At 62.4% G+C, this 114,645-nt stretch carries 101 protein-coding genes and 2 tRNA genes (1 of these 103 only partly in view); 55 read left to right on the top strand and 48 right to left on the bottom strand.

The genetic code is table 11. The annotated features are described in order from the left end of the window. Positions 1–195: 195 nt before the first annotated feature. From AC07Y9_RS10940 to AC07Y9_RS10970, 7 genes are all read right to left on the bottom strand, one after another. A complete protein-coding gene (locus AC07Y9_RS10940; RefSeq protein ID WP_102679259.1) occupies positions 196–603 on the bottom strand; it encodes a type II toxin-antitoxin system HicB family antitoxin in 408 nt (135 codons plus the stop codon). 32 nt (positions 604–635) lie between these two features. Then, entirely contained in the window at positions 636–818 is a 183-nt protein-coding gene (locus AC07Y9_RS10945) for a type II toxin-antitoxin system HicA family toxin (protein ID WP_087089111.1), read from the bottom strand. Positions 819–1,263: 445 nt separating this feature from the next. After that, positions 1,264–1,337: transfer RNA gene (locus tag AC07Y9_RS10950), tRNA-Gly, on the bottom strand. 202 nt (positions 1,338–1,539) lie between these two features. Next, on the bottom strand, positions 1,540–2,424 hold the full coding sequence (locus AC07Y9_RS10955; RefSeq protein ID WP_087089109.1) for an alpha/beta fold hydrolase: 885 nt from the start codon (positions 2,422–2,424) through the stop codon (positions 1,540–1,542). 351 nt (positions 2,425–2,775) lie between these two features. Next, positions 2,776–3,468 (bottom strand): pseudouridine synthase, encoded by a 693-nt coding sequence (locus tag AC07Y9_RS10960; protein WP_053259935.1) that lies wholly within the window; start codon positions 3,466–3,468, stop codon positions 2,776–2,778. 33 nt (positions 3,469–3,501) lie between these two features. After that, positions 3,502–3,720 (bottom strand): cysteine-rich CWC family protein, encoded by a 219-nt coding sequence (locus AC07Y9_RS10965; RefSeq protein WP_274517825.1) that lies wholly within the window; start codon positions 3,718–3,720, stop codon positions 3,502–3,504. 7 nt (positions 3,721–3,727) lie between these two features. Continuing rightward, positions 3,728–5,215 (bottom strand): sensor domain-containing diguanylate cyclase, encoded by a 1,488-nt coding sequence (locus AC07Y9_RS10970; RefSeq protein WP_102679255.1) that lies wholly within the window; start codon positions 5,213–5,215, stop codon positions 3,728–3,730. A gap of 272 nt (positions 5,216–5,487) precedes the next feature. Here AC07Y9_RS10970 and AC07Y9_RS10975 point away from each other — a divergent pair, with 272 nt between their 5' ends. Continuing rightward, positions 5,488–5,913 (top strand): hypothetical protein, encoded by a 426-nt coding sequence (locus tag AC07Y9_RS10975; RefSeq protein WP_087089101.1) that lies wholly within the window; start codon positions 5,488–5,490, stop codon positions 5,911–5,913. Between the two features lie 54 nt (positions 5,914–5,967). Here the strand turns inward: AC07Y9_RS10975 and dspII are convergent, their stop codons facing one another. Then, a complete protein-coding gene (dspII, locus tag AC07Y9_RS10980; RefSeq protein WP_102679254.1) occupies positions 5,968–7,080 on the bottom strand; it encodes an enoyl-CoA hydratase/isomerase DspII in 1,113 nt (370 codons plus the stop codon). Between the two features lie 131 nt (positions 7,081–7,211). On the opposite strand from dspII, the gene ung reads away from it, so the two are divergent. Continuing rightward, complete coding sequence (gene ung, locus AC07Y9_RS10985) at positions 7,212–7,904, top strand: uracil-DNA glycosylase (protein ID WP_102679253.1); 693 nt, start codon at positions 7,212–7,214, stop codon at positions 7,902–7,904. Between the two features lie 171 nt (positions 7,905–8,075). On the opposite strand, the gene AC07Y9_RS10990 is transcribed toward ung, so the two are convergent. The 5 genes from AC07Y9_RS10990 to AC07Y9_RS11010 all read right to left on the bottom strand — a co-directional run bounded on the left by AC07Y9_RS10990 (position 8,076) and on the right by AC07Y9_RS11010 (position 13,492). Continuing rightward, a complete protein-coding gene (locus AC07Y9_RS10990) occupies positions 8,076–9,107 on the bottom strand; it encodes an AbrB family transcriptional regulator (protein WP_102679252.1) in 1,032 nt (343 codons plus the stop codon). After that, positions 9,100–10,614, bottom strand: coding sequence for a tripartite tricarboxylate transporter permease (locus AC07Y9_RS10995; RefSeq protein ID WP_102679251.1), 1,515 nt, complete (start codon positions 10,612–10,614; stop codon positions 9,100–9,102). The genes AC07Y9_RS10990 and AC07Y9_RS10995 overlap by 8 nt, the downstream gene beginning before the upstream one ends. A 1-nt stretch (position 10,615) precedes the next feature. Further along, positions 10,616–11,074: a tripartite tricarboxylate transporter TctB family protein gene (locus tag AC07Y9_RS11000; RefSeq protein WP_007930215.1), complete on the bottom strand. Its 459-nt coding sequence runs from the start codon at positions 11,072–11,074 to the stop codon at positions 10,616–10,618. Positions 11,075–11,129: 55 nt separating this feature from the next. Continuing rightward, positions 11,130–12,119, bottom strand: coding sequence for a Bug family tripartite tricarboxylate transporter substrate binding protein (locus AC07Y9_RS11005; protein WP_023968150.1), 990 nt, complete (start codon positions 12,117–12,119; stop codon positions 11,130–11,132). Positions 12,120–12,199: 80 nt separating this feature from the next. Then, the gene (locus AC07Y9_RS11010; protein ID WP_009042579.1) at positions 12,200–13,492 is read right to left on the bottom strand and encodes an OprD family porin; all 1,293 of its coding nucleotides are present in this window, start codon (positions 13,490–13,492) and stop codon (positions 12,200–12,202) included. A 236-nt stretch (positions 13,493–13,728) separates the two neighbouring features. Here AC07Y9_RS11010 and AC07Y9_RS11015 point away from each other — a divergent pair, with 236 nt between their 5' ends. After that, the gene (locus tag AC07Y9_RS11015) at positions 13,729–14,400 is read left to right on the top strand and encodes a response regulator (protein WP_007930220.1); all 672 of its coding nucleotides are present in this window, start codon (positions 13,729–13,731) and stop codon (positions 14,398–14,400) included. After that, positions 14,393–15,778 carry a sensor histidine kinase gene (locus AC07Y9_RS11020; protein WP_007930222.1) on the top strand — a complete coding sequence of 462 codons (1,386 nt, stop codon included), beginning with the start codon at positions 14,393–14,395 and terminating at the stop codon, positions 15,776–15,778. The genes AC07Y9_RS11015 and AC07Y9_RS11020 overlap by 8 nt, the downstream gene beginning before the upstream one ends. 48 nt (positions 15,779–15,826) lie before the next feature. Here AC07Y9_RS11020 and AC07Y9_RS11025 read toward each other — a convergent pair whose 3' ends face one another. Both AC07Y9_RS11025 and ygfZ read right to left on the bottom strand, forming a co-directional pair. Next, entirely contained in the window at positions 15,827–16,648 is an 822-nt protein-coding gene (locus AC07Y9_RS11025) for an HDOD domain-containing protein (RefSeq protein ID WP_102679250.1), read from the bottom strand. Between the two features lie 37 nt (positions 16,649–16,685). After that, entirely contained in the window at positions 16,686–17,627 is a 942-nt protein-coding gene (gene ygfZ, locus AC07Y9_RS11030) for a CAF17-like 4Fe-4S cluster assembly/insertion protein YgfZ (protein ID WP_102679249.1), read from the bottom strand. Positions 17,628–17,776: 149 nt separating this feature from the next. On the opposite strand from ygfZ, the gene AC07Y9_RS11035 reads away from it, so the two are divergent. After that, the gene (locus tag AC07Y9_RS11035; protein WP_007930227.1) at positions 17,777–18,031 is read left to right on the top strand and encodes an FAD assembly factor SdhE; all 255 of its coding nucleotides are present in this window, start codon (positions 17,777–17,779) and stop codon (positions 18,029–18,031) included. Continuing rightward, positions 18,015–18,467 carry a protein YgfX gene (locus AC07Y9_RS11040; RefSeq protein WP_102679248.1) on the top strand — a complete coding sequence of 151 codons (453 nt, stop codon included), beginning with the start codon at positions 18,015–18,017 and terminating at the stop codon, positions 18,465–18,467. The genes AC07Y9_RS11035 and AC07Y9_RS11040 overlap by 17 nt, the downstream gene beginning before the upstream one ends. Here the strand turns inward: AC07Y9_RS11040 and nadB are convergent. Beyond that, positions 18,436–20,052, bottom strand: coding sequence for an L-aspartate oxidase (gene nadB / locus AC07Y9_RS11045; protein ID WP_102679247.1), 1,617 nt, complete (start codon positions 20,050–20,052; stop codon positions 18,436–18,438). The two genes, AC07Y9_RS11040 and nadB, sit on opposite strands and share 32 nt — an antisense overlap. Before the next feature lie 568 nt (positions 20,053–20,620). Here nadB and rpoE point away from each other — a divergent pair. The 4 genes from rpoE (at position 20,621) to AC07Y9_RS11065 (ending at position 24,468) form a co-directional block, all read left to right on the top strand. Then, positions 20,621–21,202 carry an RNA polymerase sigma factor RpoE/AlgU gene (gene rpoE, locus AC07Y9_RS11050; RefSeq protein WP_007930230.1) on the top strand — a complete coding sequence of 194 codons (582 nt, stop codon included), beginning with the start codon at positions 20,621–20,623 and terminating at the stop codon, positions 21,200–21,202. A 31-nt stretch (positions 21,203–21,233) separates the two neighbouring features. Then, positions 21,234–21,821 (top strand): sigma-E factor negative regulatory protein, encoded by a 588-nt coding sequence (locus AC07Y9_RS11055; protein ID WP_007930231.1) that lies wholly within the window; start codon positions 21,234–21,236, stop codon positions 21,819–21,821. Between the two features lie 8 nt (positions 21,822–21,829). Beyond that, entirely contained in the window at positions 21,830–22,792 is a 963-nt protein-coding gene (locus AC07Y9_RS11060; RefSeq protein ID WP_102679246.1) for a MucB/RseB C-terminal domain-containing protein, read from the top strand. 248 nt (positions 22,793–23,040) lie between these two features. Beyond that, on the top strand, positions 23,041–24,468 hold the full coding sequence (locus tag AC07Y9_RS11065) for a DegQ family serine endoprotease (RefSeq protein WP_007930233.1): 1,428 nt from the start codon (positions 23,041–23,043) through the stop codon (positions 24,466–24,468). A gap of 77 nt (positions 24,469–24,545) precedes the next feature. Here the strand turns inward: AC07Y9_RS11065 and AC07Y9_RS11070 are convergent, their stop codons facing one another. After that, complete coding sequence (locus AC07Y9_RS11070; protein WP_007930234.1) at positions 24,546–25,979, bottom strand: M48 family metalloprotease; 1,434 nt, start codon at positions 25,977–25,979, stop codon at positions 24,546–24,548. 97 nt (positions 25,980–26,076) lie between these two features. On the opposite strand from AC07Y9_RS11070, the gene AC07Y9_RS11075 reads away from it, so the two are divergent. After that, on the top strand, positions 26,077–26,316 hold the full coding sequence (locus tag AC07Y9_RS11075; RefSeq protein ID WP_007930235.1) for a sulfurtransferase TusA family protein: 240 nt from the start codon (positions 26,077–26,079) through the stop codon (positions 26,314–26,316). A gap of 41 nt (positions 26,317–26,357) precedes the next feature. Further along, positions 26,358–27,428 carry an AI-2E family transporter gene (locus tag AC07Y9_RS11080; RefSeq protein WP_007930236.1) on the top strand — a complete coding sequence of 357 codons (1,071 nt, stop codon included), beginning with the start codon at positions 26,358–26,360 and terminating at the stop codon, positions 27,426–27,428. A 90-nt stretch (positions 27,429–27,518) separates the two neighbouring features. Here the strand turns inward: AC07Y9_RS11080 and AC07Y9_RS11085 are convergent, their stop codons facing one another. Both AC07Y9_RS11085 and AC07Y9_RS11090 read right to left on the bottom strand, forming a co-directional pair. After that, positions 27,519–27,992, bottom strand: a complete 474-nt coding sequence (locus tag AC07Y9_RS11085) for a peroxiredoxin (RefSeq protein ID WP_092298776.1) — start codon at positions 27,990–27,992, stop codon at positions 27,519–27,521. Positions 27,993–28,002: 10 nt separating this feature from the next. Further along, complete coding sequence (locus AC07Y9_RS11090; protein ID WP_007930238.1) at positions 28,003–28,563, bottom strand: glycine cleavage system transcriptional repressor; 561 nt, start codon at positions 28,561–28,563, stop codon at positions 28,003–28,005. A gap of 327 nt (positions 28,564–28,890) precedes the next feature. On the opposite strand from AC07Y9_RS11090, the gene dapA reads away from it, so the two are divergent. From dapA to AC07Y9_RS11115, 5 genes are all read left to right on the top strand, one after another. Further along, positions 28,891–29,769, top strand: coding sequence for a 4-hydroxy-tetrahydrodipicolinate synthase (gene dapA, locus AC07Y9_RS11095; RefSeq protein ID WP_009042590.1), 879 nt, complete (start codon positions 28,891–28,893; stop codon positions 29,767–29,769). A 17-nt stretch (positions 29,770–29,786) separates the two neighbouring features. Next, positions 29,787–30,899 (top strand): NlpB/DapX family lipoprotein, encoded by a 1,113-nt coding sequence (gene bamC / locus AC07Y9_RS11100; protein ID WP_007930240.1) that lies wholly within the window; start codon positions 29,787–29,789, stop codon positions 30,897–30,899. A 4-nt stretch (positions 30,900–30,903) separates the two neighbouring features. After that, complete coding sequence (locus AC07Y9_RS11105; protein WP_102679244.1) at positions 30,904–31,662, top strand: MBL fold metallo-hydrolase; 759 nt, start codon at positions 30,904–30,906, stop codon at positions 31,660–31,662. A gap of 28 nt (positions 31,663–31,690) precedes the next feature. After that, positions 31,691–32,401, top strand: a complete 711-nt coding sequence (gene purC, locus AC07Y9_RS11110; RefSeq protein WP_007930242.1) for a phosphoribosylaminoimidazolesuccinocarboxamide synthase — start codon at positions 31,691–31,693, stop codon at positions 32,399–32,401. Positions 32,402–32,485: 84 nt separating this feature from the next. Further along, positions 32,486–32,575, top strand: a tRNA-Ser gene (locus tag AC07Y9_RS11115). Between the two features lie 175 nt (positions 32,576–32,750). Here the strand turns inward: AC07Y9_RS11115 and AC07Y9_RS11120 are convergent. Beyond that, positions 32,751–38,774 (bottom strand): VCBS domain-containing protein, encoded by a 6,024-nt coding sequence (locus AC07Y9_RS11120; protein ID WP_102679243.1) that lies wholly within the window; start codon positions 38,772–38,774, stop codon positions 32,751–32,753. A gap of 786 nt (positions 38,775–39,560) precedes the next feature. On the opposite strand from AC07Y9_RS11120, the gene AC07Y9_RS11125 reads away from it, so the two are divergent. After that, a complete protein-coding gene (locus AC07Y9_RS11125; RefSeq protein ID WP_102679258.1) occupies positions 39,561–40,049 on the top strand; it encodes an Hpt domain-containing protein in 489 nt (162 codons plus the stop codon). A gap of 109 nt (positions 40,050–40,158) precedes the next feature. Here the strand turns inward: AC07Y9_RS11125 and AC07Y9_RS11130 are convergent, their stop codons facing one another. Beyond that, the gene (locus AC07Y9_RS11130) at positions 40,159–40,788 is read right to left on the bottom strand and encodes a response regulator transcription factor (protein ID WP_102679242.1); all 630 of its coding nucleotides are present in this window, start codon (positions 40,786–40,788) and stop codon (positions 40,159–40,161) included. A gap of 518 nt (positions 40,789–41,306) precedes the next feature. Here AC07Y9_RS11130 and AC07Y9_RS11135 point away from each other — a divergent pair. From AC07Y9_RS11135 to AC07Y9_RS11175, 9 genes are all read left to right on the top strand, one after another. Next, positions 41,307–41,870, top strand: a complete 564-nt coding sequence (locus AC07Y9_RS11135; protein WP_007928840.1) for a fimbrial protein — start codon at positions 41,307–41,309, stop codon at positions 41,868–41,870. 24 nt (positions 41,871–41,894) lie between these two features. Next, entirely contained in the window at positions 41,895–42,662 is a 768-nt protein-coding gene (locus tag AC07Y9_RS11140) for a fimbrial biogenesis chaperone (protein WP_102679241.1), read from the top strand. 169 nt (positions 42,663–42,831) lie between these two features. Beyond that, complete coding sequence (locus tag AC07Y9_RS11145; protein ID WP_102679240.1) at positions 42,832–45,402, top strand: fimbria/pilus outer membrane usher protein; 2,571 nt, start codon at positions 42,832–42,834, stop codon at positions 45,400–45,402. Continuing rightward, positions 45,402–46,181, top strand: a complete 780-nt coding sequence (locus tag AC07Y9_RS11150; protein ID WP_102679239.1) for a fimbrial biogenesis chaperone — start codon at positions 45,402–45,404, stop codon at positions 46,179–46,181. Before AC07Y9_RS11145 ends, AC07Y9_RS11150 begins: the two co-directional genes overlap by 1 nt. Before the next feature lie 79 nt (positions 46,182–46,260). Next, a complete protein-coding gene (locus AC07Y9_RS11155) occupies positions 46,261–47,946 on the top strand; it encodes a ShlB/FhaC/HecB family hemolysin secretion/activation protein (protein WP_102679238.1) in 1,686 nt (561 codons plus the stop codon). Between the two features lie 74 nt (positions 47,947–48,020). Next, positions 48,021–51,056 carry a two-partner secretion domain-containing protein gene (locus tag AC07Y9_RS11160; protein ID WP_102679237.1) on the top strand — a complete coding sequence of 1,012 codons (3,036 nt, stop codon included), beginning with the start codon at positions 48,021–48,023 and terminating at the stop codon, positions 51,054–51,056. A 123-nt stretch (positions 51,057–51,179) separates the two neighbouring features. Beyond that, positions 51,180–52,415 carry a fimbrial protein gene (locus AC07Y9_RS11165; protein WP_256580901.1) on the top strand — a complete coding sequence of 412 codons (1,236 nt, stop codon included), beginning with the start codon at positions 51,180–51,182 and terminating at the stop codon, positions 52,413–52,415. 94 nt (positions 52,416–52,509) lie between these two features. Further along, positions 52,510–53,439, top strand: coding sequence for a LysR substrate-binding domain-containing protein (locus AC07Y9_RS11170; protein WP_102679236.1), 930 nt, complete (start codon positions 52,510–52,512; stop codon positions 53,437–53,439). Positions 53,440–53,532: 93 nt separating this feature from the next. Further along, a complete protein-coding gene (locus AC07Y9_RS11175; protein ID WP_007928850.1) occupies positions 53,533–53,895 on the top strand; it encodes a 5-carboxymethyl-2-hydroxymuconate Delta-isomerase in 363 nt (120 codons plus the stop codon). Between the two features lie 24 nt (positions 53,896–53,919). On the opposite strand, the gene AC07Y9_RS11180 is transcribed toward AC07Y9_RS11175, so the two are convergent. The 5 genes from AC07Y9_RS11180 to AC07Y9_RS11200 form a co-directional block, all read right to left on the bottom strand. Next, positions 53,920–54,858 carry a LysR family transcriptional regulator gene (locus AC07Y9_RS11180; protein WP_102679235.1) on the bottom strand — a complete coding sequence of 313 codons (939 nt, stop codon included), beginning with the start codon at positions 54,856–54,858 and terminating at the stop codon, positions 53,920–53,922. A gap of 184 nt (positions 54,859–55,042) precedes the next feature. Then, entirely contained in the window at positions 55,043–55,954 is a 912-nt protein-coding gene (locus tag AC07Y9_RS11185) for a DMT family transporter (RefSeq protein ID WP_102679234.1), read from the bottom strand. Between the two features lie 16 nt (positions 55,955–55,970). Beyond that, positions 55,971–57,155 (bottom strand): cyanate transporter, encoded by a 1,185-nt coding sequence (locus AC07Y9_RS11190; RefSeq protein ID WP_102679233.1) that lies wholly within the window; start codon positions 57,153–57,155, stop codon positions 55,971–55,973. Between the two features lie 261 nt (positions 57,156–57,416). Further along, a complete protein-coding gene (gene cynS, locus AC07Y9_RS11195; RefSeq protein WP_009042607.1) occupies positions 57,417–57,887 on the bottom strand; it encodes a cyanase in 471 nt (156 codons plus the stop codon). A gap of 74 nt (positions 57,888–57,961) precedes the next feature. Further along, the gene (locus AC07Y9_RS11200) at positions 57,962–58,621 is read right to left on the bottom strand and encodes a carbonic anhydrase (RefSeq protein WP_007926930.1); all 660 of its coding nucleotides are present in this window, start codon (positions 58,619–58,621) and stop codon (positions 57,962–57,964) included. A gap of 123 nt (positions 58,622–58,744) precedes the next feature. Here AC07Y9_RS11200 and cynR point away from each other — a divergent pair, with 123 nt between their 5' ends. Further along, positions 58,745–59,659, top strand: a complete 915-nt coding sequence (gene cynR / locus AC07Y9_RS11205) for a transcriptional regulator CynR (protein ID WP_102679232.1) — start codon at positions 58,745–58,747, stop codon at positions 59,657–59,659. On the opposite strand, the gene AC07Y9_RS11210 is transcribed toward cynR, so the two are convergent. Continuing rightward, positions 59,632–60,414, bottom strand: a complete 783-nt coding sequence (locus AC07Y9_RS11210) for a transporter substrate-binding domain-containing protein (RefSeq protein WP_102679231.1) — start codon at positions 60,412–60,414, stop codon at positions 59,632–59,634. The two genes, cynR and AC07Y9_RS11210, sit on opposite strands and share 28 nt — an antisense overlap. Positions 60,415–60,675: 261 nt before the next feature. Here AC07Y9_RS11210 and AC07Y9_RS11215 point away from each other — a divergent pair, with 261 nt between their 5' ends. The 5 genes from AC07Y9_RS11215 (at position 60,676) to AC07Y9_RS11235 (ending at position 65,700) form a co-directional block, all read left to right on the top strand. Next, positions 60,676–62,325 carry a phosphoethanolamine transferase gene (locus AC07Y9_RS11215; protein WP_102679230.1) on the top strand — a complete coding sequence of 550 codons (1,650 nt, stop codon included), beginning with the start codon at positions 60,676–60,678 and terminating at the stop codon, positions 62,323–62,325. An 84-nt stretch (positions 62,326–62,409) separates the two neighbouring features. After that, positions 62,410–63,093, top strand: a complete 684-nt coding sequence (locus tag AC07Y9_RS11220; RefSeq protein WP_102679229.1) for a class I SAM-dependent methyltransferase — start codon at positions 62,410–62,412, stop codon at positions 63,091–63,093. Between the two features lie 123 nt (positions 63,094–63,216). Next, positions 63,217–64,350 carry a ribonuclease D gene (gene rnd / locus AC07Y9_RS11225; protein WP_007926916.1) on the top strand — a complete coding sequence of 378 codons (1,134 nt, stop codon included), beginning with the start codon at positions 63,217–63,219 and terminating at the stop codon, positions 64,348–64,350. Then, on the top strand, positions 64,347–64,640 hold the full coding sequence (locus tag AC07Y9_RS11230; RefSeq protein WP_102679228.1) for a YcgL domain-containing protein: 294 nt from the start codon (positions 64,347–64,349) through the stop codon (positions 64,638–64,640). Before rnd ends, AC07Y9_RS11230 begins: the two co-directional genes overlap by 4 nt. Positions 64,641–64,767: 127 nt before the next feature. Next, positions 64,768–65,700, top strand: a complete 933-nt coding sequence (locus AC07Y9_RS11235; RefSeq protein WP_097134527.1) for a D-2-hydroxyacid dehydrogenase — start codon at positions 64,768–64,770, stop codon at positions 65,698–65,700. A 127-nt stretch (positions 65,701–65,827) separates the two neighbouring features. On the opposite strand, the gene AC07Y9_RS11240 is transcribed toward AC07Y9_RS11235, so the two are convergent. Beyond that, positions 65,828–66,421 (bottom strand): nitroreductase family protein, encoded by a 594-nt coding sequence (locus tag AC07Y9_RS11240; RefSeq protein WP_102679227.1) that lies wholly within the window; start codon positions 66,419–66,421, stop codon positions 65,828–65,830. Between the two features lie 280 nt (positions 66,422–66,701). On the opposite strand from AC07Y9_RS11240, the gene AC07Y9_RS11245 reads away from it, so the two are divergent. Together AC07Y9_RS11245 and AC07Y9_RS11250 are read left to right on the top strand one after the other, a co-directional pair. Beyond that, a complete protein-coding gene (locus tag AC07Y9_RS11245; RefSeq protein ID WP_007926912.1) occupies positions 66,702–67,151 on the top strand; it encodes a YcgN family cysteine cluster protein in 450 nt (149 codons plus the stop codon). A gap of 46 nt (positions 67,152–67,197) precedes the next feature. Then, on the top strand, positions 67,198–68,436 hold the full coding sequence (locus AC07Y9_RS11250) for a hypothetical protein (protein ID WP_102679226.1): 1,239 nt from the start codon (positions 67,198–67,200) through the stop codon (positions 68,434–68,436). Positions 68,437–68,561: 125 nt separating this feature from the next. Here AC07Y9_RS11250 and AC07Y9_RS11255 read toward each other — a convergent pair whose 3' ends face one another. The 4 genes from AC07Y9_RS11255 to AC07Y9_RS11270 all read right to left on the bottom strand — a co-directional run bounded on the left by AC07Y9_RS11255 (position 68,562) and on the right by AC07Y9_RS11270 (position 70,781). Next, positions 68,562–68,939, bottom strand: coding sequence for a YgaP family membrane protein (locus AC07Y9_RS11255; protein ID WP_087089042.1), 378 nt, complete (start codon positions 68,937–68,939; stop codon positions 68,562–68,564). Between the two features lie 88 nt (positions 68,940–69,027). Continuing rightward, positions 69,028–69,495 (bottom strand): RNA methyltransferase, encoded by a 468-nt coding sequence (locus AC07Y9_RS11260; protein ID WP_007926908.1) that lies wholly within the window; start codon positions 69,493–69,495, stop codon positions 69,028–69,030. A 183-nt stretch (positions 69,496–69,678) separates the two neighbouring features. Next, positions 69,679–70,044: a YajD family HNH nuclease gene (locus AC07Y9_RS11265; protein ID WP_007926907.1), complete on the bottom strand. Its 366-nt coding sequence runs from the start codon at positions 70,042–70,044 to the stop codon at positions 69,679–69,681. 50 nt (positions 70,045–70,094) lie between these two features. Then, positions 70,095–70,781 (bottom strand): spermidine synthase, encoded by a 687-nt coding sequence (locus AC07Y9_RS11270; protein WP_102679225.1) that lies wholly within the window; start codon positions 70,779–70,781, stop codon positions 70,095–70,097. Between the two features lie 75 nt (positions 70,782–70,856). Here AC07Y9_RS11270 and AC07Y9_RS11275 point away from each other — a divergent pair, with 75 nt between their 5' ends. Further along, positions 70,857–71,162: a hypothetical protein gene (locus tag AC07Y9_RS11275; protein WP_007926905.1), complete on the top strand. Its 306-nt coding sequence runs from the start codon at positions 70,857–70,859 to the stop codon at positions 71,160–71,162. On the opposite strand, the gene AC07Y9_RS11280 is transcribed toward AC07Y9_RS11275, so the two are convergent. Both AC07Y9_RS11280 and AC07Y9_RS11285 read right to left on the bottom strand, forming a co-directional pair. Continuing rightward, positions 71,159–71,632, bottom strand: coding sequence for a cyclic nucleotide-binding domain-containing protein (locus tag AC07Y9_RS11280; protein WP_087089040.1), 474 nt, complete (start codon positions 71,630–71,632; stop codon positions 71,159–71,161). The genes AC07Y9_RS11275 and AC07Y9_RS11280 overlap by 4 nt on opposite strands. Positions 71,633–71,735: 103 nt before the next feature. Further along, positions 71,736–73,790 carry a S9 family peptidase gene (locus AC07Y9_RS11285; RefSeq protein ID WP_102679224.1) on the bottom strand — a complete coding sequence of 685 codons (2,055 nt, stop codon included), beginning with the start codon at positions 73,788–73,790 and terminating at the stop codon, positions 71,736–71,738. A 101-nt stretch (positions 73,791–73,891) separates the two neighbouring features. Between AC07Y9_RS11285 and AC07Y9_RS11290 the strand changes: the two genes are divergently transcribed. Genes AC07Y9_RS11290 through AC07Y9_RS11300 form a run of 3 tightly spaced genes read left to right on the top strand, consistent with a single transcriptional unit; the run spans position 73,892 to position 75,742 of the window. Then, a complete protein-coding gene (locus tag AC07Y9_RS11290) occupies positions 73,892–74,386 on the top strand; it encodes an MFS transporter (protein ID WP_102679223.1) in 495 nt (164 codons plus the stop codon). A gap of 25 nt (positions 74,387–74,411) precedes the next feature. Beyond that, positions 74,412–75,188: a class II glutamine amidotransferase gene (locus tag AC07Y9_RS11295; RefSeq protein ID WP_007926899.1), complete on the top strand. Its 777-nt coding sequence runs from the start codon at positions 74,412–74,414 to the stop codon at positions 75,186–75,188. Between the two features lie 11 nt (positions 75,189–75,199). Continuing rightward, a complete protein-coding gene (locus AC07Y9_RS11300; RefSeq protein ID WP_009042623.1) occupies positions 75,200–75,742 on the top strand; it encodes a DUF2937 family protein in 543 nt (180 codons plus the stop codon). Between the two features lie 71 nt (positions 75,743–75,813). Here the strand turns inward: AC07Y9_RS11300 and AC07Y9_RS11305 are convergent, their stop codons facing one another. After that, positions 75,814–76,728, bottom strand: coding sequence for a LysR family transcriptional regulator (locus tag AC07Y9_RS11305; protein ID WP_085530091.1), 915 nt, complete (start codon positions 76,726–76,728; stop codon positions 75,814–75,816). 140 nt (positions 76,729–76,868) lie between these two features. On the opposite strand from AC07Y9_RS11305, the gene AC07Y9_RS11310 reads away from it, so the two are divergent. The 4 genes from AC07Y9_RS11310 (at position 76,869) to AC07Y9_RS11325 (ending at position 80,785) form a co-directional block, all read left to right on the top strand. Beyond that, positions 76,869–78,155, top strand: a complete 1,287-nt coding sequence (locus AC07Y9_RS11310) for an MFS transporter (protein ID WP_007926893.1) — start codon at positions 76,869–76,871, stop codon at positions 78,153–78,155. A 262-nt stretch (positions 78,156–78,417) separates the two neighbouring features. Further along, entirely contained in the window at positions 78,418–79,167 is a 750-nt protein-coding gene (locus tag AC07Y9_RS11315; RefSeq protein WP_102679222.1) for a 5-oxoprolinase subunit PxpA, read from the top strand. Further along, the gene (locus AC07Y9_RS11320) at positions 79,164–79,871 is read left to right on the top strand and encodes a 5-oxoprolinase subunit B family protein (protein ID WP_102679221.1); all 708 of its coding nucleotides are present in this window, start codon (positions 79,164–79,166) and stop codon (positions 79,869–79,871) included. Before AC07Y9_RS11315 ends, AC07Y9_RS11320 begins: the two co-directional genes overlap by 4 nt. Beyond that, positions 79,868–80,785, top strand: a complete 918-nt coding sequence (locus AC07Y9_RS11325) for a 5-oxoprolinase subunit C family protein (RefSeq protein WP_087089025.1) — start codon at positions 79,868–79,870, stop codon at positions 80,783–80,785. Before AC07Y9_RS11320 ends, AC07Y9_RS11325 begins: the two co-directional genes overlap by 4 nt. A gap of 142 nt (positions 80,786–80,927) precedes the next feature. On the opposite strand, the gene AC07Y9_RS11330 is transcribed toward AC07Y9_RS11325, so the two are convergent. The 3 genes from AC07Y9_RS11330 to AC07Y9_RS11340 form a co-directional block, all read right to left on the bottom strand. Beyond that, entirely contained in the window at positions 80,928–82,106 is a 1,179-nt protein-coding gene (locus tag AC07Y9_RS11330) for a vWA domain-containing protein (RefSeq protein WP_007926886.1), read from the bottom strand. A 12-nt stretch (positions 82,107–82,118) separates the two neighbouring features. Next, positions 82,119–82,964, bottom strand: a complete 846-nt coding sequence (locus tag AC07Y9_RS11335; protein WP_053260017.1) for an AAA family ATPase — start codon at positions 82,962–82,964, stop codon at positions 82,119–82,121. A 143-nt stretch (positions 82,965–83,107) separates the two neighbouring features. Further along, positions 83,108–84,181, bottom strand: a complete 1,074-nt coding sequence (locus tag AC07Y9_RS11340; RefSeq protein WP_102679220.1) for a DUF748 domain-containing protein — start codon at positions 84,179–84,181, stop codon at positions 83,108–83,110. Positions 84,182–84,314: 133 nt separating this feature from the next. Here AC07Y9_RS11340 and cysK point away from each other — a divergent pair, with 133 nt between their 5' ends. The 4 genes from cysK to AC07Y9_RS11360 all read left to right on the top strand — a co-directional run bounded on the left by cysK (position 84,315) and on the right by AC07Y9_RS11360 (position 88,317). Next, a complete protein-coding gene (gene cysK / locus AC07Y9_RS11345; RefSeq protein WP_007926882.1) occupies positions 84,315–85,289 on the top strand; it encodes a cysteine synthase A in 975 nt (324 codons plus the stop codon). Positions 85,290–85,550: 261 nt separating this feature from the next. Next, entirely contained in the window at positions 85,551–86,489 is a 939-nt protein-coding gene (locus tag AC07Y9_RS11350; RefSeq protein WP_009042631.1) for an aspartyl/asparaginyl beta-hydroxylase domain-containing protein, read from the top strand. Between the two features lie 345 nt (positions 86,490–86,834). Continuing rightward, positions 86,835–87,698, top strand: coding sequence for a DMT family transporter (locus AC07Y9_RS11355; RefSeq protein WP_009042632.1), 864 nt, complete (start codon positions 86,835–86,837; stop codon positions 87,696–87,698). 232 nt (positions 87,699–87,930) lie between these two features. After that, positions 87,931–88,317: a hypothetical protein gene (locus tag AC07Y9_RS11360; RefSeq protein ID WP_102679219.1), complete on the top strand. Its 387-nt coding sequence runs from the start codon at positions 87,931–87,933 to the stop codon at positions 88,315–88,317. Positions 88,318–88,496: 179 nt separating this feature from the next. On the opposite strand, the gene AC07Y9_RS11365 is transcribed toward AC07Y9_RS11360, so the two are convergent. Continuing rightward, entirely contained in the window at positions 88,497–92,537 is a 4,041-nt protein-coding gene (locus AC07Y9_RS11365) for an autotransporter domain-containing protein (RefSeq protein WP_102679257.1), read from the bottom strand. Between the two features lie 710 nt (positions 92,538–93,247). Further along, complete coding sequence (locus tag AC07Y9_RS11370; RefSeq protein WP_102679218.1) at positions 93,248–94,162, bottom strand: DMT family transporter; 915 nt, start codon at positions 94,160–94,162, stop codon at positions 93,248–93,250. Between the two features lie 198 nt (positions 94,163–94,360). Here AC07Y9_RS11370 and aceK point away from each other — a divergent pair, with 198 nt between their 5' ends. The 8 genes from aceK (at position 94,361) to AC07Y9_RS11410 (ending at position 106,377) form a co-directional block, all read left to right on the top strand. Next, positions 94,361–96,082: a bifunctional isocitrate dehydrogenase kinase/phosphatase gene (gene aceK, locus AC07Y9_RS11375; RefSeq protein WP_102679217.1), complete on the top strand. Its 1,722-nt coding sequence runs from the start codon at positions 94,361–94,363 to the stop codon at positions 96,080–96,082. A gap of 223 nt (positions 96,083–96,305) precedes the next feature. After that, positions 96,306–100,217, top strand: a complete 3,912-nt coding sequence (hrpA, locus tag AC07Y9_RS11380; RefSeq protein WP_102679216.1) for an ATP-dependent RNA helicase HrpA — start codon at positions 96,306–96,308, stop codon at positions 100,215–100,217. A gap of 335 nt (positions 100,218–100,552) precedes the next feature. Beyond that, a complete protein-coding gene (locus AC07Y9_RS11385; protein ID WP_007926866.1) occupies positions 100,553–101,674 on the top strand; it encodes a beta-ketoacyl-ACP synthase III in 1,122 nt (373 codons plus the stop codon). Positions 101,675–101,739: 65 nt separating this feature from the next. Further along, complete coding sequence (locus AC07Y9_RS11390) at positions 101,740–102,354, top strand: RNA polymerase sigma factor (protein ID WP_007926857.1); 615 nt, start codon at positions 101,740–101,742, stop codon at positions 102,352–102,354. After that, entirely contained in the window at positions 102,348–102,581 is a 234-nt protein-coding gene (locus AC07Y9_RS11395; protein ID WP_007926855.1) for an anti-sigma factor family protein, read from the top strand. The genes AC07Y9_RS11390 and AC07Y9_RS11395 overlap by 7 nt, the downstream gene beginning before the upstream one ends. A 437-nt stretch (positions 102,582–103,018) precedes the next feature. Beyond that, complete coding sequence (locus AC07Y9_RS11400) at positions 103,019–104,362, top strand: OprO/OprP family phosphate-selective porin (protein ID WP_101337116.1); 1,344 nt, start codon at positions 103,019–103,021, stop codon at positions 104,360–104,362. A 309-nt stretch (positions 104,363–104,671) separates the two neighbouring features. Beyond that, positions 104,672–105,391 carry a fimbrial biogenesis chaperone gene (locus AC07Y9_RS11405; RefSeq protein ID WP_102679215.1) on the top strand — a complete coding sequence of 240 codons (720 nt, stop codon included), beginning with the start codon at positions 104,672–104,674 and terminating at the stop codon, positions 105,389–105,391. Next, a complete protein-coding gene (locus AC07Y9_RS11410; protein WP_102679214.1) occupies positions 105,391–106,377 on the top strand; it encodes a fimbrial protein in 987 nt (328 codons plus the stop codon). Before AC07Y9_RS11405 ends, AC07Y9_RS11410 begins: the two co-directional genes overlap by 1 nt. A gap of 53 nt (positions 106,378–106,430) precedes the next feature. Here the strand turns inward: AC07Y9_RS11410 and mtr are convergent, their stop codons facing one another. The 8 genes from mtr to AC07Y9_RS11450 form a co-directional block, all read right to left on the bottom strand. Next, the gene (mtr, locus tag AC07Y9_RS11415; RefSeq protein ID WP_102679213.1) at positions 106,431–107,708 is read right to left on the bottom strand and encodes a tryptophan permease; all 1,278 of its coding nucleotides are present in this window, start codon (positions 107,706–107,708) and stop codon (positions 106,431–106,433) included. Between the two features lie 98 nt (positions 107,709–107,806). Continuing rightward, a complete protein-coding gene (locus tag AC07Y9_RS11420) occupies positions 107,807–109,150 on the bottom strand; it encodes an amidase family protein (protein WP_102679212.1) in 1,344 nt (447 codons plus the stop codon). A 36-nt stretch (positions 109,151–109,186) separates the two neighbouring features. Next, positions 109,187–110,896: an NAD(P)/FAD-dependent oxidoreductase gene (locus AC07Y9_RS11425; RefSeq protein WP_087089005.1), complete on the bottom strand. Its 1,710-nt coding sequence runs from the start codon at positions 110,894–110,896 to the stop codon at positions 109,187–109,189. An 18-nt stretch (positions 110,897–110,914) separates the two neighbouring features. Next, positions 110,915–111,385, bottom strand: a complete 471-nt coding sequence (locus AC07Y9_RS11430; RefSeq protein WP_009042645.1) for an aromatic-ring-hydroxylating dioxygenase subunit beta — start codon at positions 111,383–111,385, stop codon at positions 110,915–110,917. Beyond that, the gene (locus AC07Y9_RS11435; protein ID WP_087089003.1) at positions 111,378–112,679 is read right to left on the bottom strand and encodes an aromatic ring-hydroxylating dioxygenase subunit alpha; all 1,302 of its coding nucleotides are present in this window, start codon (positions 112,677–112,679) and stop codon (positions 111,378–111,380) included. Before AC07Y9_RS11435 ends, AC07Y9_RS11430 begins: the two co-directional genes overlap by 8 nt. Before the next feature lie 13 nt (positions 112,680–112,692). After that, complete coding sequence (locus tag AC07Y9_RS11440; protein WP_102679211.1) at positions 112,693–113,640, bottom strand: flavin reductase family protein; 948 nt, start codon at positions 113,638–113,640, stop codon at positions 112,693–112,695. Positions 113,641–113,654: 14 nt separating this feature from the next. After that, on the bottom strand, positions 113,655–114,056 hold the full coding sequence (locus AC07Y9_RS11445) for a hypothetical protein (protein ID WP_007920620.1): 402 nt from the start codon (positions 114,054–114,056) through the stop codon (positions 113,655–113,657). After that, positions 114,037–114,645, bottom strand: the 3' end of a protein-coding gene (locus AC07Y9_RS11450; protein WP_007920621.1) for an MFS transporter. Its footprint extends 759 nt past the window's final position; the window shows 609 of its 1,368 coding nt (coding positions 760–1,368); its start codon lies off the right edge, out of view; the stop codon is at positions 114,037–114,039. The genes AC07Y9_RS11445 and AC07Y9_RS11450 overlap by 20 nt, the downstream gene beginning before the upstream one ends.

Below are 114,645 nucleotides of genomic sequence, written 5' to 3' on the forward strand. Positions count from 1 at the left end.
GGTGGGGCGACTTTAAATACCGAATGGGTCCTTGCTTATATTCGTTTGCAGTTCGTTGCCGAGGTAGCGCAGGGGGACAAAAGAATCGGCCACGCCGGGCCGATTCTTCTTTTGCGCGAGCGCTAGCCGGTCCAGCGTTGAGCGGCCACCAACAGCCTTATTGGCCGCTCACGTTCTTCGGTCAGGGCGGTGTGTTCATTCTTGCTGCAATACCTTCAGTGCAGCCGAAGCGAGAAACCCCGAGCGGCTCTTGGCTTCCGGGTGATGCAGCACGTATTCGTCGATGCGGTTCAGCAAGTAGCCGGGCAGGGTGATGTTGAGCTTCTGCGCCTTGCCCAGGTACTTGGTGACATCGATGTCGATCAGCGCCCAGGTGCAGCCTGCGTATTGAGGGTTGGCTGCGTGCAGGGTGACCTTGTTGGCGGGCGGGATGGCGGCTCCGTCTTCGGCGAGAATCTCGAAGTGCCCTTCGATGGCTTCGCGGGCCATGGCCATGGCGTCGTCGAGGTCGTCACCGGCCGAGAAACAGCCAGGAATGTCGGGGACTTCCACCCCCCAGGCGTGTTCGTCATCGCCCATTGAAATTGCAATCGGGTAAAGCATGTGCGGAACCTCCAGGGCGCGGTGAATCACCTTCACATGAGCAGCGCCTGTTTCAGAATGCTGATGGCGGTTTTTCTCAGCAGGTCCTTTTTGGGATGTGGCACTGTCACCAGCCCCGGTTTACTGGGATGCCTGAAATGATGGTGACTGCCTCTGACTCTGACCAGATACCAACCGTCTGCGACGATTTGGCCGATCAAATACCGACTGTCCACATCACCTCCTTGTGATGTTTGGTGGTTACTATACCTACCAAAAAAATGTGTTCAATACCTGGCCCGCCCGACGGTCGTTGGCAGGGGAACTCCGCAGGCTGAAGTGTAGAAAGAGCGAGTTTGGAACGCGGCGGATAAGAGCGCTGGCTGTGTTGCAGGATCCTTCTCGAACCGCGATATCTGCCGAAGTACTGGCCAAGCTGATTTCGTTGAGGGTCGACAGGAATACAGATGAGCGGGCCTGGTCAGCATCTTTGAAGATGAGTGAACCCGGTCGAGGCGCTGGGGGACAGCACGGGGCTATTCGGGGCTATTGCCATTTCCGCGCTCGTTTATCGTGGCCGCAGGTTGATAAAGCGCCCATAAAAAAACCGGTCACTCGAGGACCGGTTTTTTTGTTTCTGCATCCCGCGTCGGCAGGGCCTGACGCTGGACTCGAATGAAGTGGAGCGGGTGAAGGGAATCGAACCCTCGTTATCAGCTTGGGAAGCTGGAGTAATGCCATTATACGACACCCGCTCGGAGCGGCTGACTTTGTACCAGAAGTGCGCGCGGATTTGAAGTTTTTCTTTGCCGGGCCTGTGTTTGCGAAGCGGCGGGAAATGCGCGCAGGCACGCTTCTACGCCGTCATCGCGGCGACGGGGCGAAGACCGGCTTGCGGTCTATCGCGGGCAAGCTCGCTCCAGGGGCAGGGGACGAGTTGCTCGCGATGACGTCACTTCAGATAGCCAGGGCATGGTGGTCCTGCAGGTAGTGATAGCGCGGACGACTGGTGTGCTGGGTCGGTTTGAGGAACCCCATCAGCGCGTTACGGCTGTCCCGGCAGGCGGCCTTGTGTTCCATGTCGAGGAAGTGCCCGGCGGCCTGGATGGTGCTGAACGTCGAGTGCCGGACATGGTTGCCGAACAGCCGGGCGTCATTGGCGGCGGTGTATTCGTCCCATTCACCGTTCATGAACAGCACCGGTACCTCGATGTTCTTCGCCGCTTTCAGGTAGCACTGGCGGTCGCTGTTGAGGACATGGCTGATGTGGAAGTGCATCTGCCCGTATTCATGCTCGGCCAGGGTGCTGACGTGGCGATAGTTGAAACGCTTGAACAGCGACGGCAGGTGCTTGCCGATGGTCTCGTTGACCAGGTGTCCGACACGGTCGCCGTCCAGGCTGCCGAGGTAATCGACACCGCGTTCGAGGTAGTCGCGCATCGGCTCGTTGATCACTGGCGAGAACGAGCTGATCACCGCCTTTTCAATGCGCCGCGGGCGTTGTGCCAGGGCGAGCAGCGTCGGCGCGCCACCCCAGGAGAACGACATCACGTGCTCGGCGGCGAAGTGGTCGATCAGCTCCAACAGGATCAGCCCCTCGACTTCCTTGGTGAGCATTTTCTCGTGCCTGTTGTGGGCTTTCGAACGACCGGCATAGGGCTGGTCGTAGAGCACCACATTGAATTGCGGATGCAGGTTCTTCACGGTCTGCGCAAAAGACGCGGTGGTGGCCATTGAGCCGTTGACCAGAATGATGGTCTTTTCTGCGGCATCTGCGCGATAGAACTCCGTGTAAACCCGATACTGACCTTGTATATCCAGCACAGCGATTTCTGGCCTCATGTCATAAGACTCCTGGCAAGCGGGTATGCGCGCAACCGAGGGTGCACGAGATTTGTGACAGGTAGGCATACGCCTGGAATTTTTTAGCCCATGTCGATCCGCACAGATGGTCGACGGGTGTTGTTATAGGCGGGCAATTTGCCGGACAACAGGAATGAGCACAGGAGGCTCGGACGGCAAAGGATTTCTTAGAAGTATGTTCGTGACTCATCGGTCACATTTCGGCCGACGGACTGATTCAAGCAGGGAGAACGCCGTCTCGCAAGTGCCGTTGGTAAATTGTTCGACAACTTCGGCTGAATGGTCATGGCATCGTCGATGGCTTACAGCGGCTACGGAAATTGTAGGCGCTCAGACCAGGCGGATTTCTTCATCGGTCAGCGGCCGGTACTCGCCGGGCGCCAGGTTTTCGTCGAGGGCCAGCGGTCCCATGCGTTCGCGGTGCAGGCGCAAGACCTTGTTGTCGAAATGGCCGAACATGCGTTTGACCTGGTGGTAGCGGCCTTCGACGATGCTCAGCCGCGCACATCGGGGGCCGAGGATCTGCAGCTCGGCGGGCAGGGTGGTGAGGTCCTCGAAAGCGAAGTACAGGCCCCGGGCGAAGGTCTCGGCGTACTCCGGGCCTATGTCCTGTTCGGTCTCAACGTAGTAGCGCTTCGGCAGTTTGGTCTGCGGCTGGGTCAGGCGTCGCGACCAGCTGCCATCGTTGGTGAGGATCAGCAAACCGGTGGTGTTGTAGTCCAGGCGACCGGCGATGTGCAGCTCGTGCTTGTCCGGTTCGTCCAGCAGGTCGAGCACGGTGCGGTGTTCGGGATCGCGGGTGGCGCTGACGCAGCCCATGGGTTTGTGCAGCATGAAATAGCGCGGCGGCTTGCCGGCCTGCAGCACTTCGTCGTCGAGCTCTACCCTGCTGAACTCGCGCACCTCGGCATGGGGATCGCTGACCACCTGACCGTCGATACGGATGCGCTTTGCCACCAGCAGCAGGCGCACCTGCTGGCGGTTGAAGCGGGGCAGGTTACTGAGGAAACGGTCAACGCGCATGGCTATCGGCAGGCTGGCAAAAGGCTGCGCATCTTACGGGATCGGCCGGGCGGCCGCTTGCAGTTGCGCATCGACCCGGGCACAGCGTGGGCACAGGCAGGCGCGATCGCGCAGCTCCGGCGGCAGGGCTTCGAGCACCGCCGGGTCGATGCTCACGCTGTAGCACCAGCAGGCCTGGTCGGCGGTACGCGGGTCGGCCAGGCTGCAGTCGTTGCGGGCGCCGCAGGCCGGGCAGAGGCTGGGGCTGTTCAGGGTCGGTTCATTCATAACGGGAGTGAGGCATTTCCACGCAGGTTCGGTTACGGCCGGTCTGCTTGGCACGGTACATCGCATGGTCGGCGCGCGATAGCAGGCTGTGCAGGGTATCGTCCGCCTGCAGTGTGGTCACGCCGATGCTGACGGTCAGCCGCATATTCTTGCCCTCATAGGCGTAGCGCTGTTGCTCGATCAGCAGGCGGATTTTCTCGGCGATCTTCAGCGCCGTGGCGCTGTCGGTGTCCTTGAGCAGCACGATGAACTCTTCGCCACCCCAGCGGCAAACGATATCGGACTGGCGCAGGCAGCTTGCCAGGTGCCGGGCGAAGCCGCTCAACACCTGGTCGCCGGCGAGGTGGCCGTAGGTGTCGTTGAGGCGTTTGAAGTGGTCCAGGTCGAGCAGCAGGGCGGCCAGCGGCTTGGGCTCACGCTGGGCTTCGAGCATGGCCTGGGCGGCCAGCAAGTCGAAGCCGCGGCGGTTGGGCAGGCCGGTGAGACTGTCGAGGGTGGCCTGGGTTTCGATCTTGCGCTGGAAACGTCTGACCACGCGGTTGAGCAGGGTCAGCACGATCAGGGTGATCGCCAGGCAGATCAGCAGGTTGAGGTACAGCGAGCGGCGGATATCGCCCAGGGCGCTGTCCTCGCGCTTGTCGACGAACAGGTACCAGTTCAGCTCGGGAATGAAACGCACATTGAGGAAGTGCCGCTGGTCTGGGGCGCTGTATTCGTAGTTGCCGCTGTGGGGCTTGGGCAGCCTGGCCTGCAGGTCGCGCAGGTTTTCCAGTTCGAACAGCAACTGTCCGGCCCGAGCGCCCTGCGGGCCGCCTTCGGCCCCGGTGAGGACGATCCGGCCCTGGGTATCGACGAAATACACGCTGCGCTGATAACGCTGCTGGTAGTGGTCGATCAGCTTGATCACTGCATCTACCTTGAGGCCGACACCGGCGGCGCCGATGAAATTGTCCTGGTAGTCGTAGACCTTGTAGTTGATGAAAAACGTCAGGTTGTTCTGGTTGGCCTGGTCCGGATCGACGTTGATTTCATACGGGGTGGCCATGTCGCGGACCCGGAAATACCAGGCGTCGCGGGGGGTATCAGGAGCGATTTTTTTCAGCACGCCCTTGGCATGGTAGTAGGTCAGGCTGCTGTTGGAGACGAAGAAGGCGGTGTAGGCGCCGTAGTGGGTCATCACCTCATTGAGGTAGCGGGTCATCTGCTCGGGATCGCGTTCGCCAGCCATCACCCAGTCGCGCATGAAGGTATCGCGGGACATCATCGAAGAAATCAGGATCGGTCGTACCAGGTCTTTCTGGATTTCCGAATACACGGTGTCGGAGGTCAGCGGCAGCTCGGTGTTGACGATGTTGTCGCGGATCGAGGTTCGCGAAGCGTAATAGCTGAGTAAGGACGTGGCCATAAAACCGCCGCCCAGCAGCGCGATGAGCGTGATGATCAGCCAGCGTTGCGAATACAGCGGGGGGCTAAGCGGCATGGGCGACTCCGTGGCAGTGACCCGATGCAAGCATTCTAGTGGCCGCGCCGACGGGTAGCTGCGCCATTTGATCGCTCGCCAGCAATGGCACACAGCCCGCGAAAACCGGGCGTTTTCGGATCCAAAATCCTTGCCTGGCGACTTGTATCAAGGTGTAACCGAAATCGCACCAGACCCGGTTTTCGCGGTCAGATATTCCGTCAGCCAGAACATCCTTGGCTGCCGCCGGCCAGCGTCGCTGGCATGGCCCATCAGCGGTCCAGGAGGCCGCCATGTATCGTCGAATTCTTCTCACTGCGTTCCTGGGTTTGGCTCTTTCTGCCTGCGTTCCCTATTACGACTACGACGGAGGTTCCACTTACTACCGCTCTGAGGTCTATACGACGCCAGCGCCGGTCTACTACGGCGGTTCCTATTATTCTTCCGGCCGCGGCTATTACGCGCCGCGTTATTACCAACCAGCGCCACGGTACTACCAGCCCCGGTATTACCAACCGGCACCGCGTTACTACCAGTCGGCGCCGCGGGCCGTTTATCGCGCCTACCCGAACCGTGGCTGGGATGGCCACCGCCAGGACTGGAACAACGACTATCGGCGTCATGACGGCCGCCGTGACTTTGACGGCCGGCGGGGTGGTCGAGACTGGAGCGATCGTGGTCGCGACGATCACCGCCGTGACCGCCATCACAACCGCTGATCTGCCTATAACAAACAAGCGGCGCCTGGAGCGCCGCTTTTTCATGGCTGGTTTTCAGAAGTCCGACAGATCCGCCAAGGGGTGACGGCCTTCCCAGGCCTTGTGGAAATGCGCCTCGACCACGGCGTCGGGGATGCTGTTGATGTCCGGCCAGTGCCAACGGGGCTTGTGGTCCTTGTCGATCAGGCGCGCCCGCACCCCTTCGCTGAATTCGGGATGCCGGCAGCAGTTCAGACTCAGGGTGTATTCCATCTGGAACACCTGGGCCAGGGACAGGTGCCGGGCCTGCTGGATCTGCTCCCAGACCAGGCAGGCGGTCAGCGGGCAGCCTTCGCTGAGGGTTTTCGCCGCCCGCGCCAGCAGGGCATCGGAGTGATTGTGCAACTGGCTGATGGCTCGCCAGGCACAGCGTACATCGCTGACGTCCAGCCACTCGTCGATCTGCTGGCGCCGTGGTAGCCACTGGGCTGCGGGCATTTGTTCGACGGCCTCCTGTTGCAGGGCCTTGAGCAGACTGTTGAGCTGCATCGGCGTCTGTTCCTGCCAGTTGAGCTGTAGCAGCCCGTCGATCAGCGCTTCTTGCTGGTCGTCTCGCAGGAAGCGGTCGGCCAGGTCCAGGTCGATGGCGTCGCGGCCGTTGATGTGCGCGCCGGTCAGGCCGAGGAACAGCCCGAGCTTGCCCGGCAGGCGCGAGAGGAACCAACTGGCGCCGACATCCGGGTACAGACCGATGCTGATTTCCGGCATCGCCAGGCGGCTGCTCGGTGTGACGATACGAATGCTGGCGCCTTGCAGCAGGCCCATGCCGCCACCGAGCACATAGCCGTGGCCCCAGCAGATCAGCGGTTTCGGGTAGGTGTGCAGGCGGTAGTCGAGACGGTATTCCGCGGCGAAGAACTGCGCGGCCAGCGGCGGTACTTCGCCGGGGTGGGCCAGGCAGGCCTGGACCAGGCTGCGCACTTCGCCGCCGGCGCAGAAGGCCTTGGCGCCGTTGCCGCGCAACAGCACACAGACCACTTGCGGGTCCTTGGCCCAGGCTTCCAGGCGGTCGCTCAACAGATGGATCATGGGCAGGGACAAGGCGTTGAGGGCGTGTTCGGCATCCAGGCTGGCAATTGCGATGCGCGCGCCGTCGGTGCCGGTGAGTTCTTCGAAGTGCAGATTCATCGTGACCTCGATCGGGAATTTGAGCGTTCAGTATGATCGCTATAGGCGAAAATGGCGGTTCTGCGTCAGATCAATTGACAAGCGTGGTGGGCTTTCCTAGGGTGCGCCCATTGATTTTACCGGGTGCAACCATGACCGATGACGACCGTATCAAACTCGAACCCAGCTGGAAGCAGGCGCTGCGTGCCGAATTCGACCAGCCTTATATGGCGGAGTTGCGCGAGTTCCTGCGTCAGGAACATGCCGCTGGCAAGGAGATCTACCCGCCGGGCCCGCTGATTTTCAATGCGCTGAATTCGACCCCGCTGGACAAGGTCAAGGTGGTGATCCTCGGCCAGGACCCCTACCACGGCCCGGGCCAGGCCCACGGCCTGTGCTTCTCGGTGCAGCCGGGCGTACCGGCGCCGCCGTCCCTGGTGAATATCTATAAAGAGCTCAAGCGCGACCTGAACATCGACATGCCCAACCACGGCTACCTGCAGAGCTGGGCCGACCAGGGCGTGCTGATGCTCAACACCACCATGACCGTGCAACGGGCCAACGCTGCGTCCCACGCGGGCAGGGGCTGGCAGCACTTCACCGACCGAATCATCGAAGTGGTGAGCGAGCACCAGCCGCACCTGGTGTTCCTGCTGTGGGGGGCCCACGCCCAGAGCAAGCAGAAGCTGATCGATGCCACCAAGCACCTGGTGCTGACCTCGGTGCACCCGTCGCCCCTGTCGGCCTACCGCGGCTTTATCGGTTGTGGGCATTTCAGCCGGACCAACAAGTACCTCGAGCAGAATGGCGAGACGCCGATCGAATGGCGGTTGCCGTCGGTTTGATGGGGTTTGAAGGCCGTCATCGCGGGCAAGCCTCGCTCCTACAGAATCAACGCAAAACCCTGTAGCCGCTGCCGCAGGCTGCGATAGGTCCGAAGGACCTCGGCGACGCTGAACATCGCGCCCCCTTCGGGGGCGATCGCAGCCTGCGGCAGCGGCTACAGGGGACCGGCTTCAGTCCGGTTTCTTGTCCCAATGCCGGAACAGCGGCTCGGCCAGAAACAGCACGAACAGCAAGCGCATCACCTGCATCGCCGTCACCAGCGGCACCGACAGTTGCAGGGTCTCGGCCGTCAGGCTCATTTCCGCGATGCCGCCGGGCATCATGCCCAACGTCAGCGAACGCAAGTCCAGATGAGTCAAGGCGCTCAGGGCCACGGCCGCGAGGCTGGCGATCAGCATGGTCAGCGCCGTGCCGACCAGGGTGCGGCCCATGAATGAGGGCGCGCGACGGAAGAACTGGCGATTGAAGTGGCAGCCCAGGCCACTGCCGATCAGCCACTGGCCGATCTGGCTGCCGCCGTCCGGCAGGCCGATATGCAAGTCCCAGCCGATACTGACCGCGGCGCTGACCAGCAGCGGCCCGAACAGCCAGGGGTTGGGCTGGCGCAGGCGTTGCCAGAGCCAGGCGAGCAGGGCGCCCGCCGGAAACAATACGGCCAGCCAGCGCCAATCGACGCTGGCCGGATGCAGTTGGGGCACGCCTTCACCGAGCAGGTACTTGAAGGCCGCCGGTACACACAAGACCACCACCAGCACCCGCAGGCTCTGCCCGGCCGCCACACGGCTGAGCACCGCGCCGTTGCGCGCGCCGAGGTTGACCATCTCGCCGGAACCGCCCGGCATGCTGGAGAAGAAGGCGGTGGCCCGGTCCTCACCGGTGCGCCGCAGCAGCCAGACCCCGACCACGCTGGACAGGCTGGTGACCAGGGCACCGAAGAAGATCAGGCCGAAATGGCTCATGACCTGCTCCATCACCACCGGGGTGAAGTGCAGGCCGATGCCGATCCCCACCACCCATTGCCCGCATTTGCGGCCGCCGGGGATTTCCCCCAGTTGCCAGGGCGTCAGGCAGCGCACCAGGATGATCGCCAGCAACGAGCCGACCATCCACGGCAGCGGCCAGCCGATCTGGCTGGCGAGGTAACCGCCGACCAGACCGACCAGGGGCGTACCCCACCACTGTTTGAAGCTGACCTCAGGCATCGGCCACGGCGCGTTGCAGGGCCGAGCGCTTGCGCCAGATGCGGATCATCGGCATCAGCAGCATGATCACGGTCAGCACCCAGACGCCGACGGTAATCGGGCTGGACCAGAGGATTTCCATCGCGCCGTTGGAGATCGACAGCGCGCGGCGCAGGTTCTGCTCCATCAACCCGCCGAGGATAAAGCCCAGCAACACTGGCGACAGCGGGAAATCCAGCTTGCGCAGGATGTAGCCGAAGATGCCGATGCCGACCATCAGGAACAGGTCGAAGGTGGTGGCGTGCACCGCGTAGACGCCGATCCCGGTGATGATTGCGATCACCGGCACCAGAGCCCAGTTCGGCACGGCGAGGATGCGGGTGAAGACGCGGATCATCGGGATGTTGAGGATCACCAGCATGATGTTGGCGATGAACAACGAGGCGATCAGGCCCCAGACGATGTCCGGCTGCTGCTGGAACAGCAGCGGGCCCGGGGTGATGTTGTACAGCGACAGGGCGCCGATCATCACCGCGGTGGTGCCCGAACCCGGGACGCCGAGGGTCAGCATCGGTACCAGGGCGCCGCAGGCCGAGGCGCCGATCGCGGTTTCCGGTGCCGCCAGGCCGCGCTTGTCGCCCTGGCCGAACTTGCCGCTGGCGCCGGCGATGCGTTTTTCGGTCATGTAGGCCACGGCGCTGGCCAGGGTCGCGCCGGCACCCGGCAAGACGCCCATGATGAAGCCCAGCAGGCCGCAACGGATGTTCACCACGAACACCGACGCCGCTTCCTTGAAGTTGAACATCATGCGCCCGGTGGCTTTCACCGCTTCCTGGCCGCGATGGGTTTTTTCCAGCAGCAACAGGATCTCGCTGATGGAGAACAAGCCCAGTACCAGCACCACGAACTGGATGCCGTCGGTGAGGTGGATGTTATCGCCGGTGAAGCGGTACACGCCGCTGTTGGCGTCGATGCCGACCGACGACAGGAACAGCCCGATCAGCGCGGCGATAAAGGTCTTGATCGGACGATCGCCGGCCATGCCGCCGAGGCAGACTATGGCGAACACCATCAGCACGAAGTACTCCGCCGGGCCGAAGGCGATCGCCCATTTCGCCAGCAGCGGGGCGAACATCACCATGCCGCAGGTGGCGATGAAGGCGCCGATGAACGAGCTCCAGGCCGACAGCGACAGAGCCACCCCCGCCAGGCCCTGGCGCGCCATCGGGTAGCCGTCGAGAGTGGTCATCACGGTGGAAGCTTCGCCCGGGATGTTCAGCAGGATCGAACTGATCCGGCCACCGTATTCGCAACCCAGGTACACCGCCGCCAGCAGGATCAGCGCCGACTCCGGTGGCAGGCCGAGGGCGAAGGCGATCGGGATCAGCAGTGCCACGCCGTTGATCGGGCCCAGGCCCGGGAGCAGGCCGACCACGGTGCCGATCAGGGTGCCGGTCAGGGCGGTGACCAGGTTGTAGGGGCTCAGCGCGACGCCGAAACCCTGGCCCAAATAGCCAAGCGTATCCATATCAGTTCTCCAGAACGTCGAGCAGGCCCAGGGGCAGTGGCACGTCCATCACCCGGTCGAAGAGCACGTACAGACCGATGGCCATCAGCGTGGTGACCACGGCGCTGGGCACCCAGCGGCCGCCGTACAGGCGCGCCATCGGAATGCCGATCAGGATGCTGCTGAGAATGAAACCCAGGGGTTCGAACAGACCGGCGAAGATCAGCAGCAGGAGCACACAGATGCTGATCTTGGTCAGGGTTTCACGGTCCAGTGGCGGCTCGTCTTCGCTGTGCTTGATCGGCGCCGGGCGAAACACCATGTACAGCAGTGCCAGGCCCATCAGGCCGAGCATCAGCAGGGGAAAGGCGCGCGGGCCGACCGGTTCGTAGGAAAAAGCGGCCTGGTAGGGCCAGGCCATCAGTGCCAGGCCCAGGCAGACCAGGAGCAGCAGCGAGGCGAAAAGGCGTTGTAAGAGCATGGGAAACTCCTGGGCCCCGCCCCGCGAAAGGGGCAGGGCCGCTAGACAGAGGCGATTACTGGATCAGGCCGAACTCTTTGGCCAGGGTCTTGTAGTCGGCCACCTGTTTCTTCACGTAGGCGTCCAGTTCCGGCCCGGTCATGGCGAACGGGAAGAGTTCGCGCTGGTCGCGCAACTTGGCGAACTCTTCGGAAGCCAGCAGCTTGTCGAAGGCGTCTTTCCACCAGGCGTAGTCTTCGTCGCTGACCTTCGGCCCGAGGTAGAAGCCGCGCACCACTGGCCAGACGATGTCGTAGCCCTGCTCCTTGGCGGTCGGGATGTCCTTCATCTCCGGCTCGTCCAGGCGCTTGTCGGAGAACACCGCGAGCAGGCGCATGTCGCCGCTCTGGATGTGCGGCATGGAGTCGGAAATGTCGGTACTGCCAACCTGGATGTGCCCGCCCAGCAGCGCGGTGGCGATTTCGCCGCCGCCTTCCAGGGCCACGTAGCGCAGGTCGCGCGGGTTGATCCCGGCGGCCTTGGCGATCAGCGCGGTCTGCATCCAGTCCTGGCTGCCGACGGTGCCGCCGGAGCCGATCACCACCGAACTCGGGTCTTTCTTCAGCGCCTTGACCAGGTCGTCGAGGGTCTTGTACGGCGAGTCGCTCTTCACCGCGATGGCGCCATAGCTGGTGCCGACCGCGGCCAGCCAGCGCACCGCGCTTTCATCGAAGCGGCCGAACTTGCCCTGGGCCAGGTTCAGCAGCGAACCGCTGGACCAGGCCACCAGCGTGCCGGCGTCGGCAGGGCGCTGGGCCACCACCGCGTTGTAGGCCACCGCGCCGACACCGCCGGGCATGTAGGTCACGCGCATCGGCTTGGTCAGCAGCTTTTCGTTGACCAGCGCGCTCTGCGCCAGTTTGCAGGTCAGGTCGAAACCGCCGCCGGGGGAGGCCGGGGCGATGCATTCCGGGCGCTTGGGTTCGGCGCTGGCGGCGGCGAGCAGTTGACCGGCGAACAGCATACAGCCGGCGGCGAGGGCCAATTTACGCAGTGATGGGTTCATGCTTGTCTCCACAGGAGTTGTTGTTGTGTGTTGCATGCCAGGGGCCTTGGCAGGCGTGGCGCCTGCCGAAGGTCGGTCGATTACCAGAGCGCCAGGCTGTAGCTCACCAGCAGGCGCACTTCATCCGCATCGCGGGCTGAATAGTTGGAGCGGTAGGTGGCGTTGCGCAGGCGCACCGCGACGTCCTTGAAGGTGCCGCTTTGCACCACGTACTTGATCTCGGTGTTGCGTTCCCATTCCTTGCCGGTATCGCCGTTTTTCAGGGCGATGTTGTCGCCGCTCAGGTAGCGGGTCATGAAGGTCAGGCCGGGGATGCCGAGCTTGCCGAAGTCGTAGTCGTAGCGGGCTTGCCAGGAGCGTTCTTCGGCGCCGGCGAAGTCGTTGATCTGCACGAAGTTGACCAGGTACGGGTCGGCCCCGTCGAGGTAGGGGAAGGCGCTGTCGCCGGACATGTGCTGGTAGCCGGCGCTGAGTTTATGCCCGTTCAGGGCGTAGCTCACCAGGCCGTTGAGGGATTTGTTGTCGATCTTGCCGCCGCGGGCCTGGCCCTGGTCGTCACTGACGGCGAAGCGCAGGTCCGTGGCGAAGGTGCCCGGGCCCATCGGCTGCGAGGCGAGCAGGCCGAAGAAGTGCTGGTTGTAGACCTCGGCGAGCTGGGCGAAGTGGTAGCTGCCGGTGATCTTGTCGGTGAACTTGTAGTCCAGGCCGCCGAAGTCGAAGTGCTTGCCGGCGACGGTGCCGGCGAAGCGGCTGTTCTTGTTGTTGAGGGCGATGTCCTCGAAGTCGGTGCTGTCGCGATCCTTGGCTTTCTCCAGGCGGCCGCCGGTGAAGGTCAGGTTCTTGATTTCCCTGGAGGTCAGCAGGCCGCCCTCGAAGGTCTGCGGCAGGATGCGCCCGTCGTTGGGCTTGATGGTCGGCAGTTCCGGGATCAGGCTGCCGATCTTCAGTTCGGTGGCGGAGATTTTCACTTTGCCGGTCAGGCCGACTTTGGAGTACTCGTCGGCGGCGCGCCCGTCGTCGTGGGTCGGCAGCAGGCCGGTGCCGGTGCGGTCGGGGCTGGAGTCGAGCTTGATGCCGAGCATGCCCAGCGCGTCGACGCCGAAGCCCACGGTGCCGTCGGTGTAGCCCGATTGCAGGTTGAGCATGAAGCCCTGGGCCCATTCGTCGCGCTTGGATTGCTGGGCACTGGTGCCGCTGCGGAAATCGCGGTTGAAGTACATGTTGCGGGTTTCGAGGGTGGCGCTGCTGTCTTCGAAGAAGGCGGCCTGGCTGATCGGTGAGAAACCGGCAAGGGCGGCGGCGCTGGCGAGGGCGGTGTGGCTGAGACGGGAAAAACGAACAGGCTGGCAAGCCTGAGGCTGCATGGACAGCATCGTGTTGTACTCCGTTATTGTTCTTATTGGCGAAAACGCTTCGAGGCGTTTTTCGGGATGCCACCGGGGGGTAGCCACGGAAGTCGAAACAATCCGTGACAGGACTCTAAAGGGCCAACCTTTCGCTAACCTTTCAGCAGACTTTCACGGTTTTCGGGCTTCACAGCAGCGGTCCCGGCTGTAAACTCCGCGGCAATAAAAAATGCCGTCGATCCCCTGAACGAGGTAGGAAATCCATGCGCGTGCTTCTCGTCGAAGACCACCTGCAGCTGGCTGAAAGTGTCGCCCAGGCGCTCAAGAGCACGGGTTTGACCGTGGATGTGCTGCACGACGGAGTCGCCGCGGACCTGGCCCTGGGCAGCGAGGATTACGCCATGGCGATCCTCGATGTGGGCCTGCCGCGCATGGATGGTTTCGAAGTGCTGGCGCGCCTGCGTGCCCGGGGCAAGAACCTGCCGGTGCTGATGCTGACCGCGCGCAGCGATGTCAAGGACCGGGTCCACGGCCTCAACCTGGGGGCGGACGACTACCTGGCCAAGCCCTTCGAACTGACCGAGCTGGAAGCACGGGTCAAGGCCCTGCTGCGGCGCAGCGTGCTCGGCGGTGAGCGAGTACAGCGCTGCGGGGTGCTGGCCTACGACCTCGATACCCGGCGCTTTACCCTGGGTGAAGAGCTGCTGACCCTGACCTCCCGCGAGCAGGCGGTACTCGAGGCGCTGATCGCCCGGCCGGGTCGGGTCATGAGCAAGGAGCAACTGGCGTCCCAGGTGTTCGGCCTGGATGAAGAGGCCAGCCCGGATGCCATCGAAATCTATGTCCATCGCTTGCGCAAGAAACTCGACGGCCAGCCGGTGGCCATCGTCACCTTCCGCGGGCTTGGCTACCTGCTGGAAAGCCGCGATGCATAGGCCCAGCAGCCTGCGCTGGCGCCTGCTGTGGAACCTCGCGCTGCTGCTGGTGGTGCTGATGCTGGCCAGCGGCCTGAGTGCCTACTGGAACGGCCGCGAGGCGGCGGACACGGCTTACGATCGGACTTTGCTGGCCTCAGCCCGGACCATCGCCGCCGGTTTGTCCCAGCGTGACGGTGGCTTGAGCGCCAATGTGCCCTATGTCGCCCTCGATACCTTCGCCTACGACAGTGCCGGGCGGATCTATTACCAGGTCAACGATATCCATCAGAAGCTGATTTCCGGTTACGAAAACCTGCCCGGTCCGCCGCCGGGCACGCCGCGCACCGACGATTATCCGGCGCTGGCGCGGTTCTACGATGCTACTTACCAAGGGCAGAACGTCCGCGTGGTGAGCCTGCTCAAGGCGGTCAGCGAGCCGAACATGAACGGCATGGCGGAGATTCGCGTGGCGGAGACCGACGAGGCGCGGGTCCGCATGGCGCGCAGCCTGATGGCCGATACCCTATTGCGCCTGGGCATGCTGGCCATCGGTGCGTTGCTGCTGGTGTGGTTCGCGGTCAGCGCCGCGTTGCGCCCGCTGGAGCGTTTGCGCAGCGCGGTGGAGGAGCGCCAGCCCGACGACTTGCGGCCTTTGCCGCTGGTCGAGGTGCAACGCGAGTTGTGGCCCCTGGTGCGGGCGCTCAATCACTTCACCGAGCGACTGCGTGGCCAGTTCGAGCGTCAGGCGCAGTTCATCGCCGACGCCGCCCATGAATTACGCACCCCCCTGGCGGCGCTGAAGGCGCGCCTGGAATTGGGGCTGCGGGCCTCGGAGCCCGAGACCTGGCGTAATACCCTGGAAAGCGCCGCCCAGGGCACCGATCGCCTGACCCATCTGGCCAATCAACTGTTGTCCCTGGCGCGGATCGAAAACGGCGCCCGGGCGATTGCCGAGGGCGGCGCGCAATTGCTCGATCTCAGCCAGTTGGCCCGCGAGTTGGGCATGGCCATGGCGCCCTTGGCCCACGCCCGGGGTATCGCCCTGGCCCTGGAAGCCGACGAGCCGGTGTGGCTGCGCGGTGAACCAACCCTCTTGAACGAACTGCTGAGCAACCTGGTGGACAATGCCCTGGCCCACACCAAGCCGGGTGGAAACGTGATCCTGCGGGTCAGCGCGCCGGCGGTGCTGGAGGTGGAGGACGACGGCCCGGGGATTCCCCTGGAGGACCGCGACCGGGTATTCGAGCGCTTCTACCGACGCAACCCCCATGTCGCCGGTTCCGGCCTGGGCCTGGCGATCGTCGGCGAAATCTGTCGTGCCCATCTGGCGCAGATCAGCCTGCACGATGGCGCGCAGGCGGGGCTGAAGGTGCGGGTGAGTTTTAACGCGGGCTAGAGGCTGTGGTGCAGGTTCAGTAGAACATTGATTCAGTAGAGCATTGATTCAATAGAACATTGACCGCGACTCGGCCAGATCGCTGCACATTGCCTTGTTCTCGGGGTCGATCCCGAGTTTTTTGAAGGCTGGCACGCTGAGGATATCGATCTTCGCCAGTGGGTGGTCGGTGTCTTTGTGGCAATAGAGGCTGGCGATCTGCACCAGGTCGACGTAGTCCAGGCGCGCGGACTGGCGCTGGAAGTCCAGGTACTGCCCCGGCAGCTTGGCCAGCTGTTCCGGAAACTCCCAGACCTGCAGCAGCTTGTCGCCCAGCAACGGATGGATGTGCTCGATCACGTGGTTGAGGCTGACCGGGTCGGACAGCAGCTCATAGTGATCTTCCGCATAGGTCAGGATCGGCAGCACGCCGATCTGGTGCACCAGCCCGCCGAGGGCGGCCTGGTCGGGCTTCAACTGGGTATGGCTGCGGCACAGGGCATAGCTGACGCCGGCCACTTCCAGGCTTTTGCGCCAGACGTCATGCATCTTTTGCGCGATCACCTCCGAGCGGGCATGGAAAATCTGCTCCATGACCAGGCCGATGGCCAGGTTGCTGCTGTAGTTCACGCCCAGCCGGGTAATCGCGGTGTGCAGATCGGTGACTTCCTGGGTGGCGCGCAGCAGGGGGCTGTTGACCACTTTGATCAGGCGCGCCGACAGCGCCGTATCACGGCCAATCACTTTGCTCAGGGTACTGACGCTGATTTCCGGATCTTCAGCGGCCCGGCGAATCTGCAGGGCCACTTCCGGTAGCGTTGGCAGAACCAGGTCATCGTTGTCGATGGCCTCAACCAAATCCTGTTGGACCTTTTCCGCCAGCTCACTCATTTCTGTTCTCTAGGGGTATTGCAGGAAGTTGCGGCGATCAGCGCTGGATTTCTCGATCGCGATCCAGCTGGTAAGGCAGGTCCAGCAGGTGCAGCCCGGGACCTTCGAGCGCGCCAAGATGGAGATTGCCATCCTCTGCAGCTTCGGCTTGCAGTACGGCCAGGAGTTCAATGTTTTGTTCGGCACGCGCGGCAATCACCACCTCACCGATGGAGCTGCCGTGGGTCGGGGAGAACAGCGGGGTGCCGGGTTCCGGCAATTCTTCGGCGTTCAAGGCCAGGCGGTAGAGGCGGCGCTTGAGTTTGCCCAGGTACTGCATGCGCGCGACGATTTCCTGGCCGGTATAGCAGCCTTTCTTGAAACTGACGCCGCCGATGGCCTGCAGATTGAGCATCTGCGGGATAAACAGCTCACGAGTGGCCGGCATGACCTGGCCGATGCCGGCGCGGATCTGGCCCAGCAACCATTGATTGAGGTCGCCTTCGGGCAGTTGCGCGGCCAGCTGTTCGCGCAGGACCTCAGCTTTATCTGCGGGGGCCCAGAGCTCGGTCCGGTCCGCTGAAACACGAATGGCGATCAGGCCGTCGTTGCGGGCGACCGCGCCGTCTTCCGGCGGCAGTTCCAGCCCGAGACCGGCCAGCAGGGTATCGGCGTTGCCCAGGCCGAAGCGCGCCCACAGGGCACTTTCATCGCTGAGCTTGGCCTTGGAAAACACGGCGTATTTTTTCAGGTCCGCCAGTTGCGGCTCCAGCAACTCGGTGGCCATGGCCAGCAGGCAGCCATCGCCTTCGAGCAGGATGCGAAAGCTCGATTGCATGCGGCCTTTCTGGGTGCAACGGGCGCCCAGGCTGGATTGGCTATCACTGAGGTAATTGAGATTGCAGGTCAGCTGGCCCTGAAGGAACTTGCTGGCATCGGGGCCGCGGACGGCGAGAACGCCCTCGTGGGACAGGGAGCAGAAAAAAGCGGAATCAGCCATGGGTCATCGCAGGGTAAAAAGTCTGGCGAACATCATAAGGGGACGCCCTTGAAATGGGTAGTTCACAAAGGATGGGTGGTGACCGACCAAAGCCGACTGTTCTGGTGTCCGTCGGGCTGTATACTTGCGCTCTATTTGAGGAGCGCTCCATGGTCGAAGATGTTGAATTGAACCGCCTCTACTGGCACAGCCGCCGCGGCATGCTGGAACTGGACGTGTTGCTGGTGCCGTTCGTGAAAGAAGTCTATCCGCATCTGAACGATGTTGATCGTGCCTGCTACGTCAGGCTGCTCGAATGCGAAGATCAGGATATGTTCGGCTGGTTCATGGAACGCTCCGAATCCGAAGATCCCGAGCTGCAACGCATGGTCCGCATGATCCTGGATCGTGTCCAACCCAAGTAACGCCTTCGAATGCCGCTGGCAGCCTTCCAGGCAATTGCTGGCGGCCTATCTCCTGGCCCAGCTGTTCGCGCTGGGCGCCTTGCTGATGCTCGATATTCCACTCTGGGCCCGTCTGCTCGGGGTTCTGCTGTGCCTGGGTCACGGAGTCTGGGCGTTGCCGCGGCGGATTCTGCTGAATCATCCCTCGGCCTTCAGCGGTCTGCGTCGTAATGCCGATGGCTGGCAGTTATGGTGCGCCGGGCAGGGCTGGCGGCCGGTGCAACTGCGGCCTGACAGCTTGGCGCTGCCGCTGCTGGTGGTGTTGCGTTTTCGCCTGCCGGGCGAGCGCTGGGTAAGGTCGGTCTGTGTGCCGCGGGACGCGCAGGCGGCCGATGTGCATCGGCGCCTGCGCGTGCGGCTCAAGTTCAGTCGCCGTAGGTGGGCGGCACCAGGATAGTGTCCAGTGCTTCGGGCAGCAGGTTCGGGTAGTCGAGGGTGTAGTGCAGGCCCCGGCTTTCCTTGCGCTCCATGGCTGAACGAATCATCAGCTCGGCGACCTGGGCCAGGTTGCGCAACTCGATCAGGTCGCGGCTGACCTTGTAGTTGCTGTAGAACTCATCGATTTCGTCCAGCAGCAGGCGTACCCGGTGCTGAGCCCGTTGCAGGCGCTTGTTGGTGCGTACGATGCCGACATAGTCCCACATGAATCGCCGCAATTCGTCCCAGTTGTGCGCAATGATCACGTCTTCGTCGGAGTCGGTGACCTGGCTGGCGTCCCAGGCGGGTAGGGCGATCGGAATGGCGATCTGCGGCAGTTGCTCGAGAATGTCGGCTGCCGCGGAGCGGGCATAGACGAAGCATTCCAGCAGTGAGTTGCTGGCCATGCGATTGGCGCCGTGCAGGCCGGTAAAACTGGTTTCGCCAATGGCATACAGGCCCGGAACGTCGGTGCGGCCCTGCTGGTCGACCATCACCCCGCCGCAGGTGTAATGCGCGGCCGGTACCACCGGGATCGGCTGTTTGGTGATGTCGATGGAGAATTCCAGGCAGCGCTCGTACACGGTCGGGAAGTGGCTTTTGATAAAGGCTTCCGGTTTGTGGCTGATGTCCAGGTACACGCAATCGATACCCAGGCGCTTCATTTCATGGTCGATGGCCCGGGCGACGATATCCCGTGGTGCCAGTTCGGCACGCGGGTCGAAGCGCGGCATGAAGCGTTCGCCGTTGGGCAGCTTCAGGTGCGCGCCCTCGCCGCGCAGGGCTTCGGTGATCAGGAAGCTCTTGGCCTGCGGATGGTAGAGGCAGGTCGGGTGGAACTGGTTGAACTCCAGGTTGGCCACCCGGCAGCCCGAGCGCCAGGCCATGGCGATACCATCGCCACAGGCACCATCGGGGTTGCTGGTATAGAGGTAGACCTTGGCGGCACCGCCGGAAGCGAGGATGACAAAACGCGCACCGTAGGTATCGACCTCGCCGGTGGCGCGGTTGAGTACGTAGGCGCCGAGGCAGCGATCGCCTTCCAGTCCCAGGCGCTTTTCGGTAATCAGATCAACGGCGACCCGCTGTTCCAGCAGTTCGATATTCGGGCGTTGCCGGGTTTGCTCCAGCAACGTAGTGAAGATGGCCGCGCCGGTAGCGTCGGCGGCATGGATGATGCGGCGATGGCTGTGGCCGCCTTCGCGGGTCAGGTGAAATTCGAAACCGCCGTCTTCATTGCCCGATTGCTCGTCACGGGTGAAGGGCACGCCCTGATCGATCAGCCACTGGATCGCCTCGCGGCTGTGTTCGACGGTAAACCGTACGGCGTCTTCATGGCACAGGCCGCCACCGGCATTGAGGGTGTCGTCGACGTGGGATTCGACGGTATCGGTGTCGTCCAGCACTGCCGCGACGCCACCCTGAGCCCAATAGGTCGAGCCATTGGCGAGATCGCCCTTGCTCAATACGGCAATGCGCAGATGACCAGGCAAGGTCAGCGCAAGGCTCAAACCGGCAGCGCCGCTGCCTATCACCAGAACATCGTGTTGAAACTGTTGGCTCATTGGAAGATTCCGCTCAAAAGCGACCCGGGTCGGGGTTGGCGCAAGACGCCTGGATCGGCGAGTCAAAGCAGCCATGCAGCCCACTAGTATATAGAGGGGGGGATCGGCACAATAGCGGTGCCTTCGTGGCATTATGAAATTATGGAGGCGGGAAAGGCGGTCTTGCGAGGCAGTGATGGGTGGCTCGATTTTTCCGTCAAATCGGGGAGCTGGCGACTGTATCGAAGATGTAGCAACCTTTTTCTCTTCATGGTTACACAATGTCCGCTCTGTACGGCTATAAAGATTGGGAACTTTTGACACGGCCCCAAACTCAATAGAAGGTTGCCTGATAGAAGGGACAGCGTCGGTTTTATGCAGGACTGTGTCGTGGTCATGCAGCTCAATTCGACGACAGGATTATTCGCGCAGCCGGCCTTGCCCGCGCTGCGTTTTTCGTGCGTGCCAAATCAGAGCCCGCAGGAAACTTGCTTGGAGGGGGAGAACTTTTGCGAAAAGCCCGAGTCTATGTTTGCAAGCCTGATCGTTTAGTTATGCAAGCCTCCTCCGAGCTTATCGAGGAGTGTTCATGCTAACCCAGGAAGAGGATCAGCAGCTGGTCGAGCGCGTTCAGCGCGGCGACAAGCGAGCTTTCGATCTGCTAGTGCTGAAATACCAGCACAAAATTCTCGGGTTGATCGTGCGTTTTGTGCACGACACCCATGAAGCCCAGGATGTTGCACAAGAAGCCTTTATCAAGGCTTACCGTGCGCTTGGTAATTTCCGCGGTGACAGTGCGTTTTATACGTGGCTGTATCGTATCGCCATCAACACGGCGAAAAACTATCTGGTTTCGCGCGGCCGCCGGCCGCCGGATAGCGATGTCAGTTCCGAGGATGCGGAGTTCTACGATGGCGATCATGGCCTCAAGGATCTCGAATCGCCGGAGCGCGCATTGCTGCGGGATGAGATCGAAGGCACCGTCCATCGAACCATTCAGCAACTGCCAGAAGATTTGCGTACGGCTTTAACTTTACGTGAATTCGATGGTCTGAGTTACGAGGACATTGCCAGCGTCATGCAGTGTCCGGTGGGTACCGTGCGCTCCCGGATTTTCCGCGCTCGGGAAGCCATCGACAAAGCCCTGCAGCCGTTGTTGCAGGAAACCTGAGACAGCGGCGACAGCCAAGAGAGGAACCGCCATGAGTCGTGAAGCCCTGCAGGAATCGCTGTCCGCGGTGATGGATAACGAAGCGGACGAACTGGAATTACGTCGGGTATTGAATGCCGTCGACGAAGTGGAAACCCGTGAGACCTGGGCTCGTTACCAGATCGCCCGGGCGGCCATGCACAAGGAATTGCTGCTTCCGCGTCTGGACATCGCCGCGGCTGTTTCTGCTGCGCTGGCTGACGAAGCCGTACCGGCCAAGGCCACTCGTGGTCCATGGCGTAGCCTGGGTCGCCTGGCTGTTGCCGCATCGGTGACCGTTGCCGTATTGGCGGGTGTTCGCCTGTACAACCAGGATGAGATCGCTGGTGTCGAACTGGCACAGCAATCGAACCAGCCAACCCTGGCCGCTCCTCAAGTAAAAGGCCCAGCTGTATTGGCCGGCTACAATGAGAGTTCGGAAGCCCCTGGCCCTATGGCCAACGGCGTATTGCAAGGTCAGCCAGGCTGGCACGATCAGCGTCTGCCAAGCTACCTGCGTCAGCATGCTCAACAAGCTGCACTGAAGGGCACTGAAAGCGCTCTGCCTTATGCTCGTGCGGCGAGCCTGGAAAACCGTTAAGGAGGATCATGCGCGCCATCCCTCTACTCTCGCTTCTGCTCAGTGGCTGGTTCATTGTTCCAGCCCACGCCGACGAAGCTCAGGATTGGTTGAAACGTCTTGGGCAAGCCGAACAGCAGCAAAGCTTTCAGGGTACTTTCGTCTACGAGCGTAATGGTAGTTTTTCTACCCATAACATCTGGCATCGCGTCCAGGATGGCCAGGTCCGCGAGCGACTGATTCAGCTCGACGGTTCCGCTCAAGAGGTTGTGCGTGTTGATGGGCGTACCCAATGTGTCAGCGGTACGCTGGTGGCTGGACTGGGGGACGCCCCCAACTCTTCGGCCCACTCACTCGATCCAGAAAAACTCAAGAATTGGTACGACCTTGCCGTCATCGGCAAGTCGCGTGTGGCTGGGCGTTCCGCGGTCATTGTTTCCCTGACCCCGCGGGACCAGCACCGTTATGGTTTTGAATTGCATCTGGACCGCGAGACGGGCCTGCCGCTGAAATCGCTGCTGTTGAACGATAAGGGGCAGTTGCTCGAGCGCTTCCAGTTCACTCGCCTGGATACGGCGGATGTGCCGAAGGACAGCGAGCTGCAGGCCAGCGCCGAATGCAAGGCCGTGGCCCTGGACAGCGACAAGGCCTCCGCGGTGAAGGCTGCGCAGGCCTGGCATTCCGACTGGCTGCCGCCAGGCTTCGAGTTGACCAGCAGCAGTGCGCGTAAAGATCCCGACACCAAGACCATGGTCAACAGCCTGATGTATGACGATGGCCTGGCCCGCTTCTCGGTGTTCCTCGAACCGCTCAATGGCGCGACGGTGACTGACACCCGCACTCAACTGGGTCCGACCGTGGCGGTCTCCCGACGCCTGACCACGCCTGAAGGCGAGATGATGGTAACGGTGGTGGGTGAGATACCTATCGGTACCGCCGAACGGATCGCCTTGTCGATGCGTACCGACGCCGCTGCGCCCAAGACGCAGTGAGAGTACAGCCTCAGGTGTTCATCGAGCGTTAATGTTGGTTGTGTAAGAGGTCTGCAATGCCAGCTCTGCAATCGAGATATCTAAATGTTCGGTGAATATTTTCATTTGCAAAACCCCCTGTTTTTTCTTATAGGTCAGAGCCACTAGGTTCTGGCCTTGTTTGTCGTTTCCGGGACAAAAGTACTGTGCGAGTTGCCTGGTATTTCTTGTCCCTATCGCTTAACCACGCTCGTTGTAATGGGAGCCGTATGTCGATACCACGTTTGAAATCCTATCTCTCCATTTTCGCTACTGTGCTGGTGCTCGGTCAGGCCGTTACCGCACAGGCGGCGGACTTGCCTGACTTCACACAACTGGTCGAGCAGGCGTCGCCTGCAGTGGTCAACATCAGTACCACGCAGAAGCTCCCGGACCGCAAGGTTTCCGCCCAGATGCCGGACCTCGAAGGTCTGCCGCCGATGCTGCGCGAGTTTTTCGAGCGTGGCATGCCGCCGCAGCCGCGTTCGCCACGGGGCGATCGCCAGCGTGAAGCCCAGTCCCTGGGTTCTGGTTTCATCATTTCGTCGGACGGTTACATCCTGACCAACAACCATGTGATTGCCGACGCGGATGAAATCCTGGTCCGCCTGGCCGACCGCAGCGAATTGAAAGCCAAGCTGATTGGCACCGATCCACGCTCCGACGTGGCGTTGCTGAAGATCGATGGCAAGGACCTGCCGGTGCTGAAGCTGGGCAAATCCCAGGACCTGAAGGCCGGCCAGTGGGTAGTGGCTATCGGCTCGCCGTTTGGTTTCGACCACACCGTCACCCAGGGCATCGTCAGTGCCATCGGTCGTAGCCTGCCGAACGAAAACTATGTGCCGTTCATCCAGACCGACGTGCCGATCAACCCAGGTAACTCCGGTGGTCCGCTGTTCAACCTGGCCGGTGAAGTGGTGGGTATCAACTCGCAGATCTACACCCGTTCCGGCGGCTTCATGGGTGTGTCCTTCGCTATCCCGATCGATGTCGCCATGGACGTTTCCAACCAGCTGAAAGCCGGTGGCAAAGTCAGCCGCGGCTGGCTGGGCGTGGTTATCCAGGAAGTGAACAAAGACCTGGCGGAGTCCTTCGGCCTGGAGAAGCCGGCCGGTGCGCTGGTGGCCCAGATCCAGGACGACGGCCCGGCGGCCAAGGGCGGCCTGCAGGTGGGTGATGTGATCCTGAGCATGAACGGTCAACCGATTATCATGTCGGCGGACCTGCCGCATCTGGTCGGTGCCCTCAAGGCGGGTGCGAAAGCCAATTTGGAAGTGATTCGTGACGGCAAGCGCAAGAACGTCGAATTGACCGTTGGTGCGATTCCGGACGAAGACAAGGCCCTGGACGCCATTGGCAAGTCCGGTGCCGAGCGCAGCAGCAACCGTCTGGGCGTGGCGGTGGTCGAGCTGACCGATGAGCAGAAGAAAACCTACGACCTCAAGGGCGGTGTGGTGATCAAGGAAGTTCAGGATGGTCCAGCCGCGCTGATCGGCCTGCAGCCGGGCGACGTGATCACTCACCTGAACAATCAGGCGATCACTTCGACCAAGAACTTCACTGAAATCGCCCAGGCGCTGCCGAAGAACCGTTCGGTATCGATGCGGGTTCTGCGTCAGGGACGTGCCAGCTTCATTACCTTCAAGCTGGCCGAGTAATCCGTGTAGCGGATTGATCGCGCAATAAAAAGCCCGCCTCGAAAGAGGCGGGCTTTTTTTGTGGGCGCCGGTTGGGCTCAGCGCATCATGTCCTTGACCATCTGCTCCTGGTCCATCAGCTCACGCTGACGTGCATCGATCCGTGAAGACAGGGGGAAGTTGCTGCCGGCGCGACGTTTGGCGAAATCCAGCTGCTGGATCGCCTGGCGATAGTCGCCGACCAGGGCAAAGTATTCGGCCCGCGCCTGATGCAGGCCTATGATATTACCCGACAGGCCACGGGTTTCCGCCACCGAGTACCAGACGTCCGGATCGTCGGAGCGGGTCTTGAGCAGGCTTTCCAGGGCCTTTTCGGCGTCCGCCGGGCGATTCTGCTTGAGCAGCAGGTCGACCCTGACCTGGTTCAGTGGGTAGTTGCCCGGATACTGCGCAAGCATTTTATCCACCCGGGCCTGGGCGTCGGAAAAGCGGCTGGTGGCGGTATCCAGGTCGATCTGGGCCAGGTTGTAAGTGATGTCGTTAGGTTGCTTGGCCAGCAGCTGCTTGAGGTTTTCCCGGGCATCGTTGAACTGGCTGCCCTTGATCTGGGCGATGGCGAGGCCGTAGCGGGCGATGTCGTTTTTCGGGTTTTCGTCGAGCTGGGCGCGGAAACGCTTGGCACCCATGCCAGGGGACTCTTCGTAGATCAGCTGTACTCGTGCGCGAATCAGCTGGTAACGCAGGCTGTCTTCCTTACCGCCAGCCTTGGCCTGTTCGGCGCGGTTGCGGGTGTCGGCGATCCGCGATTCGGTGACCGGGTGAGTCAGCAGGAACTCCGGCGGCTTGGCGTCGAAACGGTACTGGCGCATCAGGCGCTCGAACATGGTCGGCATGGAGCGCGGGTCATAACCGGCCTTTTCCAGGTTGAGGATGCCGATGCGGTCGGCTTCCTGCTCGTTCTGCCGGGAGAAGCGCCGTTGTTCCTGGATGGCTGCGGCCTGGGTGCCGGCAATGGCGGCGATCCCGGCGTCGCCACCGCCCGCCGCGGCGATCACGATCCCGGCCAGCAGGGCGGCCATCATCGGCACCTGCATGCGTTGCGAAGCCTCGACGCCTCGGGCGAAGTGGCGTTGCGACAGGTGCGCCAATTCGTGAGCCAGCACCGAGGCATATTCGCCTTCGGTCTGGGCGTTGAGGAACAGTCCACCGTTGACCCCGACAATCCCGCCGGGAGCGGCAAACGCGTTGAGCTGCGGGCTGTTGATCAGGATGAACTCGAGGCGTCGGTCGTTGACCTGGCTGGTCTCGACCAGTTTGTAGACGCTGGTTTCGACGTAATCCTTGAGTTGCGGGTCGTTGAGTTGCGAAACCTGGCTGCGCAGCAACGCCAGCCAGGCGCGGCCCAGTTGGTGTTCCTGTTGGGGCGAGACAATGGCAGAACTGGCGTCACCGAGTGATGGCAGGTCGTCGGCGAAGCCTGGTGAGGCGAGCAGGCAAGCGAGCGTCAGCAGGGTAGGGCGCAAAAAAGTCATGCACAAAGCCTTAGTCGACAAAGAGTCTACTGTAGCCGGACACCAGGCCTTGGACCAGATATTCTAGGCACCTCGACGACCCTCCCGGAGTGACGCAATGACTGATGCTGTAGCCCACGACGCCGAGCTCGATGCCAGCGGACTGAATTGCCCGCTGCCGCTGCTCAAGGCCAAGATGGAACTCAATCGCCTGGCCAGCGGCGCGGTGCTCAAGGTGATCGCCACGGATGCCGGCTCCCAGCGCGACTTTCGCACCTTTGCCCGTTTGGCCGGTCATACCCTGCTTCGCGAGGAAGACGAGGCTGGGGTCTATCGTTACTGGCTGAAGAAGGCCTGAACCGCCCCGGAAATCATCGCGCCTCTGTCTAAGGATCATTGATGTTCAAAGTGTTACGCGACTGGATTCAGCGCTACTTCTCCGATGAAGAGGCCGTGGTACTGGCCGTTCTGTTGTTCCTGGCCTTCACCGCGGTGCTGACCCTGGGCGGCATGCTCGCGCCGGTGTTGGCGGGGATGGTGCTGGCCTATCTGATGCAGGGGCTGGTGCTCACGTTGGAACGCTGGCGTTTGCCTGGCGGGGCGGCGGTGGGCCTGGTCTTTGCCTTGTTCATGGGGCTGCTGCTGGTGTTCATCGTGGTCGTCGTGCCGCTGTTGTGGCATCAGTTGATTACCTTGTTCAACGAGTTGCCGGGAATGCTCGCCAAGTGGCAATCGTTGCTTCTGTTGTTGCCGGAGCGTTATCCGCACCTGGTGTCCGACGAACAGGTGCTGCAGGCGATCGAGGTGGCACGCGGCGAGATCGGCAAGTTCGGCCAGTGGGCGCTGACCTTCTCGCTGTCCAGCCTGCCGCTGCTGGTCAACATCATGATCTATCTGGTGCTGGTGCCGATCCTGGTGTTTTTCTTCCTCAAGGACCGGGCGATGATCAGCCAGTGGGTGCGCGGTTACCTGCCGCGCGAGCGGGCCCTGATCACCCGGGTGGCTCAGGAGATGAACCGGCAAATCGCCAATTACATTCGTGGCAAGGTGATCGAGATCGTCATTTGCGGCGGGGTGACCTACATCGCCTTCGTGGCCCTGGGGCTGAACTACGCGGCCTTGCTGGCGTTGCTGGTGGGGATTTCGGTGGTGGTGCCCTACGTCGGAGCGGTGGTGGTGACCGTGCCGGTGGCGCTGATTGCCTTGTTCCAGTGGGGCTGGAGCGACCAGTTCATCTATCTGATGGCGGTCTACGGGATCATTCAGACCCTTGACGGCAACGTGCTGGTGCCGCTGCTGTTCTCCGAGGCGGTGAATCTGCATCCGGTGGCGATCATCTGTGCAGTACTGTTGTTTGGCGGGCTGTGGGGCTTCTGGGGGGTGTTTTTCGCGATTCCCCTGGCCACCCTGTTCAAGGCGGTACTGGATGCCTGGCCGCGCAAGGAGCCGGTTGTGGCGCCCTTGCTCTAGAGCGGCCCTGCTCTGGAAATGAAAAGGGGGGGCGGCTGAATCAGCCGCCCCCCCTTTTTTAGTCGGTTACCTTTTAGTCGGTTACCGCGCTCAGGCCTTGTTCAGCGCCTGCGCGGCAGCCAGTACCGCATCCACGTGGCCTGGCACTTTCACGCCACGCCATTCCTGGCGCAGCACGCCATTCTTGTCGATCAGGAAGGTGCTGCGATCGACGCCCATGTATTCCTTGCCGTAGAGCTTCTTCAGCTTGATCACGTCGAACAGTTGGCAGACGGCTTCGTCCTTGTCGCTGATCAGCTCGAAGGGGAATTCCTGCTTGCACTTGAAGTTCTCGTGAGACTTCAGGCCATCGCGGGAGATGCCGAACACCTCGGTGTTGGCGGCCTTGAACGCGGCGTATTGATCGCGAAAGCCCTGGCCCTCGGTGGTGCAACCCGGGGTGCTGTCCTTGGGGTAGAAGTAGATCACCACCTGCTTGCCCTTGAGCGCGGCCAGGCTGACGGTCTGACCGCTGGTGGCCGGGGCTTCGAAGTGGGCAACAGGTTGGTCGATGGCAACGGCCATTGGGGCTTCCTTACATTGGGTTCTGTGGGCGCCAGGGTTCGATCAGCGCATCGAGATTCATTGCGTCGGCGAAGTCCAGGAACTGATCGCGCAGCCAGCTGATCTGGGTGCCGGCCGGCAAGGTCACGGTAAAGGTGGCGTTGAGCATGGTGCCGCCGGTCTGCGGGGCCTGATAGGTATCGCAGGTCAGGTTTTCCAGCTCGACATGGTGGTCGATGAAGAACTGGCACAGTTCATTGACGATGTCCGGGCGGTAGGCGGCGCTGACGTAAGCCACATAAGGCAGGGCCTGCGGGCGGTTTTCCAGGGCCGCGCTGCGCACCACGTTGACGGTGAAGGCGTATTTCTTCGCCAGCGACGGCAGGCCGGCCTCCAGGCGCGCCAGGGCATCCCAGCTGCCGGAAACCTCCAGGACCAGCGCACTGCACTCGCCATGGCGGGTCAGGCGGGAGGTCACCACGGCGCAGCGGTTTTCATGGCTGGCGCGGCACAGGACGTTGGTCAGCTCCATGGGGTTGGCGCCGAGGGCACTGATGACAAGGAATTGTTCGCGGACTGTGGGGGTGGACATGCAGCATTCCTAAAGCGATGAGCGGTCGATACTTTTGCAGGCTTGAGTACTGGGTAAACGTCCGGATGCGGTTTCAGAAGCCCTGAACCGCCAGGTTGCGACGAGCTCCATAAAAGGCGAGAGCGAAGGGCGGCAACGCAGGATTGGGGCTTCGGATGCCGAAAAGGGAGGCTGGAACCCGGCGTACAAGCTTATCAGTACCGATCAAAGCCTGAAGGGTAGCGAAATACATCGCTCAGGGGAATGCTCGCAGCGCGGTACTTCGCTTGTGCAAGCATCTTGGCGCCAGTACCATTACCGCTCTCTTTTTCCGGCAGGAGCGGTTGCATGATTGCGGGCAGTATGGTGGCACTGGTCACACCCATGGATGCACAGGGTCGTCTCGACTGGGACAGCCTGAGCAAACTGGTGGACTTCCACCTGCAAGAGGGCACCAACGCCATTGTGGCGGTCGGCACTACAGGTGAGTCGGCTACCCTCGATGTGAACGAACACATCGAAGTGATTCGTCGCGTGGTCGCTCAGGTTGCAGGGCGTATCCCGGTGATCGCCGGTACCGGCGCGAACTCGACGCGCGAAGCGATCGAGCTGACCACCAATGCGAAGATCGCCGGTGCCGACGCATGCCTGCTGGTGACCCCTTATTACAACAAGCCGACGCAAGAAGGCCTGTATCAGCATTTCCGTGCCATCGCCGAAGCCGTCGATATCCCGCAGATCCTCTATAACGTGCCGGGCCGCACCGCTTGCGACATGCAGGCCGAGACCGTGATTCGCCTGTCGACCGTGCCGAACATCATCGGCATCAAGGAAGCCACCGGTGACCTGCAGCGCGCCAAGGACATCCTGGCCGGCGTGAGCAGCGACTTCCTGGTGTACTCCGGCGACGACGCAACCGCCGTCGAACTGATCCTGCTGGGTGGCAAGGGCAATATTTCGGTGACCGCCAACGTGGCGCCAAAAGCCATGAGCGAGATGTGCGCCGCCGCGATGCGTGGTGATGCCGCCACCGCCCGGGCGATCCACGAGAAGCTGATGCCGCTCAACAAGACTCTGTTTATCGAATCCAACCCTATTCCCGTGAAATGGGCCCTGTGCGAGATGGGCTTGATGGCGAACGGTATCCGTCTGCCGCTCACCTGGCTCAGTGCTGCCTGTCACGAACCGCTGCGGCAGGCCATGCGCCAGTCCGGCGTATTGGTTTAATTGAGGAAGTACTACGCATGAAGCGATTGGCCGGACTTTCCGCACTTGCCTTGATTATCTCCAGCACCAGTGGCTGCGGTTGGATTTGGGGGCCGGAAGGCTACTTCCGTGACCGCGGCAGCGATTACCTGCAAGCGCAACAGACCGCACCGATGCAACTGCCGTCGGATGTCAGCACCTCCAAACGCCTCGATCCGCTGTTGCCGATTCCGCGCAACGTGGCCGACGACACCGTCAAGGGCGAATACATCGTGCCGCGTCCGCAGCCGTTGGGCTCGGTGGCCGATGCCAGCGACTACACCCTGCAGAAGAGCGGCGATGCGCGTTGGGTCATGGCCCAGCACGCCCCGGCCGAAGTCTGGCCGGTGGCCATGCAGTTCTTCCAGGACAACGGTTTCCGTATTGACGAACAACGTCCGCAAACTGGCGAGTTCACCACCGCCTGGCAGCGTTCCGACGAACTCTCCGCATCCATGGCCAAGCGCCTGGGCAGCGTAGGTTCGGCCGATAACGAAACCCGCGTGCGGGTGCGTATCGAGCCAGGCGTGCAGCGCAATACCAGTGAAGTCTACGTGGTCAGCGCCGAACGTCCTGTCGGCAGCACCTCCAACGTCGATTTCACCAACCGCTCGGTCAACACCAGCCTGGATGCCGCGCTGGTCGACGAAATGCTCGCCAGCATGAGCCGCAGCGCCGAGAAGGGCGGTTCGGTCTCCCTGCTGGCCGCCCGTGATTTCGATACCCCTAGCCGTGTCAGCCTCACCGAAGACGGCAGCGGCAACGTGGTGCTCAACCTCGGCGAAGACCTCGACCGCGCCTGGTCGAGCGTCGGCCGCGCCCTGGAACAGGGCGAGTGGCGCGTTGAAGACATCAACCGCAGCCTGGGCCTGTACTACATCAACCTGGCGGAAAAAGCCGAGAAGAAAAACGACGAGCCGGGCTTCTTCGGCAAGTTGTTCGGCAGCGCACCGGCCAAGGAAGAAATCGAGGCCCGCGCCGAGCGTTATCAGGTTCGCCTGAGCAAGGTGGGCGACAACGTCCAGGTCACCGTCGAGAAAGACATCAACACCGTTGCTCCGCCTGAAGTGGCGCGCAAGGTCTTGACTGTGATTCAGGACAACCTGGGCTGATCCGATGCGTTTCGCCGTTCTCGGCAGTGGCAGTCAAGGGAATGGCACGCTGATAGCCAGTGACGACACCTACGTCCTGGTGGATTGTGGTTTCTCCTTGCGCGAAACCGAGCGGCGCCTGCTGCGCCTGGGGGTAGCCCCCGCGCAGCTGAGCGCGATTCTGGTAACCCACGAACATGCCGACCACGTGCATGGCGTGGGTTTGCTGTCTCGGCGCTACAATTTACCGGTCTACCTCAGTCGCGGCACGTTGCGCGGGATGCGCAAACCGGTGGAAGCCGCGGGTTTTCTCGCTGGGGGCGAGACGCTTCAGGTCGGTGCCTTGAGCATCGACGTGACCCGCGTCGCCCACGATGCGCTGGAACCTGTGCAGTACGTGTTCAGTGACGGCCGGCGGCGTTTTGGCCTGCTGACCGACCTGGGTTCCTACTGCAACACGGTGATCGACCGCTATCGCGGGCTGGATGCCTTGATGATCGAGGCCAATCACTGCCGCGACATGCTGGCCCGAGGTTACTACCCGTATTTCCTCAAGCAGCGGGTCGGTGGGGAAATGGGACATTTGAACAACCATCAGGCCGCAAGCCTGGTGGCCGAGTTGGGCTGGCAGGACCTGCAGCATCTGGTACTGGCCCATCTCAGCAGCAAGAACAACCTGCCGCAGCTGGCCCGGCAATGTTTTGTCGACACCCTCGGGTGCGACCCGGACTGGCTGCAACTGGCCGATCAAGATTCAGGGCTCGACTGGCGACACATCGCCTAGCCCACCTACTTAGCAAGCGGAGCCCATCATGGAAAAACGTGAAGAACTCTACCGTGGCAAAGCCAAATCGGTTTACAAGACCGACGACGCCGACCGCCTGGTCCTGCTGTTTCGCAACGACACCTCGGCGTTCGACGGCAAGCGTATCGAGCAGCTCGATCGCAAAGGCATGGTGAACAACAAGTTCAACGCCTTCATCATGCAAAAGCTCGAAGAGGCCGGCGTGCCGACTCAATTCGACAAATTGCTGGGCGACAACGAGTGCCTGGTGAAGAAGCTGGACATGATCCCGGTCGAGTGCGTCGTGCGTAATTACGCCGCCGGCAGCCTGGTCAAGCGCCTGGGTGTGGAAGAGGGCCTGAAGCTCAACCCTTACACCTTCGAACTGTTCCTGAAGGACGACGCCAAGGGCGACCCGTTCATCAACGAATCCCACGTCGTGGCCTTCGGCTGGGGCACCGCCGAGCAACTGGCGCGTATGAAAGAGCTGTCGCTCAAGGTCAACGAAGTCCTGAGCAAGCTGTTCGACGACGCCGGCCTGCTGCTGGTGGACTTCAAGCTGGAGTTTGGCGTATTCCACGGCCAGATCGTCCTGGGCGACGAGTTCAGCCCGGATGGCTGCCGCCTGTGGGACAAGGAAACCCGCAAGAAGATGGACAAGGACCGCTTCCGTCAGGGCCTCGGTGATGTGATCGAAGCCTACGAAGAAGTCGCAAACCGTCTGGGCGTACCGCTGTAATCGACGCAACCGACTGATAGCACGGAAAAAATTTGCCCGAAGGGCTTCGCTTCGGGCAAAGGTGCTGTTATGATGCGCGCCGTTGGAGAGATGCCAGAGTGGCCGAATGGGACGGATTCGAAATCCGTTGTACCTTCGCGGGTACCTAGGGTTCGAATCCCTATCTCTCCGCCATTATTGAAGTAGCCGAAGCCCCTGAAAACGTTAAAGTTTTCAGGGGCTTCGTCGTTTCTGGCTGTTTTTATTCCCCCCCGCTTGTTCCCCCATCTGGATTTCGAAAAGCTGACTGCGGGGCCACTCGATTCACATCGAGCATACTGACCCTCCCAGCCAGCTCCAGCCCAATGCATCACGCGGTCAGCGTATGGTCGGCCTCCCCGAACCAGGTGCGTACCAGATCGGGGCTGGGGGTGCCAGTGTGGTCAAGTACCGCCACATCGACGAAGTGCTTGCCATTGTTGGCGCCATCGGGATCCACCTGCACCGTGATGTCGCTGCCGGACTGCGCCAGTTGGACAAAGTCGGCTACCTGGCTGGTGCCGCTGACGAAGTTGGCGTTGAGCAGCGTGGAGAGGTCGAGGGTGTCACCTTCGGCAAAGTTGTAGTCGAGGATATGGTCGCCGCCTTCATTCGCGTTGAGGTAGGCGAACACGTCGGCTCCCGCGCCGCCGCTGAGCGTGTCCTCGCCGCCACGACCCACGATGATGTCGTTGCCGTCGCCGCCACTGAGCGTATCCGCGAGCATGCTGCCCACCAGTGTGCCGCTGGATTCGCCGTGGAAGCTGACTTGGGTGCCGGCTTCGCCACCGTCGGTGACCTGGAAGTCTTCTACCGAGTAGTGCCCCAGCAGGTTCACCTCGGCTCGATGCGTACCATCGTCCACCGTCAGCAGGCCACCGGCGCCAGAGGCGTTGGCGGTGTAGCCGAGCTGGATGTTGGCGCCAAAAGCGAGATCGCCGAACGTCAGCAAGTCATCGCTCTCGAGGCCGAGGATGCCGACCAGCGAGCCCGCTGCTTCAGCCTGGGCGATCACCAGCGAGCCCGCACCTTCGCCGTGAAAGGCGACGGACGTGTGTGCGGCGCCAGCGAAGGTCAGGCTGGCATTGCCGTCGATGGTTGCGCTGCCATTGCCGGTCACGTCGGCCAGCAGGTGCAGGTCACCACCGTTGGCCCACAGATGGCCGGTGTTTTCGACCGTGCTCGCCACCGTCATGCCGCCTGTGCCTGTGGACTCCAGCACACCACTGTTGGCGATGGTGTGGGTGCCGGTGTCGAGCACCAGACTGTTCAAACCGCTGGCCAGGATCAGCCCCGCATTGGCCAGGATCATTTGCCCGGCACCCAACTGGCCGGCGCCGGAAATGCGGTTGTCGACATTGGTCAGCACGGTGTCGGCGCTGCCGCCGAAAATCACGTTTTGCGCGTTGTCGGATAACAGCACCTGGCCGCCACCGGTCAAGGTCGTGCCACGGAACAGAATCTCAAGACGGGTCTCGTTACCGGCGGAGCCGAGTTCGATGGTGCCGCTGTTATGGATGCTGCCACCGAACGGCATGATCGCGCCGTCGGCAATGGTGAGGGTGCCGGTGTTGCTGGTAAGCGGGTCCCTATCGAACTGGAAGTTTGCTTCGCTCAGGTCCGCCGCATCGACACCTCTCAAGGTGACCGTCTGGCCGGAGCCGATGCTGACCAGGGCATTGCCGTTTACGTCGTTGCTGATGCTCAAGTCAGCGAAGGCGGTGACGCCTGTGAAGCCGATCAAGTCGATCTTGTCCGCCATGACGTCGAAATTGTAGATCTGGTTGTTACCGATTGGCTGGGCGAAGACGAACGTGTCGGCACCGGACGAACCGGTCAGGTTGTCATCAGCGGACAAGGCAAAGATCGGCGAACCTGGGGCATAGACTTCGACGTTGTTGAACACGTAGGCGCTTGCGGTGCTGCCGTCACTGTTGCTCCAGTACATGTTGACATCAAGTACCAACGCACCTGCGAAGTCGCTTGGGGTTGTCACGGTCAAGGCGCCGGGATCGTTGGTCTGCACGGTCCAGGTGCCGTCGCCATTGTCGGTTCCAGCATTGAACACCCACCCCGAAGGAATGCCACTGATGGCCACTGTTACGGGGCCGTTAATCTCGGCCAGTGGCATGTCGAGGGCCAGATTGATGGGTTCGCCGGCAACGCCTGCCGGAAGGTTTGCACTGCTCCCGGCAGCCCCGGGATTACCCGCCAGGTCGGTGTAGCTGTTCGCGGCAACGTCGACTTTTATGCTACCGCCCAGCGTTCTGGTCAGCGTCGCGGTGTAGGTATCGCCATCGACCTGGGTAAAGTTACTGAAGGTTCCGCGGGGCGCTCCGCTCGTCGTAGTCACCGAGACATCCGAGAGGTTGAAACCGCTCACTGTCTCACTGAACTGGAATGTGACCGTCGACGTCGAGCCGATCGAACTGGCTAAGGCCGTCCCTGTCACTGTCACCGTTGGCGGCACGCTATCGACTGGCGTCTCGACTACGTTCTGCACATTCACCGTAATGGTCTGCGTGTCGGTTCCGCCATTGCCGTCGGCCACCTGGACGTCCACAACGTAGGCGTTGTCGCCGTCGGTGCCACCGACATCCTGGGCATTCTCGTAATCGGGCGCCGAATTGAATGTCAGCACTCCGCTGGAACTGATCGAGAATTTGCCGAAGTCCGTCCCGGCCGTATTCAGGATCGAGTAGCTCAGCGTCTGCGTTGGTAGATCAGCATCGCTCGCCACCACCGTGGTGACGGCCGTGGTGTTCTCCACCACATTGATCGAAGCCGTCGCACCACCGCCGTTAGAGGTGATCACCGGGCTGTTGTCGTTGACTCCTATCACGGTTACGGCGATCGCCTGGTCGTCAAACAGCGTGCCGTCCGACGCCCGCACAATCACGTCATAGACATTGTTCGTTCCTGAATCCGTCGGCGCTTCAAAGTTGGGTGCAGAGATAAAGCTCAGCGCGCCTGTGCCTGAAACGATCGAGAACTTCGTGGCATCCGCTCCGCCGACGATGCTGTAGCTCAGTGTCTGTGCCGGCAGATCGGCATCGCTCGCCGCCACTGTCGTGACCGCTGCGGTGTTCTCCACCACGTTGATCGAAGCCGTCGTACCACCGCCGTTGGAGATGATAGTCGGCAAATCATTGCTGCCGGCGATATGCACAGTGACCGAAGTCAGGGTGCCGTCGGCACTGCTCACTGAGAAGGTATCGGTGTAGGTCGTGCCGGCGGCGAACTCGTTGTGGGCGGAGTCGGCGACGTAGGTCCAGGCACCGCCGGTGCCGATGGAGAATTTGCCGTAGTTGCCGGCGGTGTTGGTCTGCGCGACGAAGGTCGCGGCGCTGTCGACGTCGCTGATGGTCAGGTTGCCGGCGGTGGAAATGTCAGTGACGGCATTGGTCTCGGTGAGGTTGGCGATGTTGGCGGACAGCACGGCGGCATCGTTGGTGCCGAGGATATGCACCGTGACCGAAGTGAGGGTGCCATCGGCACTGCTCACCGCGAAGGTGTCGGTGTAGGTGGTACCTGCGGCGAACTCGTTGTGGGCGGTATCGGCGACGTAGGTCCAGGCACCGCCGGTGCCGATGGAGAATTGGCCATAGTTGCCGGCGGTGTTGGTTTGCGCCTGGAAGCTTTCCGGGCTGTCGATATCGCTGACGGTCAGGCTACCGCTGGTGGTCAGTGGAGCATTGGTTTCGCTCAGCGTGACGCTGGCCGAGGACAGCACGGCGGCGTCATTGGTGCCGGTGACGGTAACGGTCACCAGTTGAGTGTCCACACCACCGAGGCCGTCGCTGACCTGCACGCTGAACACTTCGTCATGACTCTCGCCCGTCTTCAGAGACTGCACGGCACTGGCAACGCCATCGGTGCCGTTGGCCAGGGTGTAGGTCCACTGGCCGGCGCTGTTCACGGCGATCGAGCCATAGCTGCCGGTATTTGCCCCGACGATGCTCCAGGTAGCTGTGGCATCGTGGTCGATGTCGGTCGAGCTGAACTGGCCGCTGACGCTGAGGGTGGTGTCTTCCTTCACGGCACCGGCATCATTGCCGCTGGCGAAATTGAGCACCGGCGCGTCGTTGCTCCCGGTGACGGTAATGGTTACCAGTTGGGTATCCACGCCGCCCAGGCCATCACTGACTTGCACATTGAACACTTCGTCATGACTTTCGCCGGCCTTCAGCGACTGCACGGCACTGGCAACACCATCGGTGCCGTTGGCCAGGGTGTAGGTCCACTGGCCGCTGTTGTCCACGGCGATCGAGCCATAGCTGCCGGTATTTGTTCCGACGATGCTCCAGGTGGCCGTGGCATCGTGGTCGATGTCGGTCGAGCTGAACTGGCCGCTGGCGCTGAGGGTGGTGTCTTCCTTCACGGCGCCGACATCGTTGCCGCTGGCGAAATTGAGCACCGGCGCGTCATTGCTGCCGGTGACGGTAACGGTCATCTGCTGAGTGTCGACGCCGCCGAGGCCATCACTGACTTGCACACTGAACACTTCGTCATGACTTTCGCCGGCCTTCAGAGACTGCACAGCACTGGCAACGCCATCGCTACCGTTGGCCAGGGTGTAAGTCCACTGGCCGGTGCTGTCCACGGCGATCGAACCGTAGGTGCCGGTGTTTGACCCGGCAATGCTCCAGGTGGCCGTGGCAGCGTGATCGATATCGGTCGAGCTGAACTGACCGCTGACGTTGAGGGTGGTGTCTTCCTTCACGGTGCCGGCATCGTTGCCGGTGGCGAAGCTGATTACCGGCGCGTCGTTGCTGCCAGTAATGGTGATGCTGACGATCTGCGTCGCCGAGGTCGCATTAGCCGCGCCGCTGTCATCGGTGGCGACCACCGTGTATGAGAAGGTGATGGTTTCACCGGCGCCGAGGAAGTCGAGGTTCTGGCTGCTGTTGTAATCCCAGCTGTTCTGATCGACCGAGAAGCCGGCGATCAGTGCCGAAGCCACGCCCGCATTGAGCGTGCCGCCGCTCCAGGCGATGTCGCCGTTGGCGGTCTGCGACACCGTCACCGCGTCGATGTTGTCCAGGTCGGCAAAGCTCAGGGCACCGCTGTCGCTCAGTGTGGCCGCAGCGTTGCCTTCGTTCATGGCGCCGGCAGTGTCGGCAATCATCAGCGTCGGCCGGTCGTTGGTGCCGGTGATAGTAATGGTCACGGTCTGCACCGCGCCGTCGCCGATCGCCACGTCATAGGTCTGGGTGACGGTCTGGCCTTCGCCCAGGAATTGCAGGGCGGCGTTGTCTACCGCGAAGTGCCAGCCCAGCGAGCCGCTGCCCGTGCCGGTGCTGTCGTTCAGTGGGTCTGTAGTGAAGCTGCCCAGGTAGCCGGAAGCGCCCGGCGTGACGGTAACGTTGTGGGTGTCGATCAGGTCGGCGTCGGTAAAGGTGATGCTGCCGCTGGCAGCGTAGTCGCCGCTGTCTTCCTTGGCATCTCCGGTCTGCACGCCGCTGGTGATCTGCACCTGGTCGTTGGTGCCCGTGATGGTGATGGTCACATTCTGCGTTGTCGACGAGCCGTGCCCATCACTGATGGTGACCACATAAGTTTCGCTGGCCGTCTGGCCCTGGGCCAGGGACTGGGCTGCCGCGTTATCCAGGGCGTAGGTCCAGTTAACGGTGCCGTTGGCCGTATTGGCGGCTTCAGCCACAGAGGCGAGGGCGAAGTTGCCCAGCGCTGTGGCATTGCCTTGCGCCGCCACAAAAGAGGCGGTGTGCGTGTCGCTCAGATCGACATCGCTAAATGCAATGGTGCCTGTCGCGCTGTGCGAGTCGGCCGGGCTCGGCGTCGTGGCTGCATCTTCGGTTACCGTGCCGGCCTGTGCGCCGAGGCTCATCGTCACGCTGTCATTCGCACCTGCAAACTGCACCTGCGCGGTGGCCCAGCTGAGCGTGCCATTGCCGAGACGAATCGCATACGTAAAGCTGTCTGTCAGGGATGCTCCGGCAGCAAGCGCCTGAAGTTGCGCCTTGAAAGCAGTCGATAAAGTCGCGGCGTCGTAGCCGACTTTTCCATCGGACGTAATCCAGATTTTTGCACCATTGAAGCTGGTGTCGGAACTCGTCGCCTCAACTCTGCTCGTGTCCTGGACCAGGAGATCGGCCGGAGCGTAAACCTTGGTGGCAGTAGAAAGGCTGGTCGCGTTATCGAGTGACCAGAGTGTCTTTGCATTGCCACCCAGGTCATTGGACATGACGTCCAGATACACGACCCCCAGCAGGTCTTCAGTGATGCTTGCGCTGCTCGTGCCAATGACGCCGGTAGTGAAAATGTCGTCCTGCGCCTGCGGCGTATTGGAAAACGAAGTTGCGGTGCCGCCGCTGGTCGTTGTGGTGGTAGCCATGTCTTTCTCCCGAGAATGCTTTTTTGGAATCGCCAGGTCCTGCTGACAGGACGAAGTCCCGTGCGTGTACCGCTCAGGGTGTCAAGGAGCGGTGCAAGGTGATCCCGGACATCGTCGGCCGTCTGAGCCTGCGGGAAGAGGGACGCAGGTGGCGCGCAGGTGAAGAAGTTCGCCGTACTTGAGAAGCGAATCGCAGGAGCGGTTGGGCGAACATGAGCCCAAGCCCGGAGCTGCGCTGCGCATGGTGCGCAATAGCCTGAGAGCACCCATATGAAAGGGACTCCTGAAGTAATGGCTGGATGAAGCCGGATCGTGCCGATTCAGGGATACGGCCTTTCCTGATATCAGTTGGATAGTTGTTTAGTTGTGGGGTCAGGCCTTGTAAAGGTGTTAACCGGGAGTAACAGTACGAAGTGCCAATATTCCGACAAGCGGGTGTTTTGGTGTCAATATTGTGTCGATGTGTTTTTGGCGAAATGCTCGCCGGCACCCGGCGCTGATGCGGCTCAATGAGCTGAAACCCTTATGCGGCAAGGGCTGGCTGGGTCATGCCAGTGCTGGATACCTGCAAGTTGCAGCGTCAGTTGTTAAAAAAAACGCCAGAGCATTTTTCTGGCGGGCTTTTTCATACTGTCCGGACTTCAATGTCTAGGGGGGCTCCCTGAATAAGGCCGCCCTGTTCAGCGCTTTGAGAAACGTCTGATATTCGCCTCCAGGAGTTTTGCCTAGCCTGATCCGTATTCAATGAACGGGCCGCGGCATATTCAAGTGAGCAAGGAGGTGGATATGAATAGGCAGAATGCACAGACCGGCGCAACGCCGGAGACGGCAGGCTTCAACACCGGCGTAAGCATGGATGACGAGATGTTTCACGCTATCCGGATCGGCTCCGCCGTGTCGTTGCTAGAGGTGCTTGGCAGGCTCATGGACCTTGCTGGCGACAATGAACAAATCGCACGACGGCTTATCGACGACGTAAGGACCTACCAGATCAAAGACCTCGAACTGTTGCGGACGTACTGCGCACAAAACGATCGGCAGGCCATTGCCAGGCTGTGCCACAAGATGGCGGGTGCAGCTTGTGTGTTGAAGTACCAGCCGCTGATTTCCAGCTGCCAGCAGCTGAGGGACGTCAGTCTCGCGGGGACCTGGCCGGTGCTGTTGGAAAGGGTGCAGCTGGTCGAGCAGGCGTTGCTCAACCTCAAGGACATCTGTCTTGTAGCCATACAGGATGATGGGCCAATCAATCTGAGAGAACTGCCTCGTGAGCGCTGATTCCTCTGCTGCTCTAAGGGAGTAGTACTCGATGTCCCGTCGCAAAACCGATAAGTCGTCGATTCTGAAACGGACAGATGTCCATGCGCTGCTGGGTTTCGCAAGAGGCCTATATGATTCCTTTCTGCCTGGCTATTTCAATCAGGGCCAGAAGGTTGGTGGTGTTGAACTTCTTCAAGAGTCTGACTTTGTAAGTGCTGACCGTTTTATGACTGATAAGCAGAGTCGCTGCAATCTCCCTATTGTTAAGACCCTGTGCCAATAACCTTAATGTGGTGATTTCCCTGTTGGTCAGTTGGGAAGCGGCAATGCTTTGCATCTGGTTGGTGTGAATGCTTTCCTGCAACAGGAGCAGAGAACTTTCAGGAAAATAGGTATGCCCCGATAACAGTGCCTTTACTGCATCTCCGACCTCATCCAGCGCTTCGTCTTTGCAAATGAAACCTGCTGCGCCTCCATGCAAACAACGTACGGCAAAATTCTTTGAGTCGCTGGAAGTCAATATCAGAGTTTTTACCAGAAAGTTATTTGCCTTGAAGTGGGTGAGTACCGATAACCCGTCCAGTTGCGGTAGATCGAGGTCAAGTATCACCAGGTCTGGTTTATGTGTGCGAACAACTTGAATGGCATCGACGCCATTGTCTGCCTCGGCGGCGATATTGTGACCGTTACGCTCAAGTATGACTTTCAATGCGACCCTGACCAAGGGGTGGTCGTCGACTATTACTATGGATCCCATAGTGTGCTCTCTCTATATTGATTGTGCGTGTAGGTTTTATATTTTTACTCTCTATATTCAATTCTTCTCATTGAGGTTGGGCCTTTTGTCGGCGCTCACTGCGCAGGCCGGCGGGGTAGACTCCTTTCATTTTTATTGAGTAGCTAGTTAGCCTGGCTCAGGCTACTGCGATGCGAGCACTTGGCAGAGTTCAGCTGAACGCAACGCGTTGAAGAAGTACACAGTCTTGTCTCATAAGTAAAGACGAAATCAATGGACGGTTTATTAAGATATTTCTGATGGGTGCTTCGGCCGTCTCTCAATTCAAATTCGAAGGTTGATCGGTAAGCTACGGCTTCCTTTGGGCGTCCTTCATGGGCAGCCAAGGAAGCTTGCTATTGTTGTCGACCAATCGACTTAGACTTTGAATGAGAGAGGCTAGGGATGCTATGGCTGGCGTGATTTGGTCATGGCTGAACCGGAAGGACGATCAAATAGATCGCACTTCTTTTGCCGATCAACGTGAACAAGGAAATCACATGAAACGAACATCTTTACTATCCCTGGCAACTTCCAGCTTGATGCTTGCCGCACTTGTTCCTTCGTTATCTCATGCCACTGATGGCGTGGTTAACTTCTCTGGCAGCATTACTGACGTGACTTGCAATATCAACGGCAAGGCCCCGGGTGAAGACAACGTCACCAACGTGGAGCTGGGGCGTATCTCTCCTTCGATCTTCAAGGCCATTGGCGATGCTTCTCCGTTCAAGGGCTTCCAATTGGTGCTGTCCGGTGCGGATTGTTCCAATGGAACCAAGGTCGTCGTTGATTTTGACCAGGTGGGCAACGTCGACGCGGCGACCGGAAACCTCAAGCTGATCGGCGCCGCGCCTGCTACCGGCGTGCAGATTCAGGTGTACAACGACAATGTCGCTGCTGGCACGAAAGTCCCACTCGGTATGTCGGAGGCCACGCCACAGGTCGCCACCGTTGCAGGCAACACGGCAACCCTGAAGTTCAAGGCGAACTATGTCGCGACCGCTGCTAGCGTTGGCGCGGGTTCGGGTAACTCCTTCGTTCGATACACCCTGTCGTATAAGTAAAGGCCAGCGCCCGAGGAGTGGGTCATGACGCCGAAAGCGCGTATTTTTTCTTCTTTCGTTCTCGGCGTCATGTTCTTGGGCGTATGTTCTGGAATCGTGCAGGCGTCGGTAGTCATCCAGGGCACTCGGCTGGTTTATCCGTCGGATGCTCGTGAAGTTACTATAAAAATGAACAATACCGGTGCCTCTGCTGCATTGGCCCAAAGTTGGATTGATGATGGCGATTCAACTAAAGGCCCCGAGGAAATAAAGGTTCCATTTTTGCTGTCCCCTGCGGTGATCCGTCTGGATCCGGGTAGTTCGGCTTCACTGCGTGTTTCCTATACGGGTGAAAAACTTGCAGAAGATCGGGAGTCCTTGTTCTGGCTCAATGTGCTGGAAACGCCTCCGCGCAAGGAAGTCGATGAAAATGTCTTGCAATTTACTTTCAGAACTCGAATCAAAGTGTTCTTTAGACCCAAGAACTTGAAGTCGGATGTGGACTTGGTGGCGAACAAGCTCGATTGGCAATTCAAGCAAGCCAGTCATTCGGATGGAAAAGGCAAAGTCGGACATCGCCTGGGGATTCAGGTAAGCAACCCGACGGCGTATTACGTTTCTTTCGGCAAGGTCGAAGTTGCTCTGGATGGGCGACGGATTGCAGTTAAAGATGAAATGATCGCGCCTTTCAGTAGTGGTTTTTTTTCATTGCCCGAACAGGCTCCTCAGGCTTATCGAAAAGCCTCTGTTCATTACGAGGTCATTAATGACTTCGGTGGGCGGCGCGTACTTGAAAAACCGTTGTCCCTGTAACTTTTCTCACCCTGCAGTTCTGTCATTTCTATGACCTGGCTGCATGCCGGTATCGAATATGTTGAACGTCCAGCGTAGTTATCTGGTTGTTTTTGCTTGTGCGTTAGTTTCGTACGGTTTGAGCTCAGGTCGGTTTTTTCTATGTCTTGTTTCTACGGCGGCTATTGTCATGACGACTGAAACATGGGCTGAAACTTCCACTGCCGAGCCCGCGGGGCAGGGCGTGGTATTCGATTCGCAGATGTTGTTTCAGACCGAAGGTGCCCCCATCGATACCAGCCGCTTTGAGCGCCAGGGCTTTCTCATTCCGGGCAATTACCGTATCGACCTGCTGGTAAATGGTCAGTGGCGTGCCACGCAGAACATCGAGTTTCGCGACACGCATGGGCCGCAAGGCGGCCAGCCTTGTTATGAGCGTTCGTTGCTGGTCCGCGCTGGTATCGATCTGGACAAGGCGGCTTCGGCGCAACCTTCCGCAGAAAGCATGCCGGAGGGCACCTATTGCGCCGACCTGGCTCGCTACATTCCGGGTCTCACCACGAAAATCGATCTCAAGGAGCTGACGATCGATCTTTCGGTCCCACAATATTTCCTGCAGAAGAACCTGTCGAAAACCTACGTCGATCCGGCCAATTGGGATCATGGCGTTTCCGCGGGGCTACTCAACTACAACACTAACCTGTTCAGCGTGCAAAACAGCGGCCGCACCATGACCAATGGTTATGCCGGGCTGAACATGGGGGTCAATGCCGGCTCGGTGCGCTTGCGGCATAACGGCACCCTGACCTGGTCGCCGCAAACGGGTGGCCATTATCAGCGCGGGCAAGTTTATGCCCAGACCGAGCTGCCAGGCTGGCGCTCGCAGCTGCTGGTGGGAGAGAGCGCCACCGATGCGGATCTGTTCGACTCGGTGTCGTTCCGTGGTGTGCAGTTGTCCAGTGACGATCGGATGCTTCCTGACACTGATCGTTATTACGCACCTGTGGTGCGCGGTACAGCCAGTTCGAACGCCAAGGTGTCGGTCTATCAGCGCGGTTATCTGATCTCCGAAACCTCGGTGGCGCCAGGGCCATTCGAGATCAGCGATCTGCAGGCCGCCAGCTTCGGTGGCGACCTGAGCGTCACCGTGACCGAGGCTAACGGGAAGAGCAGCAGCTTCATCGTGCCCTTTGCCACGACTGTTCAGTTACTGCGTCCTGGAAATTCCCGATATGGCTTCACCGCCGGCCAGATCATCGATCCTGGACTGCGTGGCAATAACCAGTATGTGCTGCAAGGGACAGCCCAGCACGGTCTGGATAACGACATTACCGGATACATCGGCAGTGCTGTCACAGGCAGTTATATGTCGGTGCTGATGGGGAGTGCGCTCAATACCGATGTGGGGGGCTTTGCTTTCGATGTGACCCAGGCCAAAACCAACGTGCCCAGAAGGGGCCGTCTGAAGGGGACGAGCCTGCGTCTGTCCTATAGCAAGAACCTGCCCAATAGCGGTACCAACTTCTCGTTACTGGCTTATCGCTACTCGACCCGTGGTTATTTGGGGCTGCATGACGCGGTCGCGTTGCAGGACTTCGTCGAGAGCGGCGAACGGGTGGAAGCCTTCTCCCGAATGCGTGACCGGCTGGATGTGAATATCAGTCAGCAGTTGAAGGCCACTGGCGGGCATTTCTATGCCAGTGGTTCGGCGCTCAATTACTGGAACAGACAAGGCAAGGCCCTGAGCTTTTCCACGGGTTACAGCAATCAGTGGCGGGGCAATAGCTATTCCTTCGCCGTACAGCGCACGCTGGGACAGAACCGGTATTCAGGGCGTCGGGCAGTCAGTAGCAATACGACCTTGAGTTTGACCCTTACGATCCCGCTGGGCCGTGAGACCCGGGGCGCAACGGTGCTCAACAACTTCGTCAGTCACGACCAGAGCACGGGAACTCATCTGACCAGCGGCGTTTCCGGGACAGTGGACGACGCGGGCAAAGCATCCTATGCCGTGTCCGTTTCCCGCGATGACAAGCAACGGGAAACCAGCCACAACGCCAGTCTCAATTATTCCTTGCCCCAGGTGGCCTTGAGTTCCAGTTTTTCCCAGGGCAGCGATTACCGCCAGGGCTCCATCGGCGCGTCCGGCGGCATGATCCTGCACCCCGGCGGCCTGACGTTTGCCCAGACCCTGAGCGAGACCAGCGGCCTGGTCTACGCGCCTCATGCCAAGGGCGCAGGTGTCGGCTACAGCGGCGCGCGGGTGAATGGCAGCGGTTACGCGGTGGTGCCCAGCCTGACGCCTTTCCAGCTCAATACCGTGGATATCGACCCGCAGGGCATGCCCGACGACGTCGAGCTGCTGGTCAGTTCGCGCAACACCGCGCCGGTGGCGGGAGCCGTGGTGATGCTGTCTTACCCGACCCGCAAGGCGCGCTCTTTCCTGATCAACAGCCTGCAACCCAATGGCGCGCTCCTGCCGTTTGCCGCGATCGCGACCGACGCCGAGAGCGGGGTGGAAATGGGCGCGGTCGGACAGGGCAGTCGCCTGGTGCTGCGCAGCGAAAAGGACCAGGGTTCGATCCGCGTCGAATGGGGTGATCAGCCTGGGCAGCAATGCCTGATCGACTACCGCTTGTCCAAACGCGATGCAGCGTCTGCCAAGGCGGCTGAGGCGAAGGGCTATGAGGTGTTCGACCTGCCATGCCGACCGCTGCCTCCCGACACTGCCGGCGCGCCCGCTCAGGCGAGGAACGGCTGATGCGACAGGCAGGCGGCTGGTGCTGCCCCTCGGCCATGGCTCGGCGAATCTGTGAGGGCCTGATGGCGGCCTGGCTGCTGATGTCGCTTTGCGCCGACGTCCAGGCGGCGCTGGCCATTACCGGTACACGCTTCATTTACCCGGGCAATACCCCGGCGTTGACGGTCAGGGTCGGCAACACCGGCGATGCGCCGATCCTCCTGCAAGCCTGGCTGGACCGGGGGGATACGCGCGCCGACCCGAGTCGTCTGACGGTGCCGTTCGTACTGTCGCCGCCTATTTCACGGCTTGACCCGCAACAGCGTAGCGCCCTGGTGGTGCGTTACACCGGCGAACCCTTGCCCGGCGATCGCGAGTCGGTGTTCTGGATCAACTTCCTTGAAGTGCCACCGGTGACGACCAGCGACAGCAATGTGCTGCGCCTGGCCTATCGCATGCGCATGAAGCTGCTGTACCGCCCTTCGGGCCTTGCCGGCAAGGCGGACGAGGCAATCGGGCAAGTGGTCTGGAGCCTCGACAAGGCACCCGGAGCGGACGGGCAGATGGCGTTGCTGGCCACCAGCCGGGCGCCTTACTACGTGTCCATCCCGCAGTTGGAACTGGGCAGCGGGGCTCAATCGATCAGTTGGCAGGGGATCACGCTCGAGCCTTTCGGCACGACACGTATCGCCCTGCCCGCAACAAAAAAGGCAGCCGTCGTCAATGCGACGGTCGTTCGTTACCAGGTGGCGATAGACAGCGGGGAGACGCTGAGTGGAAGTGCGCGGTTACAACAGTAGTTTTGCGATGGACAGATTCGCGGCGAGTGCGTCGTCATGCGGTTGCGGTCGAGCGCCCGAGGGTGCGCGACCGGTGGGCATGAGTCTGGGGCGGCGTGGGTCGTGTTTCGTGCTGGCGGCGCTGCTGCCCCTGGCGGTGCCCGATATCGCCTTGGCCTTGCAGGTACCTAACGCCGGTCAGGCGATGCGTGACATCGAGTCGGTCCAGCCGGTCCAGCCAGTCCCTTCGGAGCTGGAGTTGGATCTGCCCAAGGCCGAGACACCCACCGCGCCAACAGCCCCGGACACCTCTGGGATCCGGGTGCAGGTCCAGGCGTTTGCCATCGAGGGCAACCAGGTTTTCGCCACCGAGCGCCTGCAGCCGCTGCTGGCCGACCTGCAGGGCCAGGAGCTGGACCTGAACGGTTTGCGCGCAGCCGCGCAGCGTATTACCGACTACTACCAGAAGCGGGGTTATGTACTGGCCCGCGCTTTCCTGCCGCCCCAGGACATTGAAAACGGCCTGGTGCGGATCGCCGTGGTGGAGGGGCGTTACGGACGCATCGAAGTGCAGAACCGTTCGCGCGCCCTGGATCAGGTGGTGCATGCGCCGTTGTCGGCGCTGAACAGCGGCGAGGCGGTATACGACGCGGACCTGGAGCGCAGCCTCTTGCTGTTGAGCGACCTGCCCGGGGTCCAGGCCCGCGGCACCTTGCGTCCTGGCCAGGAGTACGGGACCACCGACCTGGTGATCGACGCCGAGCCCGGGCCGCTGCTGAACGGCACCCTGGAGGCGGACAACTTCGGTGGCTACTACACCGGCGAATACCGCCTGGGCGGCAGCCTCAACCTCAACAACCCCTTGCGCCTCGGCGACCAGCTCAGCCTGCGGGCGATGCGCAGCGACGAGTCGCAGCGTTATTACCGTGCGGCCTACCAGTTACCGGTCGGTCCCTGGTCGACCCGCGTCGGCGGTGCGTACTCGCAAATGAGCTACCACGTGGGCCGGGACTTCGAGGTCCTCGACTACCACGGTACCGCCAGCTTCCGCAGTCTCTTCGTCGCCCAGCCGCTGGTGCGCAGCCGCACCTTCGACCTCACTGCGCAACTGCAATACGAAGACAAACGACTGCGCGACGACATCGACCTCTACGAGGACAGCAACCGCAAACGGATCGGCCTGTGGACCCTGAGCCTCAATGGCAACGGCCAGGATCGCGTTTTCGGGGGAGGCCAGAACTTCTTCGATCTGTCCTACGGCAGCGGACGCCTGCGTTTCGGCGATCGCGAGAAAGAGGTCGGGGACAGGCGTACCGCGGGTACTTCGGGCGGGTTCGCCAAGCTCAATCTCAATGCTGCGCGCCTGCAGCGCCTGAGCGACCGCTTCCAGCTCTATACCCGGCTGAGTGCGCAATGGACCAACAGCAACCTGGACAGCTCGGAAAAGCTCGGCCTTGGCGGTCCCTACGGTGTGCGTGGCTATCCATTGGGTGCCGGCAGCGGCGACCAGGGCTGGCAGGCCAGTACCGAACTGCGCTACGCCCTGGCCCCACGCTGGCAGCTCAGCGCTTTCGCCGACACGGGCACGGTCAAGGTCAACCGCCAACCCTGGACCTCCGAAAACAATACCCGCCGGATCACGGCGACTGGTATCGGTGCCAGCTGGGCGGGGCCTTCGCAGCAAGTCAACCTGACGCTCGCCTGGCCGCTGCATGACAACGGCAAGACCCGGGACAAGCCGGAGCGCCGCCCCCAGGTCTGGATGAACGCGACGCAATATTTCTAGTACCTGCTCGTAGCAGGAGTGGTGTCGTTCTGCAAATGGTTTGCAGAACGTTCTTTAGTGAAGAGGGCGTTACCGTGAACAAAATGTATGCACTGGTTTGGAACCAGGCCCTGGCATGCTGGAATGTGGCTCATGAAGGGGCACGTCGCCGGCGCAAGTCGGGTGCGCGCAAGGGGATGGTCGTGGCGGCTGTCAGCCTGCTGGGAGCGGGCGCCATGTCCTCGGCATTCGCCCTGCCGACGGGGGGAACCGTGGTGCACGGTACCGGCGATATTCTGATCTTCGACAATAACAAGGAAATGTCGATCAACCAGCATACCGACAAGCTGATCACCAACTGGAACGACTTCAGCGTCGCAAAGGGCGAGAGGGTTACCTTCAACCAGCCCGGTAAAAGCTCGGTTGCGCTGAACCGCGTCATCGGAACCAATGCCAGTAACATCCAGGGCCGGATCAATGCCAATGGCCAGGTATTCCTGGTCAACCCCAACGGCGTAGTGTTCGGCCAGGGCGCCCAGGTCAACGTGGGTGGTCTGGTGGCTTCGACCCGAAGCATCAGCGACGATGACTTCAAGGCCGGCAAATACAATTTCTCGGGCAACTCGTCGGCGGAGATCATCAACAACGGCGACATCATTGCCGACCAGGGCGGCAACGTGGCGCTGCTGGGGACCAACGTTCGCAACGATGGGGTGATCCAGGCGCAAATGGGCCGGGTGGTACTGGGCGCGGGGGACAAGTTCACCGTGAACTTCGACGGCAACAACCTGCTCAACCTGCAAGTCGATGGTGCCGCAGTGGATGCCCTGGTGAAAAACGGTGGCCTGCTCAAGGCTGACGGCGGCCAGGTGCTGATGACCGCCAAGAGTGCCGGCGACATGTTGCGGACCGTGGTCAACAACCAGGGCACCATCGAGGCCAATACCCTGCGTGGCACAGCCGGCAAGATAACCCTCGATGGCGGCGATATGGGCAAGGTGCTGGTGGGCGGGGCGATGACCGCCAGTGCCATCGGCGCCGTGGGTAATGGCGGTGTGATCGAGACCAAAGGCGCGAATACCGAGGTGCAACTGGCGACCCGGGTCAATACCCAGGCCAGCAACGGCCAGACCGGCAGCTGGAAGATCACCTCACGCGAGGTCAAGGTCAATCCGACAGCGGCATCGGGCAGCGACACCGCCTACGCCGATACCTTGTCGAACAACCTGGCGACCACCAACATCGAACTGGCCAGCAGTGCCGGCGATGTGGTGGTGGGTGGTCCCGTCACCTGGAACAGTGGCAATCAGTTGAAGCTGTCTTCCAAGCGCGACATCGAGGTCAATGGCGGACTGGCCGGCACCGGTATCAAGGCCCGGGTCGAGATGAATGCCGATAAAGCCATCCGGCTCAACGGCAACGTGACCCTCAGTGGGGCCAATGCCAGCCTTGGGATGAACCATGGCAGCGGCTATGCCCTGGGGCAGGACGCGAAGGTCACTCTGTCCGGTACCGGGGCCTCGTTCGATTCGAACGGCGCGCTTTACGATGTCATTCAAAACACCGCCCAGTTGCAGGCGGTCAATAACAACCTCAATGGCTTGTATGTCCTGGGGACCGACATCAAGGGTTACGGCAACTTCAAGTCCATTGGCGGCAATGGCACCTTCTCTGGCGTCTTCGATGGCCTGGGCAATACCGTCAGCGGTTTCACGGTGACCAATACCGGGCCTATGGTTGGCCTGTTCGCCGGCAACTCGGGCAGTATCAGTAACCTGAAGCTGGCCAACATGACCGTCAATGGCACTACCTCCGGAGTGGGCTTCAGCTATATCGGCGGCCTGGTGGGGGTGAACACCGGGACCCTGACCAACGTCAGCGCCACTGGCCTGCGCGTCAACGCCAACGCCTCGAATACCAACGTCGTGGGTGGCCTGGTCGGGCTCAATGCTGGCGGTGCGATCGATCGCGCGTCGGTGGGGGGCAACTCCTACGTGAATGGCAACAGCTATACCACGTCGGTGGGTGGCCTGGTCGGTGAAAACGTTTCAGGGGGTGCGGGTTCCGCGAGCATTACCAACAGTTTGGCGAATGTTGCCATCGGCGGGTACCTGGCGCGCAACTTCGCTGGTGGTGCGGGCGGTCTGGTCGGTACCAACAGGGGCGGTTATATCGCCGACTCTTCCAGCAGCGGTTCAGTCGGTACCTACTCGTGCAGTTATGTGGGCACGAATATAGGCGGACTGATCGGTTACAACCAGGCAGGCACGGTCGAGCGGTCCAGCTCCTCGGCAACGGTGCAGGGTCACAGCGCCAGTAACATTGGCGGCCTGATCGGGTTCAACACCAACAGTGCGGTCAGGGAGTCCAGCTTCAGCGGTAAGGTCAACGGCTACGGCAGTGCCTCGGCAGGCGGGCTGATCGGTTACAACCAGAACAGCACGCTGAACGACGTCAAGACCAGCGGTACGGTCTACGACACTTCGGGCACCAATGTCGGTGGCCTGGTCGGCCAGAACTTCTACGGCAAAATAGACACCGCCGAGGCCTTGGCCAATGTCACCGCGGGCGCCAACAGCAATACCGGCGGGCTGATCGGCAGTAACTACGGCGGTACCGTCAGCCACGTCGTGGCTCGCGGCAAGGTCGTGGCAGGCAGCAACAGCAATGTCGGCGGGCTGATCGGCAACAATGACGGTGACCTGAGTTCGGTCGAAGCCAGTGGTGAAGTCCGGGCCGGGAGCAACAGCTTCGTGGGTGGCCTGGTGGGTACCAACGGTCGCACCCTGGGCTCGACTATCGAAACCGCTACGGCCAAGGGCACTGTCTACGGTGATCGGGACAGTAACATCGGTGGGTTGGTGGGGCAGAACCATGGCCAGATCTCCAACTCCCTGGCCCTGGGCTCGGTGAGCGGCGGTTACTACACGAGGCTCGGTGGCCTGGTGGGGCTGAACATGGGCAAAGTTCGTCAATCGGTGGCCAGTGGCAAGATCAACGCCAATTACCCGAGCTACCAGACTTACGGCGGCCTGGTCGGCGTCAACTATGGCGAGATGAAATACAACTCGGCACTGGGCGAGGCTGCCCAGGTACCACTTTCCGGCATGAATCTGGGAACCATCCAGTAACCCTTGGCACCACCCGCTGATACCCAGGTATCGCGGGTTCCCGATACGCCATGCCGCGGCATGGCGTATCGGTTTTTCAGGATTCATCACCTCTTTCAGGATGACCCGCGATGCGGGTCTTCCATGAGCAACGAAACCCGGTCGGCCAACACGGCCGGGCTCAAGCAGAGCATGGAGAATGGCCCCATGACCCATCTATTGGCGTTGAGGCCCGCCGGCCACGTACGTCGGTTCTACCGCAGTGCCCAGGTACTGGCTTGTCTGCTCCCGGGCTTGATCGGCGCGACGGCCCAGGCCGCCTTGGTGGAGAGCCAGGCGATCGACTGCTCGTTCAGTAACGGTGCCGGCCGGCCCTGGGTGGAAGTGACGCCGTTGACCAGCACCACGCCGGTAGGCTCCGTCCTGTGGCAACGACCGGTGGCCCTGATCACCAACTACCGATATGGCGGGGCTACGGGTAACAAGGCCCATGAGCTGGTCTCTGCCGGATACTGGACCGCGGGTACGCCGCTGCCCGACGCCATCGCCCCGACCAACATCGACGGTATCGGTTTCAAGATCGCGGTGAACTCCTCCGACGGCGTCCTCAGGAATATCACCCAGGTGTCCAAGCCCGTAGCGCTGGAAAAGAACCAGGTTATCTATGACCCCGGCGCAGGCCAGAACCAGCGTTCGCTGATGGTGACCAACTATCTGCAATCGCTGATCCTCACGGTGCCCCCCAGCCAGTTGCCCAGCGGCGAGCTGGTGATCGACCGTGTCGCCGGCAGCTCGGGGCTGATGCTGTATGCGGTCGACCTGCTCAAGGGTGTGGCCAGCCTGGGAGGGGAGGTCACCATTCCGAACGACAACATGCCCATCGGCATCTGCCGCAAACCCTACTCCTTGATGGGCCCCGCCATCATCAATATGGGCGGGGGAGGCGGGATCACCGTTCCCAACACCTGTGTGGTGGAGTCGTACAGGACCATACCGGTGAAGCTCGGGCGTTTCTCCCTGGCCAATTTTCCCAAGGTGGGTTCGACTTCGTCGCCGGTACCGTTTCGCATCGAGCTGAGCCAGTGCGCATTGAATGCCAGGCCGCAGATCACCTTCACCGACAAAGTTGCCGCTCATACCGACCCGTCGGTGCTCAACCTGGCGGCTTCGCCCAACAGCGCCAAGGGCTTCGGCATCATCATGATCAACGACCTGAACGGGCAGCGGGTCAAATACGACGGCACCCGCTACGACATGCAACGGGTGGGCGACAGCGCGATCATCCCGCTGCGGGCCGGCTACATCCGCACCGGCAGCGATGCCGAGGTCAAGGTCGGCGATGCCGATGGCGCGGCGGAGTTCACCTTTACCTTCCCCTGAGTCATTCAGGGTTGAACCAAGCCCCTTCGATGGCGATAGACGCCGTTGCGGGGCCTTTCTACACTGGGCTCCGACCTGGGGATGGAGCACGCGGATGAATCGCAACGAACTGCGCAAGGCCGATATCAACCTGATGGTGGTGTTCGAAACCCTGATGCTCGAGCGCAATGTGACCCGGGCGGCGGAGAAGCTGTTTCTCGGCCAGCCGACCATCAGTTCGGCGCTCAATCGCTTGCGCGCGATCTTCAACGATCCGCTGTTCATTCGCGTGGGCCACAGGATGGAGCCGACCGCCCGCGCCGAAGAGCTGATCCAGCACCTGTCGCCGGCGCTGGATGCCTTGTCCTCGGCCCTGAGCCTGACCCACGATTTCGATCCCGCCAGCAGCACCATGACCTTTCGCATCGGCTTGTCCGACGACGTCGAGTTCGGCCTGTTGCCGCCGCTGCTGCGAACCTTGCGCCAGGAAGCGCCGAAGGTGGTGTTCGTGGTGCAGCACGCGGACTACTGGCGGATCCCGGACCTGCTGGCCGCCGGCGACATCACCGTGGGCATCAGCCAGACCCGTGGGCTGCCGGCCAATGCCAAGCGCAAGCTGCTGCGACATATCCAGCCCAGCGTGTTGCGCGCCGATGCCAGCGACACGCCACTGACTCTCGACGAATACTGTTCCCGTCCGCATGTGCTGGTGTCGCACACGGCCAATGTCAGCGGCTTTGCCGATGAATGGCTGGCCGAGATCGGCCGACAGCGCCATGTGGTGTTGTCGGTGCCGCAGTACAGTTCGCTGCCGGCGTTGCTGGCGGGGACCGACATGATCGCCAGCCTGCCGGACTACACGGCGGTGGCCATGGCGGCGTCGGGGCAGTTGTTCCAGGAGCCGTTTCCGTTCAAGACCCCGACCCTGGACCTGTCCATGGTCTGGCTCAGCCATGTCGACACCGACCCGGCCGAACGCTGGCTGCGTTCGCGGCTGGAGGCGTTCATGAGCGACCGCGACCTGGCGCCGCTCAAGGCGCGTTGAATCTCTTATCCCTTGGTAGAGGACTCAGGCAGGCGGTCGCGGGGCGTGTAGTATGGAGCGCCTTTTCACCCCCACCTTTCAGGGAGCTCCGCCATGCCTCATCTGCATATGGAATACACCGCCAACCTGCCGCAACTGGATGCCGACAAGGCCTTGCTGCGGTTCAACAACGCATTGGTGGCGTCCGGGCAGTTCGCTGAATACGACATCAAGAGCCGCGCGCGCAAGGTCGAGACGTTTCGCGTCGGCACCGGCCTCGGCGAGCGGGCGTTCGTGCATGTGAAGCTGTCGTTGCTCAGCGGGCGTTCGCCAGAGATCAAGAAGCAGCTTTCGCAAAGCCTGCTGGCGGTGCTGCAGGAACTCTGTGAATGGCCGGCTGGCGTCGAGTTGCAATTGGCGGTGGAGATTCTGGATATCGACCGCGAGTCCTACGGCAAGCTCAGCATCGGTCACTGAGCCGGAATGCCGCAGGGCCTGAATCTACAATAGGCCCTGCTGCGCGCAGACCTTGACCACCTGCTCGCGGAACCAGGTGTTGGCGCTGTCCTGGTCGGTGTGGGCGCTCCATTGCATGTCCAGGGTAAAGCCCGGCAGGCCGTTGGGCGCTTCGCAATGGCTGAACACCGCGTCGTTGGTCAGCAGTGCCTGGATGCGCCGCGGCAGGGTCAGGATGAAGTCGGTGCCGGTGATCATTTTCAGCGCCGCGCTGTAGCTGTTGGAGCGCGCGACGATCTGCCGCCGGTGGGCCTGGCGGGCCAGCCAGCCATCGACCATGTTGGTGGTCGAGGTCCAGGGCGTGGGGTAGACGTGCCGGCGCTCGACGAACGACTGCAGGCTGAAACGCGGCTCCAGCGGCGGCGTCGCGCGCTTGTCGAAGACACACACCAGGTCATCCTCGAGCAGCACCTGCGACTTGAGGTCGGGGTGGTTGTGGTGAAAGTTCGGACCGAAGCAGATCACCAGGTCCAGGCTGCCGTCGCGCAGTTCCTCGGCGGGGATATCGGTTTCCAGCTTGTGCACGTTGACCGTCACCGGCAGGTCGGCGAAGTCGAAGCCCTTGAGCAGCCGCGGCAGGATCAGCAGTTCGAAATATTCCGGCGCGCAGACATTGAAGGTGACGGCCTGGCGGGTCGGGTCGAAAGCCTGGACCCCGGAATGGCACAGGTTGATGCTCTCGAGAATCTTCAGCACATGGCTGTACATGGTGCTGGCTTTGTAGGTCGGACGCATGCCGGTGCGGGTATTGATGAACAGCTCGTCCTCGAAGCCGGTGCGCAGTTTTTTCAGGCAGTAACTGACGGTCGACTGACTCACGCACAGGGTTTCCGAGACCCCGGTCACGCTGCTTTGCTCGTACACGGCGACGAACACCATCAGGTCCTGCATATCGAGCTTTCTAAGCAAGTTACTGTTCAGCATCAGTTCCGTCTCGTTGAGCACCTCGCGCGGTCGTGCGCAAACCTGCCTGATGCTAACGGAACGATCGTCCTAATTGAATCCTTGCCCCGGGGTTTCACGGATAGCGAAGGGACAATTAATTCCGAGAACACGACCTGTGCGGTGTGGCGCGGCGCGTAGCGGCTTGTCCCTTGGTGTTGCGCCTTCAACCGGGCATCGGGACTGGCCGGCGGCTGCCGAGGATCAGGGCGAGCATGCCCAGGCCCACCAGCAGCGCGCCGAGCAGCTCGCCCGGCAAGGGATGCCGGCCCAGCACGAACCAGTGGAAGAGGGTGATGAACAGGGTGCTCAGGTAGATGTAGGAAATGACCGTGGCCGGTGCGATCACCCCGATGGCCCGGTGCAGCAGCCAAAAAGTCGCCAGGGTGGCGAACAAGGCCAGGTACAGCAGCCACAGGCCGTCGTCGAGGGTCAACAGCATGGCGCTGCGCCAACCACCGCCCGGCAGGCAGAAGGCGAACAGGAACAGCGCGCCGAACAGCATGTTCCAGAAGGTCATGGCGGCCGGGCCGCGATCTTTTAGGCTGGTGGCTTTGAGCCGTTGGCTCAGCGGCGAATAACAGGCCATGGCCAGGCAACCGACCCCATACACGCCGACCGCGTAGAGCGACGGCATGCCCTCGGGGCCCGAGCCCCTGAAGGTCAGCAGCGTGGCCCCGGCGGCCGCCAGCAGCATCGGCAACAGGCGGTTTTTTGCTGGGTTGTCGCTCAGCAGGAGGCCCTCGAACAGCAGGGTCAGCAGCGGTACCAGGGCGAACAGGATGCCGGTATTGACCGCCGAGGTATGCCGCAGCGCCTCGAACAGCGAAGCGAAATAGATCGCCAGCAACAGGCCCAGCATCCCATGTGCCCGCAGCCCGGCGCGGTTGATCCGGAACGCGCCGTTGAGCCACAGCGCCGGCACGAACATCAAGGCCGACAGCAGCAGGCGCAGGCCGGTCAGCAGGAGCGGGTCGATGGCCTGGCTGACCCGGGCCGCGGCAAAAAACGAGGCGGCGATCAGCACCGCCCACAGCAGCATGCCGAGATGGGCGTTGAGCAAGCTGGCGGGTTTCATGAGCGCGTTCCCCGGGTCATTGGAAATGGCGATGGTAGTGCCGCGGATCGAAGCGCAGGACCATCAGGATCATCAGCGCCATGACCGCGGTCAGCGACCACCAGGCCCACTCGAAACTGCCCAGGCGGTCGCGGATGATCCCGGCGAGCAGCGGCGACAGGCCGGCGATCAGGTAGCCGATGCCTTGCACGAAGGCCGTCAGGCCACCGGCACGCCGCGGATGGTCCAGATGGTCGAGGGACACGATCAGGCTCATGGGAAACAACCCGCCGATACCCAGGCCGAGCAGGCACGGCCAGAGCAGGCTCAGGTGCCGAGGGCTGAGGATCAGCCCGCAGAAGCCGCTGATAATCAGCACCAGCAAGGCCACCAGCACCCGGCGACGGTCCTGGCTGCGGTTGGCGATGGCCGGCGTCACCAGGCCCGAGATCACCTCCATGGCGGTGAGAAATCCCAGCAGCAGGCCGGCGTCCTGTTCGCTCCAGCCCTGTTCCACGTAATAGGGGGCCAGCCACGCCAGGACGCAGGTGTAGGACGCCGTGCCCAGGCCGAAGAAGATCGCCAGCAGCCAGGCGCGACGGTTGCCGGCAAAAGATTCGTGGTGCGTCGCGGCGCCAGGCAGTTTCGGCATGGCCGCCCGTTGCGCGTACCAGAACAGCAGCGCCAGGACCGCCAGCGCCGCCCAGATCGCCAGGCCCAGCCGCCAACTGCCGGTGCGGCTCATCACCAGCGGGGCAAAGGACGCCGCGACCGCCGCTCCCCCCATGATCGAGGTGACGTACAGGCCCATGAACAGCGAGACATTGTCAGGAAAGCGCGACTTGATCAGCGCCGGCATCAGCGACTGGATCAGGGCGATGCCGAGGCCGGCGAGCACGGCGCTGAGGATCAGTTCGGCGGCCGAATCGAGGAACAGCCGCGACAGGGTGGCCAGGCCAATGACCAGCAGCGAAATCACCACGCTGCGGTGGTCGCCCAGGCGCTGGCCGATGCGCACGCCGAAGAACATCGCCAGGCCCATGGCCATGACTGGCAGCATGGTCAGCAGCGCGGCGCCGCTGAAACTCAGGGCGATATCGCCACGAATCCCGGACAACAAGGGGCCGACGGCGGCCATCGACGGCCGCAGGTTCAAGGCCACCAGCGTCACGCTGAGCATCAGCCAGAAGACGGGGCGGGTTGTCGCGCGAACGTTTTCCATAACCAGACCTTGAACAATTCAGGCGCTGATTAGGCGGGGAGGGGCGTGGCCGGAGCAAATCAGAAAGTGTGCAGGACTATCTAGAAATCAAATAACACCTGTAGCCGCTGCCGCAGGCTGCGCTGGGCTGCGAAGCAGCCCCCCAAACCTGCGCACGCGGTCTGCCGGAAGCACCACGTTGCCCGGGCCAGTCCTGCGACCTGGGTCGCAGCCTGCGGCAGCGGCTACAGAGGCCCGCGACGGTGCGCGGGCCTCGGGCGATCAGAACGGCTTGGTCGGCAGGTACTTGCCATCCAGGGTGATCACCGCGCGGGAACCGCCCTCCGGGTCTTCGACTTTCTTGATGTCGAGCTTGAAGTTGATGGCGCTGATGATGCCGTCGCCGAACTGCTCGTGGACCAGTGCCTTGAGGGTCGAACCGTAGACCTGGAGCATTTCATAGAAGCGGTACACGGTCGGGTCGGTGGGGATGCCGCCGGGGATGCTGCCGCGCGACGGGATGCTTTGCAGCAGGCGGCTGGCGTCCTGGTCCAGGTCGAGCTTGCTGCAGACCAGGTCGGCGGCCGCGGCCGGCAAGGCATGCTGGCCGAGCAGGGCGGCGGTGACGAACGCCAGGCTCAGGCCGGTGCCGTCGGTGAGCTGTTGCCACGACAGGTTCTTACGCGCCTTGGCGTCGATGATGGTGTCGGCCAGGGCCAGGCGTGGGGCTTGGGCGAATTGGGATTGCAGCATGTCGAGTTCCTCGTTGGGATGGTGAAACGGTTGTTGAACGAGTCGTTGAAAAAGGGTCGTTGAAAAGAGAGCGTTCAAGCCGCGTGCCGCGGTTTGCCGACCAAGGCGCAGGCGTCGGGGTGTTCTGCCAGGGACACGAAGCCCTGGCTTGGGCCATCCAGCGCGGCAATGGCGCCGCTGGCGATGTCGTAGACCCAGCCGTGCAGGTTCAGCCGGCCCTGTTCCAGGGCCAGGGCGACCGCGGGATGGGTCTTCAGGTTAGCCAACTGGGCGATCACGTTTTCCCGCACCAGGGCATCCAGGCGGGCTTCGTCCGAGGCATGGCTGCGGGCGGCATTGACCACCTTGGCCGACTCGGCATGGCGCAGCCAGTTGGCCACCGCCGGCAGATGGTCCAGGCATTTGCAGGTGGAGATGGCGGTCATGGCGCCGCAGTCCGAATGCCCGCAGATCACGATGTCGCTGACTCCGAGCACGGCCACCGCGTACTCCACCGTGGCCGACACACCGCCCGGTTCCGGCCCGTAGGAGGGCACGATATTGCCGGCGTTGCGGATCACGAATAGATCGCCTGGCTCCTGCTGGGTCAGCAGTTCCGGCACTACCCGGCTGTCGGAGCAGGTGACGAACAGGGTGCCGGGGTTCTGGGTGGTGGCCAGTTGCTTGAACAGCTCGCTGCGTTTCGGGAAGGCTTCGCGCTGGAACTTGAGAAAGCCGTCGATGATGTGCCGCATGGTGGTTCTCCTTGCATCGCTGATGGCGCAAGGATGGGAAATTTCAGCTATAGCGTCCAAGACTGGCTTGTTATGCTGGCCATAAGTACTGCCTATAGTTGGCGGTCCTGGCCTGGAGACACCATGCTGCTACGTCATATCCGTTACCTGCTGGCCGTCGCCGAGCACGGCAACTTCACCCGCGCCGCCGAAGCTTTGCACGTGTCCCAGCCGACGCTGTCGCAACAGATCAGGCAACTGGAGGACAGCCTCGGCGCGCCGCTGTTCGACCGCTCGGGGCGCACCGTGCGCCTGACCGACGCCGGCGAGGCCTATGTGCGTTATGCGCGGCTGGCCCTGCAGGACCTGGAGGCCGCCAGGCGCGCCATGCATGACGTGCAGGATCTGCGGCGCGGCTCGTTGCGCCTGGGCATGACCCCGACGTTCATCACTTACCTGGCGGGGCCGCTGCTGACCCGTTTCAACCAGCGGTATCCGGGGATCGCCCTGAGCCTCGAAGAGATGACCCAGGACCGACTGGAAGCGGCCCTGGCCGAAGACCGACTGGACCTGGGCATTGCCTTTGCCGGGCAGCACCTGCCGGACATCGACAGCCAGCTGTTGTTCGAGGAGAGCCTGAGCCTGATGGTCAGCCGCGAGCAGCAGCCCGAGCTACCGCGGGAACTGACGGCGGCCGAGCTGGAGCGGCAGCCGCTGGTGCTGCTCAGCGGCGATTTCGCCACCCGCCAGCATATCGACCGTTATTGCCGCGAGCAGGGCATGACGCCGCGCATCGCCATCGAAGCCAACTCCATCGGCGCCATTGTCGAAATCGTTCGCCGCGGACAACTGGCGACCATCCTGCCGCTGGCCATCACCCAGGAGCAGCCGGGCCTGAGGCCGGTGATCCTGCAACCGCCCCTGGCGCCCCGCAGCGTGGCGCTGCTGGGGCGCAAGGGCGCTTATCGCAGCGCCGCGTGCCAGGCTTTTCGCGAGCTGCTGATGACTGCTTTTCGCGAGCGGCTGACGGCTCAGGGCGTGGGCGCCGCCAGCCACTGATTGACCACGCCGCTGTAGAAACCGGTGGCCTTGCTCAGGTGCAGCCACTGGTCGACGTAGCTTTTCCAGGCGACATCGTCCCGTGGCAACAGGAAGGCTTTTTCACTGTATTGCAGGTACTGCTCGGGGTTCACCGCGCACAGCCCCGGCTTGAGTTTCTGCTGGAAGCGCGCTTCGGAAGCGTCGGTGATCATCACGTCGGCCTTGTTCTCCAGCAGTTGCTCGAAGATGGTCACGTTGTCGGCGAACAGGGTCAGGCTGGCCTTGGGCAGGTGGGCCCGGGCGAAGATTTCGTTGGTGCCTCCCGGCGGTTCGATCAGGCGCACCGAAGGCTGGTTGATCTGCTCGACGGTCTGGTAGCGCTGCTTGTCGGCGCAACGCACCAGGGGGATTTTCCCGTCGACGCCCAGGGTGTCGCTGAAGAAGGCTTTCTTCTGCCGCTCCAGGGACACGGAAATACCGCCCACGGCGATGTCGCACTGATTCGCCAGGAAGTCCGGCATCAGGGTTTTCCAGGTGGTCTTCACCCACTTCACCTCGATCCCCAGGCTTTGCGCCAGGGACTGCGCCATCGAAATGTCGATGCCTTCATAGGCACCGTCCGCGCGCAGGTAGGTGTAAGGCTTGTAGTCGCCGGTGGTGCAGACGTTCAGGTGTCCGCGTTCGATGACCTGATCCAGGTGCGAGGTGCTTGGCGCGGCAAAGGCCGGGGCGCCGAGGGTCAGCAGCGAGCAGAGCAGAAGGCGTGCTTTCATGCGGTCGATCCTTGATGACGAGGGAGTGGCCGAGGGCGGCTCATTATTTGCGCCCGACCCGAATGGGGCAAGGCGCATCGCTCGCCAGTGCGCGCGGGTCGTTTTCACCGAAAAAAGTTTTGGCAAAGGGCTATCCAACTATTTGTTGGCTTCTTTTTCACGAAACGTTGATGGTCGGCTACCTAAAGTTCGTGCTGTCGTGGGCGGTCATTGAATAACAGGCCTGACGACGCACTTCTTTCAAGGAACAAGTCGATCGTCATGCTAAACATCAAACCCCTGCGTCCCGAATGGGTGACGTTGATTGCCTGCGCCTTTTTATTGCTTGGCTGCAACTTTGTGCTCTGGCAGCACCTGTTTAGCATTACCGCCTCGGACACCCGCGGCATTGCCATGCGCGTGGCTTTCGGGGTGATGATCTTCTGTGCCTTCAACCTAATCCTGACCTGGCTGGCGTTTCGCCGGATACTTAAGCCGGTGCTGGTTTTATTGTTTATGGTCAGTGCCGGCGTGGCTTATTTCATGAGCCAGTACGGAGTGCTGATAGATGCCGGAATGTTTCGCAACTTCGCCGAAACCAATGCAACGGAAGTGCGTGACTTACTCTCCCTGAAGTTGCTTGCTTATATTCTGTTCCTGGGTCTATTGCCTTCCTGGTTATTGTGGAAAGCCCCGATCAATTATCGTCGCTGGCACCGCGAGTTATTGAGCAAGTTGCTGGTATCCGTTATGTGCGCGGCGGCCATTGGCGGGGTAGCCCTGGCCAACTATCAGGGGCTGGCCTCGCTGTTTCGCAATCACCATGAATTGCGCCTGATGATAGTGCCGAGCAACTACGTGGGCGCTTCCATCGGCTACCTGCGTGAGCAAGTGGTTTCGGCGCGCCAGCCCTTCGTCAAGATTGGGGAAGATGCCCAGCGCAATCCGACCTGGCAAAACCATGCGCGCAAGTCGCTGACGGTGCTGGTGGTCGGCGAAAGTGCCCGGGCCGAGAACTTCGGCGTGCTGGGCTACGAGCGCGACACCACGCCGAAACTCAGCCAGGAAAACGGCCTGATCGCCTTTACCGATGTGTCGTCCTGCGGCACCGAGACCGCGGTCTCGGTGCCCTGCATGTTCTCCAACATGGGGCGCAAGAACTACGACGCCAGCAAGGCGAAGAACGAGGAAGGGCTGCTGGACGTGCTCAAGCGCGCCGGGCTCGAGGTGATCTGGCGGGACAACCAGTCCGGTTGCAAGGGCACCTGCGACCGGGTGACCCTCGACGACGTCAGCAAACTCAAGGACCCGGCGCTCTGTGCCAACAGCGAATGCCGCGACGAGATCCTGCTCCAGGGCCTGCAGCACTTCATCGATACCCTGGACAAGGACACCGTGCTGGTCCTGCACCAGATGGGCAGCCACGGGCCGGAATACTTCAAGCGCTACCCCAAGCAATACGAGCGCTTCACCCCGGTGTGCCAGAGCAACGCCCTGAACAATTGCAGCCGCGAGAGCATCGTCAACGGCTACGACAATACGCTGCTGTACACCGACCATGTGCTGGCGACCCTGATCGACCTGTTGCGCAGCAACCAGGACAAGGTCGATACCGCCATGCTCTATCTGTCAGACCACGGCGAGTCCCTGGGCGAATACAACCTGTTCCTGCATGGCACGCCCTACATGCTCGCGCCGTCGCAGCAGAAACATGTGGCGATGCTGGCCTGGTTCTCGGACAGCTATCAGAAGGCCTTCTCGGTGGACACCCATTGCCTGCAACTGAGCCGGGAAAAACCGCTGAGCCAGGACAACCTGTTCCACTCGATGCTCGGTCTGCTGGAGGTCGACAGCCGGGTCTACCAGCCCGACCTGGACCTGTTCGCCGGCTGCCGGGGCAGCGTGGTCGACGGCGTGCTGGCGCGGCAATGAAGCCTTGATCGGCGTTCGACCTTTTTTTCACGATCGGGGCGGTAACCTGTTTTTCATCCAAGACTTACAAGAGCCAGTAGATCCATGTCCGCGCACCCTCCATCCCCCCTCGAGCTCGAGTTCGCCAGGCGTTATGACCAGGCGCACGCGCGCGTCTGTGGCGACGAGCGCCCGCTCGGGTTGGGGCGGCGCCTGTCGTTGTGGCGCGACGAGTGGCTGGTTCGCCGCGCGTTGAAGGTGGCGGGCGAGCCGGGGCTGATTCTCGATCTTGCGTGCGGCGCAGGGCGCTTCTGGCCGGTTCTGGGCGAGCACAGTAATCGGGTGATCCTGGCGGCGGACCCGTCCCAGGACATGCTCAACCACGCCCAGACCCATCACCCGGCGAGCCTGCTCAGGCGGGTCAGGACTTTCCAGAGTTCGTCGTTCAGCATCGGCCTGTCGGCCAACGCGGTGGACTGCATCGTCTGCCTGCAACTGTTCCCCCATGTCGCCAGCAGCGAGGCGCGCCTGGCGTTGCTGGGCGAATTCCATCGGGTCAGTCGCGACTCGGTGATCCTCGCGGTGCGCATCGACAGTCGCTTGAAAGTCATGCGCGACCGGCTGGAGGGCAACGACACCCTGCAATTGCAGCGTGCTCCACGCATGGACGTCAGCCGGGCGCGAGTCGAGACCGAGTTCAAGGACGCTGGGTTCGAAGTGCTCAGCCACCAGGATTTCATTCCCGGTTGCGCCGCCTGGCGGGTTTACGTCCTGCGCAAACAGGGGTAGCCGACGGCGTTCGGACTATTCTTGTGGCCCGGGCGCCGATTTCGCGCAGGCTCTTGTCGAGTGAATGCTCAGAAATCGCCGAGGGCGATATATACTGCGCGCCATTCTTCAAGGGAGAGCCGTGTGGCCATCGATATTCACTGGATTCGCGACAACGATAGCCTCGGTCAATTCTGCACCGAGTGGCAGAAGCTGCCATTCGTCGCCCTCGACACCGAATTCATGCGGGTCGACACCTTCTATCCGATCGCCGGCCTGTTGCAGGTCGGCGATGGCCAGCGCGCTTACCTCATCGACCCCTTGACCATCGACGACTGGCAGCCGCTGGCGGCCTTGCTGGAGAACAGCGCGGTGGTCAAGGTGGTGCACGCCTGCAGCGAGGACCTCGAAGTCCTGCTGCGCCTGACCGGCAGCCTGCCGGCACCGTTGTTCGACACGCAACTGGCGGCCGCCTACCTGAACCTGGGTTTCTCCATGGGCTACTCGCGGCTGGTCCAGGAAGTGCTGGGCATCGAGTTGCCCAAGGGCGAGACCCGCTCCGACTGGCTGCAGCGTCCGCTGTCGGAAACCCAGGTCAGCTACGCCGCCGAAGACGCCGTGCACCTGGCCGAGGTGTTCACTCGGTTGCGGCCGAAACTGTCCGAGGACAAATACAACTGGGTGCTGGAAGACGGCGCCGAGCTGGTGGCCAACCTGCGCCGCGAAGTCGATCCCTATGAGGTCTACCGCGAGGCCAAGCTGGCCTGGAAACTGTCCCGTGCGCAACTGGCGGTGCTGCGTGAACTCTGCGCCTGGCGCGAGCGTGAGGCACGGGCACGGGACCTGCCGCGCAACCGGATCGTGCGCGAGCACTCGCTGTGGCCGTTGGCCAAGAGCCAGCCGGACAACCTCGGCGCCCTGGCGAAAATCGAAGACATGCACCCGCGCACCGTGCGTCAGGACGGCGAGTTCCTGCTGGGCCTGATCAAGCGTGCCGCCAGCGTCAGCCCCGACCAGTGGCCGCCGGCCGTCCCCGAGCCGTTGCCGATGGAAGCCTCGGCCCTGCTCAAGCGCCTGCGCGCCGTGGGCCAGGCCGAAGCCGAGCGCCTGGGCATCGCCCCGGAACTGATGCTGCGCAAGAAAACCCTGGAAAGCCTGCTCAAGAGCGGCTTCCCCAACGGACCCTACCAATTGCCCGATTCGCTGCGTGGCTGGCGCCGCGAATTGATGGGCCAGGCGCTGCTCGACAGCCTGGCCACCGCCGGAGAACAGCCATGAAACGTATCTGCTCGATCTACAAAAGCCCGCGCAAGAATGAGATGTACCTCTACGTGCTCAAGAGCGATGCCCTGGAGCGCGTGCCGGAAAACCTGCTGGCGGCGTTCGGCAAGCCGCAGCACGCCTTCGACCTGGTGCTGAGCCCGGAGCGCAAGCTGTCGCGCGAGGACATCCACCAGGTGCTGGAAAACCTTGAGAAGCAGGGTTACCACCTGCAGATGCCACCGACCGAGGACGAGTACATCGAGCACTTGCCCGAAGAGCTGCTGCGCCGTAATGATCCGGTCTGACGGACACCTGTAGATGCCCTGTCCGGGGCATCGTTGAAAATGGAACTGATTCTATCTGGCGGCTGCCGCGATCGATGGAGCGATACTCCGTCGGTGGCTGCCTGCACCGTTTTGTAAGGTTTGAACCATGCGCGTTCTGATTGCCGAACACGATCACGCTATTTATGCCCGTTTGTTGCGTCAGCTGGCACCTGACCTGGAAGTGCTCACCAGCGGCGATTCCGCCGAGCTGTCGAAGCTGGCCGCGGACTGCCCGGTCTGGCTCGGCCAGCCGGACCTGCTGGCCACCCTGTTGCGCCAGGGCCACCAGCCGCAGTGGCTGCAATCGACCTGGGCCGGCATCACGCCGCTGCTTGCCGATGGCCTGCCACGCCATTACCGGCTGACCCGCGCCGTGGGGATCTTCGGCCAGGTCATGGCCGAATACGTGCTCACCTACATGCTCGGTCACGAGCGCGAAGTCTTGGCGCGCCTGGTCAGCCAGGTCGAGCGCAAGTGGGATAACCGCACGGGCCAGAGCCTGGCCGGGCGCAAGGTGCTGATCGTCGGCGCGGGCGATATCGGCCAGAGCGTGGCGCAGTTCCTCTTGCCGTTCGGCGTCGAGCTGTACGGCATCGCCAGCGAAGCCCGGGAGCAGGCGCCGTTTATCGAAGTGGCGGCCTTGGCGGACCTGGGACGTTTGGTCGGTGAGGTGGATTATGTGGTCAACCTGCTGCCCAACACCCCGCACACCCATGACCTGTACGACGCGGCGCTGTTCAAGCGTTTCAAGCCGACCGGCCTGTTCATCAATGTCGGTCGCGGGGTCGCTGTGGTCGATGCGGATCTGGTGGAAGCCTTGAAGGAAGGGCATCTGGCGGGGGCGGTGATCGACGTCTGCCGCCAGGAACCGCTGCCGCAGCGTCATCCGTTCTGGACCGCCTGGGGCCTGTTGCTGACCGGTCACAGTTCGGCGCCGACCTCGCCGACCCTGATGGCGCAGCTGTTCATCGACAACCTGCGGGCCTATCAGGCCGACACGGCGTTGCGTGGCGAAGTGGATTTCACCCGGGGGTATTGAGGTGAAACACAGACTCTGTAGCCGCTGCCGAAGGCTGCGATAAGTCCGAAGGACTTCAGCGATCTCAAGATCCTGCGCCCACGTTGTGGGCGATCGCAGCCTGCGGCAGCGGCTACAGGTTGCTGGTTTACAGGCTGAAATCGCCTTCGGCCGCGGTTTCGCTCAGCGGGCGACGCGGGCTTGGCTCTTCGCGGGCCTGCAGGTATTCGGCGAGGCTCGCCTTGTCACCCAGCTTGCCGACGGCCACGGCGGCATGCAGGGCATAACCTTCTGGAATCTTCAGCTCCTTGCGGGTCAGCTCCTGGTCGAACCCGGCCATGCCGTGGGTGTGCCAGCCGCTGATGCTGGCTTGCAGGGCCAGGTGGCCCCAGGCCGAACCGGTATCGAAGGTGTGCCACAGGGCCGGGGTTTCCTCGCTGGCGCCAGGCGCGGTGAAGGTGGTTTTCGAGATCACGATCACCAGGGCCGAGGCGTGCTGCGCCCAGCCACGGTTGAACTCATTGAGCAGGCCGAGGAAGCGTTCCCAGTTCGGCGTGTCGCGGCGCGCATACAGGAAGCGCCACGGCTGCGAGTTGTAGGCCGACGGCGCCCAGCGCGCGGCTTCGAAGAAGCTCAGCAGGGTTTCCTCGGGAATGGCTTCGCCGGTGAAGGCGCGCGGCGACCAGCGCTCGGTGAACTGCGGGTGAATGGCGTACTCGGCAACGCGGGGATTGGTGCTCATGACAGAGATTCCTGGCTACGTTTGAGAATGAAAGGTGGATAAACCGGCGAGCGCAGTTGAACTGGGCAATGAGGTTTGTCCTGACCCTGGGGCGGTTCACCGGTGCGACGCGGTCGAGCGCTAATGGCACGCGGACGTGGGTCTTTGCGACAGGCAAAGCTACTGCGCCGCATGCCACCTGACAAGTAGTGCCTTACCGACAGTCGCCAGCGCTTGGCCCGCGGGGCCTTGGGCACTAGACTGGCGGCCTTTTCCCTGTCCGATACCGATTACCTGAGCCATGGCCGCCAAAGTTGAACCCTTCTGGATCCGCAAAACCCTCGAACAACTCGATCAGGAGGAGTGGGAGTCGTTGTGCGACGGTTGTGGCCTGTGCTGCCTGCAGAAGCTCGAGGATGAAGAAGACAACAGCGTCTACTACACCCGCATCGCCTGCAAACTGCTGGACCTGAAGACCTGCCAGTGCAGCGACTACGCCAACCGCCGGGCCTCGGTGCCGGACTGTATCCAGCTCACCCCGGGCAAAGCCGATGAGTTCAAATGGCTGCCGCCGACCTGCGGTTATCGCCTGGTCAGCGAGGGCAAGGACCTGCCGCTCTGGCACCATCTGGTGTGCGGTGACCGCGACGCGGTGCACCACGAGCGTATTTCCCAATCCGGACGCATGCTCGCCGAAGGCAGCGTGGCCGAGGAAGACTGGGAAGATCATCTGATTTTCCGCGCCGGCTGAGGGTACGCCGCGCTCGCGTTCAAGGTTGTTTCACGAAGGAGTGTGTATGGCTGTGGGGGCAAGGCTGGCGCTGGCCGGTTGGCTGCTGGTGCTCAGTGCGCCGGGGTGGGCGGCGAAAAAAGTCGATCTGGATTACCACGTGCGCCTGTTGCCGCAGAGCGACCAGGCCGAGGTGCGCCTGACCCTGGCGGACGGCGCGGCGGTGCGCAGCCTGGATTTCGACCTGGGCACGCATGGCGATTACAGCGACTTCAAGGCCGATGGCCAATGGCAGCCCGGGGCGGCCAAGCCTCCCGCGGTACAGCGCGGCGTATGGCGCCCGGCCGACGGCAAGGCCAGCCTGAGCTACCGGGTGCGGATCAGCCACAGCCTGAAGAAGGACAGCTTCGACAGCCGCATGACCCCGCACTGGGCCTTGTTGCGTGGCGACACGCTGGTGCCGGCGGCGAAGCTCGACCAGCAGGACGGCATCGAGCTGGTGTCGCGCCTGGAGTTCGAGTTGCCCGCGGGCTGGAAAAGCGTGGAAACCGCCTGGCCGCGGATCGGCAAGAACCGTTTCCGTATCGATAATCCCGCGCGCCTGTTCGACCGGCCCACCGGCTGGATGCTGGCCGGCGCCCTGGGCAGTCGCCGCACCCGGCTGGGGGAGACCGAAGTCACGGTAGCCTCGCCGCAAGGGCAGGGCATGCGGCGCATGGATGTGCTGACCCTGCTGACCTTCGTCTGGCCGCAGATCCAGGCGACCTTTCCCCGTCATCCAACCAAGTTGCTGATCGTCGGCGCGGCCGACCCGATGTGGCGCGGCAGCCTGGCCGGGCACGATTCGCTGTTCTTGCACAGCCGCCTGCCGCTGGTCAGCGAGAGCGGCACCAGCCCGCTGCTGCGCGAAGTGATCCAGGTCTTTGCCCGGATCAATGACAGCGAGCGCAGCGACTGGATCGGCGAGGGCCTGGCGGAGTACTACGCCATAGAGTTGATGCGCCGCGCCGGCGGCATGAGCGACGAGCGTTACCAGGCCCAGGAGACTCGGTTGGCCAAGAGCGGCCACGGCGTCAGCAGCCTGCGTGGCGAACAGGTGGACGCGCCGGTGGTGGCCAGGGCGGTGTTGCTGTTGCAGGAACTGGATCGGGAGATCCGCCTGAAGACCCGCAACAAGCGTTCGCTGGATGACGTGACCCGGGCGGTGATGCGTCTGGAGCGTGTCAGCACCAAAGAGTTCATCCAGCTCAGCGAGAGCGTGCTGGACGGCTCGTCGAAGGTGCTCGACAGCGATTTGTTGCATTAGTGGAGTCGACCGCTTTGCGGTCATCGCGAGCGAGCTCGCTCCTACAGGTTTTGCGCAATCCCCTGTAGGAGCGAGCTTGCTCGCGATAGCGCTGGTTCATTCAACGCGGCGTTCGAGGCCGCCGATCAAACCCCGGCCTTGGGCGATTTCAACGAATCGTTGCCGGTTACGGTCGCGGTACGGGTGGCCGCCTCGGCATTGGCCTTGAGGGTTTTCAGCTCCGCGCCGGCACGCTCGATCTTCGCCCGCACGTTACTCATATCCTGGCGGCTCTTCTCCAGCAGGCTTTTCGCCGAGCTGTGGCCGGTGATGCCACGGGCCAGGGCGACCCCGCCGATGGCGACCTGGATCAGGCCGAACACACCGCCACGGCGCAGGCCCTTGCCGACCATCACCACGCCGCCGGCCAGCGAGCCGATGCGCTCCCAGCCTTGTACGTTCTGCTCCGCCGGGCTCTGGAAAGGGGTGGTTGCGATGGGTTCCAGTTGTTTGCTGTCGCTCATGATCTGTCTCCAGGGGGGATGGATATAAAGCTGACTGCGCTGGCGCGTCGCTTGTTCCATCGAATGTGCGGCGAACTCGAAGCAGTGCTCAGAACTTGGGGCCGGAGCGGGTGTTGTTGCCCTTGGCCAGGCGGTCGTAGAGCACCACGTTGACGGTGGCGGCGAGGTTCATGCAGCCGGTGGTCGGGATGTAGACCACGTCTTCGCACCAGTCGCGGATGTCCTTGTCCAGGGAGCCGTCTTCCGGACCGAAGATGTACAGCGCGCGATCCGGGTGGGTGTACTCCGGCAGAGAGCGGGCGCCTTCCACCAGTTCCACCGCCACCGGCACGCAGCCCAGGGGCAGGATCTTCTTCAGGTCGTCGATGCCGATCAGCGGGATGTCCTGGTGGACCTTCTTGGTGTCGGTGACGAAGTCGCGGGCCCGTTCATAGCGCTTGCCGGTGTAGAACACCGACGCGACGCCATAGCAACCGGCGGCGCGCATCACCGAACCGACGTTCTCCGGTGACTTGGGGTTATACAAACCAATGCAGCTGTACCTTTTGTTTGCCACGAGCGGGTGCCTTCGAGAAAAATCGCGATTATACGGGGATTGGACGAGGGGCGTGAGGCTCGTGGATAGCGGCGTCCCGGCTGACGCCAGCGCAAGCAAGCTCGATTCTACAGAGGTACGCAAGAGCTGTAGAAGCGAGCTTGCTCGCGAAAGAAAGGACCGGACAAAACAGCCGTGAGGACGTTATTCGTCGTCTTTCTTCATCAACCCCGCCAGCGCGGCGAAGGGGTTGTGGGTGGCCTTGGCGACTTTCGGCGTGCTCAGGGAGCCTTCGCCGAAGTACTGCTGGTCGGTATAGCGCGAGTGTTCGTTGTCATGGCAGTACAGGCACAGCAGTTCCCAGTTGGAACCGTCCTGTGGGTTGTTGTCGTGGTTGTGGTCGCGGTGGTGCACGGTCAGCTCGCTCAGGCGCTTGCCGGAGAACTCGCGGGCGCAGCGTCCACAGACGTGCGGGTACATCTTCAGGGCCTTGTCGCGGTAGCCCATCTCGCGGTCGCGCTGGGCGTCGGCGAGGATGCGGTCGAGCTTGGAAGTGTTGGTCGAACTCATGGGTTCACCTTTAATGCAAAGACTAATGACGGTAATGAGCCCAGTTTAGCTCAGGCCTTGAGCTTCTCGGCAATCCAGATGGTGTGGCGGGTGCCCTTGTTGCCGTGGGCGAAGACCTGCACTTCCTCAGCCTTGAAGCCGGCCTTGCGCAGCTTGTCGGAGTATTGCTTGTCGGCGCTGGCCGACCACACGGCCAGCACGCCCTTGGGTCGCAGGGCCCTGGCGCAGGCCGCCAGCCCGGTGGCGGAGTACAGCCAGCTGTTGGCCTTCTGGGTCAGGCCTTCGGGGCCGTTGTCGACGTCGAGCATGATCGCGTCGAACCCCTGGGGTTCGGCCTGCAGCACCTTGGCCACATCCTCCATGCGGATCACCGTGCGCGGGTCGAGCAACGGCCGGCCGGATTTCTCCCCCAGCGGTCCGCGGTTCCATTCGACCACCCCCGGCACCAGTTCGGCGACCACCACTTCAGCACCCTTGCCCAGGTGCTTGAGGGCCGAGGCGAGGGTGAAGCCCATGCCCAGGCCGCCGATCAGCACCCGCGAATTGGGCCGCCCGGCGACCTTGCGGCAGGGGATCTCCGCCAGGGCGTCTTCGGAGCCGTGCATGCGGGTGTTCATCAATTGCCCGCCGTCGCCGCCCTGGATCTTGATGACAAAATCCTCGCCGTATTCGAACAGGCACAAGGCACCGCCATTTTCGGGAATCGGGGTGGTGTCCAGCAGAACGAAACGTTTCATGAGGGTCTCAATGAGGAAGGCAAACCGCCCCGGTTGGGAGTAGCCTGAGGGCTGACAATAGCGATGGAGCCATTGATGAAGCGCACTATTCTAACGGTCATTGCCCGCGCAGCGCTCTTGCTAAGTGCGGCGCTCGCGATGAGCGCCGTGCACGCCGAGGAACTGCAGGCGGTGCCCGTGACTCCGGTCCCCGCCGCCGGCTCGCCCGGCACTGCGACCCCGACCCCTTATCCGCAGGTCACGCCCCCCAGCACCCCCAAGGCCACGGCCCATGGCGGTGCGCCATTGCTGCCGCCGATCGACATGCCCAAGCCGCCGAAGGACCAGACCTTGCCAGGGTTGCAGCAGAATGAGACGAAAACCAGGACCCCGGGTAGCTAGACCTGTTGCGACAGCAGTTGCCCGTCGGCCATGCGCAGGCGCCTGGACAGTGACACGGCGAGGGCGCGGATGATCTTGGCGGCGATCTTCGGCGCATCGTTGAGCATTTTCTCCAGCGAGTCCTTGCCCAGGTTGAGCAACCGGCAATCGCTGGCGGCCACGCAACTGGCCGAACGCCGTTCGCCATCGAGCACCGCCATCTCTCCGAAGGCCCGACCGCTGCGCAGGGTGGCAATGGTCACGCAAACGCCTTCGCTGTTGGTCTTCTGCACCGCCACCTGGCCGGAATGGATGATGCACATGAAGCTGCCGGCATCGCCTTCGCGGAAGATCTCCTGGCCCTGGGCGATGCTGCTGATGCTGAAGTAGCCGGCGGCGGCATTGAAGTCGGCCGGCAAGAGCTGATCGAACAATCCGCAGTCCATCAGCCAGTCGCGGATTTCATTGTTCAACAAGGTAGGTTCTGGCATGTCGTCACGGTCTTTTTCTTGTGTCTGTTGCGGTCCCGGGCAGGTGCGGTATGGCCTGGGGCCGGCGGTCCTGGGTTAAGACAGGAGCGCCGGCCGGAGTTCCTCAGGCAATGCCCAGAATCTTGAAAACAAATGCATATTCGAGCGCTACGTCACGCAATCCCTGGTAACGCCCGCTCATCCCGCCGTGGCCGGCGCCGAGCTCGGTCTTGAGCAGCAGCAGGTGGTCGTCGGTCTTGGTGGCGCGCAACCGGGCCACCCACTTGGCCGCCTCCCAGTACTGCACGCGGCTGTCGTTGTAGCCGGCGATCACCAGGGTCGCCGGATAGGCCTTGGCCTCGACATTCTCATAAGGCGCGTAGGCCTTGATCCGCGCGTAGACCTCGGGCTCCTCGGGGTTGCCCCATTCGTCGTACTCGGTGACGGTCAGCGGCAGCTCGGGGTCGAGCATGGTGTTGAGCACATCGACGAACGGCACCTCGGCAATCGCCGCCTTGAACAGTTCCGGGCGCTGGTTGAGCACCGCACCGATCAACAGTCCGCCGGCGCTGCCGCCGCTGATGGCCAGTTGCTCGGAAGTGGTCAGGCCCTGGGCGATCAGGTGTTCGGCGCAGGCGATGAAGTCGCTGAAGGTGTTCTGCTTGTGTTCCTGCTTGCCGGCGCGGTACCAGGCTTCGCCCAGCTCGCCGCCGCCACGCACGTGGGCGATGGCGAAGGCCACGCCGCGCTCCAGCAGGCTCAGGCGCGCATGGGAGAACCACGGGTCGAGACTTTCGCCGTAGGCGCCGTAGCCGTAGAGGTACAGCGGTGCCGGCCGGCCCAGGGCTTCGCGCTTGATCACCAGGCTGATCGGCACCTGGGTGCCGTCGGCCGCGGTCGCCCACAGGCGCTGGCTGACATAGGCATCCGGGTCGAACACGCCGAGCACCGGGGTTTCCTTGAGCACTTTCTGTTCGCCGCCGGCCAGATCCAGCTGGCGGATCTGCGCCGGACGGTTCAGCGCTTCGTAGCGCAGGCGGATGCGCTGGCTGACGAATTCCAGGCTGTTCTGCACATGCAGGCTGTAGGCCGCATCCGGCAGTTGCACGCGATAGGCCGGCAGGCCCTCGGGGTGCACCTCGATGATCGGCAGGCCGCCTTCGCGCAGGCTCAGGGTCATGGCCGAGCTGTTCAGGCTCAGGCCTTCGAGCATCACGCTATTGCTGTGGGGGATCAGGTTCTGCCAGTCGGCTTCACCCGGCACCGTGCCCTGGTCCGGCGCCTGGTAGAGGGCGAAGTTGATGCCGTCGCGGTTGCTGCGGATAAACCAGGTCCACTGGCCGTCGAGCAGGCCGTGGTCGACGTCGTATTCATGGTGTTCGACCCGCGGCGCCAGGCAGGTAAAGGCCTGCTGCGGCTGCGCCGCGTCGAGTACCCAGACCTCGCTGGTGGTCTTGCTGCCCAGGGACAGCAGCAGCTGTTTCTCCGAGCTTGAGCGGTAGCAATGCAGGAAAAAGCGCCCGTCCGGCTCATGGAACACCTCTTCGGCGGCGGTGCCATCCAGGCGATAACGCAGCAGCTTGTGTGGGCGGTGGGTGTCGTCCAGCTCGCCGAAGAACAGGGTCAGGCTGTCGTTGGCCCAGGTCATGCTGCCGTCGCAATCGGCGAACGCCAGTTCGCTGACCTTGCCGCTGGACAGCTCCTTGACGAACAGGGTGTAGACCTCTTCGCCGCTGGTATCGAGGCTGTAGGCCAGGCGCTGGTGGTCGGGGCTGATGCTGAAGGCGCCGAGGGAGAAGAAACCACCCTTGGCCAGTTCGTTGGGGTCCAGCAGCAGTTGTTCCTGGCTTTCGTCGACGCTCAGGCTGTCGTCGGCCGGGCGCGGGCAGCGGTAGTGCCGGGCGTATTCGTCGCCGGCGGTGGTGCGGGTGTAATACAGGTACGGGCCCCAGGGGGAGGGCAGGGACAGGTCGGTCTCGAGGATCCGGCCCTTGATTTCCTGGAACAGGGTTTCACGCAGCACCGCCTGGTCGGCGAGGGCGGCTTCCTGGTAGCTGTTTTCGGCCTTCAGGTAATCGAGCACGGCATCGGTGTCGCGCTCCTGGAGCCAGGCGTACGGGTCCGGGCCTTCGGCCTTGCGGGCGATCGGGGCGCTGGTGACGTGGGCGGATACGGGCATGAAGGGCTCTCGGGGCGGTGACAATTAAGGGCGCGGCAGACGGCGGTGCAGCCTGGCATGCGAAAAGCCGTTATCATAAGCGCCTCTTTGCCTGCCTTGCCATGGACACCATGACCGAGAACGACTATCTGATCGCTTGGGGGCTCTACGCCTTCGCCGCCTTGGGCTGCCTGCTGGTATGGATGCGCCTGACCCGCTGGATGTGGCGCTGGCTGCGCGAGCCGCTGCGAGTGCTGGTGGCGGTGCTGCTGTTCAGCCCGACCGTGGTCGATCCGGCCAAGGAAATGTTCGCCCCGGCCGTGGCCATCACCGCCCTGGACATGCTGTTCAAGGTCGGCAACAACGCCTGGCGCGCGGTCTCCGACCTGTTCATGTACGGCGTGATCGCCTTCGGCATCTACCTGGCGTTCGTCCTGATCCGCTGGCCGATCGAGCGCGCCTCCATGGCCCGCAAGGAACAGGCCGAAGCCGCCAAGGCCGCGGCCCGTGCCGAAGAGCCGGACGACCAGCCTTTCGGCGGCGCCGGCGACGATCGCTACGGCCGCCCGCCAGTGCCCAGCAACCTCCAGCGTTCGCGGATCGAGCCGCGTCTGTAACACGCATTGAAGCGAGAGTCCGAGCATGTGTGAGTTATTGGGCATGAGCGCCAATGTACCGACCGATATCGTGTTCAGCTTTACCGGGCTGATGCAGCGCGGCGGGCGCACCGGTCCGCATCGCGACGGCTGGGGCATCGCTTTCTACGAGGGCCGCGGCCTGCGCCTGTTCCAGGACCCGGCGGCGAGCAGCGAGTCGGAAGTGGCCAACCTGGTGCAGCGCTACCCGATCAAGAGCGAAGTGGTGATCGGCCACATTCGCCAGGCCAACGTCGGTAAGGTCTGCCTGTCCAACACCCATCCGTTCGTGCGCGAGCTGTGGGGGCGCAACTGGTGTTTCGCCCACAACGGCCAACTGGCGGACTTCCAGCCTCCCACCAGCTTCTATCGTCCGGTGGGCGATACCGACAGCGAAGCGGCTTTCTGCGACCTGCTCAACCGGGTGCGCGAAGCCTTTCCCGAGCCGGTGGAAGTCGAAGAGTTGTTGCCGTCGCTGGTGGCCGCCTGCGCCGAATATCGCGGCAAGGGCGTGTTCAACTGCCTGCTCAGCGATGGCGACTGGCTGTTCTGCTACTGCTCGACCAAGCTGGCGCAGATCACCCGCCGCGCGCCCTTTGGCCCGGCCCGCCTGAAGGACGTCGATGTGATCGTCGACTTCCAGGCGGAAACCACGCCCAACGACGTGGTGACGGTGATCGCCACCGAACCTTTGACCGAAAACGAAACCTGGACTCGCTACGAGCCGGGCCAATGGAGCCTGTGGCGGCGCGGTGAATGCGTCCTGCACGGCCAGACCGAATAAGGACATCCCCTATGTTGCTCAGTTATCTGCGGCTGGTGCTGTTTGCGGCGGGCCTGTTGATCGGTGTACAGGTGCCGGGTTTCATCAGCGATTACGCCAAGCGCGTCGAGGCTCACCTGATCGAGGCCCAGGCCGGCCTGCAAGGGTTCCAGGGCACCGCCAACCAGTTCTTCAAGGGCGATCTGCAGGCGCTGGTCGCCCACTATCGGGCCAGCGACGATCCGGTGTTTCGCAGCGACGCCGACAGCCTGGGCAATCTGCTGGTTCGCCAGCGCGCCCTGGACAAGCAGTTCCAGGCCATGCAGGGCCCGTGGTACATCCGCCTGCTGCAAGTGGTGCTGGCCGCCGACCCGGATATCCGCCAGGAAACCTGGAACGGCTACAGCTACCAGATCCTGCTGACCCCGCAAGCGATGATCTGGGCCATGAGCGGCGCCTTGCTGCTGTCGTTCGGCCTGGAATGCCTGTATCGCCTGATCGACTGGGTGGTGCTCGGCGGCAAGCGCCTGCGCCAGAGCCGGCCGATCGAAGAGCGTGACTTGAAGGGGCTGTGATGTAGCCGCTGCCGCCGGCTGCGATCGGTTGCGCAGCCTTCGGCAGCGGCTACAAAAGCATTCGCGGCGGATCAGCCCGCCAGCACGATATAGTCCGGCCCCACCTTGCGCGCATAACTTTCCAGCACTTGCTGGCACAGCACCACCACCTCTTCCACCAGTTCGACCCCCACCCGCCATGACACCACCACCTGCAGGTTCGGCGGGCGCTGGTCGATGGCCAGCAGGGTCAGTTCGCCGCGCGCCAGTTCCTCGCTGACCAGTACCGGCGGCAAGGCGCCGATGCCGAAGCCGTCGCGCAGCAGGCGGGTAATGGCCGACACCGAGTTCACGCAGTTGAGCCGTGGCGCGGTCACCCCGTTGGCCTGCATCAGGCTCAGCACTTCCTGGTGCGGCAGGGAGTTCTTCGAGTAGGTGATGATGCGTTCCCGGGCCAGCTCGGCCAGGTTGGCGTACTCGCGGTTGTAGATCGAGTGGCTGGCGACTATCCAGCCCATCGGGTGGCTGGCCAGTTCCAGGCTGCGAATGGATTCCTGGCGCAGCAGGTCGGTTTGCAGCACCAGGTCGAGAAAGCCTTTCTGCAACTGGTCGCAGAGGTTCAGCGAGGTGTCGGCCACCAGCTCGATTTCCACCTGGGGATAGCTGTCCATCATCCGCGCCACCAGGGGGCTGAGCCAGGTGTGGATCACCGTGTCCATGACGCCGATGCGAATCCGCCCGACCTTGCTCGAGCGGGTCTCGATCGACTGCTTGAGCGCCTGCATGGTGTCCATCATCTGCTCGGCATAGTCGAGCACCTTGAGGCCTTCCGGGGTCAGGCTCACGCCGCGCGAGTCGCGCAGGAACAGCTTGACCCCCAGTTCACCCTCGAGCACGGCGATGCGGCTGGAGATCGATGCCTGGGTGGTGAAGAGTTTGTCGGCGGTCAGGCGAAAGCTTTTCAGGCGCGCCACCCAGACAAAGGTTTCAAGAAACTTGAGGTTCATGCGATCAACTTTTCTTATGTCTGGAGGCGGTTTTTATTAGTTGGACGGGGCAGGGCGCGGGCGCCAAAAATCGCTGCGTCTCACGATAAGCGTCGTCGGGGCCCAGAACAATACCAATAAAACCAAGGTGGAGATTTGCCATGAGTGCGCCCGACACGCTCGCCGCCAGCAAGGCCAAAGGCCGCGCCGGCCCCTTCGACTGGTACCGCGACATCAACCAGCAGGAACGCCGCACGTTCTGGAGCTGCAAGGCCGGTTACGGCCTGGATGGCATGGACACCCAGATGCTCAGCTTCGTCATCCCGACCCTGATTGCGCTGTGGGGTATCAGCTCCGCCGAGGCCGGCCTGATCCACACCAGCACCTTGCTGGCTTCCGCCCTAGGCGGCTGGATCGCCGGCATCCTGTCCGATCGCATCGGCCGGGTGCGCACCCTGCAACTGACCGTGCTCTGGTTCGCCTTCTTCACCTTCCTGTGTGGCCTGGCGCAGAACTACGAGCAACTGTTGATCGCCCGGACCCTGATGGGTTTCGGCTTCGGCGGCGAGTGGACCGCCGGCGCGGTGCTGATCGGCGAAGTGATCCGCGCGGAAAACCGCGGCAAGGCGGTGGGCATGGTGCAGTCCGGCTGGGCCTTGGGCTGGGGCATCACGGCACTGCTCTATGCGCTGATGTATTCCCTGCTGCCGCCGGAAGACGCCTGGCGCGCCTTGTTCCTGCTGGGCATCCTGCCGGCGATCTTCGTGATCTTCGTCCGCCGCCTGGTCAAGGACCCGGAGATCTACCGGCAAACCCGCGCCCGGGAAGTGCCCGACAACCCCTCGCGCTTCTACGAGATTTTCGCTCCCGGCATTCTCAGCACCACCCTGCGCGCGTCGCTGCTCGCGGCCGGCGCCCAGGGCGGTTATTACGCCATCACGTTCTGGCTGCCGACCTTCCTCAAGACCGAGCGCGGCTTGAGCGTGCTGAGCACCGGCGGCTACCTGGCGATGGTGATCTTCGGCTCCTATGTGGGCTATGTGATCAGCGCCTATCTGACCGACATTCTCGGGCGCAAGAAGAACTTCGTCCTGTTCGCCGCCGGCTCGTTCACCATCGTCCTGCTGTACACGCAAATGCCGGTGAGCAACGCGGTGATGCTGTGGCTGGGCTTTCCCCTGGGCTTCTTCGCTTCGGGGATCTTCAGCGGCATGGGCGCCTTCCTGACGGAGCTGTTCCCCACGCGGATCCGCGGTTCGGGCCAGGGCTTCTGCTACAACAGTGGCCGGGCGCTGGCGGCCCTGTTCCCGCTGCTGATCGGGCTGCTCAGCCAGCACATCCCGCTGGGCGCGGCCATCGGCACCTTCGCCGCTGTGTCCTACGGCATCGTGGTCCTGGCGGCCCTGAGCCTGCCGGAAACCCGTGGCAAACAACTCGAAGCGCGCTAGGGTCTGTACGAAAAGTCGGCGAGCGAAGGTCAGGCAAGGCAAAAACAGGCGAGGAACGGCCGGGGTCGCGTTCGACTGTAGGGGCCTAAATGAGCATTCCGATCGGACTCGCGCACGAGCCTGTTTTTAACGCAGCATGGCCCGCGTAGCGCGGAAGGCGCCCAGCGCGCAGCCACTTTTCGTACAGAGCCTAACTGATAATCTGTGGGCATCCCGCGCGATCCCCGCAGCCAACATGACAAACGCTACAGGAGCACTGACCGTGAGCCGCCTGTTATTGAATTGCGACATCGGCGAAAGCTTTGGCAACTGGACCATGGGCCTGGATGCCGAGGTGATGCCATTCATCGATTGCGCCAACATCGCCTGCGGTTTCCACGCCGGCGACCCGAGCATCATGCGCAAGACCGTCAGCCTGGCCCTGGCCAATGGCGTGCGCATCGGCGCGCACCCGGCGTACCAGGACCTGGCCGGTTTCGGTCGCCGTTCCATGGCCTACGGCGCCCAGGAACTGCAGGACCTGCTGCACTACCAGATCGGCGCCCTCGACGGCATCTGCCGGGCCCAGGGCGCTCGGGTGAGCTACGTCAAACCCCATGGCGCCATGTACAACGACATGATGGCCAACCCGGCGCAGCTGCGCGCGGTGATCCAGGCGGTGGCCGCCTACGACAAGACGCTGCCGCTGATGTTGATGGCCACCCGTGACAACGGCGCGGCCCAGGCCCTGGGCGACGAGTTCGGCGTGACCCTGTGGTTCGAAGCCTTCGCCGACCGTGCCTACGACAACGCCGGTCACCTGGTTTCGCGGCAACTGCCGGGGGCGGTGCATCACGACCCGGAAAAGATCATCGCCCAGGCGCTGACCATCGCCCGCGGCGACGCGCTGCAGGCCAGCGACGGTAGCGCCTTGCACCTGCAGGCCAATACCCTGTGCGTGCATGGCGACAACGCCAGTTCGGTGGCCGCCGTGCAGCGTATCCGCGCGGCCCTTGCGCAGTTGCCAGCATGAAAATACGCCTTGAAGTGGTGGCCATCGATTGCCTGATGGTGCGCCTGTTCGATGTCATCGCCGAGGCCAACATGCCGTGGATGCTCGCTGCCAGCGAGCGCCTGCGGGCGGCCTTCGGCGGGCAGTTGATCGATCTGGTGCCGTCCTATACCACGCTGATGGTGCACTACGACCTGACTGCCCTGAGCCCGTCCCAGGCGCGGGAACTGATCGATCTGGCCCTGACCGACCTGACCCCCGATTCGCGTACCGGTGGCCAGCGCCATGTGCTGCCGGTCTGGTACGACCTCAGCGTCGGCCCGGAGCTGAGCCTGTTGTCGCGGCGCAGCGGCCTGTCGGTGAACGAGGTGATCCGTTGCCACAGCGAGCGTGAATACCAGGTGTTCGCCCTGGGTTTCGCCCCGGGTTTCGCCTTTATGGGGCTGGTGGACGAAGTGCTGGCCGCGCCGCGCCTGGATACCCCACGCAAGCGGGTGGCGGCCGGTAGCGTGGGCATTGCCGAACGGCAGACCGCGGCTTATCCGGTGGTGTCGCCGGGGGGCTGGAACCTGATCGGACGTACGCCGAGCCGCCTGTTCGATCGCGAGCGCGATGGCTACAGCCTGATGCAACCGGGCGACAGTGTGCGTTTCGCCGCGGTGGACCACGCCGAATTCATCCGCCTGGGCGGTGACGACACGCCACTTCCGGAGGCACTGGCATGAGCCGCCTGACGATCGAAGCCAGTACGCCCTTGTGCCTGTTGCAGGATGCCGGTCGCTTTGGCGTGCGGCACCTGGGCGTGACCCAGGGCGGCGCGCTGGACTGGGTGTCGATGTCCTGGGCCAACTGGCTGCTGGGCAACGCCCTGGATGCGCCGGTGATCGAGATCACCCTGGGCGGTTTCAGCGTGGTCGCCGAGGAACTGTGCCTGCTGGCGCTGGCGGGCGCCGACCTGGGGGCCTGTATCGACGAGCGTCCGCTCAGCCCGGGGCGCAGCTTTATCCTGCAAAAAGGCCAGCGGTTGCGTTTCACCCAGCCGTACCAGGGGGCGCGGGCCTACCTGGCGGCGCCCGGCGGTTTCAATGCGCCCAAGGTGCTGGGCAGTTGCGCCAGCGTGGTCCGCGAGGAACTGGGCGGGCTCGACGGCTTCGGCCGGCCACTGGCCGCGGGCGCGCGGCTGGAGTATTGCGGGGCAGGGACGAACCTCAAGGCGCTGTCGGGCAAGCAACTGCCGGACCTGCAATCGAAGGCGCCGCTGGAGGTGATTCTCGGGGCGCAGATCGGCCAGTTCAGCGGGCAGAGCCTGTTCGATGCCTTCAACAGCGCCTGGACCCTGGACAGCCGCGCCGACCGCATGGGCATGCGCCTGCTGGGGCCGTCACTGCGTTATCAAGGGGCGCCGATGATCTCCGAGGGTATTCCCCTGGGGGCGATCCAGGTGCCACCGGACGGCCAGCCGATCGTGCTGCTCAACGACCGGCAGACCATTGGCGGGTATCCACGGCTGGGGGCCTTGACGCCCCTGGCGCTGGCGCGGCTGGCGCAATGCCTGCCGGGCAGCGAAGTGCGCCTGACGCCGGTGGTGCAGGAGACGGCGTATCGGCAGCAGATCGAGTTTTTACGGCGGTTTGTCTGAACCGATGTAGCCGCTGCCGAAGGCTGCGATAAGGCCCGAAGGGCCTTCAAGCGGACTCAAGAGCGCGTCTGCTTCGTCGGAGTGCCGCCCAAGCCGATCGCAGCCTGCGGCAGCGGCTACAGGGATCGTGTTGGATGGGATCTTATTTGGAGAGAAACCGCATCCCTTCTTCCAGGCCGCGCAAGGTCAGCGGGTACATCTGGTCTTCGATCAGCTCGCGCACGATGTTGGTCGAGGCGGTGTAGCCCCAGGTGTCTTTCGGGTAGGGGTTGATCCAGATGAGCTTCTTGTACTTCTCCATGAAGCGCTGCATCCACACATAACCGGCTTCTTCGTTCCAGTGCTCGACGCTGCCGCCGGCCTGGGTGATTTCGTAGGGCGCCATGGCGGCGTCGCCGACGAAGATCACTTTGTAGTCGGCGCCGTATTTGTGCAGCACGTCCTGGGTCGAGGTGCGTTCCGAGCCGCGGCGCAGGTTGTTCTTCCACACCGACTCATAGATGAAGTTGTGGAAGTAGTAGTACTCCAGGTGCTTGAACTCGGTCTTGCAGGCCGAGAACAGCTCCTCGCAGATCTTCACGTGGGCATCCATGGAGCCGCCGATATCGAACAGCAACAGCAGCTTGATGCTGTTGCGCCGTTCCGGGCGCATCTGGATGTTCAGCAGGCCGGCGTCGCGGGCGGTGTGGTCGATGGTGCCGTCGATGTCCAGCTCGTCCGCCGCGCCCTGGCGGGCGAACTTGCGCAGGCGGCGCAGGGCCACCTTGATGTTGCGCGTGCCCAGTTCCACCGAGTCGTCGAGGTTCTTGTACTCGCGCTGGTCCCAGACCTTGACCGCCTTGCCCTGGCGCTTGCCGGCATCGCCGACGCGGATGCCTTCCGGGTTAAAACCGCCGGAGCCGAAGGGGCTGGTGCCGCCGGTGCCGATCCACTTGTTGCCGCCGGCATGGCGTTCCTTCTGTTCTTCCAGGCGCTTCTTGAACTCTTCGATCAGCTTGTCCAGGCCGCCGAGGGACTGGATCTGCGCCCGTTCCTCATCGCTCAGCGAGCGCTCGAACTCCTTGCGCAGCCAATCCTCGGGGATCAGCGCCTGCAGGTGGTCGTCGAGTTTTTCCAGGCCGTTGAAGTAGGCGCCGAACGCGCGGTCGAACTTGTCGAAGTGCCGTTCGTCCTTCACCAGGATCGCCCGGGACAGGTAATAGAACTCGTCCATGTCGGCGAAGGTCACGCGCTGCTTGAGCGCGTTGATCAGGTCGAGCAGCTCGCGCACCGACACCGGAACCTTGGCGGCACGCATTTCATTGAACAGGTTGAGCAGCATGACAATGCCCTCTCAGCGGGTGCCACGACGGCTCATGAACGCCAGGCGTTCCAACAACTGCACATCCTGCTCGTTCTTCACCAGGGCACCGGCCAGCGGCGGGATGGCCTTGGTCGGATCGCGTTCGCGCAGCACCGCTTCGCCGATGTTGTCGGCCATTAGCAGCTTGAGCCAGTCCACCAGCTCGGAGGTCGAAGGCTTCTTCTTCAGGCCCGGCACCTTGCGCACGTCGAAGAACACATCCAGCGCTTCGCTGACCAGGTCCTTCTTGATGTCCGGGTAGTGCACGTCGACGATTTTCTGCAGGGTGGTGCGGTCGGGGAAGGCGATGTAGTGGAAGAAACAGCGGCGCAGGAAAGCGTCCGGCAGCTCTTTCTCGTTGTTGGAGGTAATGATGATGATCGGGCGCTGTTTGGCCTTGATGGTCTCGTCGATTTCGTAGACGTAGAACTCCATCTTGTCGAGTTCCTGCAACAGGTCGTTGGGGAACTCGATGTCGGCCTTGTCGATCTCGTCGATCAGCAGGATCACCCGCTCCTCGGATTCGAAGGCCTCCCACAGCTTGCCCTTCTTCAGGTAGTTGCGGATGTCATGCACCTTGTCCACGCCCAGCTGCGAATCGCGCAGGCGGCTCACCGCGTCGTATTCGTACAGGCCCTGGTGAGCCTTGGTGGTGGACTTGATGTGCCAGGTGATCAGCCTGGCACCGAAGGACTCGGCCAGTTGCTCGGCGAGCATGGTCTTGCCGGTGCCCGGTTCGCCCTTGACCAGCAGCGGCCGCTCCAGGGTGATGGCGGCATTGACTGCCAGCTTCAGGTCATCGGTGGCGACGTACGCGCTGGTGCCTTCGAACTTCATCTGCAATTCCTCGAACGGTAACGCCGACGTGCATCGAGCAGGTCGGAAGAATAAAACACGAATGGCCGACTATAGCGCGCCGCCCGGCCGACTGTGAACGCAGACGCCCCATTCAGTCTCTGAATGGGGCGTCACGTGGTGACTCAGTCAGTGGATGGTTTGGGACGCTCATACTGGGCATTGAAGGCCTCGATGAAACCATTGCGTAAAATCTGCAAAAAAGCCTGGAATGCGCTGATATCACGCTGATGTACGCTGCCTTTGAGTTCGACCCGGGTGGCGAACTGGTTTTTTCCCTGGTTTTTCAGCACGGTTTCGCTGACCCCCACCAGGGCTTCCCAGATCGAACGGAATATCCCTTTGTCCTTGTTCTCGACATCCTGCTGCCAATTGAACACATCGACGTCGCGCAGCAGCGGCTTGATATAGCCGGTGAGCTGGCCTTTGTTGGCTTCGGCTTCGATCACCAGGTCGCCGTGTCCGGCGTTGAAGTCGAATTTGCCATAGGCGGCGGCGAAGTCGTTCAAGCGCTTGAGTTCGATATCCCGCACGCGCAGGCGGAACTCGAAGTCCTGGAAGTCGCTCAGTGGGTCGAAGGTGGCGTTGGTTTCCAGGGGCGCATGGCCCAGCAGCAGGGCCTTGCCTTCGAGGCGGGCGTCGCGTTTGCCTTGGGTGTCGACCACGTTGGTCAGGTTGTAGGCGCTGGCGTTGACCTGGGTGGCGCTCATGTTCACCGGCGGTTTGGAGTTGAAGTTACGGAAACTGATCTTGCCGTCGCTGACCTGTACTTCGTTGAGGGTGATGGGCAGCAGTTTGTTCAGCTGGGCCCGCCAGTCGGTGCCTTCACCGGTTTGCGAGTTCTGTTTGTTGGCGCCGTCGACGAAGTTGACCTGCGGCCCGACGAATTGCACTTCGGCCACCACCGCATGGTCGTACCACAGGGAGCGCCAGCTCACTGACAGATCGACCAGCGGTGCATTGACGAACGGCACCGGCACCTTGCCGTCGACCTTGACGATTTTCAGGCCGTTGATCCGGTAGGCACCGCGCCACAGGGCCAGGTCGACATCGGCGATCTGGCCACGGTAGTCGCCCATGTTGGCGAGCCGGTCATTGAGGTAATCGCGCACCAGGTAGGGCAGGGCGATATGCAGGGCAACCAGCAGCACCAGCACCCCGGCGAGGGTCCACAGGGGCCAACTGTAGCGACGTTTCATGAGCGTGAGTCTCCAGCCATGTGCCTTATAGCGATTGACTCCCCGGCATCGCAGACGTTCGTCCCGACTGGACGCTCATGGGTGCGAGGCATACCCTTGAAGACTTCCTTTCACGCTGTACAAGGACCCAGCCATGAGCCGCATTTTCGTTGACAACGCCCATTCCATCGGCAATACGCCGCTGGTGCAGATCAACCGCATCGCGCCCCGCGGCGTCACCATCCTGGCCAAGATCGAAGGGCGTAACCCGGGTTATTCGGTGAAGTGCCGGATCGGCGCGAACATGATCTGGGACGCGGAAAGCAGCGGCAAACTCAAGCCGGGCATGACCATCATCGAGCCGACCTCGGGTAACACCGGCATCGGCCTGGCCTTCGTCGCCGCGGCCCGTGGCTATAAGCTGGTCCTGACCATGCCGGCGTCGATGAGCATCGAGCGACGCAAGGTGCTCAAGGCCCTGGGGGCCGAGCTGGTGCTGACCGAGCCGGCCAAGGGTATGAAAGGGGCGATCGAGAAGGCCGCGCAAATCCTCGCCAGCGACCCTGACAAATACTTCATGCCGCAGCAGTTCGATAACCCGGCCAACCCGGCGATCCACGAGAAAACCACCGGTCCGGAAATCTGGAATGACACCGATGGCGCCGTGGACGTGCTGGTGGCGGGCGTCGGCACCGGCGGCACCATCACCGGGGTTTCCCGTTACATCAAGAAGACCCAGGGCAAACCTATCCTGTCGGTGGCGGTGGAGCCGAGCGTCTCGCCGGTGATTACCCAGAAGCTGGCGGGCGAAGAGATCAAGCCCAGCCCGCACAAGATCCAGGGCATCGGTGCCGGTTTTGTGCCGAGCAATCTCGACCTGTCGATGGTCGACCGGGTCGAGCTGGCGAGCGACGAGGAATCCAAGGCCATGGCCCTGCGCCTGATGCAGGAGGAGGGGATCCTCTGTGGCATCTCCTGCGGCGCGGCGATGGCGGTGGCGGTGCGCCTGGCGGAAACCCCCGAGATGCAAGGCAAGACCATAGTGGTGGTGCTGCCGGATTCGGGTGAACGTTATCTGTCGAGCATGCTGTTCAGCGACCTGTTCACCGAGCAGGAGAACCAGCAGTAAGGCAGTGGGAAGGTGATCGCCGGCAGGCTCCGCAGGAGCCCGCTTGCCGGCGATCAAAGGCGTGCAGGGCATGTTGCATGGGTACTGACCTGCATCAGCTGGCGTTCAGCTGGCGTGTGTTAATCAGCGTTTTATTGCACGACTGTTAACACTGATTGTCGGTTTGTGCGGGTTTTTCCAGGGGCCAGGAGTGTTTATCATGGCCGGCTGCCATGCCGGATGAATGCTGCCCCGCCGGTAATTATTTCAAGGAGATATTGCATGAGCCTTTCGTTTGCCGCCAAGTCAGCGGTGTTGCTGCTATTCATCGGCAGCACTCTCTACGTGCATTTACGCGGCAAGGCTCGACTGCCGGTGCTGCGTCAGTTCGTCAACCATTCGGCGCTGTTCGCTCCTTACAACGCCTTGATGTACCTGTTTTCCGGTGTGCCTTCCAAGCCCTATCTGGACCGCAGCAAGTTCCCCGAGCTGGATGTGCTCAAGGACAACTGGGAAGTGATCCGCGACGAAGCCATGCATTTGTTCGACGAGGGTTACATCCGCGCCGCCGAGAAGAACAACGACGCCGGTTTCGGTTCGTTCTTCAAGAAGGGCTGGAAGCGTTTCTACCTCAAGTGGTACGACAAACCGCTGCCGTCGGCCGAGTTGCTGTGCCCGAAGACCGTTGAACTGGTCAGCCGCATTCCCAACGTCAAGGGCGCGATGTTCGCCCTGCTGCCCGGTGGCAGCCATCTGAACCCGCACCGCGATCCGTTCGCCGGCTCCCTGCGTTATCACCTGGGCCTGTCCACGCCGAACTCCGACGACTGCCGGATTTTCGTCGACGGCCAGGTCTACGCCTGGCGCGATGGCGAAGACGTGATGTTCGATGAAACCTATGTGCACTGGGTCAAAAACGAGACCGACAAGACCCGGGTCATTCTGTTCTGCGACATCGAGCGTCCGCTGAGCAACCCGCTGATGACCCGCATCAACCGCTGGATCAGCGCCTGGCTGGGGCGTGCCACCGCGCCGCAGAACCTCGACGACGAGCGCGTCGGCGGGATCAACCAGGCCTATGCCTGGAGCAAGCGCTTCAGCGACCGCATCAGTGGCGTGGTCAAGCAATGGAAGCGCCGCAATCCGAAGCTCTACCGCGTCATGCGTCCGGTGCTGGCGGTGGTGGTCCTGACCGCCCTGGGTTACTGGCTGTTCGGATAAGGCGTTGCAATGAATATCGGGCGCTGGTTATAGTCGGCGCCCGGTGTATCAGAAGATTCACCTTCCACTTCAGAAAGATCAGCATATGCCTCATTCCCTCATCAACGCGGTAGTCGATTCAGCGGTCAACGCTGGCGTCGTGCCGTGCGGGAACCCGCAGCCTGTGCAGATCAGTCATTACCCCCCACCTGTCAGTAGCACGCCGGTGTGCGCCGTCGTATCACCGCCGGGCGTCGTCGTACGGGGCTGATCAGCAACCTTTGCTGTTGCCCGCGCCCGCCAGAAAAAACTACTGAATTTCAGCCTCGGCTGAGTTGGCTATTTGCCTGATTACAGGTGGTATTCATGTTGTTCATATCGAAAAAGTCCGCGCTTGCGGCGGCTTCCACGAGCCTGTTCGTCCTGCTCTGGAGCAGTGGGGCGATCTTCTCAAAATGGGGGCTGGCCCATGCCTCGCCCTTTGCCTTCCTGTTGTTCCGTTTTGCCATCGCCCTGTGCGGACTGGTGCTGTTGATTCCCCTGCTCAAGCTGCGTTTGCCCCGCGGACGCAAGCCGATGCTGTATGCGGTGGCCACCGGGCTGGTGTTGCTGGGGGCATACCAGATCTTCTACCTGCTGGCCCTGGACCTGAAGGTCACCCCCGGAGTGATGGCCACCATCATGGGAGTACAACCCATCCTCACCGTGGTGATCATGGAGCGTCAGCGCTCCTGGAGCCGGATGTTCGGCCTGGCGCTGGGTTTGGCCGGGTTGATCATGGTGGTCTATCAGGGCATCGGCCTGGCCGGCATGTCGCTGGCCGGGATGCTCTTCGGCCTGCTGGCCCTGGTGAGCATGACCCTGGGCTCGATCATGCAGAAGCGCATCAGCGACAATCCGCTGGGCACCCTGCCGGTGCAGTACCTGGCGGGGCTGTTGCTGTGCGCGCTGTTCGTGCCGTTCCAGCCGTTTCACTTCGAGCACAGCGTCGGCTTTATCGTCCCGGCGCTGTGGATGGGGCTGGTGGTCTCGGTGCTGGCGACCTTGCTGCTGTACCGGCTGATCGCTCGCGGCAATCTGGTGAATGTCACCAGCCTGTTCTACCTGGTGCCGGCGGTGACGGCCGTGATGGACTACCTGTTCTTCGGTAATCGGCTGGCACTGCTGAGCGTGCTCGGCATGCTGTTGATCATCGTCGGGTTGGTGTTTGTGTTCCGCAAAAACAGCTGATTCATGAGGGCCGGGCGCAGCTTTCGACTTGAGCGAGGGCTGCGCCTTTTTTTGCCTGGGCGGACCCTTTAGATTGGCCAGGGCTGGCCGATAGCAATGATGGCTCATTGCCATTAATTTGTATTCGCTTTTACCCTATTTATTGTTGATTTGGGAATAGGACAAACCTTAAAAATTAAAGATTTCTTCTACACTGACGACATACTCTTCAGGCCCAATGGAGAAAGTCAGAATGAGTACCAAGCTGGTTTTGGCAGGTGTCGGCATGTTTCTAGGCTTGAGTGGAATCTGTTCCGCAGCCCCTCAAAGCATCCAGGGAACGATCTATTTTCACGGCAGCATCGTCGAGGAGCCTTGCACGCCAAGCTCGATTGCCCACGGCGGGGCGGCGTTGAGTCTTCGCCAGTGCCCGCAGTTTTCCCGCGGCAACGACATTCGTGTACACGGCGTCGGCCCATCGAGCTCGGTGACGGCCATCGGCAAATCGCCAGTCAACGTCAAGTTGGTCACGGACAGCGGCAAGGAAGGGCGCTACTACGATCAGCAATATGCGCTGGTCGATGAGGCAGGCAAACCGGTCAACTCGGGGATGTACCTGATTACCTTGACGTCGCCATGACACAGGTATAGGCCAATACCCGGCGCTAGAGCGCCGGGTATTGAATGACCGTCACGGATGCCCCCGTTGTTGCTGGAGGCATGCCTTGACGAAAGGCAAAAAAAAGACCGGCAAGTGTACCTTGCCGGTCAATCCACAACACACAGCGGCGGGGCCGCCGCTGTGTGATCAGGGCGGGGTCAGAAGCGGTAGCTGGCGTTCAGGCTCAGGCCATGTTCGCTGGCACCGCTGCCCAGTTGCCCGTTGTAGGCGGCGCCCAGGCTCAGCTCGGGAGTCACCCGGGTTTCCACTCCGGCTTCGACCACCGCGCTGTTGCGCGAGTAGGCCGCACCTTCGATACGGAACGCGTCGCTGCCGTCGAAACGGTAGGTGTTGGACGGTGTGATGCCGTTCAGGGCGTGTTTCCAGCCGGCGCTGCCGAACACGGTGAGCAACTTGCCGTTGTCCAGCTGCTTGTCGGCGCTGGCGCGCAGACCCAGGGTGGAGAAGGTCTGCTCGTCCGACGCGTGCTTGGCGCGCAGGGCCGCGGGGCCGCCACGCTCCTTGAAACCTTCGCTCTTGACCTGCACATAGGCCAGGTTGGCGAAGGGTTCCAGCTGTACCGAAGGGCTGAGGTCGAAGCGCCGGCCCAGTTCGCCGAAGGCTTGCAGGGTGTTGGCGTCATGCTTGGACTTCAGGTGGTCGCTGTAGCCGGCGAAGTTCACCGAACGCTTGGCGTCGATCCGGCTCCAGGTGTACGCCATGCCGCCGCGCAGGTCGAAGCCGCTGACCTGTGTTCCGCCATAGACACCCAGGTGGATGTTGTCGTTGTCGCTCGAGGAGTCGCGTGACGAGCTCTTCAGTTCGGTGCGGCTGTAGCCGGTCAGCACGCCGACATGGCCGCGGTCGCCGACCGCGGTATCGACCCCGGTGAGCAAGCCCTTGGTGTCGCTGCGCAGGTTGGCGGTATTGCTGTCGCCCTTGACTTCGCCCCAGTTGCCCAGCGTGGTGATCCACGGGGTCAGGCCGGAGTGAGTGTCGCTCGCGGTGTCACGGGTCTGGGCGGCGCTCGCCGAGCGCAGGCGGGTGTTCGCCGCGTCGCGAACCAGGCGACTGTCCTGGACCAGCGCCGAACGGGTGGAGTTGTGGAACTCGCCGGACAGTTGATCGAAGGCATCGCGAGCCTGGTGGTCATCGGGCAGATAGGCGATGGCCTCGAACAGCTTGTTGTGCACCGGTGGCGTCAGCGCCGGCACGGCCGCGCCTTTCAGGCTTTGTGCCGCGGTGGCCGTGGCCCGCTGGTTGGGGGTGAATGCGGCTTCCTGGAACAGGCGCGTCTGTTGCACATCCAGGTAGGCGTTGTGGCTGTCGTAGTTGTCCACCAGGTCATAGAAGGTCGAGACCCAGGTATCGCCCGTCAGCTTGTAGCGCCCGCTCAGGCCTTTCTCGGTCGCCAGCACCAGGTAGCGACGGTCCAGCTCGTAGCGTTTGCTGTCGAGTTTGTCCGCCTTGATGATGCTGCCGTCCTCGAGCCGCGCCGCGCCGTTCACCAGCAGCCGGTCGTTGGCCCCGGTACTCAGCAGTTCGGCGTGGAAGGTCGAACCGCTGTGCTGGTCGAGGTCGCCGGCCAGGGTCAGGGTGCCGATGGAGTTGCCGGGGGCGATGGTCGCGCCTTTGTGCAGGGTCACGTTGCCGACCTGGCCGTTGCCGGCCAGGGTTGCGCCGTCATACACGTCGGTCGAGCCGCCGAGCTTGCCGTTGACGGCGAGGATGCCCGATTCGACGAGGCTGTGGCCGTGGAAGGCGGAACTGTCGCCGCTCAGCTCGGTGCGCCCGGCACCGCGCTTATAGAGCGTGCCGGTGCCGGAGAGGGCGCCGCCGAAGGTGTAGCCGTTGGCACGGTTGAACACCAGGCTGCCGGGCGCGTCGATCTGCACGTCGCCAAGAATCGAGCCGCTGTTGCCGCCGTTCGCGCCGGCACCCAGTTGCAGGGTGCCGTTGCTGATCAGCGTGCCGCCCTTGTAGGTGTTTTCGCCGGTGAGCACGGTGGTCCCCGTGCCGCGCTGCTCGACCGAGCCGCTGCCGTAGATGACATGGTCGTATTGGTACTGGTTGTTACGGTCGAACACCACCTTGCCATCGTTGCCGATATCGCTGAGCACTTCGCCTTGGCTGCCGTTGAAGGCACCGATGTGCAGGCTGGCGTTCTTGTCGACCTGTACTTGCCCGGCCATGACGTTGTTCAGCAGCAGTTCGCCGCCTTTGACATTCAACTGGCCGGTGAAGCGGCTGGAGTCACCGTTGAACACGGTCTGCCCGGCGATGTGATTGATGCGGCCCTGACCTTCGAAGCCGGCATCGAACTGGTAGTCACGGTCGTTGTGGTTGAACTGGACCAGGCCCTGGCCCTGGCCGAAGACCACGCGTTTGGCTTCCAGCTTGCCCGCGCCCTTGGCGTCGGCGGCCTTGTCGCTGGTCGCTCCCACATAAAGAGCGGCATTGGAGGTGCCGTCGGCGGCGATCCGCAGGATGCCGCTGCCGACTTTGGCCACGCCCTGGTTGGCGAGCACCAGGCTGGCGTTGCCGCCCTGGCCCACGGTCAGGTCGCCGAGGGTTTCCCAGAGGCTGCCCGCGCCGTCGATGCTGGCGCTGCCATTGGCGCCCTGGTTGGCACCGATGATGCCGTCCTGGCTGGTTACCTGACCGCCATTCTTGATCTCCAGGGTACCGTTGCCGGCGCCGCCAACCAGCAGCGTCTTGTCGGTGGACAGCGTGCCGTTGTCGACGCTGAGCGTACCGCTGCCGCCCTTGAGTGCGCCGAGGACGGTGTTGCCACCGTTCTGCACCTTGGCCCCGTTGGTGAGCGACAGCGAGCCGTTGCCCGCCTGGCCGACGATCATGTCGCCGAGGGTCTTCCACAAGCTGTCGGCGCCATCGAGGCTGGCGCTGCCATTGGAACCCAGGTCGGCGGCGATGATGCTGTCCTGGCTGGTGACCTGGCCGCCGTTCTTGATTTGCAGGGTGCCGTTGCCGGCGCCGCCGACGATCAGGGTCTTGTCGGTGGACAGCGTGCCGTTGTCGACGCTGACCGTACCGCTACCGCCCTTGAGTGCGCCGAGGACGGTGTTGCCAGCGTTCTGCACCTTGGCGCCGTTGGTGAGCGACAGCGAGCCGTTGCCCGCCTGGCCGACGATCATGTCGCCGAGGGTCTTCCACAGGCTGTTGGCGCCATCGAGGCTGGCGCTGCCATTGGAACCCAGGTCGGCGGCGATGATGCTGTCCTGGCTGGTGACCTGGCCGCCGTTCTTGATTTGCAGGGTGCCGTTGCCGGCGCCGCTGACGATCAGGGTCTTGTCGGTGGACAGCGTGCCGTTGTCGACGCTGACCGTACCGCTGCCGCCCCGGAGTGCGCCGAGGACAGTGTTGCCGCCGGTCTGCACCTTGGCGCCATTGGTGAGCGACAGCGAGCCGTTGCCGGCCTGGCCGACGATCATGTCGCCGAGGGTCTTCCACAGGCTGCCGGCACCATCGAGGCTGGCGCTGCCATTGGAACCCAGGTCGGCGGCGATGATGCTGTCCTGGCTGGTGACCTGGCCGCCGTTCTTGATTTGCAGGGTGCCGTTGCCGGCACCGCCGACTACCAGCCGCTTGTCGCTGGTCAGCGTCGAGCCGCTGTCGACGATAAGGGTGCCGGAGGCACCGCGGTCTGCGCCGATCAGGGTATCGCCCTGGGAGCGGGCCTTGGAGCCGTCTTTGAGGGTCAGGTCGGCCGATCCGCTTTTGCCGACGATCAGGTCGCCGCCGGTGTTCACTGTCGCGCCGTTGTTGAAGGTGGCCTTGCCCGTGGAGCCTTGGACGGTGCCCAGGATGAAGCTGTCACCGATGTTCAGTTTGCCGTTGGCGCCGACATTCAACTGGCCCAGGCCATTGTTGGCGGTACCGACGTTCAGGCTGCCGACCGTTCGTGCGCTGTCCAGTTGCGCGACCTGGTTGTTGCGCCCGGCGAGCGGCCGGTCGATGTTGACCGCCTCATTGCTGGCGGGAGCGCCGTTGCTCCAGTTGCCACTGTTTTCCCAGGCGTTGCTGTCGTCGACGCGATAGGGGTTGCCGTCCTGGTCATAGGCAATGTGATGGGCGTCTCCGGTCCAGTTCGTCGTAGCGAGTACGGCCGGTGCGAAGGAGCTCAACGCCAGTGCGACGGCGAGCGCGGTGCTGGAGGGTCTGAAGCTGTGGGGTGTCATGGTTTTCTTTTCCAAGGCGGTGCCTGTGTGGTCGGAGGGGTGGAAATGGCGTTGAGTGCGCTATGGGTCAGCGGCGCGCGCCGGGGGTTGAAAGCGTTCGATGGCTGCACGGAAGCGCGAAGCGCCTCTTGGCCGGGAGAGGAGTTTTCTGGCTATGAAGTGCAATAGGACCGGTGCTGTAACAGCGCGGCCTGAGTGATCTGTTCATAAGCGTTGAATAACTGATCAAGTTGTCCGGGGAAGTTGCGAACGGGCCGGTAACTTAATAAAGAAGAAGGCGGGAATATACGTAGGGAGAGAGGTTGGGAACTTTTTTGAAGCTTTTCAGAAATATCTTTATGGTGATCGAGAATAATCTTTGCTGGTAATGGTTAGTTCGTTGTTGTTATCGCTGGAACTGTCTGGCGCGGGCTTCTTTTGCGAATTGTGTTCAAGTTTTATGGGGTTTGGACGAGGGGATGAAAGAAGGGGGTAGAAAATAAAGACGGCGGGGTGATTTTTTTTGCTTGAGGGGATGTTTTTGTTGAGAGAGCAGTATTTGTTTTTAGAAGGCGATGTTTTTTTATTGTTTTAAGTTCTTTTGCCGAAGGGCGGAAGTTACGGTGTCCGATATGCAGTTCGATTCCGCTCAAGCCTGATCGAGACTGTCATGCAAGTGGCGAGCGCGCCCATGTTTCAGGACCGCTCGCAATGCCGGGGAATCGACGCGATCAGCGATCTGCCAGTTCCCGGGGCGAGGAGACCCGGGCCCCTGGCTTGAGGACCAGCCACAAGGCCGCGGCGATCAGCACGCCGCCATACAGGTGAGCCATGGACAGCGGCTCGTCCAGCAGCAACGCGCCCCACAGCACCCCGAACGGCGGGATCATGAAGGTCACGGTCATGGACTTGACCGGGCCGATCGAGCTCAGCAGGCGGAAATACAGGATGTAGGCGAAGGCGGTGCAGGCCAGGCCCAGGCCCAGCAACGACAGCCAGACGCTCCAGCCGCCCCAGCTGGCGGGCGGCTGGCTGATGGCGCTGTAGGCGAAGACCGGCAGCAGGAACAGGCTGGCGCCGAGCATGCTGCCCAGGGCCGAGAGGCGACTGTCGAGGCCGCCGGCCTGGTCCAGCCAGCGTCGCGCGAGGAAGCCGGCGAAGCCGTAGCAGGTGGTGGCGAGCAGGCAGGCCAGCGCGCCCAGCAGCAGTTCCAGGTCGAATGCCATGGGGCCGGCGCGGGTCAGGATGCCCACGCCGAACAGGCCCAGGCTGACCCCGGCGATTTTTGGCGGGGTCAGTTTTTCATGGAAGAACAACCCGCCGATCAGTACGCCCATCAACGGCGTGGTGGCATTGAAGATCGCCGAATAACCGGCCGGCAGCACCAGGGCCGCCACCGAATACATAGTGGCGGGGATGCCGGAGTTGATTACGCCGAGCAGCAGCACGGTCTTGAACTTGCCCTGGAAGTTCCAGCTGATGCGCATCAGCGCGAGGATCACCAGCAGGCCGGTGGCGGCGATGGAGACACGAAAGAATGCCGTGGGAATGCTGCCGATCACTGGAGCGATGATGCGCATGAACAGAAAACTCGCGCCCCAGATCGCGGCCAGGGACAACAAACGCAGGGTATCGACAAGTCTCACGGCGCAACTCCTTTAATAGGCCGTTCAACGGCCCTTTTTTCAGCAGGGCGAGAGTGTTGCCGAGAGACGGGGCGCGGGCAATCGCTATCTTGCGGTCGAATTGGTGGGATCCTTCTCTCTACGGAAAAATTGCACTTCTCCTGTACCCGGTTCACTGGCTAAGCTCAGGCCTTTCCGAATTCCCGCAGAGGTCTCACCATGCCGCAGAAATGGCCCGCCGCCGATATCGCTCGAACGATCCTCGATGGCTTCGACGATTACCGCGAGCACTTTCGCCAGATCACCGACGGTGCCCGGGCGCGCTTCGAGCAGGCGCAGTGGCAGGAGGCGCAAACCGCCTCGGCGGCACGGATCAACCTGTACGAGGAAAAGGTCAGCGAGACCGTGCAGCGGCTGCGTACGACCTTCGACCTGGAGACCCTGCTCGACGTCAATCAGTGGCCGCTGGTGAAAAGCGCCTATATCAGCCTGATCGACCTGCGCTTCGACGATGAGCTGTCCGAGACCTGGTACAACTCGGCCTTCTGCGGCCTGTTCAGCCATGACCTGATCAGCGACGGCTGCATGTTCATCCACACCACGCGGCCGAGCCTGCGCCGCGCCCGGGCCGCGCAGACCCGCACCTACCGGCCGCAAGGTCATCTGTCGACGATGCTCGAACGGATCTTCGTCGACTACAGCTTCAGCGAAGCCTACGCCGACCTGCCCGGCGACCTGCGGCGCCTGGAGTCGCAGCTGCGGGAGAACCTGCCGGACTGGGTGTGCAAGGACCCGGAGCTGGCGGTGGAGTTGTTTTCCTCGGTGTTGTACCGCAACAAGGGCGCCTACCTGGTGGGCCGCATCTACACCCACGACGAGCAGTGGCCGCTGGTGATTCCGCTGCTGCACCGCGAAGGGCGGGGCATCCAGATCGACGCGCTGATCACCGACGAAGCCGATGTGTCGATCATCTTTTCCTTCACCCGCTCCTATTTCATGGTCGACGTGCCGGTGCCGGCGGAGTTCATCGGTTTCCTCAAGCGCATCCTGCCGGGCAAGCACATCGCCGAGCTGTACACCTCCATCGGTTTCTACAAGCACGGCAAGTCCGAGTTCTACCGGGCGCTGATCAACCACCTGGCCAACACCGACGACCAGTTCATCATGGCCCCGGGCGTGCGCGGCATGGTCATGAGCGTGTTCACCCTGCCGGGCTTCAACACCGTGTTCAAGATCATCAAGGACCGCTTCTCGCCGTCGAAAAACGTCGACCGTGCCACGGTGATCGAGAAGTACCGCCTGGTGAAAAGCGTCGACCGGGTCGGGCGCATGGCCGATACCCAGGAGTTCGCCGATTTCCGCTTTCCCCTGGGCAAGTTCGACCCCGCGTGCCTGGAGGAACTGTTGGAAGTCGCGCCGTCCACGGTGTCGGTGGAGGGCGATACGGTGCTGATCCGCCACTGCTGGACCGAGCGGCGCATGACCCCGCTCAACCTTTACCTGGACCACGCCAACCCGGCCCAGGTGCGCGAGGCGCTGGAGGACTACGGCCTGGCGATCAAGCAACTGGCCGCGGCCAACATCTTTCCCGGCGACATGCTGCTGAAGAACTTCGGCGTCACCCGCCATGGCCGGGTGGTGTTCTACGACTACGACGAGATCTGCTTCCTCACCGAAGCCAACTTCCGCCACATCCCGGCGCCGCGAACCCCGGAGGACGAAATGGCCTCCGAACCCTGGTATTCCATCGGCCCGCTGGACGTGTTCCCCGAGGAGTTCCCGCCATTCCTGTTCGCCGACGCCGGGCAGCGCAAGCTGTTCGACCAGTTGCACGGCGAGTTGTACAACGCCGATTACTGGAAAGGCCTGCAGGAGGCCATTCGCGCCGGCAAGGTGATCGATGTGTTCCCGTACCGGCGCAAGGACCGGGATAACGAATAATCCTGCACCGCGCGCCTCTGTAGCCGCTGGCGAAGCCTGCGTCCGAGGACGAAGTCCTCGCAAAACCGCTGCTCGCGGTACATCAGCAATACTCGGGAAGCAGGTTTTACGACTGCTTCGCAGCCGAACGCAGGCTACGCCAGCGGCTACAAGGATCTCGTTCGCTCGTTAAATCTGCGACAATCCGCCCCCTGCATAAATTAAGACGACCCTTGCGTACCCGATGACTTCCGAATCGCCTGCAATCGACCAACTGCTGAAAAACCTCGACCACGCCATGCTCGCCGACCGCCACCGGTTGCGTCGGCAGCTGCTTGAGCTGCGCAAGAAGCCCGACGAGGCCAAGCTGGCGCAGTGGGTCGAGCGCATGCAGGCGTCCTGCGCCCAGGTGCTGACGCGGCGCGCCAGCGTGCCGTCGATTCGCTACGACGACAGCCTGCCGATCGCCGCCAAGCGCGACGAGATCAAGGCGGCGCTGCAAAAGCACCAGGTATTGATCATCGCTGGCGAAACCGGCTCGGGCAAAACCACCCAGCTGCCGAAGATCTGCCTGGAAATCGGTCGCGGCCAGCACGGCCTGATCGGCCACACCCAGCCCCGGCGGATCGCCGCGCGCAGCGTGGCCAGCCGGGTCGCCGAAGAGCTGGCGACGCCGCTGGGTGCCCTGGTGGGTTACCAGGTGCGCTTCGAGGACCAGAGCGATTCCAACACCCTGATCAAGCTGATGACCGACGGCATCCTGTTGGCGGAAACCCAGAACGACCGCTACCTGGAACGCTACGACACGATCATCGTCGACGAAGCCCACGAACGCAGCCTGAACATCGACTTCCTGCTGGGCTACCTGAAGACCCTGCTGCCGCGGCGCCCGGACCTCAAGGTCATCATCACCTCGGCGACCATCGACCTGGAGCGTTTCTCCAAGCACTTCGACGATGCGCCGATCGTCGAGGTCTCCGGCCGCACCTTCCCGGTGGAAACCTGGTACCGCCCGCTGACCCTGGAGCAGGACGAAGAGGGCAACCGGGTCGAGGACGACCTGACGGTGGACCAGGCGATCCTCGCCACCCTCGATGAAATCGCCGCCCATGAGCGCAGCGAACGCCGCAGCCCGGGTGACGTGCTGGTGTTCCTGCCGGGCGAGCGGGAGATTCGCGACGCCGCCGAAATGCTGCGCAAGGCCCAGCTCAAGCACACCGAGATCCTGCCGCTGTACGCGCGCCTGTCGCCGGCCGAGCAGCAGCGGATTTTCCAGTCGCACCCGGGCCGCAGGGTAGTGCTGGCGACCAACGTCGCCGAGACCTCGCTGACCGTGCCGGGCATCCGCTACGTGATCGACAGCGGCACCGCGCGCATCAGCCGCTACAGCTACCGGGCCAAGGTCCAGCGCCTGCCTATCGAGGCGATTTCCCAGGCTAGCGCCAACCAGCGCAAAGGCCGCTGCGGCCGGGTCGAGCCGGGCATCTGCGTGCGCCTGTACAGTGAAGAGGATTTCAACGGCCGTCCGGAATTCACCGACCCGGAAATCCTGCGCACCAACCTGGCGGCGGTGATCCTGCAGATGCTCCATCTGCGCCTTGGTGAAATCACCGCGTTCCCCTTTATCGAACCGCCGGATGGCAAGGCCATCAGCGACGGTTTCAACCTGTTGCAAGAACTCTCGGCGGTGGACCGCAACAGCCAGCTGACGCCACTGGGCCGCCAGTTGGCACGGCTGCCGGTGGACCCGCGCATGGGCCGCATGCTGCTGGAAGCGGCGAAGCTGGGCAGCCTGCAGGAAGTGCTGATCGTCGCCAGTGCCATGTCGATCCAGGACCCGCGCGAGCGGCCGCCGGAGCGCCAGCAGGCGGCCGACCAGGCCCACGCGCAGTGGAAGGACGCCGACTCGGATTTCGCCGGGCTGGTCAATCTGTGGCGCGGCTTCGAAGAGCAGCGCCAGGCGCTGACCGCCAGCCCGTTGCGTAACTGGTGCCGCAAGAATTTCCTCAACTACTTGCGCCTGCGCGAGTGGCGCGACTCCCATCGCCAACTGAGCCTGATCTGCCGCGACCTGCAATTGAGCCTGAACAAGGAGCCGGCCGATTACCCGAAGCTGCACAAGGCGGTGCTGGTCGGCCTGCTGAGCCAGATCGGCCAGAAGACCGAGGAAGGCGATTACCTCGGCGCCCGCCAGCGGCGCTTCTGGATTCACCCGTCGTCGGGGATCGGCAAGAAGCGCCCGCAATGGCTGATGACCGCCGAACTGGTGGAAACCACCAAGCTCTACGCGCGCATGGTGGCGAAGATCGACGCCGACTGGATCGAGCCGTTGGCCGGGCACCTGATCAAGAAGAACCACTTCGAACCCCATTGGGAGAAGAAGCGCGGGCAGGTGGTGGCCTACGAGCAGATCACCTTGTTCGGCCTGATCGTGGTCGGTCGCCGCCCGGTGCATTACGGCCCGGTGGACCCGCTGGTGTCGCGCGAGCTGTTTATCCGCGAGGGCCTGGTGCGTGGCGAGATCCAGTCGAAAGCCAAGTGCCTGAGCGCTAATACGCGGCTGCTCGAGCAGCTCGACGAACTGGAAGCCAAGGCTCGGCGCCGCGACATCCTCGCCGACGAGGAAACCCTGTTTGCCTTCTACGACGCGCGCCTGCCGGCGGAGATCCACCAGACCGCGACCTTCGACAGCTGGTACCGGGTGCACAGCCAGAAAGACCCACAGTTGCTGATCATGCGCGAGGAGGACGTGCTGGCCCGCGAAGCCAGCGAAGTCACCGCCATGCAGTACCCGGATACTTTGCAGATCGGCGATCTGGAACTGGCCCTGAGTTACCACTTCGAGCCCAACCATCCACGGGACGGCGTGACCCTGCGGGTGCCGGCGCCGCTGCTGCCGGCCTTGCCCGCCGAGCGCCTGGAATGGCTGGTGCCGGGGTTGGTGGAAGCCAAGTGCATCGCCCTGGTGCGCAACCTGCCCAAGGCGCTGCGCAAGAACTTCGTACCGGTGCCGGACTTCGTCAAGGCGGCCCTGGCGCGTATCGATTTCGCCCAGGGCTCGCTGCCCCAGGCCCTGGGCCGCGAACTGCTGCGCATGACCGGGGCGCGGGTCAGCGACGAGGCCTGGGCCGAGTCGGCGCAACAGGTGGAAAGCCACCTGCGGATGAACCTGGAAATCGTCGATGCCCAGGGCAAGTTCCTCGGCGAAGGCCGCGACCTGGCCGAGCTGACCGCGCGTTTCGCCGAGGCCAGCCAGGCTGCCCTGGCCGTGCCGCAAACCGCGAAAAGCCAGCAGCCGGTGGAAGCCAAGGTATTCGCCGCGGTGGCGGAGAAAACCCAGCAGAAGATCGCCGGGCTGTCGATGACGGTGTATCCGGCGCTGGTGGAAGAGGGTGGCACGGTCAAGGAGGGGCGTTTCTCCACTCCGGCCGAAGCCGAATTCCAGCATCGCCGCGCCTTGCAGCGCCTGTTGTTGCAACAGCTGGCCGAGCCGGCCAAGTTCCTGCGCAACAAGCTGCCGGGGCTGACTGAGCTGGGCCTGCTGTATCGCGAGCTGGGGCGCGTCGATGCCCTGGTGGAAGACATCCTGCTGGCCAGCCTCGACAGCTGCGTGCTGGAAGGCGAGGACAGCCTGCCGCGCGATGGCGCCGGCCTGGCCTCGCTGGCCGAGCGCAAGCGCGGCAGCTGGACCGAGCACGCCGAGCGCCTGGCGCGCCTGACCCTGGAGATCCTCAAGCTCTGGCATGGCCTGCAAAAGCGCTTCAAGGGCAAGATCGACCTGGCCCAGGCGGTGGCGCTGAACGACATCAAGTCGCAGCTCGGCCATCTGGTGTACCCGGGGTTTGTCCGCGAGACCCCGGCGCAGTGGCTCAAGGAACTGCCGCGTTACCTCAAGGCCGTGGAGCTGCGCTTTGAGAAGCTCGGCAGCCAGGTGCAGAAGGACCGGGTCTGGAGCACCGAACTGGCCGGCCTGTGGAACCAGTACCAGGCGCGGGCGAGCAAACATGCCCAGGAAGGCAAGCGCGACCCGCAGCTGGAGCTGTACCGCTGGTGGCTGGAGGAGTACCGGGTCTCGCTGTTCGCCCAGCAATTGGGCACCAAGGCGCCGATCTCCGACAAGCGCCTGAACAAGCAGTGGAGCCAGGTGGAGGCCTGACGCGATCTGTAGCCGCTGCCGCCGACTGCGATAAGGCCCGCAGGACCTTCCCGCGATCTCAAGGGCACACCCTCTTCGAGGTCGATCGCAGCCTGCGGCAGCGGCTACAGGGATCGGCGATGTTGCGCCGACTACGCTTGCCGATGGGGCTAAACGCCGGCGTTTATGGCAAACTTCGCCGTTATAAATGCCGGCCCCGCGGTTTTGAGCGTTCGCCGCCCGGGCAAAGCGGAATAAAGCGATGTCAGGTCCTATTCCGCCAGTCGGGATAGACCATTTACGGTTTGGTACGATGGTGCCAATACCTTCTGCCTGAACAGAATAGAGGAACGACCGTGCATAACGTCGTCATCAGCGGCACTGGCCTGTACACCCCGGCCAACAGCATCTCCAACGAAGAGCTGGTGGAGTCTTTCAACACCTACGTGCATCAATTCAACGCCGATAACGCGCAAGCGATCGAGCGCGGCGACGTTCAGGCCCTGACCGAATCCAGCGCGGCCTTCATCGAGAAGGCCTCCGGCATCAAAAGCCGCTTTGTCATGGACAAGGACGGCATCCTCGATCCGCAGCGCATGGCCCCGCGCCTGCCTGAGCGTTCCAACGACGAATGGTCGGTGCTCTGCCAGATGGCTATCGGCGCCGCCGAGCAGGCCCTGCAACGCGCCGGCAAGACCGCCGCGGACATCGACGGGGTGATCGTCGCCTGCTCCAACCTGCAACGCGCCTACCCGGCCATCGCCATCGAAGTCCAGGAAGCCCTGGGCATCGAAGGTTTCGGTTTCGACATGAACGTGGCCTGCTCCTCGGCCACCTTCGGCATCCAGGCGGCCTGCAACAGCGTGCAACTGGGCCAGGCCCGGGCGATCCTGATGGTCAACCCGGAAGTCTGCACCGGCCACCTGAACTTCCGTGACCGCGACAGCCACTTCATCTTCGGCGACGCGGCCACCGCGGTGATCATCGAACGGGCAGACCTGGCCACCTCGCCGTACCAGTTCGACATCATCAGCACCAAGCTGCTGACCAAGTTCTCCAACAACATCCGCAACAACTTCGGCTTCCTCAACCGCGCCGCGGAAGAGGGTATCGGCGCGCCGGACAAACTCTTCGTGCAGGAAGGCCGCAAGGTGTTCCGCGACGTCTGCCCGATGGTGGCGGAACTGATCGCCGAGCACCTGCAGGAAAACCAGCTGAACGTCAGCGACGTGAAGCGTTTCTGGCTGCACCAGGCCAACCTCAGCATGAACCACCTGATCGTCAAGAAGCTGCTGGGCCGCGAGGCCACCGAAGAGGAAGCACCGGTGATTCTCGACACCTACGCCAACACCAGTTCGGCCGGTTCGGTGATCGCGTTCCACAAGAACCAGGATGACCTGAGCAGCGGCTCGCTGGCGGTGCTCAGCTCGTTCGGCGCCGGTTATTCGATTGGCAGTGTGCTTCTGCGCAAGCGTTGACAGTCTTATGGATCGCAGCCGCTGCTTCAGCGGTTGCGATCCTGGATTCCGATTACGAGGCATGAATGTCCGCAGCTGACGACACGCAACTGCTTGAACGCCTGTTGGCCGGCGAGCAAAAGGCCTACAAGGAACTGGTCGGCACCTACCAGAGCGCGATGCGCGCCGTGGCCTACGCCATTGTCGGCCAGCGCCACGCCGACGAAGTGGTGCAGGATGCCTGGCTGTCGGTGGTGCGCAACCTGGCCGGTTTCCAGGGGCGTTCCAGCCTCAAGACCTGGCTGTTGACCATCACCGCCAACTCGGCGAAAAGCCGCTACAAACAGAACCGCCGCGAAGTCCTGCTGGATGACTTGCCGGCACCCCACGGCACCATCGGCGACGAGCGTTTTTCTTCCTCTGACGGGCACTGGCTGGTGGCGCCGTTCGCCTGGCATGCCGATACCCCGGAAGCCCTGCTTACCGAGGCCGAACTGCGCGAATGCCTGGAGCACACTTTGCTGAGCCTGTCGGAACTGCAAGGCAGCGTGTTGACCCTGCGCGAGCGCCAGGGCCTGGAGCTGGAGGAGATCTGTAATCTTCTGGACATTTCCCTCTCCAATGTCCGGGTGCTGCTGCACCGGGCGCGGCTGAAGATTTTTGCCACGGTGGAGCACTTCGAGGAGACCGGCCAATGCTGACCTGCAAGGAACAAGTGGCACGTTCCAGCGACTATCTCGATGGTCAGCTGAGCTTTCGCCAGCGCCTGATCCAGCGCCATCACCTGTTGTTCTGCCCCAATTGCCGGCGGTTCCTGCGGCAGATGCGCCTGATGCAGGCCACCTTGCGCAAGATGCCGCAAGCGCCCATCGCCGACATCGATGCGCTGGCCGAACGCCTGGCCGCCGAGCGCAAGCGCAACGCCTGATTTCACCCGACAATCCTCCCGTAACCGCTGAAGCTTCAAGGTCCTCAAGAGCGCGACCGCTTCGCGCTCGATCGCAGGCTTCGCCAGCGGCTACACCAACGCCTGCAAGGTCTACGAGCTCCTGTAGCCGCTGCCGCAGGCTGCGATAAGGCCGAAGGCCTTCAGCGATCTTGAAGTCACTGCGGCCGTTCGGCCGATCGCGGGCTTCGCTAGCGGCTACAGGGTTTCGTTTCCCCCCAAATACCCCGCCGACCGCTCTAGTACAGGCTTTTTGCCTTATTTCGTTTGGAAGTAAAAAAGTTCCGCTGTCATCAAATCTTTATCTATCGGCAACTCCCCTGAAATAACCCGCCGCCAAGATTCCCTCCCAACACAAGCGGGCCTGACTCGCGTGTTTTTTCCAGCGCTACAGACCACCAATTTAGGGGAAATCTTCGATGATCCGTAAGCACTTCGCCGGTTTTGCCGCCAGCGCCCTGGCCCTGGCAGTTACCGCCCAGGCTTTCGCTGGCACCGTCACCACCGATGGCGCCGATATCGTAGTCAAGACCAAGGGCGGCCTTGAGGTCGCCACCACGGACAAAGAGTTCAGCTTCAAGCTCGGTGGCCGCCTGCAAGCCGACTACAGCCGCTTCGACGGTGTCTACACCAAGAACGGCGACAGCGCCGACGCCGCTTACTTCCGTCGCGCCTTCCTCGAACTGTCCGGCGTGCTGTACACCGACTGGGCCTACACCATCAACTACGACTTCTCCCACAACACCGGCGACTCCGATAACGGCTACTTCGACGAAGCCTCGCTGGCCTACAACGGCTTCAAGCCGGTGTCGATCAAGGTCGGTCGTTTCGACCCGGACTTCGGCTTGGAAAAAGCCACCAGTTCCAAGTGGGTCACCGCGCCGGAACGTAACATCGCCTACGACATGATCGACTGGGCCAACACCCACCAGAACGGTATGGGCCTGCAGGCTTCCAGCACCTTCGCCGATTCCTTCTATGCCTCGGCCGGCGTGTTCAGCAAGGACACCGACGACACCGACGGCGACAGCGTCAAGCAGGTCAACGGTCGCTTCGTCTTCGCCCCGATGCACGATGCCGGCAACGTCCTGCACTTCGGTGTGAACGTGGCTTCGCGTGATGTCTCCGACACTGCGTTCGACTCCCGTTATCGCACCCGCATGGGCATGCGTGGCGTCGAGACCCTGGGCGGCAACGATGCCGGCACCAACGGCAACCGTCCGGTGCTGGGCGGCAGCTCGACTTCGCCGGCCGGCTCCTTCGACCGCGACACCGCGCTGGGTCTGGAAGCCGCGTTCGCCATGGGCCCGGCCTCGATCCAGGGCGAATACATCACCCGCAAGACCAAGGCTGATTCCAACGCCTACGAAGACATCAAGGGCCACGGCTTCTACGTGCAGGGCGCTTACACCCTGACCGGCGAATCCCGCGGCTACAAGGTGGGCAAGTTCGACGCCATCAAGCCGGCCAACAAGGCTTTCGGCGCCTGGGAACTGTTCTATCGCTACGACAGCATGACCGTCGAAGACGACAACATCACCACCGCCAGCCTGACCCGCGACGTCGGCGATGCCGAAGTCAAGGTGCACAACCTGGGTGTGAACTGGTACGCCAACGAAGCGGTGAAAATCTCCGCCACCTACGTCAAGGCCAAGACCGACAAGGTCACCAACGCCACGGCCGCCAGCGGTGGTACTCCAGCCGCGCGTACCGGCGACGACGACGGCGACGGCTTCATCGTTCGCGCGCAGTACGTGTTCTAAGGTTCATTTACCGCTGTAAAGAGCTCTTTCTCATCCGTTAAAGCTCCTTTCGTTTCAGCCCCGCTTCGGCGGGGCTTTTTTTGTGTCAAACAACCATCCGCCAACGCCTTTGGGCGCATGGCCTGCCTGTCGTTTTTCTTTCATATTTTTTGATAAATAAGAATGGTCTTATATGAATATATGAGGCCTAAGGTAAGATTTCGGCTTCAGTAAGGCTTCGAAGATATGTAACTGTTGTGGAGTGGTTTTATAACTTCATGGTTTCATCGACTCCGCCGTTTTTTTAATGCTGAAGGATATTAAATTATAGTGATTAAAGTTTTAATAAATACGATGTTCGCTCTTGTGTTGCTAAACCCTGTTTTGGCTGTGGCCGATCTTTCTCTAGTTGGAAAGAGCAGAATTGTTTTTGAGAATGAAGGCGGCGGTAGCAGAGTAAGACTGGATATTTCGAATCAACACGCGCGACTCAGCCTTGCCAGCATTTCCGTTGAGTGGGGGGACCAACGACAGGAGGACATTCCCTTGGCGGTTTCTTCTCCCTTGATAACTATTCCTGCCGAACAGCAAAAGTCGATAGAACTGTTCTACCAAGGTCAGGGACTACCGGAAGATCGTGAGTCGTATTTTCTTCTGAACATATTGGACGTACCTACCGTGCCTCAGCAGGAGAACGCGCTGCAGATAGCGCTGCGTCATAGGTACAAGCTTTTCTATCGTCCCAAGCTGGAGATGACCCCGGATCAGGCTGTCTACTTATTGGCCTGGCAACGAATACCCGCTCAGGACAGCATCGAGGCCGACAATCCCTCCCCTTATTATCTGACGATCACCAATCTGATACGACGGGACCCACAGGGTCGCCGCTGTGGAAACTCCATTGCGCATATGGTTCTCGCTCCTTTTTCGAAAAAAACATTGGCAAGCGACAACTGTTTCGAGCCGGTTAAAGAGCTGCAATACAACATCGTTAACGATAGTGGTCGAGAAGTAGAACAGCACTCTCAAGTACAATCGGAGATTGAGTAATGAAGTTGTTTCTATCGATTCTGTTATTAGGAGTCCTCTCGTTTTCTGAAAGTGGTTACGCGCTCACGTGCTTGAAGGGAGGTAATGTCTCCACCGAAAGTGCGAACATAAATACTTCCATCGCAGTTCCGAATAATGCTCCCAAAGGCAAGGTGTTGTGGCGCTCTCCCGACTACTCCATGACGGTGATCTGTAACCTGGATAATAGCTGGGCTCCGGGTGAGGATGTGTACTTCTATCTGAGCCCTACGGACCAGGGCATGACCCAACTGGGGCCAGACCTGGAGTTCGGGGTTAACCTGGGCGGTCGGGAGATGACATGCAGTCAACTCCCCGGATGTCGTGTGAAAATAGGCTCTGTCAATTCTTGCATGATCATTTGCGCGAAATTCAACTTTCCTCTTTCCTACAACTTCTTCATCAACAAGAAGTCGAGCGCTGCGGAGAGTGCAGGCAAGGACGGACCGCTCAGCGGACTGTCCCGGTACGATGCCTTTCAGATCGATGGCGCTCAAGGCATCAACAAGGACCCGGCGAAAAACTTTCGCATGACCGTTGCCGGCCTGGACCGGATCCGTTTTGTCGGTTGCCTTGCCCAGCTGAGCGTCTCTCCCGAGACCGTGAACTTTGGCAAGATGAGCTCCGCCAACGTCCGCGCAGGTGGGGTCATTAACGAAAAGCCTTTCACCGTGCTTATCACCAAGTCCTGCAATAGCGTCTATGGCATTTCCGCTGTCATGAAACCCGTGGAAGGCTCGGTGCAGAATGGCGATACCCTGGTGCCACCGCAGAATGCTTCGGTCGGTATCAGGCTACTGAGAGAGAACCGTACGGCTCTGCCATTCAACCAGGAATTCGAACTGACAGAGCCGAGCGGCGACATGGCTATTTCCAAACGCTTCACCGTCCAACTGAAATGGATGGCCGACAAAGCCATTCTGGGAGCGTTCAGGGCGGGGGCCACCCTGGATATTTATTACAAGTGAGGGTTCGTGGGCGCGGGGCATTTTTTGCCGCGCAGTCATTTCTTGCCAGCGTCCTAGCGCCAGACCGGCAGCCAATCGAAACTGAACAGCACATGCGCCAGGGCGTTGGCCAGGCCGAACAGCAGCACCAGGACGATCATCGGCGTGCCGCCCCAGACCCGGTACAGCGGGCTGGCGAAGCGTTTGCGCGAGGCGTGGGCGAGCAGGGCCGGGGTGATCACCGCCCAGACGGTCGCCGCCAGGCCGGCAAAACCGATGGCGAGGATGAAGCCTTCCGGCCAGATCAGCGCGCAACCGATCGGCGGGGCGAAGGTGGCCAGCGCGCTTTTCAGGCGGCCTTGGGGGCTGTCGTCGAAGCCCAGGGAGTCGGCGATATAGTCGAACAACCCCAGGGTGACGCCGAGGAACGAACAGGCCACGGCAAAGTTGGAGAACAGGGTCAGCAGCAGGTCGACCCGGGCGCTGTCGAGCATGCTGCCCAGGGCGCTGATCAGCACATCGATGGTGCCGCCCTGGCGGGCGATGTCCTTGAACTGCTCGCGGGGCAGGGTGCCCATGGTGCAGAGCATCCACACCGTGTACAGGACCAGGGCGATCAGGGTGCCGATCAGCAGGCAGTTGCGGATGCGCTGCGGGTCCTTGCCGTAGTGCTTCATCAGGCTCGGCACGTTGCCGTGAAAGCCGAAGGAGGTCAGGCAGAACGGCAGGGTCATGAACAGATAGGGCAGGTAGTCCGGTTGCGGGTTGCCGCGATCGAGCAAAACCTGTGGCTGCACATGGCCGAGCAGGCCACCGAAGGTCAGGAAGAAGGCGAGGATCTTGGCGCCGAACACCAGGGTGGTGATGCGGCTGACCGCCGCGGTGCTGAGCCAGACCACCAGGGCCACCGCCAGGGCGAACAGCAGGCCGCCGTTGCGCGAGGAAATCTCCAGGCCCAGGGTGTGGGCGGTGTGACGGATCACCGAGCCGCTGGCCGAGATATAGGCATAGGTCAGGATGTACAGGACGAACACCAGGGTGGCGCCGTTGAACAGGCTCCAGCGCCGGCCGATCAGGTCGCGGGTGATGGTCGAGAAACTCGCCCCCGGCCGGTAGTTGAGGTTGGCTTCGAGGATCATCAGCCCCGAGTGCAGGGTGCAGAACCACGACAGCGCCAGCACCGCGAGGGAACCTTGGAACCACAGGCCCGACATCATCACTGGCAGCGAGAACATGCCCGCTCCGACAATGGTGCCGCCGATGATCATGGCGCCGCCGATGACCGAAGGCCGGCGTTCGGCGACCGTGCAGTGGGAGGTTGAAGGGGATGAAGCGATGGACGTACCGCGCATGGCAAGGCCTGCAATGAAATTGTTATTGGAGGTAGCGAGGGGGCGCCTCGGGTGTGCGGAATACCGGCAGGCCGGCTCCCGCGCACCCGGGCGGCGATTCAACGCAGAGCCAGCAGGCGGCTCAGTTGCTGCGCCATCTGTAGCAGCCGGTGGTCCTGCCCGGGCAAGGCGTCGAACGACAGCCCGACCGGCAGGCTGCCCGGCTCGGCCACCGGCACGCTGACACTCGGCGCCGCCAGGTTGCTGGCCGGGTCGGTGTTGCGCACGAAACGCTCGAAATGCTCCTGGGCGCCGCTGTCGCTCAGCAGCGGCGCGGTGCAGCTGACGGTCGGGTAGGCGATCAGGTCCAGCCGGTGCTGCTGGAACAGCCCGGCGTATTCGCGATCCAGGCGGATCTTGCTCATCAAGGCCTGCACGTAGTCCTCGTAGGAAATGGCCGGGCTCTCCAACTGCGCCATCAGGGTCTTCTTGATCTGCGGGTCGCGGATCTGCGCCAGGATCTCGAGGAACCGCTCGCCACAGCCAGCCTTCAGCAGGAAGCGCGGGAAGTCGATGAAGAACTCGAAGATCGGCAGCGGGAACTGGATGCTTTCGTTGATCTCGCCGATCAGGCGGTCGTCCACCGGCACCATTTCCACGCCCTGATCGGCCAGGCTATCGATCGCCGCGCGGCAATCGCTGTGCACCTTGGTCTCCAGCTCGGACCAGAAGAACCGCTGGGGAATGCCGATGCGCAGGCGTTTGGGCTCGGTCGGCGCGGCGCAGGACGCACCGGTCAGATGCCGATGGACGAACAGCGCGTCTTCCAGGCTGCGGGTCAGCAGGCCCGGTGAGTCCTTGGTCTGGGACACCGGGACGATGCCGTCGCCAGGGTAGACCCCAGTGCTCGGCCGGAAGCCCACCACGCCGCAGAAGGCCGCGGGAATCCGCACCGAGCCGCCGGTGTCGGTGCCCACCGCGCAGGGCACCAGGCCGGCGGCCACGGCCGCGGCACAACCACCGCTGCTGCCACCGGCGCTGTGTTGCAGGTGGTGCGGGTTGACCACCGCGCCGTAGCTCAGGTTGGCCGAGGTCACGCCGAACGACAGTTCGTGCATGTTGTTCTTGCCGGCGACCCGCGCGCCCAGCGCCCTGAAGCGCTGGACGATGCCGGCGTCCGCGGCCGGGTGGTAGTCGGCCAGGCCGGGGGTGCCGGCGGTGGTCGCCAGGCCACTGACATTGATGTTGTCCTTGAACGAAACCGGGATGCCGTAGAGCGGCGCCTGGCGCTGCTCTGGCGTGCCGGTGTCGCCGCTGAACGCCTGCGCGGCGAAGCTGATGAAGCTGTTCAGGTGCCCGGCGTCGGCGTATTGCTCGAGCAGCGCGCGGTGCCAGGAATCCAGGCAGAGGCTGCCCTGGCGAAACCCGTCAACGAGCGCTTCGATCGAAAGCTGGCTGTACATGAAAAAGTCTCAACGAAAGTCGGTAGGGGCCTGGGCTCAGCAATAGCGGAAGTGCGATTGCAGATCGAACAGCGGGTTGCCTTCGAGCAGTTCGCCGCCGAGGCTGGCGATCACCGCGCAGGCACCGTTCAGGGCGGTCTGTACCGCGCCTTCGGCCCAGCCGCCGGTAAACGAGCTGCCGCAGCCGGCCAGGTACAGGCCGGTGTCCTGCTGCGGGTCGAGGGCGGTCTTGAACTGATAGAACAGGCGCTGGGAGTACAGATCGTCGCCGGGGAAGTTCAGCTTGAAGGCGCCCAGGGCCTGCTTGTCGGTGAGCCAGTCGTATTCCAGTACGTAACGCTGGTAGTCGCCGTCCAGCGGCACCAGGTGGCTAGCGAACTGCGGCGCGCTCATCGCCAGTTCGTCCACCAGGCGCTTGCAGCGCTGGACCTTGTCGGTCATCGAAACCATTTTGTGCGAGTCGTCTTCCCAGGTGTAACTGATCAGCACCACGCCCCAGGAGTCCGGGTCCTGCGGGGCGTAGTCCAGGCAGTAGACGCCCTTGACCAGGGTGTCGGTCTGGATGTTCTGCGCCAGGCCATGTTTGAGCCAGAACTTGTCGCGGGTCAGGATGAACAGCTTGGACGAGCCGACCATATGGGTTTCGTTGATCGCCCGGGCCACATCGCGATTGACGAACTGCTCGGCCTGGGTGAGGCGCATGTTCACTTGCAGGGCGCGGGTGGTGGCGGTGGTGATCACCCGGTCGCAGCCATAGGTTTCACCGTTGCAGCCTTGCAGCAGGATCTGCCCGTCGGCGCCCTTGCTGATGGATTCGATGCGGGTGCGGCAGATCCGGTCGCGCAGGGCGATGCCGTGGAATTCCTCGTCGGCGATTCGCTCCCAGAGGGTGGAAATGCCGTTGGGCACCAGCCGCTGGTTGACTTCGAAGGCGTTGATCACCAGCCGCAGGATCTCGGTGAACGAGGCCCGGTACACCGACTGGAACCCACCCGAGCCGATGCCCAGGGAACCGAACAGGTGGAAGTCTTCCGGCTTGCGCCAGCGCTTGCCGCCCGGCGGGTTTTTCGAGGTGAAGATTTGCACCATGGCCGAGTAGAAGGAGTGGTCGCCAAAGCAGTCCAGGTAGCGTTGCCACTCCGGCTGCACTTCGGCGTATTGCTGTTTTTCCAGCAGATCGGTGAGCAGCAGCGGCGGCGCCAGGAAGGTGCCGTCGTCCAGGCGCACGCCTTCTTTGAGGAAGGCGTTCCAGCCCCGGTGCACGGTGTTGAAGATCGGCGGCGGGTTTTCCCCGGCCGGCCAGTGGTGGGTTTCGCCGCGGTAGTGGATTTCGGTGTCGACCACGCCGGGGTCGGGGAAGGCCTCGGTGGTGCCGATGCCGAAACGGTCCAGGTAATGGAACAGGCCGACTTCGCTCGGCGGGAAGCGCATGGCGCCCATCTCGGCGATGAACTGCGGTTGTGTTTCGTCGAAGCACTGGGTCAGGAAGCGCCCGCCAAGGTGGTCTTTCGAGGCTTCGAACAGGGTGATGCGGGTGGCGCCGGCGCGCAGCAGTTCATAGGCCGCGATCAGGCCGCTGAGGCCGGCGCCGACGATACCGACGTGCTTGTCGGCGATCGCCGGCGGCAGGTGACCGATGGCCTGGGTGGCACGGCGCAGGAATTGCCCATAGTCGTACAACAGGTCGATGTTGGGGAACGAGCGGGTGCCTTGGGTTTCTTCGAAACCGGAGTGGGAGGAGTTCACAGGTAAGGGTCTCGGAAATCAGATGATGAGCTGCAGGCTTTCAAACGCGCGGGAAGGGTTGAGCAGGAGGACTTTCTTGCGCTGGATTTTCCACTGGCCGGCGAGGCACAGCAGTTGGTGTTCCACGGTCACCGGGTAATGCCATTCGCTGTCGCCCCGGGCTTCGCAATACAGCATGGGGGTCCGGCAATGGGCACTCAGGCCATCCGCATCGAGGCTGATCGTTGGCCTTTGGGCAATGTGCAGGCCGCGGCTCTTGGGCTGCTGCGAGAAGTTGCGGGCACTGGCCAGGCGGTTGATGCGCAAGGTGGTGAGGAAGCGGTCCTCATACAGCAGCGAGGATTCGCGCAACGGGCAGGGTTGGTCGTGGCGCAGGGGAATCCAGTAGTGGAAGTCGTCGCACAGCAGTTGTTGCCAGGCGTCGAAATCCTGTTGGTCGAGAAGCGCGATCTCTTGGTAGATCAGCTGTTCGAGGGGCGAGTTATCCATGGGCGGTCGATCCGTCTGGGGCCTGCATCAGTTGCTGCCAGGTGTTGTAGAAGTTGCGCATGGCCCGTTCGCTGGTGCCGGACACCACCTGGGTCTGCTCAAAGGCTTCGCCCGGTTCGAACAGGCGGGCGACATTCACCCAGTCGTTGGCCTGGCTGCGCAGCCCGTCCATGGCCCGCTCGTACATCTCCACGTCGTCGTGGGCGACCATCGAGCATGGCGAGTTGATCAGGTTGTTGTACTGCACGGTTCTTTCCAGCAACTGCACGGGCGCGCCCACCAGCTCGAAGATCCACGACTCGACCACGGTTTCGCTGGCCGAGATCGGGCGGATCACCCGCAGGGTCTGGATCGGTCCCTTGACCATCAGGTTGGGGAAATACACGGTGTTGTGCCGGGTGTCGTCGAGGATCGCCGCGGCCTGGGTTTCGCCGTAGCTCTCGACCATCAGCTCCCAGTAACCGGGAATGCTCGAATAGGCCTTGTGGATCGAGTTGCTGACGCCAGTGTGGCCATGGCCGTTGGGCCAGGTGCGGATGCCCATGGCGCTGAAGAACTCGTAGGACGCCATGAACGGCGAGAACAGCTCGACAGCCATCGGCGGCTGGCCGTCGTGCCCGGTTTCCTTCCACAAGCGAATAGCTTCGCCGGCCGAGGATTCGTGGGCGACCATCGGGTGGCAGGTGTCAGTCTGGTTGTCGACCACCATCTTCCAGTTGCAGCGATGGCGGTGCAGCAAGGGCTGGCCGATGGCGCGCAACTGTCCCTGGGGCGAGCGCATGACCATGTTGTCCAGGGTCGACAGCGAGTCGCCGAAGAACTCGCTGAAGCCAACACCTTGCTCCTTGAGGCGCACGAACACGAAGCCCCGGTAGTTCTCCACCGCGGCCACCGGCTGCATGCCCTTGTGGGCGGCGCAGCTGCTGAGGTCGCAGTCGTCGTATTCCTTTTTCACCGGAATGCTCAGCAGCTGGCCGTCGGTCTTGAAGGTCCAGGCGTGGTACGGGCAGCGGATGAACCGGCCGACATTGCCTTGCGGCTCGGCCAGCACTTTCACGCCCTTGTGCGGGCAGCGGTTGTGCAGCACGACGATCTCGCCGTTTTTCTGCCGGACCATGGCCAGCGGTTGTCCGGCGATCTCGCCGGTGAAGAAGTCGCCGGTTTCCGGGACCAGGCTTTCATGGCCCAGGTAGCACCAGCTGGCGGCGAATACCTGTTGTTGTTCTCGCTCGAAGAGCGACGGATCAAGGAACAGCGTGCGATGCACTTCCTTGCCGTTGAAGTAGTTGTCCAACGAGGTTCTCTCTTTAGATGACCAGTTTCAGGCTTGGGCTTTTGGCCCGGGATACGCAGGGGTAGATCTTGTTGCTGCAGGCGGCCTGCTGCGGACTCATGATGAAGTCGCGGTGATCGACTTCACCTTCCAGCACGTCCAGCTCGCACACCCCGCATTCGCCGCGACGGCAGTCGTAGAGCGGCTCCAGGCCGGCCTCTTCGAGGGCGTCGAGCAGGGACTGGCCGGGCTGCACCCGCAGGTCGACGCCGGAGTCCGCGGCGTGCACGGCGAAGCCGGGGTCATCCTCGGCCAGGCAGGTGTTGAAGACTTCGAAGTGGATGCGCTCGCGGGGAAAACCCAGGCTTTGGGCATGGCTGAACACGTCGTTGAGCATGGCTTGCGGGCCACAGACGTACAGGCGGTCCCGGGGTTGCAACTGGCCCAGCACCGCGGCCACCGACGGGCGCCCTTCGGCCGAGTCGGAGCAGTGCAGGCTCAGGCTGTCCTGCAACAGCTCGCGCATCTGCGTGGCATAGGCGGCGTCGCCCGCGCTCTTGGCGAAATAGTGCAGCTGCGCCGGGCGCTGCCGGGCTCGCAGATGGCTGAGGATGCCGGTCAACGGGGTGATGCCGATGCCGCCAGCGAGGGCGATGTCGGCGCCGTCGCTGTCGTCCAGTTGGTAGTCGAAGGCATTGAACGGGCCGTCGAGCCGTACCTGATCGCCAACGCTCAGTTGGCGGATATAAGCGCTGCTGGGCGAGTCGGGGTTCAGGCGGATGGCGAACACCAGGCTGCCCTGGGGCAGCTCATGTTCGGCCAGTTCGACCCGGGAGTAGTGACGCCATTGCTCGAGCGTGGGAATCCACCATTTGAAGTGGGCCCCGGCGGTGGTCTCGCAGGGGGCCGGCACAAGAGGCGCCAGAGTGATTTCCTTGATGCTTGGCGAGAGCATCAGGCACTGGGTGATCTGGTAATTCATGGGGTGACTCGCTGTCAGCTTAACGGTGTTTCATGCAGGTACAGCCACTGGGCCGAGTGCTCATGGATGCGGATCACCACCACCGAGAGGCGCGAGGTTTCCTTCTGGTCCAGGCGATGGGTTTCCTTGTAGCGGATCGCCGCGCTGTGGCCTTCGTGCCACACGGTGTGCAGGTCGCTGACGAGGATTTCCAGGCCGGGGCGGGCACCGACGGCGCCGCGGAACATCTGTTCGACCTGCTCGCGGCTGACGATGGCGCCTGCGGTGGTGACCATGCTGAAGTGCTCGGCGAAGGCCGGCAGCAGGCGGTCGATGGCGGCGGCGCCGTTGCCGTCCTGGTCGGTGAAGACCGCGTGGATCAGGTCGTGGACCGCATGGATGCTGTGTTTGGCCTGTTCAACGATTGTGTTGTGCATGACATTCCTTTTGCGTGGTCAGGTTGCTCATCTGCAACAGGGGTAACAGACCCATCACCGCCGCGATGACGAAGGTCAGGTGATAGGCCGGGGTAGACGCCAGGCGGGCGAGCAGCAGGTTGTAGATCATCAGGAACAGCGCGGCGCCGATGCTGAAGGACATCTGCCGGTTGATGTTCCAGATCACGCTGCCCTTGTGGGTATCGGCACCTTCGAAATCCATCAGCGAAGTGGTTTGCGCGGTATTGGCGCCGATGCCGCCGCCGATGCCCATCAGGCAGTAGGCGATGACGATGATCGGCAGGTCGGCGGCGCTGTCGACCAGATACAGGGTGGCGATGCCGGCGCTGTGCAGGAGCATGCCGAGGGTGAACAGGCGCCGGGCGCCGAAGCGGTTGTAGACCCGGCCGCAGACCAGCATGGCGATGAAGGCGCCGCTGGCGTAGAGGATCATGAACATGCCGGTCAGCTGGGCGCTGAAGTGCAGGCTGTTCTGCAGGAAGAAGATGCTCAGCAGGTTGACCCCGGTGAACACTCCGGGAATCGCGTAATAGATGAAGATCGAGGTGCTGAGCTTCTTGCTCTTGAG

Source organism: Pseudomonas sp. GW456-L12 (genome assembly GCF_059424045.1).

Coding starts and splice junctions, on each gene's coding strand:
- AC07Y9_RS11240 (WP_102679227.1), bottom strand. CDS start 66,421: ATGAGCACCAATCCCCGCGTTGCCGAGTACGCCATTCACCCGCAGTTC.
- cysK (WP_007926882.1), top strand. CDS start 84,315: ATGAGCCGCATTTTCGTTGACAACGCCCATTCCATCGGCAATACGCCG.
- AC07Y9_RS11440 (WP_102679211.1), bottom strand. CDS start 113,640: ATGAATTACCAGATCACCCAGTGCCTGATGCTCTCGCCAAGCATCAAG.
- AC07Y9_RS11355 (WP_009042632.1), top strand. CDS start 86,835: ATGTTGTTCATATCGAAAAAGTCCGCGCTTGCGGCGGCTTCCACGAGC.
- AC07Y9_RS11245 (WP_007926912.1), top strand. CDS start 66,702: ATGGCCGCCAAAGTTGAACCCTTCTGGATCCGCAAAACCCTCGAACAA.
- AC07Y9_RS11105 (WP_102679244.1), top strand. CDS start 30,904: ATGCGTTTCGCCGTTCTCGGCAGTGGCAGTCAAGGGAATGGCACGCTG.
- AC07Y9_RS11290 (WP_102679223.1), top strand. CDS start 73,892: ATGGACACCATGACCGAGAACGACTATCTGATCGCTTGGGGGCTCTAC.
- AC07Y9_RS11320 (WP_102679221.1), top strand. CDS start 79,164: ATGAAAATACGCCTTGAAGTGGTGGCCATCGATTGCCTGATGGTGCGC.
- AC07Y9_RS11300 (WP_009042623.1), top strand. CDS start 75,200: ATGTTGCTCAGTTATCTGCGGCTGGTGCTGTTTGCGGCGGGCCTGTTG.
- AC07Y9_RS11065 (WP_007930233.1), top strand. CDS start 23,041: ATGTCGATACCACGTTTGAAATCCTATCTCTCCATTTTCGCTACTGTG.
- AC07Y9_RS11005 (WP_023968150.1), bottom strand. CDS start 12,119: ATGAACCCATCACTGCGTAAATTGGCCCTCGCCGCCGGCTGTATGCTG.
- AC07Y9_RS11430 (WP_009042645.1), bottom strand. CDS start 111,385: ATGGATAACTCGCCCCTCGAACAGCTGATCTACCAAGAGATCGCGCTT.
- AC07Y9_RS11085 (WP_092298776.1), bottom strand. CDS start 27,992: ATGGCCGTTGCCATCGACCAACCTGTTGCCCACTTCGAAGCCCCGGCC.
- AC07Y9_RS11170 (WP_102679236.1), top strand. CDS start 52,510: ATGAATCGCAACGAACTGCGCAAGGCCGATATCAACCTGATGGTGGTG.
- AC07Y9_RS11305 (WP_085530091.1), bottom strand. CDS start 76,728: ATGAACCTCAAGTTTCTTGAAACCTTTGTCTGGGTGGCGCGCCTGAAA.
- AC07Y9_RS11390 (WP_007926857.1), top strand. CDS start 101,740: ATGTCCGCAGCTGACGACACGCAACTGCTTGAACGCCTGTTGGCCGGC.
- AC07Y9_RS11060 (WP_102679246.1), top strand. CDS start 21,830: ATGCGCGCCATCCCTCTACTCTCGCTTCTGCTCAGTGGCTGGTTCATT.
- AC07Y9_RS11210 (WP_102679231.1), bottom strand. CDS start 60,414: ATGAAAGCACGCCTTCTGCTCTGCTCGCTGCTGACCCTCGGCGCCCCG.
- dapA (WP_009042590.1), top strand. CDS start 28,891: ATGATTGCGGGCAGTATGGTGGCACTGGTCACACCCATGGATGCACAG.
- AC07Y9_RS11310 (WP_007926893.1), top strand. CDS start 76,869: ATGAGTGCGCCCGACACGCTCGCCGCCAGCAAGGCCAAAGGCCGCGCC.
- AC07Y9_RS11360 (WP_102679219.1), top strand. CDS start 87,931: ATGAGTACCAAGCTGGTTTTGGCAGGTGTCGGCATGTTTCTAGGCTTG.
- AC07Y9_RS11330 (WP_007926886.1), bottom strand. CDS start 82,106: ATGCTGCTCAACCTGTTCAATGAAATGCGTGCCGCCAAGGTTCCGGTG.
- AC07Y9_RS11275 (WP_007926905.1), top strand. CDS start 70,857: ATGAAGCGCACTATTCTAACGGTCATTGCCCGCGCAGCGCTCTTGCTA.
- AC07Y9_RS11420 (WP_102679212.1), bottom strand. CDS start 109,150: ATGTACAGCCAGCTTTCGATCGAAGCGCTCGTTGACGGGTTTCGCCAG.
- AC07Y9_RS10975 (WP_087089101.1), top strand. CDS start 5,488: ATGTATCGTCGAATTCTTCTCACTGCGTTCCTGGGTTTGGCTCTTTCT.
- dspII (WP_102679254.1), bottom strand. CDS start 7,080: ATGAATCTGCACTTCGAAGAACTCACCGGCACCGACGGCGCGCGCATC.
- purC (WP_007930242.1), top strand. CDS start 31,691: ATGGAAAAACGTGAAGAACTCTACCGTGGCAAAGCCAAATCGGTTTAC.
- AC07Y9_RS11010 (WP_009042579.1), bottom strand. CDS start 13,492: ATGCTGTCCATGCAGCCTCAGGCTTGCCAGCCTGTTCGTTTTTCCCGT.
- AC07Y9_RS11025 (WP_102679250.1), bottom strand. CDS start 16,648: ATGAGTGAGCTGGCGGAAAAGGTCCAACAGGATTTGGTTGAGGCCATC.
- AC07Y9_RS11220 (WP_102679229.1), top strand. CDS start 62,410: ATGTCCGCGCACCCTCCATCCCCCCTCGAGCTCGAGTTCGCCAGGCGT.
- aceK (WP_102679217.1), top strand. CDS start 94,361: ATGCCGCAGAAATGGCCCGCCGCCGATATCGCTCGAACGATCCTCGAT.
- AC07Y9_RS11120 (WP_102679243.1), bottom strand. CDS start 38,774: ATGGCTACCACCACAACGACCAGCGGCGGCACCGCAACTTCGTTTTCC.
- AC07Y9_RS11285 (WP_102679224.1), bottom strand. CDS start 73,790: ATGCCCGTATCCGCCCACGTCACCAGCGCCCCGATCGCCCGCAAGGCC.
- AC07Y9_RS11055 (WP_007930231.1), top strand. CDS start 21,234: ATGAGTCGTGAAGCCCTGCAGGAATCGCTGTCCGCGGTGATGGATAAC.
- AC07Y9_RS11190 (WP_102679233.1), bottom strand. CDS start 57,155: ATGGAAAACGTTCGCGCGACAACCCGCCCCGTCTTCTGGCTGATGCTC.
- AC07Y9_RS11130 (WP_102679242.1), bottom strand. CDS start 40,788: ATGGGATCCATAGTAATAGTCGACGACCACCCCTTGGTCAGGGTCGCA.
- AC07Y9_RS11400 (WP_101337116.1), top strand. CDS start 103,019: ATGATCCGTAAGCACTTCGCCGGTTTTGCCGCCAGCGCCCTGGCCCTG.
- AC07Y9_RS11150 (WP_102679239.1), top strand. CDS start 45,402: ATGCGACAGGCAGGCGGCTGGTGCTGCCCCTCGGCCATGGCTCGGCGA.
- AC07Y9_RS11445 (WP_007920620.1), bottom strand. CDS start 114,056: ATGCACAACACAATCGTTGAACAGGCCAAACACAGCATCCATGCGGTC.
- AC07Y9_RS11080 (WP_007930236.1), top strand. CDS start 26,358: ATGTTCAAAGTGTTACGCGACTGGATTCAGCGCTACTTCTCCGATGAA.
- AC07Y9_RS11230 (WP_102679228.1), top strand. CDS start 64,347: ATGAAACGTATCTGCTCGATCTACAAAAGCCCGCGCAAGAATGAGATG.
- AC07Y9_RS11165 (WP_256580901.1), top strand. CDS start 51,180: ATGAGCAACGAAACCCGGTCGGCCAACACGGCCGGGCTCAAGCAGAGC.
- AC07Y9_RS11090 (WP_007930238.1), bottom strand. CDS start 28,563: ATGTCCACCCCCACAGTCCGCGAACAATTCCTTGTCATCAGTGCCCTC.
- AC07Y9_RS11185 (WP_102679234.1), bottom strand. CDS start 55,954: ATGAAACCCGCCAGCTTGCTCAACGCCCATCTCGGCATGCTGCTGTGG.
- AC07Y9_RS11265 (WP_007926907.1), bottom strand. CDS start 70,044: ATGAGTTCGACCAACACTTCCAAGCTCGACCGCATCCTCGCCGACGCC.
- AC07Y9_RS11180 (WP_102679235.1), bottom strand. CDS start 54,858: ATGCTGAACAGTAACTTGCTTAGAAAGCTCGATATGCAGGACCTGATG.
- AC07Y9_RS11250 (WP_102679226.1), top strand. CDS start 67,198: ATGGCTGTGGGGGCAAGGCTGGCGCTGGCCGGTTGGCTGCTGGTGCTC.
- AC07Y9_RS11020 (WP_007930222.1), top strand. CDS start 14,393: ATGCATAGGCCCAGCAGCCTGCGCTGGCGCCTGCTGTGGAACCTCGCG.
- hrpA (WP_102679216.1), top strand. CDS start 96,306: ATGACTTCCGAATCGCCTGCAATCGACCAACTGCTGAAAAACCTCGAC.
- bamC (WP_007930240.1), top strand. CDS start 29,787: ATGAAGCGATTGGCCGGACTTTCCGCACTTGCCTTGATTATCTCCAGC.
- AC07Y9_RS11215 (WP_102679230.1), top strand. CDS start 60,676: ATGCTAAACATCAAACCCCTGCGTCCCGAATGGGTGACGTTGATTGCC.
- cynS (WP_009042607.1), bottom strand. CDS start 57,887: ATGCTGCAATCCCAATTCGCCCAAGCCCCACGCCTGGCCCTGGCCGAC.
- AC07Y9_RS11335 (WP_053260017.1), bottom strand. CDS start 82,964: ATGAAGTTCGAAGGCACCAGCGCGTACGTCGCCACCGATGACCTGAAG.
- AC07Y9_RS11235 (WP_097134527.1), top strand. CDS start 64,768: ATGCGCGTTCTGATTGCCGAACACGATCACGCTATTTATGCCCGTTTG.
- AC07Y9_RS11070 (WP_007930234.1), bottom strand. CDS start 25,979: ATGACTTTTTTGCGCCCTACCCTGCTGACGCTCGCTTGCCTGCTCGCC.
- cynR (WP_102679232.1), top strand. CDS start 58,745: ATGCTGCTACGTCATATCCGTTACCTGCTGGCCGTCGCCGAGCACGGC.
- AC07Y9_RS11280 (WP_087089040.1), bottom strand. CDS start 71,632: ATGCCAGAACCTACCTTGTTGAACAATGAAATCCGCGACTGGCTGATG.
- AC07Y9_RS11155 (WP_102679238.1), top strand. CDS start 46,261: ATGAGTCTGGGGCGGCGTGGGTCGTGTTTCGTGCTGGCGGCGCTGCTG.
- AC07Y9_RS11140 (WP_102679241.1), top strand. CDS start 41,895: ATGACGCCGAAAGCGCGTATTTTTTCTTCTTTCGTTCTCGGCGTCATG.
- ung (WP_102679253.1), top strand. CDS start 7,212: ATGACCGATGACGACCGTATCAAACTCGAACCCAGCTGGAAGCAGGCG.
- AC07Y9_RS10940 (WP_102679259.1), bottom strand. CDS start 603: ATGCTTTACCCGATTGCAATTTCAATGGGCGATGACGAACACGCCTGG.
- AC07Y9_RS11350 (WP_009042631.1), top strand. CDS start 85,551: ATGAGCCTTTCGTTTGCCGCCAAGTCAGCGGTGTTGCTGCTATTCATC.
- AC07Y9_RS11340 (WP_102679220.1), bottom strand. CDS start 84,181: ATGAAACGTCGCTACAGTTGGCCCCTGTGGACCCTCGCCGGGGTGCTG.
- AC07Y9_RS10970 (WP_102679255.1), bottom strand. CDS start 5,215: ATGCCGCTTAGCCCCCCGCTGTATTCGCAACGCTGGCTGATCATCACG.
- AC07Y9_RS11175 (WP_007928850.1), top strand. CDS start 53,533: ATGCCTCATCTGCATATGGAATACACCGCCAACCTGCCGCAACTGGAT.
- AC07Y9_RS10990 (WP_102679252.1), bottom strand. CDS start 9,107: ATGCCTGAGGTCAGCTTCAAACAGTGGTGGGGTACGCCCCTGGTCGGT.
- AC07Y9_RS11270 (WP_102679225.1), bottom strand. CDS start 70,781: ATGAAACGTTTCGTTCTGCTGGACACCACCCCGATTCCCGAAAATGGC.
- AC07Y9_RS10955 (WP_087089109.1), bottom strand. CDS start 2,424: ATGAGGCCAGAAATCGCTGTGCTGGATATACAAGGTCAGTATCGGGTT.
- AC07Y9_RS11000 (WP_007930215.1), bottom strand. CDS start 11,074: ATGCTCTTACAACGCCTTTTCGCCTCGCTGCTGCTCCTGGTCTGCCTG.
- AC07Y9_RS11200 (WP_007926930.1), bottom strand. CDS start 58,621: ATGCGGCACATCATCGACGGCTTTCTCAAGTTCCAGCGCGAAGCCTTC.
- AC07Y9_RS10995 (WP_102679251.1), bottom strand. CDS start 10,614: ATGGATACGCTTGGCTATTTGGGCCAGGGTTTCGGCGTCGCGCTGAGC.
- AC07Y9_RS11295 (WP_007926899.1), top strand. CDS start 74,412: ATGTGTGAGTTATTGGGCATGAGCGCCAATGTACCGACCGATATCGTG.
- AC07Y9_RS11395 (WP_007926855.1), top strand. CDS start 102,348: ATGCTGACCTGCAAGGAACAAGTGGCACGTTCCAGCGACTATCTCGAT.
- AC07Y9_RS11365 (WP_102679257.1), bottom strand. CDS start 92,537: ATGACACCCCACAGCTTCAGACCCTCCAGCACCGCGCTCGCCGTCGCA.
- AC07Y9_RS11410 (WP_102679214.1), top strand. CDS start 105,391: ATGAAGTTGTTTCTATCGATTCTGTTATTAGGAGTCCTCTCGTTTTCT.
- AC07Y9_RS11325 (WP_087089025.1), top strand. CDS start 79,868: ATGAGCCGCCTGACGATCGAAGCCAGTACGCCCTTGTGCCTGTTGCAG.
- AC07Y9_RS11035 (WP_007930227.1), top strand. CDS start 17,777: ATGGTCGAAGATGTTGAATTGAACCGCCTCTACTGGCACAGCCGCCGC.
- AC07Y9_RS11135 (WP_007928840.1), top strand. CDS start 41,307: ATGAAACGAACATCTTTACTATCCCTGGCAACTTCCAGCTTGATGCTT.
- rpoE (WP_007930230.1), top strand. CDS start 20,621: ATGCTAACCCAGGAAGAGGATCAGCAGCTGGTCGAGCGCGTTCAGCGC.
- nadB (WP_102679247.1), bottom strand. CDS start 20,052: ATGAGCCAACAGTTTCAACACGATGTTCTGGTGATAGGCAGCGGCGCT.
- AC07Y9_RS11255 (WP_087089042.1), bottom strand. CDS start 68,939: ATGAGCGACAGCAAACAACTGGAACCCATCGCAACCACCCCTTTCCAG.
- AC07Y9_RS11015 (WP_007930220.1), top strand. CDS start 13,729: ATGCGCGTGCTTCTCGTCGAAGACCACCTGCAGCTGGCTGAAAGTGTC.
- AC07Y9_RS11075 (WP_007930235.1), top strand. CDS start 26,077: ATGACTGATGCTGTAGCCCACGACGCCGAGCTCGATGCCAGCGGACTG.
- mtr (WP_102679213.1), bottom strand. CDS start 107,708: ATGCGCGGTACGTCCATCGCTTCATCCCCTTCAACCTCCCACTGCACG.
- AC07Y9_RS11125 (WP_102679258.1), top strand. CDS start 39,561: ATGAATAGGCAGAATGCACAGACCGGCGCAACGCCGGAGACGGCAGGC.
- AC07Y9_RS10960 (WP_053259935.1), bottom strand. CDS start 3,468: ATGCGCGTTGACCGTTTCCTCAGTAACCTGCCCCGCTTCAACCGCCAG.
- ygfZ (WP_102679249.1), bottom strand. CDS start 17,627: ATGGCTGATTCCGCTTTTTTCTGCTCCCTGTCCCACGAGGGCGTTCTC.
- AC07Y9_RS11145 (WP_102679240.1), top strand. CDS start 42,832: ATGACGACTGAAACATGGGCTGAAACTTCCACTGCCGAGCCCGCGGGG.